This is a genomic window from Vibrio chagasii (assembly GCA_041879415.1).
GTDB lineage: Bacteria > Pseudomonadota > Gammaproteobacteria > Enterobacterales > Vibrionaceae > Vibrio.
In genome coordinates this window covers 1441789-1557131 of the sequence record CP090852.1, presented here as the reverse complement: position 1 = coordinate 1557131, position 115343 = coordinate 1441789, and the positions used below count along the sequence as shown (strand labels likewise).

Sequence of the window (115343 nt, the reverse complement as noted above, 5' to 3'; positions counted from 1 at the left end):
ATTGGTACTTCAAAAACCACTCCGTCACAGCTTTCAGCTTGATGGCTTTCTGATTGTAATAGCCACTAGAGCGAATCTTTTGAGCAAGCTCGTCGAGATCCATGCTAGCAATTGAAATTGGGTTGCACTGCTCACCTAAATTGGCGAGTGCTTTCTCTGCGTTCTTCCAATTCGTGTTCTGCACCAAAATAGCACCTAAGACTATCTCGTATGGATCGTCTCTCCGCCACCAATCAAAATAGCCATAGTGCTGCTCAAGTGTGTTGAAAACACTGCAAATCAGCTCACCGTCATTATTCAAATTCTGGCGACGTGAAGTCATAAACTAATCTAATTGCTCAGAAAGGAAATCCACCAGCAGGCGAACCTTAGAAGACAAGTTACGGTTTTGAGGATATAGCGCCCAGATCCCTTCTTTATCGTCTCGATAATCAGAAAGCACTTCGACCAATTCACCCGTATCAAGGTCTTCACTCACGTAATATTCAGGCAGTTGTACCAAGCCAATACTCTGCTTCGCTGCATCTAATAAAGCCAAGCCACTATTACACTTAATACGCCCATTGACGCGAACTGAACGAGGACGACCATTTTCCTTAAAACGCCAGTGCTCAAAGCCACCAACTAAACACTGATGGTTACTCAACTCAGAGAGAGTATGTGGTTCACCGTAACGTTCGATATAGTCTGGGCTTGCACATACATAGAGTTGTCGTTGAGAAAGCTTCTTTGCCACCAGGCTAGAATCTTCTAATCGACCAAGACGGATCGCGACATCGACACCTGAGTCGATTAAGTCGAGCTTTTGGTTGGTCAGCATTAACTCTAATTCTACTTGCGGGTGGAGCTTTAAAAATTGGTGAAGTATTGGTGCTAGTTGACGCTCACCATAAGTGACAGGAGCCGTCACTTTTAGCAATCCTTTCGGTGTCGATTGCATTTGTGTTACCGCCAATTCCGCTATTTCTAAGCCCTCGACCAACAACTTACACTGCTGATAATAGAGCTGTCCTGCTTCTGTTAGCGAAACCTTTCGAGTCGTTCGATTGAGCAGTTTCACCGCGAGACGTTCCTCGAGGTTTGCTACTCTGCGACTGATTTGAGCAACCGATGTAGCAAGCTTCTGCGCAGCACCTGTAAAACTCTCACGCTCTGCGACTGCAACAAACTCACTTACCCCTTCCCAATTGGCCATGCCTTTACCTTGTGATGAACTGTGGATACCCATGCAGTGTATTGAAGTTACCGATTTCTGTCACCTTGCTTGATATGCTTTGTGCATAAATCACTGCTACCTACAATCGGTCAAAATCATTCCAACCAACGGCTGACATTTCTCCATATTCCTTACCCAATACTAACAAAGTCGGTTTTTTCTCTGACACTCCTCTTACCACTTCATTGGTATGTTGGTTGTGTACCGGAACACAGGTACATCAACAAAGTAAGGTACTCCTATGAAAAAATTAATCATACTTGCATCAACTCTTGTACTCAGCACCACAGCGTTCGCAGCAACTAAAACGACGATCCAAGAAACAACGCTAAAGTCTGATACCTTTGTTACTGAAGCGGAAGCATACGATGCAGGCACGAGCCTTATGGATGAGCTAAGCACAAAGACACCGTTTGAACTTTCAAGAGAGCTGCCACAGTTCCAACAAACAACAAAATACGATTCGTTCAAAATTGATGACGCGAATATGGAAGTGAAGAAAATCACCAATATGAACGGCGATGTTCACTACCAAGCAAACGTAAAAGTTGACTACCGTTACAAATACCAAGACGGTCGTAGCAGCTAATCACGAAGAGCTCACGCTCAACAACGAATCATGTACCTAAAAAGAAAGCCCGTACTCATTGAGTACGGGCTTTTCGCTGTTTCTTTGCGGCTAACAAGAACAAATCACGTTCATCTCAGCTCTAAGTGTTAAACCTCAAACTGAGAAACGAGGCTATCAAGTGCCTCACATTGCTCGGCCAAAGCCATACACGCATTTTCAGCGCTACTCGCCATCTCAACCATTTGCATCGTACTTTCTGCGATACGTTGAACATTTTTGTTCACTTCTTCAGACACTTGAGACTGCTGAGAAGCTGCCGTCGCAATCTGCGTGTTCATGTCATTCATCTTACCGATTGAATTACGAATCTCACTCAAAGAAGACGCTGCAGTTCCGGCTTGAATAATGGTTTTCTCGCCGCTGATTTTGCTCTCGCTCATCACGCCAACTGCATGTTTCGCACCGACCTCTAAACGCTCAATCATAGCTTCGATTTCACCAGTGCTGTCTTGAGTCTTACTTGCCAATGCACGCACTTCGTCCGCGACTACAGCAAAACCACGACCTTGTTCACCGGCACGCGCCGCTTCGATCGCTGCATTCAAGGCCAACAAATTAGTTTGTTCAGCAATACCTTTGATCACGCCAAGAATAGAGGCGATGTTTTTCACATCAGTATCCAGCTCCTGAACCACACCACCCGCGTTCTCGATATCTTGGGCTAGACGTTCAATTGATGTCACGGTTAGACCAAGCGTAGTGTCTGCCGACTCCACTTCGTGATTAGCAACGTTACTTGCGGTAGCCGCATCTAGAGCATTGCCACTCACGACTTCGCTAGTCGCCTGCATTTCATGAACAGCAGCCGCAACAACTTCACTCTCTCGCTGTTGGTTTGAAGAGAATTCAGCAACGCTTTGAGTAAGTGACTTAATATTTTCCATCTCAGCTCGAACAGCGTTTGACGTGAAAATTACTTGCTCAACCGTAACGTGGATCTTGCCAACAAACTTATTGAAAGCCGAGCTTAAGCGAGCAATCTCGTCGCTTCCTTCCACCTTCATGCGCTGAGATAAGTCACCATCACCTGATGCGATCTCATTCATCGCTTTCTCAACGTTCTGGATTGGTTGAACGATGAAACGGTTCGATAGCCACATAGCAAAAAGCGCAGCAAAAACAGCGACTGCCATACCCACTTCAATGATCAACTTGCTTGATTCAATTGAGTCGTCTGCTTGCTGACGCAGCTCTTTCTGTTTTAACTCAATCAGAGTGCGGATATCTCGCAGTTGCTTGCGGATAATCGCAAATTCAGCGTCTAGCGCTGGCGAGTAATCGATGTTGTATTGATGTGCATTCGCAGGATCAGCAAACATAGGTTCGTGTAACGAGACCCACTTACTCATCGCATTAACCAGTTTAGAAAGTTCACCACGCGAAGAAGGATCTAATACACCCGCTCGATACAAAGTCTCAACACTTTCAAAGCGTGGAACCGCTTTATAAGCGTTGTCTTTGAATTCGAACTTTTGATAGTCAATCGCCGCCTGATCTTTCGCAAGTAACAAGCCTTGCGCTGAAGCGATGATCTGGTAGATATCGCGGTAGCCATCTTCTAGGTTATCTAGAACAGGCTGAACGACATTGTTGAGCTCGTTATTAATCGCAGCTTGAGCATTTGATCTGATAACGTTGAGCACGGTAACGGTAGAAAAAACAATCACAATCACCAACAGCGGGATCGCGATTTTACTCTTAATCGAAAGATTATTGATATTCATTGGGATTAATAACCACACTTAAAATAGGGATGCGCACGCAATATACAGCACACATATGAAATCACGCTAAGCTTTTGTGACCCTCATCTCATAGCAAACGATATCGCTCATCCACATGGTTATAAATCAGCCAAAGGTTAACGTTTCGCCGCTAAGATATTCTCTAATTCAGACTTATTTACGACGGATACACGCAAAGACTGGAGAAGTAGCAGAAATAACACCATAATATAGGGCTCTAAAATAAGTAGGTAAGAACATGAAAATTTGTGGTGTTGAAATCAAAGGTAACGATGCAGTCATCTGTCTTCTTTCTCTGTCAGATGGTGTATTTAACATCCCTGATTGCCGAGTTTCTAAGGTTTCTATCAGCGACGCTAACGACACACAGAATATGAAAGACTTTCAATTCTCTTTTGCAAAGTTAATGGAAGATTACCAAGTAGAAAAAGTAGTTATTCGCCAACGCCAAACTAAAGGTAAATTTGCTGGCGGTGGTTTCGGCTTCAAGCTAGAAGCAGCGATCCAACTGATCGACGGCCTAAACGTTGAGGTTGTTTCTCCGGCTGACATCAAAGAGAGCCTAAAGCGCAACCCTCTAATGATGAAGTTCAAAGAGACGGGTCTTAAGCAATATCAAGAAGCACCGTTTACAACGGCTTACGCTTGCTTGATGAAGCGCTAATTAATAGCTGCTAGAAAGCTATTGATAGAGAAAGAGCCTGAATATTCAGGCTCTTTTTGTTTGAAAGCACTAACATTACACAATAATAATTGTAGCTAATGTTCCTAAAGCGGCTAGACTGAACGAAATCAGCGCTACCCCACCGCCGATAACGCCGCCAATGACAGGGATTACACTCGCTAATACTGCAATAGGACGTAAAAGAAGAAAAAAACCAGCCCACATAAAAGCGAACCCACCGAAACGACCAGCCCAAGTTGCAAACGTGTTTTCGCTATGAGCTTTTTCAAACATCTCATCCTTAGTTTTGACACCATATTGCAGCAAACTTAAGGGACCATTTTTAGTGTTCCAAGGGCGAAAACCATTCTCAATCTGCTGAGCCACTATAGAGACAACAGCAGGCTCAACAATATGAAAGGTAATCTTCATATCACCAATATTTGGCGTTTCTGGATCATTGCCAATGTAATATCCAGTTTGATCTTTCGATACGTGCCCGTATACCTGCTCACCCAACAAAAGTTCTGAATCAGCCTCAATGTCCACGTATCGACTCATCATACGAGAAAGGTCATATGGAAATTCGAAACCACCCAAACTCATACTCTTGGCATTGTAAATGATGCTTTGAAAAGCTACTGATTTAGGGTTGCGATACTGCTTTTGCTTAAAAAACGTCGAATCGTTCAAACCTTCTGACCAAACTTTGCGATATGTGTAAGTTGTTACTTCTTTCTCAGTACCATCAGACAGTTTTTGAACGTGAGTTCTACGTGACTCTTTCCATTGATACACCTGCACTCTTCGTTTTAAGTGAATACCGACAGCCTTGATACCGAATTCTGGGTCAACCAAAATATCCTCAGTAGTTGCTAAGCCAGAAGTGTGCACCAATTTCCGGTTGTTGTTCCAGTCACGCAGATCAGATGTAATAGAAATGGCCGCTTTCTCTCCCTGTTTGAGCACTTTTTCACGATGATCAGAGCGAGATTCATTGGCATACAACAAAAATAGAGCAAGGGAAATCAGAAATATCCCAAACCCTAAATCACTGATCGAAGACTTTAGTCTCTGGCCCCAGGTTCGTTCTTTGACTATCGAATACTCTTGCCCTTCACCATCATAGTACTGCGACTCAGAATACGTATTCTCATCGGTTTCAAAACTCGGCTCTACGCTATTGGAGGTATCATGGTCGGTCATTGGTTCCCCTAGTCATTAATGCAAAAAATTATTGAGTACTCGTACTCAATAATTGTAAAAAAATACCCATATCAACATACTAGATATGGGCACCCATTCGCATTATAGACATTTAACACATAAGAACAAGGCTAAATAACCAACGACACATTTCTACAGGTTATTATTCATATACAAAGTAAGACTACGACCTAAAGCAAGATCAACAGTGTCTTTCGCTTCCTCTTCACCAATACTATTCGCAAGTTCATCGGTCAAACGAGCCACCGCTTTTGTAGTCGCTGCGGCAGAAACAGGCGCTAGCGCATTCGTCATAATGATATGTAGACATTCACGGAAAATCTGATTCTCACCCAGAGACTTTTGCCATGAATCAAGAAAAGAAACCTTGTCAGTAAAGACCAATAATTCAGTAGCCTGCTGGAATACTTGTCCCTCTAAAGCATAAGCAAATTGCATCTTATTTGAGTAATAACGTTGCAGAGATGACTTCGTTATACCCATCTCTTTAGCAATACGGTCATAGGTCACCGCATCCCAACCTTCTGTCAAAAATAGATTGAGAATGCATTTATCGTACATTTTTCTCTTACGTTCTATCTCTTCAGCGCTAACCCGTGCCATATATCCTTCTTAGTCTCAACGAACACACTGCGCTACTTTACATCGAATGTCCCCTATCTTAATAGAGTTACTAGCTTCTTTAACGGTTTAAGGCCGCTTGTCTTCGGAATTTAATCAATTCAGGCTTCTTCACTACCAGATAAACCGCAGTAGCTGATAACGCAAAGCCCATTGCACCATAGACATCAAATGACTCACCGAAAATCAACCAAGCTTGAATTGCAGTAGTCGGCGGAACGAGATAAAAGACAGATGCCACACTTGAAGACGCACCGTGCTCAACCATGTACAACAGCAATAAAATAGCAACACAAGACAAAACAACCACCAACCAAACCAGCGTTAACGTAAATTCTAGCGTCCAGTTCACCTGCATCGTCTCGTAACGCATGGCAAACGGTAGAAACAACGCTGCCGAGGCCAAGTATTGCACCATTGCACCGCCTACCATGTCTGTCCCCTTACAGAAACGCTTTTGATAAAGGGTACCAAAGGTAATACCGACTAACGCCACTAAACAAAGTAATGTCGCCATCCCTTTTTGGTCATCTGATTGCCACTCAATATTTCCCATCAACACTAAGCTGATACCGGCAAAGCCAAGCCCCAAACCTAGCCATTGAGCAAAGTTGAAACGCTGTGAAGTACAACTGACCATTATCAATGCGGTAAGAATCGGTTGCAGCCCCACCAATAGAGAGCTCAACCCAGCAGGCATGCCCCAATCTATCGCTAGATAAGTGCCCCCAAGGTAAAAGCCGTGAATCAAAATACCGACCACACAAGCATGAAAAAATGCTCGACCACGAGGAATACGACGCTTAAGAATGGCAATCAAAACCAAGAACAGCGCTACGTTAGCTACCATCCTAAGTGACAATAACGTTGCGGGCTCAGCGTATTCCACACCAAGACGTGCACCCACAAAACCTGACGACCACAATATTACAAACACGAACGGAATCATTTTAATCAGCATTACAAACCTCTGGTCAACTCTTCATCAATGCTGTTACCTTAGTTGGGTACAGATAACTAATAAAGATACAGATATAACACTTTAAATGGTTACAGACTGGCAATTATGAAACGGGAGAACAGCGTGGAAACAGAAGTCAGCGGCAATAAATACCTCGCCACCGAGCAACACATTAAGACTCAGATAGATAAAGGACTTTTTCACCCTGACGACCGTCTTCCCTCTATCCGCCAGCTAAGTGAACAATTGGGTGTGAGCAAAAACACTGTGATTCGAGCCTACCAAGAACTCGAAGCAACAGGTTGGGTATACTCCGTTCCCAAGTCGGGTTATCGCGTCAAAGTACCGAATACAACAAGTTGGGATGCACCAAGTCAGCCGCAAAAAGTTGACCTCTTATCTGTCACTAAATCTGTGCTCTCCCGCCCAAGCGAACGTTTGAAGTTACAATCTGGCTCTGCTCACCCCAACATTAACAACCCCGCCATTCGTAGCCTGTACGCTGAAATTGGTCGTCACAGCCGCTTGCAAACTCAACTTCCCGGCTATTACCAACTGCCCCCTGGCGACGAGCAATTAGTAAAACAATTGTTAAAGATCACCCATGATCTTGGTGTGCCTGCGGGATCGAAAGAGATTGCGATTACTCACGGCGCACAGCAAGCGATAAGTTTAGCGCTGCGTGCTTTAACCAAACCTGGCGATATCGTGGTGGTTGAATCTCCCTGTTATTTTGGCAACTTGTTATTGCTGGAATCATTAGGCTTACAAGCGCTTGAAATCCCAAGCAGTGTGAGCCACGGAATCGATATTCAAGCACTACAAAATGCCTTAGATAAATGGGAAGTAAAAACACTGCTGCTGACACCAAATTTTACTAATCCAACAGGGTCGAGAATGCCTCTGGCGAATCGAAAAGCACTATTGGAGATCACTGGCTCTTTACCAATTATTGAAGATGATGTATTCGGAAGCTTGGCTTTTGATGCTCCGATTGCGAGCTTGAAAGAACTGGATGACAAAGACCGAGTGATCTACGTGAACTCTCTTTCTAAGACTCTAGACTCTCGCCTTCGTGTTGGCTGGCTACTTTCTGGTCGTTACCAACCTTTAATCGAAAAGTACCTACTGTGTGACAACATGGGCAGCTCTAACCTGATGCAGTCAGCCGTCGGTCAGTTTCTCACTACAGGAAAGTATCGCAGTCATTTATCTAAGATGAAGCGGCTCTATCAAACTAACCAAAAGCAATTTCAAAGTCTTTTGATTCAAGCATTAGATAGCTACCCACATCTTGTTGGCCGCTACCATCTTTCCAAACCTGAGGGGGCATTTATAAACTGGATAACGCTACCCGAATCACTCGACAGTTATGCCGTCTACCAAGAATGCTTGAAACACAAAATCGGTATCTTACCGGGCACTATTTTTGGTACCCACGATCAATACAAGCATTGCCTGCGCTTCACAGTCGCCAACATTGAAGAGAACAAGGATTGGAAAAAGGGAGTCGCAACTCTGGCGAAAATTATCGCTAAGCACGTAGGTTAGACGCCCCGAGTATTCAAAAATATTCTTTACTCAGCTTTAACAAGCTTTGACCTTAATAACATATTAAACATTAGAGATTCGCTACACTCGCAGCCTTTGTAGTCTTGGTGTAATTCAACGTGGCAACGATAAAAGATGTAGCAGCACTTGCAGGGGTTTCAACAGCAACGGTCTCTCGCGTAATAAACCGTACCTGCTATGTTGAGCCCATAACCATTGAACGCGTAGAGCGTGCAGTAAAAGAGCTCAATTACCATAAAGACGCCCGCGCAACGGCCTTAGCAAGCAAAAGTAGTAATACCCTAGGTTTACTGACCGGAAACCTGGCCGATCCCTTCTTTGCGTTGGTAGCAAAGAGCGTTGAAGAAGTCGCTCGCACGAACGGGTATCAATTAGTTGTAGTAAGTGGTGGTCACAACGCGCAACGAGAAAAAGAAGGCCTCGACTTCTTAGTAAGCCAAGGCTGCGAAGCAATGGTTGTCCATTCAAAAATGCTTGATGACGCGACACTATTGCGTTACTCCGCCCAATTGCCTGCAATGGTTTTACTGAACCGCACTATCGCTCAAATCTCAAATCGCTCGGTGTGGGTTGATAACAAACTTGGCTCTCAGGTTTCCGTTCAGCACCTAATCGAGCTCGGGCATCGACAGATCGCCTATGTATCGAGTGACCTACCTATTCAGGACAGAACTGATCGCTTAGAAGGTTATAGGAGTGCCATGAACGCTGCGAACATCGAGATACAACCGAATTGGATCATCAACCAAAACTTCAGTGAATCAGGTGGTGAGGCTGCTGGCGACATATTAATAAACCAGTGTCCCGAGGTTACAGCTGCTGTCACATTTAATGATGTAATGGCCGCGGGTTTAATGTCTAGCTTACAAGACCAAGGTGTATCTGTTCCCAATGACATTTCAGTGATCGGCTTTGATGATGTTTTGTTGGCACGCTACCTTTACCCTCGTTTAACTACAATGCACAACCCCATCGACGACATGTCGACTTATGCAGCAAAACTTGCCATTAAGCTAAAAAATGCGGGATACGCGCCTCCACAACTACACAAATTTGAAGCGACATTAGTTGAACGACAAACAGTGAAGCCGTTCAAGCCCTAAAATGAGACAAAATGTGACCAAAATCTCATGTATACACCTCATGTAACCGCTTACATGAAAACAGTGTTGAAGTCGCACTTTCGATCTCAGAGCACGCTTATTATCCATTCCGAACAAACCCTACACTCACCTGAGGATAACAAATATGAATAACTCAAAGCCTCTACCATCGTTCGGATTAGCACTAGCGCCCATCGCCGTTATGTTTGCGCTACTTGCTATTGGATACGGTGTTTTAGGACTTCGCATTGAAGTCCTACTACTCATTTCTGCAACTTTCACTGCATGTATAGCTTGGAAGATGGGCTACAACTGGGATGACATCATCAACGCGATTGTTGAGAAACTCGCAAAAGCGATGCCTGTTATTTTGATTTTAGTTTCAGTCGGCGGTCTTATCGCAAGCTGGATGATTAGTGGAACAATCCCTTACATGGTTTACTGGGGGCTTAAAGTCATCAGTGCTGAGTACATACTTATTGCAGCCTTTTTCGTTACCTCTGTCGTCTCTGTATGTACGGGCACCTCTTGGGGATCCGCAGGTACAGTCGGCGTGGCACTCATGGGTGTAGCGGCTGGCTTAGATGTATCATTAGCAGCTGCTGCCGGAGCTGTTGTTTCTGGTGCATACTTTGGCGACAAGATATCTCCTCTTTCAGACTCAACCAACTTTGCTCCTGTCGTTTCTGGCACGACCTTGTATGAGCACATTCAACACATGCTTTACACAACGCTACCTGGCTTTGTTATTGCTTCTGTTGTTTTCTTCTTCGCTGGACAAAGTGCAGACATCGCATCGGTAAGCGAACCAGAAAAAGTAACGCAAATCCTTGCAGGATTAGATAGCCTTTATAACTTCAACATACTCTTGATTATTCCACCGGTAATGATCCTTTGGGGAGCACTAACCAAAAAACCAGTTTTACCACTGATGCTCGGTGCATCAGCCCTTGCCATCGTACTAGGCATGGCTTTGCAAGGTTTCTCACTACAACAAGGCTTCCAAGCATATGTAGACGGTTTCAACGTGGCTCTATTTGAAGCAAAAGGTACTGCGATTGATGGACTAATTCCGGACGTATCTAAGCTTCTGAACCGAGGCGGCTTGTTCTCAATGATGAGCACGATTCTACTGGTTTTCTGTGCATTTTCTTTTGCAGGGATTCTCAGCTTAACAGGCGCGCTAAACGGGGTACTAGGCCGCTTCTTGCACCTTATTCACTCAACAGGTCAGCTTATCGCTTCAACAGTAATAGCAACTATCACCGTTGTATTCACAACATCTGATGGGAAACTAGCACTGCTTATCCCTGGCGAGCTGTTCCAGAACGCTTACCGTAAAATGGGACTAGATACTAAAAACCTATCAAGAACAATCGAGGACGCAGGAACAATTATTGAGCCACTAGTACCGTGGACAGCAGCAGGTATTTACATGGCAAGCACATTAGGTGTCGCTACTCTGGACTATCTGCCTTGGGCTATCCAATGTTACACAGGTGTCATCTTCGCTCTAATTTATGGCTTCACTGGTTTTGGCATTGCACGTACAAAGCCTGAACAGTTAGAAGACTCTGTTGATACTCATCTAGCTCACAACACTAAGTAAGGCTTACATCCTATGAACGCTTTCGATAATAAGATTAACCGCCGTGACACAGGCTCGGTTAAATGGGACTTTATGGAGCAAAAGCTTGGCTTAGAGGGTACAGATTTACTGCCAATGTGGGTGTCTGACTATGACTTCCAAGCACCACAACAAGTGCTCAATCGTCTAACTCAAGATATCTCTCATGGTGTTTTTGGTTACTCAGAACGTCAGGAAGACTATTACCAAGCGGCTATTAATTGGTTCAAGACACAGCATAATACCGTGATTAAAAAAGAGTGGATAACATCAATACATGGTGTCTTACCGGGTATTGCAATGGCACTGCAAATGCTCACAAAGGTGAATGATCAAGTTGTTATCCAAAGCCCCGGTTACGGCTCATTTCGTAAGATCATTGAGCTGAATGATCGTCGAGTTTTAAATAATCCACTGATTGAATCGGGTGGTCACTACCGTCTTGATTTAGCTCACCTGGAAGATTGTTTCGCAAGTGGCGCAAAAGCACTTATTTTCTGTAATCCACATAACCCGACAGGCAGAGCGTGGACAGAACAAGAGATCACACAAGTTGCCGAACTTTGTCAAAAATACAGAGTTTGGCTAATCAGTGATGAGATTTGGAGCGATCTAGTACTTGCTCCGAATGCATTCTACTCATCCTTAAGATTACCGAAAGCTTTAACCGATAGGCTCATCGTCGCTACAGCAGCGAGCAAAACGTTCGGCTTGTCTTCACTGAGAATCTCAAATTTCATCATTCCAAATGAAGAATTGAAAACACAGTTTGTTAGACGGTTAGATGCTCACGGGATGGATTGCTTTAACAATTTATCGATGTCGGCCGCAACTACAGCTTATCAAGAATGCGAAGCTTGGTTAGCCGACCTAAAGCAGTATTTACAGAGTAACATCGAGACACTGAGTAAGTTCTTGAAGGCAGAGCTTCCTCATATCCGATTCACTAAACCTGAAGCAACTTACCTCGCATGGCTAGATTGTCGAGCTATGCAGCTCAGCGATACGGAGCTCGAGCAGAAACTGATTTCAGCAGGTATTGTACCCAGCATGGGTTGTGGCTTTGGTGAAGAAGGCTCAGGGTTTATTCGTCTAAACCTAGGATGCCCTGCTGAAGTGTTAGAAGGTGCTTTGCTAAGACTTAAAGCAGCACTAAACAACTCGAAGTAAATGGCAAGCTAACGCTATTCAGCCAATACAACAAAGCCCTGCAACTGCGCAGGGCTTTTCATTTTTGGCAGCAAACCAAATAAATAGCTAGATTAACCTTGCCATGCAAACTGTTCGAACACCTTATCTACCGGCGTTTCGGCAACGTGGTTTACATAGTTACTGATCACTTTCTGAGACAGGCCAAGAATCACTTCTAGCACTTGTTGTTGGCCATAACCTGCAGCGAAGAATGCTTCCATTTCATCTGCAGGCACATTGCCACGGTTACGAACCATACTTAGCGTGAAGTCGTGCAGAGCTTGCAGCTTTTCTGTTGGAAGTGCCGTGCGATTACGCAGTGCTTCAGTAATTGCCGGGTCAACCTTCATTGAGTGTGCAATACCAGTATGAGCTGGGACGCAGTAGTGACATTCGTGTTCAACGTTAATAGTTTGCCAAACCACTGTCAGCTCTTCTGGATCGAAACATGAATCACTAAACGCTTGATGAAGTTGAGTATAAGCCTTGAGTGTATTCGGTGATTCCGCTAACACACCAAACAAACCTGGAACTCGCCCCATCTGCTTTTTCGCACCTTCAAGAATAGGTTGGCTTTGTTCTGGTGCTGATTCTACTGAGTGAATTTTGAATTTGCTCATCGTTCTATTCCTATCAAATCTGATTCTAAGTGTATTCCTTCACGAAGTAATGTGTGGCTATTCTCCGCTGACGTGAAAACAATATAAACCAAAATAGAACGATCGCTCAAGTTCTTATTTGAACACACGTTCAAAGTAGTAAGACGTGAGAAATTCTAAAGGAGAACAGGTGACTTAAATTTGAACAATTTTGAGCTTATCTGATTGATTAAAAGTAAAAAGCCCATCAAGTAAAACCTGATGGGCTTTTATTTCATTTAAGATACTATTTTGCGCGATTACCAGTATTGAGCGTGAGCCAAAGCTTCAACACAACTCGACTGTTCACTCGCCACTTTAATCTCACCGCCGATCAGCGATTGAGCTATCCAACCGTGAGGGTAACTCAAATTGAATGGTGCCGGGATTTGTTCAACAGTGATTTGCTCAAAGCCCACTCTTGAATAGTAACTAGGATCACCGTATGTCACAGCAAGCTCAACCCCCTGTTCTTTTAGAGTCTGTAAGCCGAAGTTAATCAGCTGTTGGCCGATCCCACGCTTTTGAACCTGTGTGCTCACCGCTACTGGAGAGAGCAAATAAGCCTTAGTTTCGTCATCAAAGGTGAGTGGCGTAAAGATAATCGCACCCACAACCTTACTTTCAGATTCAATAGAATCATCTTCAGCAACAAAGCAAAGTAGTTCTGTTGGATCTGTAGCCGTCAAAAGGTCATTGGCAAGCTTACCCACTGTTTTACCTTCATTTTCACCTTCTGAATCAGTAAAGGTTTGAGTAAAAAGCTGAGTGATCGTTTCGATCTCGCTTGAATCGTATTGTCTAAATTTCATAGTGTTCTTCACTTACTGTACTTTCTTCAACACAAAAAAGTGATAATCAAAATCACGCTTCGCTGAGCCTTGAGAGCCATCCACTAGTTTGCTGTTATTGAAGAATTGTTTGATTTCATTGTCGCAATCTACGAGCGCTTTTGAGTTCGGCATCGTCGCTTTCAGCGCTTCAACTTGCTTTTGTAAGGGCTGATAGTAGGCCAGCCAACCGGCATCACTCATCGCAAAGTCATTCAAGACTAGATAGCCCGCTGCTTTTGCCTGTTTCATGCGCTCGGAAACCGTCGTCATATCTGGGTATTCTTTCTGCCAGAACACTTCTGCTGATTCGCTAGGATTCTCGGTGTTCCAGACCAAATCATTCACGACCAATATGCCATCATCGGCAAGTAACTTTCGCCACTGCTTAAGTGCTTTCTGGACACCCATGATGTAAGCACTACCCTCTGACCAGATTAAGTCGAATGACTTCGCTTCAAACGGTAAATCCATCATGCTTGCACATACCGTTTTGATGTTGCTTTCCAGACCAAGTTCTAGTGCTTGCTGGTTTAGAATATCCAAACACGGTTGATCATTATCTACCGCAGTGACCTGCACTTCAGCCTGATGTTTTTTCATCGCCTTCGTTAATACGGAGGTTGCGATACCTTTACCACAACCAATTTCAAGGACGCGCTTCGGTGCTTCCGGAACGCGGGAGAGCGCAGTAAGCGTGTCCTCCTTTGTTCCGGGGCCTAAACGTTCTAATCCTTCAAAGATGGCGCCGAAATCCGCCATATATTGTTCATGTTCATTCATGTCTTTCGATAACCACTTCAATCGCAGAGCCTGTTTCTCATCAAAGCCCTGCTTAATTAACCAATCGAGGTGTGCATCTGGCGCAAGTTTATCCATCGACTCATGCCACTCTTCTAATCCGCTTTCGCCTAGCATTGCTGCTAATAGATCTCGTGAACGCTGTTTTTGCAGTAGCTCTTCATCCAACTGCTTGAGTCTATTTTCCAGCAAGCTGCGTTCGATTTTTGCATCTAAACAGGCTTGGCACTCTTTAAGCGTCAACCCACCCGCCTGTAATTGCTGTAACAAACGAACACGTTGCAAGTCCTTTTCAGAATAAAGACGATAGCCATTGCTCTGACGTTGAGCTTCAATCAAACCTAGTTTGCCGTAGTACAACAATGTAGAACGACTCAGCCCAACTAATTCGGCCAGTTCAGAGATACGATACATGCACTTCCCCTCTCATTTCGGTAGCAAAGATAAACTATGAAGCTGTAGTCAGGTCAACAGAATTTTAGACACTTTTCTCGACTTTTACCTGTTTACCTTCGAACTGGTAAAGCGATCTGAGTGTGTCTTTTAGCCATAAAACGAGCGGATTGTAGGCATTGCGTTTATGCCAAATCATAGTGAAAGGAATTAGCAATTTATTGGCATGTTCTTCGTCTAAAGGAATAGGCAAGCACGTAAGGTTGGGGTGAAGTTGCTCCGCATAGCGTCGGCAGTAGTTGGGCGCAACCGTCGTCATAGTGTGGTTGGATTGAGCCGCCATAAACAGAGACTGCTCGAAACCTGCAAGCGTAAGGGCAATGTTTCGGTCTAGTTGCAGATCGGTAAGCACTTCATCCAGTGCCCAGGTTTCACTTTTTTCCCACACAATATTGATATGCGGATATTTAAGGAAAGCCTCCAGGTTCCATTCTTCCTGTAAAGCTGGGTGATCTTTTCTTAGATACACGACTGGCATATCGTGGAACAGGACCTCGAAATCGATAAAGTAAGGCAGCGCGTCTAGAGACTCTTTCGAGCGCGGATGGCTTTCTCGCCCTGAAAAGCCAATATCAGACTCACCACGCACGATGGAGTCTATTGAATCGTAATCCCAGTTGCGCATTTTTATCTTCGCGTTTGGATAGCGTTGATACACGCTTTGCGTCAGCTCGTTAAGCATGATTAGTGACAGCGGTGATTCCGCCTCTAAATTCAATCGCACATCTTTGGGCGCATCATCACCACGAGTCGTAAGAATTTGACTGCCAATCTGCAGCCAGTCTTGGAGATCTTTAACCATGCTTAACGCGAGTGGTGTCGGCGTTAAACCTCTTGGCGTTTTTACAAACAGAGGATCATCAAACCAATCTCGAAGCTTAGTCAGTGATTTGCTCACCGTTGAAGGCGTAACGTTAAGCTTTTTGGCAGCTTTTGAAACACTCTGCTCTTGCAGCAGCAATTGCAGAGTGAACAACAGGTTGAGATCAAGACGGGCTAGTGGCTTCTTCATAATCACTTTTCACTTGGGAAGGACCTACCCATAGTATTAGAGCAATACTGATAACTCCACCAGCAGCCAGTATAAATACCAACATATTCAATGCACTTAGCCCGATAACGCCCATCAACCAGATAAACAATGCCGACGTGCACACCTGAGAAACGCCCAATATCGAACTCGCCACGCCCGCTCGTTGTGAATAGCCACTCAATGCTTGGCTCATTGCGACGCCAAAACCGAGCGAGAAGCCACCGCACACGAAGGCAAAACCAGCAAGCGTCACGTAATGCCCTAGCGCACCATCAATCGAGGCGAGCAGCAAGACAGCGGCAATCACAAAGCATATTTGAGATGCCAGCATCAGGCTTTTCTGCCTAAATAAATTCAGTGCAAATGGCGCAGAGAACGACACCAACATACTGACAAGTGCAGTAAGAGCCATGGTATACGAGTATTCACCACGGTCGAAGCCAAGCTCGGTCATGATCAACATTGGAGACACATTCACGTAAGTCAGAATCGCCGTCACGCCCAAACTGGTCATAATCACTCGGCTGATAAACAAGGGTTCTTTGAAGGTTTCGGCCGAAGTTGATTGAGACACAGAAGCTTTTGTTACTTCCGAGTCTTTTCTATTTGGCTTAGTTTCTCTTAGCACTAACACCGACAACAAACATACCACTACGCCCATACTTGCCATAGTCGTGAACAAACTCGGCCAAGGGTATACCGTCATGATTAAGTGACCAATAACAGGTGCAAGCACTGGCACGATGCAGGTAATGCCATTCATCATCGATAGTACCTTGGCGCGCTTCTGGTCATCTAGTACATCTCGTAAAATGGCAAATGCCACCACATAACATGAACCCGCACCAACGCCTTGGAAAAAGCGCACCGCTAGAAACGGCTCTGCGCTGGTTACCATTCCACCTAGCATTGAAGAAGTAGCAAACACAATCGCACCGAAAATCGCGACAGGCCTTCTTCCTACCTTGTCGGCAAATTTACCGGCGAACAACATGGTGGTTGCCATTCCAGCCAAGTAGATAGAAAACGCAATATGGAGCTGCGCCTCTGAGGCATTTAGGTCAGCAGCGATTTGAGGCAAGCCAACCAAATACAAATCAATCGCCGTTGGATACAAAAGAACAAGCGCGAAGCTACAAAACAGAAAACGATACATAACACCCCCACATAATTGGTGTGAGGATAATAAGAGCGAAACGCCCAACTACCGAATGGCTTCTGCGACAACGGATCTTTCCATTTACGACAAACCATCAAGATATGAACAAAGTGACGGTAATGGAATACTAAAAAAGCAAGTATCTGAATCGATTTTAGGGAAATAACAATTCGACCTAACTTGCCAAAGCTAGACAATTATTAAGTGGTGATAAATTTGCAAAAGTTATAAAAACGATAAAAACAATCACCAGACAGATAAATAAAGGTAACATTCATATACACAACAAATTCCGGCTTAATTATTTTAGAAAAATTCAAAAATAATTAGAAAATAAGCCCTAACTTTACTGAGTAATTTGTTAGGCTTGGCAACAAATATTTACAATCCAACTAAAAATTAATTGGATACTTAGAGGTTGCTTTTTTGAATATGAAATTATTCGGCAGTTCTTTGATTCTTTCAGGAACTGCATTAGGGGCTGGCATGCTTGCTATTCCCATGGTGTTGGCTCAATTTGGCTTCATGATCAGCTCAGTGCTGATGCTACTCATCTTTATCGGCACCACATACTCAGCTCTCCTATTGGCAGAAGCGTGTACCAAAACCAAAGATAACAGTGGCATGAGCAGTGTTGCTTACCTCACTCTAGGCAGCAAAGGAAAACACTTTATCAATGCACTCTTTTACTTGCTGCTGGTATGCATGCTGATCGCCTATATCCTGGGTGTCGGTGACATCATCCATAAGCTTTTACTCGATGTTGGTGTAGATGTGTCTACCTCTGCAGCTTACACAGCTTTTAGCCTATTAACGGGTGTGATTGTTGTGGCGGGCAAGTCTTACATCGACAAACTGAATCGTGGCTTATTCATCTTGATGGTGGTGATGCTGTTTATTGTTATTGCCTCTCTGTTTAGCAATATTCGCCTTGATTACCTGACTCAAACTAGCCAATACACAGCGAATGACGTGGTGCAATACAGCGCGGTTATCTTTACCAGCTTTGCCTCTATGGTGGTGATCCCGTCACTGGTTATCTACAACCGTGAAGCGACTCAAAAGCAGATCCGCAATATGATTCTGCTAGGCTCAGTTATTCCTCTGGTCTGCTACCTCACTTGGCTGTTCGCGATTATCGGAAACCTAGGTACAGACGCGATCAGTCAGTTCCACAACATTTCAGAGCTCATCTCTGCGTTTAGTGGTCAATCATCTTGGCTAAAAGTCGTAATTGCACTGTTTTCTGCGCTTGCATTGGTGACCTCGTTCCTTGGTGTATCCATGGCGCTATACGACCAAAACAAAGACGCAGTGACTAATAACAAGTTCATGGCTTACGCTTTGACCTTTGTGCTGCCGTTGGTATTAGCTGAGCTGTTCGCTAGCCAATTCGTCAGCATGTTGGACTATGCTGGCATGGTGTTGGTGTTCCTCGCGATTTGGGGCCCTCTCGCTATGGTGGTTAAAGTTCGTAGACCCGACTTCCCTCACTTACAAACCGAGGGCAGCTACACCGCAGCAGGCGGCGACACAGCACTTGTTGCTACCTTTGGCTTTGGTGCGTTAATTTTCGTGTCTTGGTTTATGGGCTAGCCCAAAAGTCTTTAATAAAAAAGCCCGTGAATCCTAAGATTCACGGGCTTTTTAGTTTTATTTAATCAGCTTCGTTTAAGCGTTTTCGAACTAGCTCTTAAACGTACTCGCAATCTCTTTCAATGAAGCCGCAAGTTCAGCTTGCTCTTTCGCTGTAGCTGCAATTTGCGTTGCGCCTGTGGTCGACTCTGTCGACTTCTGCTCTACCGCCATCACGTTTTGTGCGATGTCTTGAGTTACGACCGCTTGCTCTTCCGTTGCCGTTGCAATCTGCTCAGTCATACTAAAGATTTCACTAACAGCGTTGGAAATACCTTGAAGAGTCTGTTCCACTTCTCTGGAATCTTCTACCGCTTTTGATGACATCTTCTGGCTGTTATCAATAACATTGAACGCCGTCTGCACATCAGACTGTAGCGAGCTGATAAAGCCTTCAATTTCCGCTGTCGATTGCTGAGTACGTTGCGCCAGTGTACGAACTTCATCGGCAACCACCGCAAACCCACGACCTTGCTCACCCGCTCGGGCTGCTTCAATTGCCGCGTTCAATGCCAGTAGATTAGTTTGCTCTGCTACCGACTTAATCACATCAATCACGCTGTTAATGTTATTGCTGCTCTCGTGTAGATGCGTGATCTTTTCCGCTAGGTCATTAATTTCAGATGCCAGCTTTTCGATAGAGTGATAAGAGTTTTGAACCGTACTCAAACCTTCTTGAGACTGCTCATCGACCAGTTTAGCGGAGCTTGCTGTCTGCTGAGTTTTAGCCGCCACCTCATTTACCGTTGCTGATAACTCTTCTGTCGCCGTCGCAACTAAGCCAATTTGGTCTTGTTGTTGAACCAGCGTATTCGAGTTGTAATGACAAGTTTGCGAGGTTTCTTCAGCAGCTGAAGCTAAGGTCAGGCTCGATTGAGACAGATTGTCGATAACGTTCGAAAACTTTTCTAACGTTTCGTTCAATGCCGAAGATATTTGTCCAAGCTCGCTGTTACCAACGTACTTAGCACGAACCGTTAGATCATTGTCATTACGAACTTTAGACAACATCACCGTCAGGTCTTTTACTCTCATCGTTAGATCGCTGATCGCCTTAACGCTCACGAAGCTCGCAAACAAGGTGACCAAAGCAAACAGACCGATACTCATCATCATCGCAGACTGCGCTTCTGACATCTTTTTCTCAGTCAACGCAATCAATGAGTCTGCTAGCTGATTCTCGGTTTTCTTCAACTGAACAATACGACCCGTCGCTTGAGCGAACCAATACACAGGGTCGACATCAAAACCACCCATCTTAGATTCAGCCAAACTACGAAGCTTCTCTACTTCTGCCACAGAGCGGTCATTCAATTGCTGCTCAAAGAAGCGGACATTATCTGGGTTACTCAACACCTCAAAGTTTGAGAAGTAGGTATTTTGCTCTGTCACCAAAGAGATGAATTTCACCAGCATACCTGGGCCAAACTCGTTTTTGGAGAAGGTGTTGTTCAGCACTGCACGCTCAATACCCGCACGCTCTTTACCTTGCAAAAAGTTGTAATAAGCGATGGTTTCCGTGGTGATGGTGGCATCAGAGCTTAGCTCTGCGATTAACGCCGAGACACTCAATAATTTTGCGTTTAGTTTTGTGTAATAGCCCAAAGCTTCAGAAAGTGGTATCGACTGAGAATCAACTCGGTTACGAATAGAAGTAATTTGGTTAAGACTTTGGCTAATTTCATTATTCAGGCGAGTAATCTGCGGTAAATCAATCGCTGCAGACTGCCAATATTCGTTTCTCTGAGCACGTCTATTATCCGCACTGGTTCTTTGGGATTGAAGTTCACTAACAAACTTAGTGCCCTTCGACCCGATAAAACCTGCCGTCATACCGCGTTCTTTTTGTAGCTCATGCACAAGTTCGCTGTATACAACCGACAAACGAGTCAGTTGGTTTAATGACGACATTTCGCTGGTCGTTTCTACGCTTTTAGAAATCGTAGAAGCACTCAGCCATAGAAACCCTAAGATCGGTAAAATAAGCAAAGCGATGATTTTTTGCTTAAAAGACATATCGGTTAATTTCATTGTTATTTCCTAGCAGCTAACGAATCTTTATCTGTAATGTAATTAGACACACTTCTAAAACGGTGTACTTTTACTAAGATCATATAATCTTTAGTTTTATCAATTACCGTGCCATGTTATCGGCAATCGATAACGCTAGCATTTAACCTTACAAAATTCATTGGTTTATTTATAAATCTGTTAGCTATGCAACCTTACCGAACACAAAAAACGTGTAACAACATATTCCCGACGCAAGTGACTGAAAAATGACGCTTTTTGTTAATACTAAAGGGGTAGGCAAACACTAAGGTTCACCTGAATACTCACTACATATTGAGCAGCAACTATGTATAATGCCGCCCCGAAAAGTTAACAATTCAATCAACTAAAAAGCATAACCTGAGGTATTTATGGACTGTCCAGCTTGCGAAGAACACATTGGATGGGAATGGGTAGAAGAGGAAGCCATCGAGCCGAATGAAGAGTTCGACTGCCCTGAATGTGAAGCAACTCTGATGTACACCATCGATGAAGGCACCTATTACGGTGCGCAACATAAAACCGTCGAAGTCGTCGACGAATAGCCTTAATTAGACTCTTTATTAAGCTCGGAAAAGTAGTCACTTAAATGATGTTTTCCCACGCATGGCGCAATGGCATCACCCTCCATTGCGCTCAAGAAAAACTCCGCAGGTCCAACCCGACTTTCCGGTAGCCGCCTTATCACGCGCAAAGCCAGTTTCCTCACCCAGTCGGGAACATAAGTAATTTGCGCTGTTTTACCCAGAGACTGAAATGCAAGCTCTGCTATTTGTGTTGCACTGAGGATATCTGGACCACCCACATCCAATTCTTTTTCGTCATTAGGTAACGAAGCCAAGATAAATTCGGCTAAATCTACGCCATGAATTGCATTCAAACGAACATCCCCTGAACCAAAAAGGTGCACCCTTCCCGACTTAGCCATGTTGTAGAACTCTTCGATGTCGGCAAAAAAACCATTCGGACGAATCACACAAGGTGCTAATTGTACTGATGCCAATAATCGCTGCGCAAAGCGCTCTTTTGCTTCAAGTAACCGAACGTTTTTAATCACGTTCGCCCTAAATGCCGATACATAAACAAACTTCTTAACACCTGCTCGCTCCGCTTCTTCCAACAGATTTAGGTTGGCTTGATAGTCGACATCCATGTAACTCAGCCCATCTTTCTGACGTGTGATACCAACACAAGAGATGACGACATCAATCTCATCACAGCACCCTTTTAGACTCTCGGCATCGGTCACTTGTGTGATCTGAATTTGAGAGTCGTTCAAGCCGAAAGCCTTCAATTTATTCGCACTGCGGGCCTGCGCTTTGAAATCAGCATCGCGCGCTTGGAGCGCTTCGATAAGATGACGACCTAAGTACCCTGTCGCCCCAGCCACTAGAATTCGGCTTTTAGGTTCATTCGTTACGTTCATTGGTAGATAACCTCATTTATTAGAAAGCCTCATTGATTAGACAGCTTCGTTTTCCGGACGGTAAGGCTCTTCACGTAGAATGTGGCTGATTAATAACTTCAAATAGAACACAGGTAAAAACCACTCTAAGCCGACCGGTGATTCCACGACATAAAGCGATAAAATTAAGCTCAGTGTGTATAGGATCAAAGCAACCGGACGTTGTAGATAGAGTGCAGTTTTCAATACCAAGGCACACGCCAACATCATATAACCACCGGTCACTGCTACCCACATCAGATTCAAATCCAAGAACAGCCAACTGAATACTGTTAGTTGAATGAAGTGAATAGCGATAAAGGTCATGTGTTGTTTAAAGCCTTCCCCTTCTCTGTGGAACCAGCGCTTGGCACTTGATGTCGCGTTGGTGATCACGCCACCCAGCATGTCGATGGTTAACAGAACTGCCGCTACGTATTGCCCCCAAGACCAACCCAACTCTGCATGGTTCGCATACGCGGCAATAAGTACACCCGCTATGAACGGAATGTACAGTTGCAGGTTCTTCTCTGCTGATGTCGCACCCGGACCAATAAATTTATCTAGTCCGCCCAAGAAGCCCGCTCTGAATGGGGGTAGGTTCCAATCAATTCTCATAGTTACCTCGAATAATCGTCGTTTATTTTTTATTTAGAACACTTGGTCTTTTTAAATTAGATCGAAGTTTGACCACTGTAAAGAATTATTTTGACCACTTGGACTAATTTAAACTAAGATGGCACTTATCAGATGTATTAAGCTGTTGCTTCAGTTGCCTAAATCAACTGAACATTCAAATATTTAATTCCGAGGAAGGCTCATGCCAAAGATCGTCGATCATGACAAAAGACGCGAAGAGATCGCACTTAAAGCCGCAGGTGTGTTTTTAGAGTTTGGTTATAAAGAACTGGGAATGAGACAACTGTGCTCACACCTCAACATGAGTAAAAGCGCGGTTTATCACTACTACAAAAGTAAGGACGAACTTTTTAGGGCTGCGACCGAAGCCATTGTTCGACACGATGGAGGTAACCTCGCCGACTTGCCTCTAGCTGTGGATGCTACAACCGAGCAAAAGGTTGAAAACTTCGTCCATATCTTTCAAGCGATAGAGTCACGCTACTTCCAAGAGATGAAGTTGGTCTTTGATTACATTGATGTAATTGGTCAAGAAGCCGTAGCTGAAGATGCCAGCATCGAGATCGCCAACAATAAGTATCAACAGCTGCTCGCCCAATACATCGATGCCGAGAATGCGGTCGAGCTGTATAGCATCCTCATCGGCCTACTGACCCACCAAACCCTATGTGGTGGAAAGCTTGAACCTGAATATGTGCGTTCCGTGGCAAGCAAATACTTAACCTAACCGGTCTCTCAACAGATAAGAACATAGCCAAACAGTATCAAAGGCTTAGTTGATTTAAGAGGCTCAAGTAAGGTCGATTGGAATCAAGCTAAGTCAAACACACCTTTACTGGAACGAACGTTCAGCATAAAATATTGTACATATGTTCAGATTGATGAAGTAGATGTTATGGCCAAGACTGCGAAGTTCGATAGACAAGATGTTGTAGATAAAGCAACGAACCTGTATTGGGAAAAGGGCTTTCACGCGACTTCCATGCGTAACCTGCAAGATGTGATTGATATGCGTCCGGGTAGCATCTACGCGACCTTTGGCAGCAAAGAGGGTCTGTTTAAAGAGACGCTTGCTCGCTATACCGAACTTGGCATTCTCAACCTAAACCGCTTTAGAAGCGAAACAGACTCACCAATCAAAGCGCTTGAAAGCTTCGTAAAACGTGCAGTTGTTGAATCTAAACAAAGTGCGCCAAACGGCATGTGTATGTTGGCTAAGACGGTCGCTGAACTGACTGAAGAGCACGCAGAGTTATTAGAAGAGGCGAAGAGATCTCTGAAGATCATGGAAGGCGAATTCGCCAAGCTAATTGCAGAAGCACAAGAGCTTGGTGAAATAAGCAAAGAGCGTGAACCAGTTCAGCTTGCTCGACACGTTCAGGTTCAAATCGCAGGCCTGCGTACCTACGCGAAAACCTGTGACGACATCGATTTACTTAACTCCATGGTTGAAGACGTATTTAAGTATCATCCTTTTTAAATGCTGAGCTCAGACATCTCAACAAAAAGACTCCACTGTTAGCTAAGGGCTAGAGCGGAGTCTTTTTAGTTTTGATCTCATTAACTCTGTAGACGATTAACTCTATAGCTTAAGGGTTATACCTTTCTCATGATCAGCGCCTGCGCATTAAGCATCGCTTCTTTGGTGCTGACATCTAAGATCTTCACATTCGCAAAGCGCTCAACTTCTTTAATCGCCACATCATGAGCGAAGATCACCAACCTCGCCCTTTCAATGTCTTTCTGTGTAATGCGATTACCTATTCCGTTAGCACCCTGGGTCTCAACCTTTATCCGAACTCCAAGATGATGGGCCGCTTTTTCTAAAGACTTAGCCGCCAAGAAAGTATGAGCAACACCTGAAGGACATGAAGTAATTGCCAACACATCCGCTTGTCCTTCTTCTGTTACCGAACCACCTGCAGATTGATAAGAAAGTTCGTCGCCTTCTACCACATTCTTTTTGAGCAGTATCACGATGAATGCTGTAGTTAACGCGCCCGCAAGAGTACCAATGATGTAGCCAATTTTGCCATCAACTACAGGCAGAACAATCCATCCGCCCCATGGTGCATGGTTTACCACATGGAACATAAAGCCAACCACGTTACCGACAATACCACCAGCAACCACAGCAGGTAGCACTCGCGCAGGGTCAGCAGCGGCAAAAGGAATTGCCCCTTCACTAATACCAATCATCCCCATGATGCCTGCGGCTTTACCTGCTTCGCGTTCGTCTCGCTTGAACTTCTTAGGTGACAGGAAAGTCGCCAAAGCCATGCCAAGTGGCGGCGTACAGATCGCAATGCCGACACCTCCCATCAACCAAGGTTGGGTATTAACCTGAGTCTGAGCAAACAGCGTAGCGACCTTGTTGATCGGGCCGCCCATATCAAAGGCTGTCATTGCACCAAGAATACTACCGAGCACCATTTTTCCTGAGCCTGCCATCCCCGTGAGCATTTGGTTCATCTCTAACATCACTTGAGCTATCGGGGAACCAATCACCCACATCACTGCACCACAGGTTACAAAGGTACCGACTAACGGGTAGATGAAAATAGAGCTCAGCGAGATCATACTGTCTGGGAGTTTGATCTTCTTAAGCAGGTTCACCACAAAGCCAGCGAAGAAACCGACCACGATCGCCCCAAGGAAGCCCGTGTTGTATTGATCTACCGCGACCCAAGAACCAATCATGCCCGGTGCTAAACCCGGTTTATCAGCCATTGAATACGCGATGTAGCCGCCTAGAACAGCAGTAAACAGAGTTAAGCCTGCGATACCCATCTGTGCGATGTCTGCCAGCACGCCACTTTCAGGCACAGCACCATGGCCGGAAATCATCACCGATAAAGACAACAACACCCCACCCACGACCACGAACGGGATCATGTGCGAAGTGCCATACAGCAAATGCTCTTTCATGCGATTAAGCGACTGCGCCCAAGGGCTGAGCGGCTCAACGTACACTTCATGATGGCTAGAGGCATAGCTATCGAAAGAGTCGGAATTGGCTTCGAGAAACAGCTCTTGAGCCTCTTCGACCGACTCGACCGCCTTTAATTTTGTAACAAAGTCATCTTCAATCAGTTTGGTCGAAATCTGTGCCAGCACCTCAATATGATGGTCGTCGTTGTTGTCTGGCGAAGCGAGCATAAAGAACACATCCGACAGTTCACCGCCATCGGCACCATAATCAATCCCCGTTCGGCTGATACCTACAGCAACGGCAGGTTTAGCAACGGCAGTGCTTTTAGCATGTGGAATCGCAATACCATCATCAAACCCCGTATTACCAATAGCCTCACGCTTCCAGATATCATCAAGGAATTCACTTTTATTCGAGAGCTTACCAGCGCGATCGAGTAACTCGACCAGCTCTTCAAATACTGCCTGTTTTGAGTCTGCTTGCAAATCTAAGCAGATAATCTCGGGCTCGATAATGTTAGTGATATCCATGGTTTACTCTGCCTCGCCTGATTTCAGACTGAAGTAATTAGGTTCTTCTGACCTAAATTAAAATTCGATGTTAATAGGATGAAAAGATTAGCGGTGTGCCGGCGATCATCATATAGGACGAAAGGTGCATTAACTGGATTATTGTAACCAAGAACGCAGAGTGTGACGTCCACCTTAGAATAAAAAACGGCAATCCATAAAATCCACAGACCCCATAAACGTATCGCCCCTACGGTATGCTCCCAGTCTTTACTGGGTTTTCCCATACCAGAGAGTAAAGTGGCGAGATTAAGCCGAGAATAATAATGAGAATTGTAGCGGTAACTGCGTGCCCTACAGGCATTGCGCACACCTATATGGCAGCTGATGCATTAAATAAAACAGCCCCTAAATTCAACGTTTCAATCAAGGTTGAAACACAAGGCGCTATGGGTATTGAAAACTTATTGTCTGCACAGGACATTACTCTCGCAGACAAAGTGTTGATCGTCTCTGATATCGACATCGAACAACCAAGCCGATTCGACCCAGTTAAAACCGTATTCATTCCTATGGAAGAAGTGTTGTTGAGTGTCGATAAGGTTTTCATCAAGCATTGTCGGGCTTGAGCCTTTGATGAACGAATATCAGATCACCTTCTTTGTTGACGACCCAACGGCGAACTCACATGTCGCGCAGCCGCTTGCTCGCTTAGCGAAAAAGTTCAAAAGTACCATCCGCATTATCAACATCACTCAAAATCGAACCGCCGATCTCTCCAAATCTGTCGCGATGTTACAGGTGGGTTTACTCCGAGGGGATTTATGCCAGATTACCGCGGTAGGTATTGATGCCGAGCTGGCCTGTTTTGTCATAAAAGACGTGATTGCCGAACACTACACCATGGTTGGCTCACAAGTGAATCATGAGTTCTCTAACGACCTTATCCAACGCATGCCTCAGATATGCCCACCTTGCGACATCAAGTGGCACCATGCTAAAGCACAAACTCAACTGACCAAGTTTGAGTGCCTAAAAGGGCTCGCTCAATTAGTGCATCCAGCAGATCCGGATGAGCTGATTCTTGCCTTCATTAAACGAGAAGAACGCTCGTCTACGTGTGTGTCACCAGGTATCGCCTTGCCCCATGTGATGTTTGAGTCGACCCAAGACCTCTCTATCGCCGTTATCGTCAGTGATGACCCTATCGATTGGGCCTCTCCAATTGGCCAAGTCCACGTGGCTATCGCTTTGGTATTGCCAACTAAACCACAGCGAGAACACATTATTGCAGCCACCAATCTGACGCGAAATCTGCTACACGAGCAGGTCAATGAACGTTTGCAAAAGACCCGAAGCAGCGTCGACCTACAAGCCCTGTTGATGTACATCTCTTCACGTCTGATTTAATAACCATAACGTTAGATCTAGATTGATCCTCGATATTCTGTTGGCGTTCGTCCTGTGCGGTTTTTAAAAACTCGGCAGAAATAGTTCACATCTTTAAAACCACAACGTACCGACACTTCATTGAGCTTGAAATTGTACTTCTTGAGCATGAACTTAGCTCGGTCGACTCGGACACGAGTGATGTACTCGGCCAGCGTCATATGGCCTTGTTGGCGGAACATTCGAGACAAATGGTTGGATGAAATACTAAAGCGCGAGGCGATGCTGTCACGGGTGATCTGACGATGGAAGTTCTCTTGAATGTAAATACAAATGCCCTGATACACATCCTGTACTCGGCTATGCGACTTCTCGACGGGCGCATCTAACATCGTCTTGCTGTATTGCAGCAGGGCTTGCAGCAACAACTCATCCATTGGTTGCTTGTTACTCTCGCGTGCTAATGAACTGAGTGCCTCAAGAATATTGTCAATGGCAAAGCCAGAGCGAGTCTGAATACTGTGCTTTTGAATATCGTAGAAACTCTCTTCGCCTTTGCGCTTACTCACCAAGCTTAAACCAAGTTGGCGACGACCAAACAACATACTCAGCACTGAGCAATCCGTATCCCAGTTCGGCTTGTTCCAACAGTTAGGCGGGATAAAAATCGCATCTCCCGCTTTCGCAACGACGTTGGTGATCTTACGATCATGACTCTCCATTTCATTAATATACTCACCGTCGAGCACCAGCTCTAAGCGCGGAAAGTTCACCTGATAACTGAATGCTGAAGGCGTGTGGAAATCTCCCGCAAACCAGATGTTATGAAATGGTTCTCGCTCATTCAATACCGACGAGATTAGGTCATGAAATATCATTTATTCGAACTCTTAAAAGCAGCAATAACGCTACGGGAATAGATATACTCCTTAGTGAAACATAGCGCTATTGAGAAAAATCACAATTTGAGATCTAGGTTACAAAAATCCAGTAGTGGAAATAAATATCCAGTCTAAGACCAGATTTAGAACACCTTTATCATGATAAGAAAATCAACCTAAACCCTTATCAATAAAAGCCTTAAAAGCTCATAAAAGCTGTCAACACCCCCCCAAATCGGCACTCCTAAACGATCAAAGTCACACTCCATTTAGAAGGCAACAATCATCCAGTAAATGCGTTTTTTCTTCACTACAGAAGGCAAGTAATCAATTTCAGAATATCCCTAACAAAATAAAAACAGAGTAGGGGTTCATTATGATCACAACACTGATCAATCAAGATTTGATTAAGCTTTCGCTTAGCGCCAATTCCAAAGAAGACGTATTTAAAGAGCTGATAGACGTGCTGTACGCACAAGGTCGAATTTCAGACAAAGATCAGTTTCTTGCCGACATTAAAGCGCGAGAAGAACAAGGTAATACTGGCTTTGAAGAGGGCATCGCCCTACCACACGCGAAAAGCAGCGCGGTAATCAAGCCTGCGGTTGTTATCGGCGTACACAAACAAGGCATCGACTACGGCGCCGATGACGGTCAACCTTCAAAGCTATTCTTTATGATTGCCTCTCCCGATGGTGGCGACAATCACCACATTGAAGTACTGGCAGAGCTTTCTTCAAAATTGATTGAAGAAGGTTTCATTGAGAACTTTATGAATGCCGACTCCGAGCAAACGGCATTGGAACTACTTCTGACGAAACCAGAGCCAGTTCAAACCGAAGACACGACAGAAACCCAAGGCTTCATCATTGGTGTGACAGGTTGCCCGGCTGGCGTGGCACACACTTATTTAGCAGCAGAGGCGTTAGAGAAAGGCGCAGCAGCACTTGGCTACGATGTTAAGGTTGAAACCAACGGCTCTATCGGCGTTAAGAACAGCCCAACTCAAGAAGAAATTAAACGTGCAGACGCGATTGTCGTAGCTTGTGATAAGCAGGTCGACATGGCTCGCTTTGCTGGCAAGCGTGTTATCTGCACCAACGTAAAAGCACCAATCAAAGACGCGCAAGGTTTGATTAGGCAAGCACTCAATGCGCCAAGCTACCGAGCAGAACAAGCGCCAACCAACCAATCCGTTGCCGAAAAAGCATCACAAGCGCGCTCAGACCTTTACCGTTACTTGATGAATGGCGTATCACACATGATCCCATTCGTAGTGACGGGCGGCCTTTTGATTGCCCTAGCCTTAGCGATTGGTGGCGAGCCAAGCGAATCTGGTATGGCGATTCCTGCTGGCAGCATGTGGAACCAAATCTTAGAAGTCGGTGTGGTTGCCTTCACATTGATGATCCCAATCTTGGCTGGCTACATTGCTTACGCGATTGCTGACCGCCCTGCTCTAACCCCTGGTTTGATTGGTGGCTGGATTGCCAACAACGGTTCTTTCTATGGCGCTGACGCAGGCACAGGCTTCATTGGCGCAATCATCGCAGGCCTATTAGTCGGTTACTTCGTTAAATGGATTACCTCGTTTAACTACCACAAATTCGTTCAACCACTCGTGCCTATCATGATCGCTCCGATCACTGGCTCTCTATTCATCGCAGGTCTGTTCATCTTCGTAATCGGTGTTCCAATTGCTGGATTGATGGATGCGCTTACTGCACTGCTAACCAGCATGAGCACAGGTAACGTGGTGCTACTTGGCATCGTACTGGGTGGCATGGCTGGCTTTGATATGGGTGGCCCATTCAACAAGGTGGCGTTCCTATTCTCGGTTGGCATGATTGCCAGCGGTCAAACTCAATTCATGGGTGCAATGGCATGTGCAATTCCTGTGGCTCCACTTGGTATGGCTATCGCAACCAGAATCGGCCGTAAGTTTGACCTGTTCGAATCCTCTGAAATTGAAGCAGGCAAAGCTGCAGGCGCGATGGGCTTAGTGGGTATCTCTGAAGGTGCGATTCCTTTCGCCGCTCAAGACCCAATGTCAGTTATCCCTGCCAACGTACTTGGCTCAATGACAGCTGCGGTTATGGCGTTCTCATTCGGCATCACCAACAGCGTTGCTCACGGTGGTCCAGTGGTCGCTCTACTTGGGGCAATGAACTACCCACTGCTAGCACTGGTGTGCATGGCGTCTGGTGCGGGCGTAACTGCGGTTACTTGTATCGCGCTTAAAAATCTACGCAAAGCCAAGCTAACAACAGCAGCGGCTTAAGCCATTTCAACTCCAATGGCTTGAGCCCACTCTACTCTCACATTTCATTAGGCCGAGTAGAGCTCAAGCCATGTTTCCTTTCATGGTGATTTCGATGTCTGATTTTTCTTTAGCGAACGATTCGTTCGTACAACGCTTTTTCTACCCTATGACCAACGTGATTCAGAACTACGCATGGGGTAGCCCTTCTTCGTTCAACCAACTGTTTGGCATTGATAACCAGTCTGGTGAGCCACAAGCAGAGATCTGGATGGGCGCTCATCCAAATGGTTGTTCAATGGTGAACGACAACGGGCAGCAGACCACATTATCGAGCTTGATCTCTAAGAACCTAAACCTGTTTTTAAGCGAGAAAGTAGCGAGTCGATTTGGTGAACTCCCATATCTTTTCAAGGTGTTAGCAGCCGAGAAAGCACTCTCTGTTCAAGTTCACCCAAACAAGCAACAAGCGGAATCTGGCTATGCACTAGAAGAGCAACAAGGCATTCCGATGACAGCGGGCAACCGTAATTACAAAGATCCCAACCATAAGCCAGAATTGGTGTATGCCCTAACCGACTACACAGCGATGAATGGCTTTAGGTCGATTAACGAGATCCTTGAGCATTTTCATTACCTCGATATTCCAGAGTTGCATTCTATGGTCAACGACCTCACGGGCGATCAAACACCCAATGGATTAGCCTGTTTCTTTGCAAGCTTGTTGTCTCTGGAAGGTGAGCAAAAAGGTATGGCGTTAACCATGCTGCTGATGAAGGCCAAGCTTTCTGATAAACGTGTATTCCAATTGATTTCAGAGCTTGAAGCTCAATACCCAGGTGATGTCGGCTTGTTCGCTCCACTGCTATTGAATGTGATAACCCTAAAGCCAGGGCAAGCCATGTATCTGGATGCCGAAACGCCTCACGCTTACATCAAAGGCACAGGCTTAGAAATCATGGCGAACTCAGACAATGTGTTGCGTGCAGGGCTGACGCCTAAATACATGGACGTAAATGAACTGGTTTCTTGTACTCGATTTAATGAAAAGCCCGCGGATAGATTACTGCTGAGCCCGATTGAACAAGGTGATGTGATGGAATACCAAATTCCAGTCGAGGATTTTAAGTTCTCTATCGTGCAGAATTCTCATCAGAGAAAAATCACCACCGAAGGTGCCGAGATCCTACTACCACTCGATGAACCCATGGTGCTAACCCATCAATGTGGTGAAACCTGCGTAATAGAGAAAGGCCAATCGGTGTTCATTCCAGCTTACGCAGAGACCTACAAACTGGATTGCGTTGGACGCGTAGCGCGCGCTTACAGCTAGATCTCTAACAACTCAGAACACACTCTTCATGCCCTGCTTTTACGGGGCATTTTTGTTTCTACTGTTTTTTGCTCCTAGAGCTTTTTTGTCCCTACAGCTCTTTTATTCCTACAGAAAGTTATTTCAGCACCGAAATACGCCATCAAATATGACCCACTTCACACTGGATGAATGATGCAAATCACACTTAATTTTGCTTGGTACAAATGTACAGTGAAGGGCTTTTATTTGCTATTTCGCGAATCGGGTTAATCCATTAATTTTAATTCAAGAACTTCAATAGTGAATGAGTTAATAAATGATCACACAGCTAACTAACGTCAACTTAATTAATAACAACCTTCAAGCGAATAATAAAAAAGAACTGTTTGAAGAATTGGCAGGCATGTTATTTGAGAATAACCGAATCAGCGGTAAAGAAGCCTTCTTGGCAGATATTGAAATTCGTGAATCTCAAAGCATCACCTCAATGGACGGCATCGCTTACCCACACTCGAAAAGCAAGGCAGTAACAGAGCCTGCAATTGCGGTCGGTGTTAAGCGCGAAGGCATTGAGTATGGCGATGAAGACGGCATTAATCCAACCGTGTTTTTTATGATTGCTTCACCAGACAACGGTGCTGACCATCATATTTATGTACTACAAGAACTATTTGGAAAATTCAGTGATGAATTTATCCAAAATATCCATAACGCAAAAGATGAACATCAAATCCTTAATATTTTAATTAATTCATAAGGCGTAGACAATTATGAGTACCCTAGCAAATCAAGCTACGAATACCAGTAGCAATTCTAATAACAGAAATAGCAGTAGCGACTATAAAAAGATCCTTAGCACTATGAAAGGCCACCTGCTTTTTGGTACATCACACATGCTACCTTTCATTGTTGCCGGTGGTGTTCTGTTGGCTCTAGCAGTCATGGCATCGGGTAAAGGTGCTGTTCCAGCAGACGGCTTACTGGCAGACATCTCCAACATCGGTATCAAGGGCCTTGTTCTTTTCCCAATCATTCTTGGCGGCTTCATTGGTTACTCAATTGCTGACAAACCAGCACTAGCACCAGCAATGATCTCTTCTGGCATCATGGCAGACATGGGCGGCGGCTTCCTTGGCTGTATAGTTGCTGGCTTCATCGCAGGTGGCGTGGTACTTCAACTTAAGAAGATCCCACTTTCTACCAACATGACAGCACTAGGTGCTTACTTCATCTACCCGCTTGTTGGTACGCTAATCTCTGCAGGTATCGTATTGTGGGGCATCGGTGAACCAATCAAACTGTTCATGGCTTCAATGAACGAGTTCCTAGCGTCAATGGCGGGTGCATCTAAGATGGTTCTGGGCACAATCCTTGGTGGTATGACAGCGTTCGATATGGGCGGTCCAATCAACAAAGTGGCAACCCTATTCGCTCAAACTCAAGTAGACACACAACCATGGTTGATGGGCGGCGTAGGCATCGCGATTTGTACACCGCCACTAGGTATGGCACTGGCGACGTTCCTATTCAAAAATAAGTTCTCTAAACAAGAACAAGAAGCAGGTAAAGCGGCGGCAATCATGGGCTCTATCGGTATCTCTGAAGGTGCTATCCCATTCGCAGCGAACGACCCAATGCGCGTTCTGCCTTCAATCATTGCCGGTGGTATCGTTGGCTGTGTGTTTGGCTTCATGACAGACATCCTACTTCACGCACCATGGGGCGGTCTAATCACAGCGCCGGTATCAAGCAACATCCCTATGTACGTGGTCGGTATCGCACTAGGCTCTCTAACCACAGCGGTTATCGTTGGCTTCTGGAAACCAGTAGTCGTTGAAACAGAAGAAGACACAGTTGAAGCTGCGCCAGTTCAAGCTCAAACAGCACCTGTGGCAGGTGAAGGCGAATACGACATTGTAGCAGTAACATGTTGCCCTTCTGGTGTTGCACACACCTTCATGGCAGCCAAAGCACTAGAGAAAGCAGGTGCGGCAGCAGGCCTTAAGATTAAGGTAGAAACACAAGGTCAAAATGGCATTCAAAACCGCATTACCGACCTAGATGTCGCAAACGCGAAACTGGTTATCTTAGCTCATGATATTCAAGTGAAAGACGCTCACCGCTTTGCCAATGCGAACGTGATTGAGTGTTCAACCAAAGAAGCGATGAAGAAAGCCGCAACACTGGTCGTCGCATAACCCAACGTCAAGTTAGCTCCTAACTCTAGAGCCCTACCCCCTAAGGGCTCTATTTTTCTCTTATCTATGAGCTCGTTACATGCTCTTCAGTCCCCACTTCTCAGCGGTTTGCTTGAAGAAACCTTGCGTTTTTTTCAATTCAACCCAGTGGTTAATGTAGTTAATCCAAACCTGATCATCTTGTGGTAGTAGCATCGCAATTGGAGTTGGTTTCCGTGGCTCTTTCACCGGAACTATCGCGAGTTGTTTAAACTTCTCTACCAAGGTTGCAGCCTCTACGTTTGAAGTCACAGAGACATCAGCCCGGCGAGCCAAAAGCTCTTGGAAATCCCGTGCCGGCGCTTCAATCACGATGTGTTGTGCCGACGGGAAGAAGTCCTTCACCATTTTTTCTTGTACTGTGCCGAGCGTGGCAGCAACTTTGATTTCTGCTTTGTCAAAGTCACTCCAGTCGGAGAACTTCTCTATGTCTTTCTTTTGCACAACAGGGACGAAAGCCAGATAGAAATAGGGTTGGCTGTACCCAGCGACTTTTGCTCGAGACATGTTGAGCGATGCGCTGCCAGTCACGTCGTATTTGTTGGCTGTGATGCCATTCACCAAGGTTTTCCAGTCTGTTGCGACGTATTCCACTTTAACGCCTAGGTCCTTAGCCAACTCAGTCGTGACATCGATATCAAAGCCGCGGTAGCTATTGGTTGCTGGATCCTTCATTGTCATTGGGTTCCAATCCCCAGTTGTACCAACGCGAAGAACTCCGGCATCGAGTATCTCCTGCAAACGACTTTGTGCATGTGCAATTTGTGTAAAAGCAAGTAAGCACATTCCTAATGCAATTAAGCTTTTCTTCATTTTTTATTCCTTCAAAGAATGCTGATTTCTAAGTGATGAATGTAGATATTCTTCTTAATTATTAACCATTAAACAGATTTGGTTGTTAACATAGCAATAACAAATGGAGTTTTTGGGAGTAAATGTGAACTATCGTCACTTATCGCTAGTTTCTCTGCTGTTTCTGACAGGATGTTCAGACTACCAATGGGGATGGTATGTACTCGACCCGTCGACGGAGCAGGGGCGAACTAACATTCAGTTTTTGATGGCTGGTTTTAGCGAGACTATTCAGGTTTCGTTGCTAAGCATGTTTTTTGCTATGGCTCTGGGTCTATTGGTCGCCTTTCCAGCGCTTTCTAGTTCTCCAATACTCAGGGGGATTAATCGACTTTACGTAGAGGTGATGCGTTCTATCCCTGTATTGGTATTGCTATTGTGGGTGTATTACGGAATGCCGACATTACTCGATGTCTCTTTGAACCACTTCTGGGCAGGGGTAATCGCATTAACCATTGCAGAGAGCGCTTTTATGGCAGAAGTGTTCCGTGGGGGGATTCAAGCGATTAATCGTGGCCAACATGAAGCGGCCGAATCCTTGGGATTGACCTATTGGCAAAAAATGCGATTGGTTATCCTACCGCAGGCATTCCGTCAGATACTGCCGCCCTTGGGTAATCAGTTTGTTTATATCCTCAAGATGAGTTCGCTAGTGAGTGTGATTGGTTTGAGTGATTTAACAAGACGAGCAAATGAGCTGGTGGTGAACGAATATTTACCTTTAGAGATCTATACGTTTCTGGTTTTGGAGTACCTTGTTCTTATTTTGGTTGTATCGCAAGCGGTTCGTTGGCTAGAAAAAAGGATTGCGATTCCGAGCCATTAAATGGTTCTAACCCTCAAGAACATTTAGCTATCTCCAACAAAAAAGCCTCGAGTACAGGCCCGAGATCCTGTAGATACTCCCCCTAAGAAAAATCCCCACTCATCTGAGCGGGGATTTCTTTATTTAGACTATTCGACACATCGACTTATTCAGTTAGAACTTCTTCTGTCTCTAGGTCAAACAAATGACATTGTGAGGTATTGAAATGAAGCATTGTCTCTTGCCCACTTTCCGCCATTCGGTCAGCATCGAAAGGCACGCGAGCCACCAGCTTATCTGCACCCAATTTGAAGTAGAGATACAGCTCGTTCCCCATAGATTCGACCACATCCAGTCTATGTGTTTGGGTATTAACCTCAGACAACGGTGCGTCGTGATTAGCCAACTGAATGTGCTCAGGACGAACACCAAACCACACCCACTCTCCCGATTTTTCACGAGCAATAACCTGCTTGTCTTGTGGAAGTGTCCAACGAGTACCACTTTCAGAAACCACGTTCATCACACCGTCAATCTCATCCAATCTTACCTTGAGAAGATTCATCGCTGGCGAACCAATAAAGCCTGCGACAAACTTGTTTGCTGGGTATTGATAAAGATTCATTGGCGTATCGACCTGCATGATCTCACCTTGATTCAGCACACAGATGCGATCACCAAGGGTCATGGCTTCCACCTGATCGTGTGTCACGTAGATCATGGTGGCGTTCTGCCCTTCTTGCTTCAGGTTGTTGTGCAGCTGTGCAATACTGACTCGCGTTGAAACTCGCAGTTTTGCATCCAAGTTAGACAGAGGCTCATCAAACAAGAACACATCTGGTTTACGAACCATCGCACGACCAAGCGCGACACGCTGCCTTTGACCACCTGACATTTCACCCGGCTTGTTATCTAACAAATGCTCAATGTCTAATGTCTTGGCAGCTTCTTCGATACGTTCAGTGATTTCACGCTTTGGCAGCTTCTGTTGTTTGAGGCCAAAGGCCATGTTGTCGTATACCGACATGTGTGGGTAAAGCGCGTAGTTTTGGAACACCATTGAGATACCACGATCTTTCGGAGGCAGATCATTAACGCGCTTATCCCCGATGTAAACATCACCCTCTGAGATATCTTCCAGCCCAGCGATCATGCGCAGTGTGGTGGACTTGGCACAGCCAGACGGCCCAACAAACACCATAAACTCGCCTTCTTGAATATTGAGGTCGACACCATGTACCGCTTTAAAGCCGTTTGGATAGGTCTTCTCAACGCCTCTCAAGGTTACTTCAGCCATAACCAGTCCTTAAATCAATTCGTTAAATTCTTGAGGATCGAAGTTGGCAACCGAATGAATCACCAAGTCAGCCATTGGCTCTAGTTCGGCGTGATTTGCCGTACCAGTGAGTACACCCACGTTCTTAGCACCAGCATTGCGACCAAATTCCATGTCCGATACCGTGTCACCAAACATGATCACTTCATGTGGCTCGATACCACATTGCTCGCAGAACGCATTCAACAATGCGGGCGCTGGCTTAGGCTCAATATCACCATCAGAATAGCCAACGTAATCAAACAGTTCGCTCAGGCCAGATTGCTCTAACGTATAAACAGTCGAGTCTTTGGTATCAGCCGTTGCTACACCCAAATACATGCCTTGTTGTTTAAGCGAGGTCAGCTTTTCCGTTACACCCGGCAGTGCTTCAACCCACTCTGGATTCTCTTCCACTTGGTTATTGAAAGCCGCCTTGGTGACTTGAGTAAACTCAGCCAGAGATACCGAAGGCTCTAGCATTTTGAACCATGCAGTCGCAGTATCTTCGACTGGGTTAGAAGCCAATAGTCCATAGTTATCAACCACATCACCTTCAACACCGATGGCCAAGAGTAACTCATCAGGTGTGACAGTTTGATTACCCTGATGCTGGTCACTGTAAGATTTCACACGCTCACAAGCACCACGAGAAACGTTGAGCCACATCTTGTGAAACTCTAACAATGTGCCGTCTTTATCAAATAACATCGCCTTAAACTTCATCACGGCTCATTCGCTCCATTAGTTCTCCCCAAGTACGCACTAGGGGTTGGTTAAATTCTGGTTGTTTACCGTCGAATACGGCGTTGATGCAGCCTTCAAACTCACGTTTATCAGATGCAGGTTGAGTACTGTTGATTGATGCTGAAGAAAGCTCTCCGCGACGAATATCGACTCGGCACCAACGGTAGCCTTCATCAATATGGATACTTTGCAGCTCATCATTCAAAGCGATTCGATCGACAATCTCGCCATCCACCACGCACTCCGCGTAGTAAGGGTTTTCTGAGTCAGAGACAGCAATTCGGTATGTAAGCGCTTGCCCTTGAGAATCGTTGCCCGGTAACAAGTCCCCTAAGTTGATATCAAACTTCAAGCCGCAACGGCGCTCTAGGTAAACTTGCCCATTACGCAGACCAGACAAGATACCTTCGCCACTCAAACCATGGCTGTAAACGAAGGTGGATGGGTCGCCATAGATGGAAGGCTCATCCGATTTAGGATTGCGCTCATGCGGCTCAAGGTGTGAATCACTGCCGCCAATCGCGGTAATGCGCTGGCCACAATTCCACATTTCATTGAGAACCAATAACGCCTCTTCGGTCGCTTTTGGTGAGGTCGACCAAGTTGGGTCACAGCAAACTTCAAACGTGGACACTTGGCTGAGATCGACTTGATCGTAATGCCAATGCCACGGCTTCATCATTGGGTGATTAATGCCAAGGGAACTGTGTCCACTTTTCGCTAAACTCAATCCCGCTTCCATGGTCGCTTGGCTGCTGTGTTCAACGTCTCTAAGGTCCAAAGACTTAACTGGGCCATGCACATTGAAGTGCCCGAGATCGGTCGTAACTTCTAACGCAGGCAAGAACAAACACTGCTTTGATACTGGCAGTTTAGGTTGGCAGATGTTGTGCTCTGTGAAGAAAAAGAAATCGAGCCCTTGTGATTCCACAATGTCTTTAGCCGCAGCCAAGGTATTGTGACCATCAGAAAGCTGAGTGTGAGCGTGTAAATCGCCACGATACCAACGAGAATCAGAACTCAGCATGTGACTGTAATCAAACTCGATATCGTGATCACTTGTCACCGTTGGGGTCAGTTCTAACTCAGCATCGCTATTAACTAACTCTTCAGAGCAAAGTACATCGACTTGATACTGCATCGCACGCTCGGTACGAAACTCACCCTCAAGGTTATAAAGTTCTAAGAACCACTGGCCCGATGGAATCGCACCATCAATCGCGCCTAGGCCTGAGTTTTCCGGTTGGATAATGAGTGACTTGTGCGCCTTTTCAAATAGCACTTTGCCACGAAATGCTTGGTTGGCATCATACGCCGCTGCGTACAAGAATCCTTTTGTCACCGTTGTGCCGGTAATCGTTACGCTGTGAGAACCTGCTGGCACATCAAAGGGGATACGTACTCTGCCAAACGGCAGCTCACCTTGAAATTGGGTCATTGTCTTCACCAAATTCGTCCTACTTGAAGGACTGGGTCAAAAAGAGGCCCACCCGAATAGATGGGCCTTGATGCATGCAAAGATAGTTTTGTTATCTTTACGGATTAAGAACGATTCGCTCGGTCTAGTGCACGTTGCGCTTTCTTAGCCGCTTGTTTTAGCGCTTTGTCAGCAGGCACGTTTTGGATTTGAATCTGGTCCGCAGCTACCTTCAGCGCATCCATGATCTTACCGTTGGTAGGGTCTAGGAAGTCTTTGGTCGCCGTGTTCGCTTGCTTCAATGGAATCAGAGCTTGTGGGTTGTCTTTGGTGAACGCTTGGTATTCTGGAACTTCAGAAACACTGTTGCGCACTGGGATGTAACCTGTGAACATTGACCAAGCTGCGGTGTTTTTCGCGTTGGTGTAGAACTCAACAAACTCAAATGCACCTTTCGCCGCTGCGTCATCTGTGCCTTTTGGCATTACGTAAACCAGCGCACCCGCTTGTGGTGCAGAAGGGTTTGAGCCCCAACCTGGTTGCGTGGTTGCTGAAAGCTTAGTGAAGTCCAAGTCACCTTGGTCACCCGATGAACCGGTGTAGCCTAGTGCGTTGTCTTTCATCACATCATCAATGGTTTTGTACCAGTATTCCCAACCTTGACCTCCATAGTGAATACGCATGATTTGATCATCGTGGATCCACTTACGGAAGCTGTCCCACACCTCAACCCACTCAGGAGAGTCAATCAGTACTTTCTTACCGTCATCACTGATGATCTTAGCGCCGTTAGAAAATGCTGCGTCAATCATGTTGTCTTGACCCCACATCGGCTCCCAACCGTAGAAGGTCACATTACCTTTCTCATCACGTTGTGTGACTTTCTCAGCGACCTTAGCCACGCCTTGCCATGTCTTTAGATCTTGCTCAGTAAAGCCGTTATCTGCCAACACCTGCTTGTTGTAGTAGAACACTTGAGTGGTACCGTAAGCAGGTAGACCTATGATGGTGCCGTCGTCTGCCGTCACTTGATCTTTGAACGCGCCAATGAAATCAGAGAAGTTAAACTCTTCATCCATGAACGGCGTTAGGTCACGGCTCAGACCACGCCCGTGCATCGCTTCCGCACGACCTGAATCTAACAGCACAAGTTCAGGTGCGGTTTTAGACGCTAAACCGGCTTGCAGCTTCTGGTAGGTTTCCGTGTAGTTACCTTGCAATGCAGGCTTCACTACATACTCATCTTGACTCGCGTTGAACTCTTCGATGAGCTTAGTCATCATTTGCTGTGGCTTAGTACCACCGGAATACCAAAAGTTAACTTCGGTTGCCGCAAGAACACTGCTAGAAAACATAGACGCGCTTACTGCGCCAGCACACACTAGTGCGAGAGTTTTTAGTTTCATTTCCGTTTACTCTTTTACGCCGTTATCGGCGATACCTGAAAGAATCGTCTTTTGACAAATGACGAATAGAATTAACAAAGGCAATACTGCAATGGTGCTCGCCGCCATAATTTGCGACCAGTTCAACCCATAGTTACCTTCGGCAATAAAATAGTGACGAATACCAGTAGCGATCAGATTTAAATCCTGAGTCGTAATCACCAGACTTGGCCACATGTAGCTGTTGTAATTGGTAATAAAAGTGATGAGGAACAGTGTTGCGACTGCTGCTCGGCATTGCGGTAAGATGATTGCCCATAAAATCTTGAGCTCACCTGCACCATCAATTCGTGCCGCTTCAATCAGCGACGGATGCACCTTGATAAACACTTGGCGTAGATAGAACACACCGAACACCGACGCCGCGTTCGACGCCACCAAGCCCATGTGTGAATCCAACAAACCCAGTTTTGCCAAGGTGATGTAAGACGGAATGTAAGTCACTGCGCCCGGCAACATGTAACAGCCCATCACGACGAAATAGAGCACTGTCTTCGAGCGAAACTTCAACTGAGTCAGCGCGTATGCAAACATCGCGGAATTCACAATCACCAACAAGGTAGTGAACAAAGCCACACTAAAGCTGTTGAAGATGTACAAGCCAAACGGCGCGCTGTGAAAGGTTTCCACAAACGTTTCCCAGCGAAACTGCTCTGGAATCAAGTCCAGCGGGTTAGCAAAGATCTCATCGTTGCTTTTCAGCGAACCAGACAGCATCCATAAGAACGGAAACACCATAATGGTTCCACAGGTTGCCAAGAACAGGTGCTTCGCCAGTGTGAGGAACGAACGGCGATCCGCTGAGGCTTTCTTTGACGCAACTTCTGACTTCGTCGCTTTGACTTGAGCTCTAACTTTGGTTTTCGCTGCGCTCTGACTTAATACTTGATTGGCATCCAATACTTGCGTGGTCATAATTCTGTCCTTTCAAAAATTGACTAGTAGTACACCCAGCGCTTGCCGATGTAGGTATTAATAAGTGCCAGCAATCCAGTAATCAGGAATATCACTAACGATGTCGCGGCCGCAGGTCCCATTTCGTAACGCTCAAACGCTTGTTGGTAGAACAAGTACAGCAAGGTGCGTGTTTCACCACCCGGTCCGCCCTGCGTTAAGATCTGGAACTGATCGAACGCCTGCATTGCCGTGATAATGTTGACCACTACCAAGAAGAATGTGGTTGGTGAAATCAGTGGCAGCGTTATCTTCAAAAAGCGCGTTAAGCTGCTGCAACCATCAATCAAAGACGCCTCATACAGCGACTCTGGAATCTTGTTAAGCGCACTGATGTAAAACAGCATCGTCCAACCAATCGCCTGCCAAACTGTCACGATAATCACCGCAACCAAGGCTGTGTTTCCGTTCTCTAACCATGGAATCGCACTAAACCCTGCTGACTCCAATAAGTGGTTTGCCAAGCCTGATTTGGTCTCGAACACCCAAGACCACACAATCGATACCGCGACTGTGGGTGTAATCCAAGGGGAGAAGATCACCGCACGATAAAACTGGCTACCCTTGAAGTTTTTGTGCAGCAGCATGGCAAACACTAGACCAAGAAGGATAGTGGGAATCACTACACCCACAGAGAACCAAAACGTGTTGAGCATCGCTTGGATGAACTCATAGTCCTCGACCATGTACTCGTAATTTTCTAAACCGATGAACGAATAATCTGGCGAGATGTAATCCCAATCGGTGAAGCTGATGTAAATCGAATAACCAAATGGTACGAGCCAAAAAGTAAACAGTGGCACCAACAACGGTGCAGTAAATAGCAGTACCTTTAAGCGGTTTTTCATTGGTTCTGAGAAAGCACTCATGGTGACCTCGTCCTTATTTGTATGCGGTTAAATTAAGGGGTTTGTGTGACAGGTTAGTAAGAGCGCCCTTCATTTTTTTTATGGCTACCCATTAGAAAATCTTTCTTCCAGCTCACCGTCTTCCATCTGGTGATAAAGCCAATCACAAAAGAAATTCACCTTGGCACTGCGTCGGTGTTTGGTAATCAAATAGTGGGCTGATTCGGCAGGCATTGAGGACTCTGTCGCCAAAACAAGTTCGTTTTTCTCTAACAACTCAGACACCGCAAGCGAACGCACTAACAACACGCCAATACCATGTTTGACCGCCTCTAAAGCGTGCAGAGAGTTACTCACTTCAAGTAGCACCTTAGGTAAAGTCATCTCGAATTGGTTGTGACTCAGCCATTGCAGCCAGTTCTCTCGGTAGCCTTTTACTTGCACGGTCGGCAGAGCAGAAAAATCATGCTCAACCAACGAATCTTGATGTTGTTTTTTAAATTCTGGGCTGCACACTAACTGCCAATGCTCTTGAAACAGTCGCTCGCAATGGGTGTCTTCGCTTTCGACCTTACCGTTGGTCAGTTCAATATCGACATTCTGACAAGGGTTGGTAGATGGCCAGTCCACCAGCTGAATATCGAGCCTGATAAAAGGGTATTTTTGATAAAAAGATGGCAGGCGAGGTAGCAGCCAGTTATGACAAAAGGTGTGATTAACGCGCAGGCTCAAGACATCGGTTTCTTTTTCTCCGAACAAGATTTGAGTCTGTAGTTTCAGATGGGCCAATGAGCCCGCAACAATCGGTTGATAATGTTGGGCAGCCGATGTCAGCTGTACGCCTTTGGAGCTGCGTTCAAACAGTGTGGTATCGAGAAAGGTTTCTAAACTTTTAAGCTGCTGGCTCACCGCTGCTTGGGTAACACAAAGCTCTCGCGCAGCAGCGCCAATAGAACCGAGGCGGGCAACAGCTTCAAACGCAACGAGGGCACGTAGAGGGGGTAACATGGCTTCACCTGATTGAAATAAAAGTGAAAAATACTTCAGGCAGGTTTCAGTTTTTTGCGCTTACGGTTACAGATTAATGACGAAGGGACGTTGATCAGAGATTTATGATCAACGTCCCTTTTCTCTATTTCAGACTTTTAATGATGTGCCAGAAGCTCAATTACTCTGTGATGTAGAGATCCTTAGAGTAGATACGCCCTTCTACATTGTTCTTCGCAAAACCACCGACACTTGGTCGCACTAGACGGGCCTGCATGTAGTAGTAGATTGGTGCGATCGGCATGTCTTCTGTCAGTAACTGCTCCGCTTGGTCATAGAAACCTTGGCGATCTTGTTCGCTGGTTGCGGCTAGTGCGCTGTCCATTGCTGCGTCGTACTTGTCATTACTGTAGCGAGCAAAGTTACCCGAAGAACCTGAACGCAATAGGCTCAAGAAGGTTGATGCTTCATTGTAGTCACCACACCAAGAGGCGCGCATTACATCGAAATCACCTTGACGACGTGACACCAAGTAAGACTTCCACTCTTGGTTTTCCAGTTCAACTTGTGCGCCTAGGTTACCTTTCAGCATTGACGCAATCGCCACTGCAATCGACTTGTTCGATTCACTGGTGTTGTAAAGCAGTTTGAAATCCAACGGGTTAGACGCATCGTAGCCCGCTTCTTTCAATAGCTCTTTTGCTTTTTGATCACGTTCTTTCTGAGTCCACGTGCTGTATTCAGGTTGTGTCGCATCAAAGCCAGCCGTGTACTCATGTGCAAAGGTATAAGCAGGTAAGTTGCCCACCTGAGTCACGCCATTGGTGATAACGTCACGCATCATAGAATAAGAGACAGCTTTACGTACTCGCGCATCATCAAAAGGTGGTCGCGTAGTATTGAATGCATAGTAGTAAGTACACAGAAGAGGCACTGTGGTAAACGCATCTTGGTATTTGCTTTTAAGCTGCTGCGCCATGTGTGTAGGTACGTCCGAAGTAATATCGACCTCACCCACTGCATAACGGTTAATAGAGGCATTCTGATTCTCAAACGGAATATAAGTCACTTCGGTTAAGTGAGTATCTGAACTGTCCCAATATTTCGGGTTCTTCTTCAGTTCAATGCGCTCGTTCACCACCCACTCGTCTAGTACGAATGCGCCATTACCGACAAATTGCTTAGGATCACTCCACGGCTTGTCGCTACTTTCTAGGGCTGCTTTATGCACTGGCATCATGGATGTGTGGCCCGTCATTGCCACAAAGTATGGCACTTGGCTGTCGAGTTCAAAACGGACGGTGTGTTTATCGACTGCCGACACGCCTAGTTCCTCAATCGGTTTCTTACCTTCTGCCACATCAGCAATATTGTTGATTTTGGTGAGCTTCAGATACCACACATTTGGCGATGCCGTTTTTGGGTCTACCGCGCGTCTTATCGCATACACGAAATCATCGGCCGTCACCGGATCGCCATTCGACCATTTCGCGTCTTTACGCAGGTGGAATACAAACGTTTTGTTGTCTTCGGTTTCCCAAGATTCCGCCACACCTGGAGTAATGTTGCCATCGCGATCTTGAATCACTAAGCCTTCGAACAGGTCACGTAGAATGTGCATTTCAGGAAGGCCTTCAGCCTTTGCCGGGTCTAGTGTCGCCGCTTCCGCATCATTCGCGCGCACTAAGTGTTGTTGCTTTGCCAGAGTGGTTCCCGCTGGCAACGTGTCAGCAACGGCAGTCACTGAGATAAAAGGGGGCAATAGAGATGAAATGAGTAACGCCGTTGAATGTTTCTTAAAATCCATATGTTTTTGCTCTCCTAGCCTATCTTTGAAGCAAGTAATAAAATTAACAATGAGACTGTTGACGAGTTTTAATGCTTTCGTTTATCTAAGTAGTTTTTGTAATCGTTAATACTTGATAGTACTTGATCAATCAGGAGATAAAGGTGAGTTTAATTCCAAGAACGGAAAGAGCTGCATTTTCAATAAAGCCGCTACCATATGGAAAGTCGGTATTGGGCGCACCCTTGCTCTATTTCCCCGCGCAAGTAGAAAGCGAATCTCGAGGCCTAATCATAGCAGGCACACACGGTGATGAAACCGCGTCTATCGCGGGTTTGTCTTGTGCGCTAAGAAGCTTGCCAACCACCAATTTACGACACGATGTGATTCTGTCGATGAACCCAGATGGTAATCAGTTAGGTACCCGTGCCAACGCCAACCAAGTCGATTTGAACCGCGCATTCCCGACGCAAAACTGGACAGAAGACGGCACCGTTTATCGCTGGAGTTCTCACACACCAGTCAGAGATGTAAAAGTAAAAACTGGGCAAGCCGATCAGCTTGAACCTGAAGTGCAATCAATCATCAAGCTCATTGAGCAGCGTAAGCCCAAATTCGTCATCTCTTTCCACGAACCACTCGCCATGGTCGATGACCCAACCCAATCGGAACTCGCATCGTGGCTAGGCAAACAGTTCAACCTACCGCTCGCTGAAGACGTAGATTACGAAACCCCAGGTTCATTCGGCACCTGGTGCCAAGAAAGAAATCTACCGTGTATTACCGTAGAGCTACCACCCGTTTCTGCGGATTTGACGATAGAGCAGTATTTGGATGCGTTGGTGGCTGTGTTGGGGTGTGAGAAGGTTGGTTAGACAAACTCGTTTTTGGACAGAAACCGTTTAGTTGCTTTGCCCTAAACGGTTTCAATCAGATTAGAAAAATTATCTTGAAACCTTAAACGCTTTGTTAACTGTTTTATTCAACTGTTCTTGTATTTTCATCAAAATGAGGATATGCCGAATAATCAAAATCATCTGGAAGAAATTTGTTAAAACTCTCCCTGACTTTCTTATGATCTAAACCTGCTCTGTTTCTCCGATACAGTTGATTATTGCCTTCTATCTTCTGTAGCAAATACTCGGCAGCCTCTTGATTGAAATATCGTAGGTTTGGAAGTAGACAGTTAGTGAACCTTGAATCCGCCGTATCAAAACCTCCACTACGGCAATAATATGAAGAAATCAGTTTTGCATATTGCGTTTCCCATTCTTCACTGTCTGATAGTTCGAGAAGGTATTTCCATTGTGATTCAGAAAAATCAGGATATGCTTCACCTTCTATCCAAGTAATCAGGTAATCAAAATGGTTAGATAAATCACCTCTGGTGAACCAACCACATGTCCGCCCTACATCTGTAATTTCTGATGCATGTTGAATTTTTAGTTTTGCATCATCTGTTAATAGCCCATAGAAAGACTCATTCATTGACAAGTAATGAACTATGTAATCTAAAGGAAAACCATTTGAGGCGATGTTGCTGTAGTAATCTTGATCAGCACTAATAAGCTCAGCTAGCTTATTTTTGTGACGGTTTGTTATTACTCTAATAACGTTTAGGTTTAGTAACCTATTTTCGTTACATTTATCGTCGGCAACTTTGAAGGTCAATTTCCAAAGAGTTCTGTAAAGCGAAAACTCAACCTCATCTGTCATTCTATTCAGGTATCGGCTTTCTATATACTTTTTAACTTTATCCCTTGTATTCAAAGCTTCTTTGGATTCATCAAGATCTTCAAGAATTTCAGATATAACTTTCTGTGTATAAAATGGTGGTTTTATAAGTAAACCTTCTAATGTATTCCGAATCAAAGATCGGACTGTTTCTTTGTTAGGCTTATGAAGCTCTAGATTACCTCTAAGTACTGGGTGGGCACACAAATGTCGCTGCTTTTGAAGGTATCGAATATTTTCGTATTCTGCGCTATCTATAAGGTTGGTTTTATTGAAGACTTTATCAACAACCCCTAACTCCCAACTAGAAGATCTAGCGTCTTCATTTTGGATAGCTCTAACTTCATCTAAAATTTCCTTAGCCGCCGCATCAGAATACAAGTCAACTAGATACTGTAGTTTGTAAACAATATCCGAAATTGCAACCGCCCATAACATCACTACAGATGACCTATATGATCCAACTTGATAAGACGTCAATACTTCTTCGAAGTAATCCTTGGTCTTACCAAAATGAATCTGATCTTTCATTGATTCAATTTCAAAATTTTTCATTCATAGTTCTCTATTTTGACTAGGCAGTTAACGCTTTATAGACGGACTTTTACCGTCTTTGCATTCCGTCTATGTTGCTGCCATTTATTATGAAACTCAACCAGTATCAACCTGTTATGTGAATCGACATATAGTTACGGGGGCGAGTTGAGGAAAAATTCCGGATAATATATCTAAGTACGGATTAGATTAACTTGGTCTGTAGGTGTACTGGTCCGGTGTTCCGTTTGCAGTTTCTAAGAAGGTTTGGGGCAAAAACAATCTAGCCCCTAATGACTCACCGAACTCGAAAACAGATTAATAATCACTACGCCAGCCAGAATCAAAGTGATACCGATGATTGCGTAGATGTCGAGCTTTTGCCCGTAGACCAGCCAAGACAGTGCTGCGACTAGCACTATCCCTGCCCCACACCAAATCGCATACGCCACACCCAAAGACATGGTTTGCACTGTGAGAGACAATAGATAGAAAGCACAGCCGTAGCCAGCCAATACTGCGGCAGTCGCGGGCAAAGAAGTAAACTGCTGCGTTTTAGGTAATAAAGAAGTGGCAACAACTTCAAGCACGATGGCGAGTGATAGCATTACAGGAGGTGGGAGAGAGAAAAGCATGTTCAAACCTACAACTAGAAAATAGGCGGCAAGCTTATGCTCTATTTATTTCCAATAAATGTCCCTTCTACTTAGTTACTATTTAGAGTCTCGATAGATTCTCTTAGCAACACCTTTCCTTTCACTCCCCTTCAAATCCCATTAATTATTACAAATACGTAATAATCATTTTCTATTTAGTGGGATTATCAAAACCTGCAACCACACATATACTAGCTCCAACAAAACGAGAGAGCGGAAACAATTAAGCTCGACTACGCTTAACGAGTTGAACTTAATTGCAAAGTTATCCGCTGTACTGACATATAAAGGAAGCATCCAATGACTATCGAAATCAAACCTGGTCAAACTCATATCCAATCTAAAGCAATGGTCGCTTGGAAAGCAGGTGAGCCGCTAAAGCGTGAAACGGTTGACGTTGAACTGCCAAAGGCTGGCGAAGTACTTGTTCGTATCGTTGCTACTGGTGTTTGTCACACTGACGCATTCACTCTTTCAGGTGACGATCCAGAAGGTATCTTCCCTTCTATTCTTGGTCACGAAGGTGGCGGTATCGTTGAAATGGTTGGCGAAGGCGTAACAAGCGTAGAAGTTGGCGACCACGTTATCCCACTTTACACAGCTGAGTGTGGCGAATGTAAATTCTGTAAGTCTGGCAAAACTAACCTTTGCCAAGCAGTTCGCGAAACTCAAGGTAAAGGCCTAATGCCAGATGGCACAAGCCGTTTCTCTATCAACGGTGAGCCAATCTTCCACTACATGGGTTGTTCTACTTTCTCTGAGTACACTGTACTTCCAGAAATCTCACTAGCGAAAGTAGCTAAAGAAGCACCTCTTGAGGAAGTTTGTCTTCTAGGCTGTGGCGTAACCACTGGTATGGGTGCGGTACTGAACACAGCTAAAGTTGAAAAAGGCGACACAGTTGCTGTATTCGGCCTAGGCGGTATCGGTCTTTCTGCAATCATCGGTGCTCGTATGGCTGGTGCAAGCAAAATCATCGGTGTTGATATCAATGAGAGCAAATTCGAGCTAGCAAAACAACTTGGCGCGACTGACTGCATCAACCCAATGAAATTCGACAAGCCAATCCAAGACGTTATCGTTGAGATGACAGACGGCGGTGTTGATTACTCGTTCGAGTGTATCGGTAACGTAAACGTGATGCGTCAAGCTCTTGAATGTTGTCACAAAGGTTGGGGCGAATCTGTAATCATCGGTGTTGCAGGCGCAGGTCAAGAGATCTCGACTCGTCCATTCCAACTAGTAACAGGTCGTGTATGGCGTGGTTCTGCTTTCGGTGGTGTTAAAGGCCGCTCTGAGCTTCCAGAAATCGTAAACCGTTACATGGCGGGTGAGTTTGGTCTTCAAGAGTTCATTACTCACACAATGAGCCTTGACGAAGTAAACGACGCATTCGACCTAATGCACAAAGGTGAATCTATCCGTACTGTTTTACACATGGACAGATAATTCTCCTTGGTCTCGGCACTTAGGTGTCGAGACCACAGTTCTGACTTAAAAATCAGAGCGAAACTGTCTTCACCACCTCCTGCCCGGTGGGTGGTGAACCCTCTAGCTTAAGCTTTAGAAAATCAAATACATTAATTCCGAAACCATCAACCTAACGGAGCACAATAAATGACAATCGAAAACATTAGCCAAGCAAAGGTTGCTGGTGGTTGGCACAAACAATACACCCACTTTTCTGCAACGCTTGACTGCGATATGCGTTTCGCGATTTTCTTGCCACCAAATGCAAGCAAAGAAAACCCAGTTCCTGTTTTATATTGGTTATCAGGCCTAACCTGTACCGATGAAAACTTTATGCAAAAAGCCGGCGCATTTAAAGCTGCAGCTGAGCAAGGCATCGCTATTGTTGCACCAGATACAAGCCCACGTGGTGAGAACGTTGCTGACAATGAAAGCTACGACTTAGGCCAAGGTGCAGGCTTCTACGTGAACGCTACTCAAGCACCGTGGGACAGCCATTACCACATGTACGATTACGTGGTAACAGAGCTTCCAGCACTGATTGAGTCTTTCTTCCCTGTGACATCAGTGAAATCAATTTCTGGTCATAGCATGGGTGGACACGGTGCCCTTACGATTGGCATCAAGAACGAAGATAGCTACCGTTCTATCTCGGCATTCAGCCCGATCAGTAACCCAATGCAATGTCCTTGGGGCCAAAAAGCATTTAACCAATATCTAGGCTTAGATATTGAAGAGTGGAAACAGTACGACGCCTCTGAGCTTCTAAAAACGAAAGGCACTAAGCTGCCAATGTTGGTTGACCAAGGCGAAGCAGACAATTTCCTAATTGAACAACTGAAACCTGAACAGTTAGTTGAAGCCGCGAAAGTAAACAATGCCGATTTAGAGCTACGTATGCAGCCTGGTTACGACCACAGCTACTACTTCATCTCTAGCTTTATTGATGAGCACATTGAGTTCCACGCTGCTTACCTAAACAAGTAGTCACACCTATTTAGCCCGCACCTTGCAAAAGCGTGAGGTGCGGGCTTTTTTGTGCCTGCAATACGAGCTAATCCGCGATTAGCACCAATGACCACTTTCAAACACTCTTGCTATACCAACACAAACAATACAAAGATAAAGGTACGAATATGAGCTGGTTTTTCTTGATGATGGGCGTAATGGCTGAAGCACTTTCTCACGTTGCACTTAAAGCCACCGATGGATTTAGTTTGTCTAAACCAGTCCCAGCTTTACTGGTTATCTCAGGGCACTTGGCGGCATTTTTATTCTTAAGCCAAGCTATGAAAGAGATGCCGGTTGGTGTGGTGCACTCTTTATGGGCTGGATTAGCAATTTTAACGGTGAGCTTAATCTCGAGCTTCGTATACAGCCAACACCTAGACACAAAAGTTTGGATTGGCATGGGGCTTGTTGCCGCAGGCGTCATGTTGATCAACCTATCACAAGGCCACGCGCACTAATTTGCCCAGACGCTTTTAGATAGAAAGCATCTGAAACCTAAGTTATGAACAGTGCGTCAATTTGTTCAAATTTCCTAACAGAGTGGTGTCGCCTTCACTTATTCATACTCTTACAATCAACAAATCAAACCTGTTACCATAGCACCTTCAACATTACCTATTTTGAAGGTTGCTATGAAAGCAATTAAGACTCTTTTCTTCCTGATGGTTTTGGCTTGCGGCCTATTTACGGCTTGGTTATTTATTCCAATCCCTGCGACCATAGACAAGCAAACGCTCGATGTCCCACTGACGGAACCGTTCAAGCTTGTGGCGTACCGCAGTAACCCAAATGATGCGAGCAAGCCATTTACTTACCACTACTATGTGATTTCAGATGTAGTTGGCGTTGACGACATGGACCCGTTCCTAGTTACAACCGATCAGTTTGTGAAGCTTGGCGACTTTGATGAGAACACATTCAAGTTAACGGTCAACGGCAAGATAGAGAGCTACACCAACGATTTGTGGATTGAAAAATCTGACGGTAAGTTTCAACACTGGTATGTCAGCGTTGATGCGAACTACGTTCGTTAGATACGAACTCAAATAACTCCAACTTTAAAACTGCGCTCTGGTTTCCAAGCGCAGTTTTTGTTTCTTACCTACCGCTTTCCCAAGCAATCTCCGAGTCACCGGCTTTTCAGGTGTCATAACCTCTACATCTGTTATAAGCTCCCTCTATAAAAGGCTCTCAATAAATCAAAACAACAAAGGACCAACCGTGGAATTTACGCTCGACAAATTTAACGGCATCATCATCGACCCGCTGACTGCACCTAACGATACCGACTCATTCCACGCTGAGCTCAGCGAAATCACCGAGTTCTCAAAGCAAAATAACAAAGGCATTATCTGGATCAGTTTACCTATTTCACTGTCGCATCTTATCCCAGTAGCGACTGAACTCGGTTTTGTGTTCCATAACTGTCTAGAAGACGAGATTACGCTGATCCACAAATCCGAAATCGTCGAGTTTGTACCTTTCATCCCAACCCATACTTTGGGTGCTGGTGCGTTGATCACCAATGAGCATAACCAAGTGCTGATGATCAAAGAGCACGGTATGAAGGGCTACAAACTACCAGGTGGCCACATTGAACTTGGCGAAGGTATTGAAGAGTCTGTGGTTAGAGAAACCTTGGAAGAGACTGGCATAGAAGCCACCTTCGTTTCAGTGGTTGGCATGGCCACGCGCCATCCATATCAATTTGGCAAATCAAACCTCTACTTTGTTTGCCACCTTATCGCTCAAACTCAAGAGATTGCGATTCAAGACACGGATGAAATTGCAGAAGCCAAATGGGTGGATGTGGAAGAGTTCATCAACAACACTGAGAACTACCCGTTCAACCGTCAGATGGTCGCTTCTTTGGTCGGCAAACAAGGTTTGCAGCTGACTCAACTCGAAGGCAATTCAGGTCCAACTCATAAGCCAGAAATTTTCTTTTCGAAGCACTAACGCACAGTCGCCCAATGATTGAAAACAAAAAAGCCAAATGATTTGAAACTCACTTGGCTTTTATTTCGATTAAAGCTTCATCATTACTGGTTTGGTAGATTGTTTAGAAAATCTTGAAAGCCTGCCTCGCGGACACGCCCCAGCACTTTTCGCAATTCACCAATTAAGCACCCATCAGCCCAATCAACACGAATATCAATCGGCGCTTTAGTCAGGCTTTCTACTCGGAGTGATGCAGAAAAGGTTCCTCGCCTGTCTCCACCCGCTTGCAATGCGGCTTCCAATGCTGTTATCAATATTTCTGGTAGCTCTGCTTCATAGTTATCTCTATAAACAGGCGCACCATCTTCTAAGATTGAGCTTGGATTCTGCGTCGTTTGAGCGATAAAGCTGTCTGAAAAGGCATGTAAAACCTTGTCACTCTCTAGCATATTGCCAGCAACGGCAATCGTAGGATAAGCAATCGAGCCAACATAAGGGATGTTGTCATCACCATGAATGAAAGCGCTGTCGCCATTTTTATCCATCACCATACACTGGCGTTTTGAATATTCGGCATCGCCTGCTTTTAAAGACTCGACAACCTGATCAGCCGTCTTACCAAGAATAAATAACTCACGCGCTTTGTCTGCATACCAAGGGTTAGTAAATAACCCTTGAGTTGCACACGCCCCAACACCTCGCCAGCTATGGTTTACATAGCCTCCAACTGACACACCTCCTGTCGCAGAGATAGAAGCCGACAAACCGGTATTTGGGTTAACGTGAATAAGTGAAATTGTCATAGATGTTCAACACCAAAAAAACTAGTAACCAATCATTTGTCCAATGAACAGCGCCACCCAACATAGGGCATAAACCACCAACATAAATGGCACAATCGCCTTCAACCACTGCTCGTAAGAGACTCGACCCAGCGCAAGCATCGCTAGCGTGCCGCCTGAGGTTGGTACAATAAGGTTTGTAAGGCCATCACCTACTTGGAATGCAGTAACCATCAGCTGGCGACTCATACCTGCTAAGTCAGCAACTGGGATCATGATCGGCATGGTCACCATCGCCTGACCAGAACCACCAGGAATGAATAAATTGATGATGCCTTGAACCACACTCGCCACAATGGCCGCCAACGCGATTGGCATATCTTGAATCAACGAACTCAGTGCATTAACGATGGTATCGATAATTGACGCTTGGTTAAGGATCACTTGAATAGAGGCAGCAACACCGATCACCAAGGCACCAGAGGTAACACCCGACGCACCTTCCATCATCTGCTTCACAATAGCGTTTGCACCCAAGCCGTTCACGATACCAATGGCAATCGCCATCAATAAGAAAAGACCCGCGATCTCGTTGATGTACCAACCGTTAGCGAACACTCCATAAAGCATGATACCTAAGCCAATAAGAAAAACGCCCAAGGTCATTTTGTCTTTCTTATTGAGTTGGTATTCAGAGATGTCTTTACTTAGACCACCAGCTGTTTCAGGCTCTTTGAACTCCATTTTAGTAACACGAGAACAAATGTAGTAAGACAGTAATGCCAAAGAAGAAAGCACCATAACAGTACGTAACCAAGCACCAGAGAAGATTGGAAGCTCTGCGATACCTTGTGCAACACCAACCGTGTACGGGTTAATCGGTGACAGAGCAAAGCCCACGCCGATACCACCTACTGCCATCACAGTACCCACTAAGCTCGAGTATCCAACCGCTGCAGAAATCAGGACCGCAACTGGCACTAAAGCGATGTTGTTTTCAAAGCCAACCGCTACACCAAAGAAACCATAGATGAACGTGCCTATCGTAATGATTAGGTTACGATTTTTAATTCCAGCTTTGTTTACAGCCACACCAATGGCATTTTCTAATGCGCCTGTGCGTTGCAAAATATGGAATAGACCGCCTGCGATAAACACAATGAACAAGTAAGGTGCTGCGCTAATCAACCCTTTAGGAATAGAGACGAAGATATCGAAGAAATGTACCGATGGAACACCTTCAATATATGTGAATGAATCAGCAACAACCGTTGTTCTACCATCAACGACAACGCGCTCAAACTCACCAGCCGGCACGATAAAAGTAAGAAGGTAAGTGGCTACCAGTATAAAAAAGATAAGAACCATCGGGTCTGGTACGTTTTTATACCACGCCCTCTTCTCTGCTGTTTCCATTTTCTCTGTCATATCCATAACCAAATCTCTCCTTAGTATAGGGAGCGCCTGAGAGCTGCGCTCTGTAGTATTTGTAGCAGGCGATAACCCGAACTTTGTTCAGATACCGTTAAAGACTGCTACCAAAATCTCGAATCGTTTATTTTTGCTCTGCTTTCATCAATAGACAGAAGTGGTTTAACACTTCGACTGCAGCAACCAAATCTTGTTGAAGAATGGCTTCGTCTGGGTGGTGGCTAATGCCATCAGTACAACGCATAAACAGCATCGCAATATCGGTAAGCTTACTCACAGCCAAGCCGTCATGACCTGCACCGCTGTATAGGTGTTTCGGTGTAATACCCGACAAACTTACCGCGTTACTTAAAACTGACGATAAAGAATCAGCACAAGTCACGGCTGATTGCTCATAAGTTTGTTCATGACGGTAAGCCAAGTTGTATTGATTCATTAGGCTATCGATATCTGCCAACATCTCCTCTCGCGCTTTAACACGAGAAGCGTCATTGGGTGAACGAAGCTCAATGGTAATGTCTGTTTGTTGAGGGATAACGTTGACGCCATTCGGATAGTTAGCAATTTTGCCTACAACACCGACTAGGTCTTCTTCTCGCTTACAAAGCTGATCAAACATGTGAATCACTTGAGCTGCACCTACCAACGCATCTTGGCGTAGGTTCATCGGTACTGTGCCCGCATGGCTCGCTTTGCCAATGATCGACAAGGTATGGCGCTCAATCCCAGTCATTGCCGTCACTACCCCTACAGGCAGGTTGGCTTGCTCTAACTGCGGACCTTGCTCAATGTGCAGTTCAACAAAGCCAAGCACATTGTCTTTCTCATAAGCGTCTTCACTAATGAGGTCTGGGTTACAACCAAAAGACACCAAAGCATCTCGCATGCTTACGCCGTTTGCGTCTTCAGCTGTCAACATCGCAGGGTCGAAGATGCCTGAAATCGCTTTTGAGCCTAATAATGTCGATTGAAAGCGCGTGCCCTCTTCGTCACTAAAAGCAATCACATCAATATGAAACGGGAACTCTAACTGGTTGTTGTGAAAGTAATTAACCAGTGCGATTGGCAGTATTACGCCAAGGATCCCATCATATTTACCCCCATTAGGCACCGTATCTTGGTGTGAGCCAAAGATCAGTGTCTTAGCATCTGGGTTAGTACTTGGGTAACGACCAATTAAGTTCGCCGCGTTGTCCATTCGAACTTCCATACCAGACATTGTCATCCAGTCATGCAGCTTTCGGTTTGCCTCTTCATGCTCTTTAGACGCACATAAACGCGTAACCCCTTCTTTATCGGGATCGGATGTTTGGCTGCATTGAGCAATAGACTCTAGCCATTCCCACGTTAAGCTGGCGGTTTCTTCGAATTTACCCATCTAAAATCATTCCATTCTGATCATGTACACCCAGGCAATTTATCATGATAAATATCAAATAAAAGCTATTTATCATGATAAATAGATATTTTGTGACTAAGATTCGATCAATAATCGGAGTGTTTCATAACTCAACACTCCGATTTTTCCGGGGTTTTTAGGGCAAGAAAACAGGTGACATTCAGAGGAATTCCGTCAGAATTCAATAGGTACGGATAACACCCCAGCGAGGATAATGTGGCAAAAAGCGCGAAGAGACGTAGAACACAAGAATTAGCAGAATCGATCAAGAACTGGATCGTCGAGCAAGCACTTCAGCCTGGGGATCGTTTACCTAACGAGCTTGAGGTTATGGAGAAGTTTGACGCTTCAAAAGGAACGGTTCGTGAAAGTATGCGAATCTTGGAAGCGCAAGGTATTTTGTCGACCAAAACCGGCCCGAATGGCGGTGTGTTCGTGAGTGAGATGAGCGAAAACAAAGCGCAGTCACTCTTAAGTAACTACCTGTTTTTTAAGAACACTTCGATATCAGATTTATACCAAATGCGTTTGTCGCTTGAGCCGGAGATTGCGGCTTCCCTCGCAGGGAGACTAAATGAGTCGCAATTGCAGGCACTGAGCGACCAAATCGACAAGTATCAAACGCCGCCTGAAGATATTTATCAAGAACGCGAACACCACATCGCATCGCTAGAGTTCCACAGCTTACTGGCGAGCTATTCAGATAATGAGCTATTAAAGTTTGTGGTACGTTTTACCGCGCAAATACTCACTGAGCTGACGATTTATCACAAGCTTTACGAACCAGGAAACCACAAACTGTGGCGTACTGGCGTGCAAAGCCAACGCGACCTTGTGCAAGCGCTGAGCAAAAGTGATGCAGTAAAAGCGAAACAAATCATGCAGCAACATATGCTGACAGCGCACCAACTTATGATTAAGCAAGAAGCACAAATCGCTAACAGCTTTATCGCCGAAGAATAAGTCCGAGCACGTTCAACCTAGCTAGCACATCTCGCACACACTAAAAACGCCAAGCTCATAAGAACATGGCGTTTTGCCAATGCTCGAGCACCATCTTGTGGCTCTCACACTCAATGCCTGACTTCTTGTAACCAGCAAACGCGTATTAGCTTCGTCCAGCCATCGCTAATAAACTGCCTGTACCAATAAATACACTGCCGAAAATACGGTTTTGCACAATCATATGACGGCGATTCTTAACCAATCCGCTCAACCGACTAGCTAATAATGCATAAGCACACATCACAAGCATATCGACGGTAAGTAAAGTACTGCCTAGCACTAGTATCTGCTCTACATGGGGACTGCTTGACACAATAAACTGGGGCAAAAGAGCAACAAGGAAAACAATACTTTTAGGATTGGTAACGTTGACAATCACTGACTGACAAAACATTTTCAAGCCACTTACTTTCTGCTGGTGTCCTTTGTAGTCTGTATTATCCACCGTCTCGGTAAACTTCTTGATACCTAAATAAATTAAGTAGAATGCCCCGACCCACTTTATAGCAATAAACGCAACCTCTGATTGGGCAAGAACAGCACCAAGTCCAACACCAACTATCGCAATATTGAACATATTCCCAACTTGTAACCCAATGTTTGAAATCAAGCTTCGACGAAAGCCGTATTTCATTGTTATTGACATCATATTCACGGCCCCTGCACCAGGAGAAACAGCTAAAACAATGCACGCCATCAAAAACGCAAACCACAAATCAAAATTCATTTAAGATCCCTTTTAAAGTTACATCGACTCTAGACTTAAGTCGTCGTTGTAGCTAGTTTACTCACCACATAAAAATAGAAAAACTAAGTTTTTATATATTCATTCGTAAGGAAACCTATGGACACTCGATTTCTTGAAAGCCTTGTCGCAGTCGTAGAGGAAGGGTCAATAGCCGCTGCAGCCCGTGCCCAAGGCATAACACCGGCAGCCATCAGTCAAAGGATTCAAGCATTAGAGGGCGAGTTTAATTGTAAGCTGTTTAGACGAGCTGGAAGCACTGTTCAGGCCACATATGCCTGTTTGGCGGTTGTCCCCAAAGCAAAATCGATTATCAGGGAGACTCGTGATCTTATTGAAGTTGCACAAGGGTCGGGATTAGATGGCACGTTAAGAGTAGGGGCTAACTCAACGTCATTAACCGCGTTTATCCCATCGACTCTCAAGTCCATTCGGGAAGTTGCGCCACAGGCAAAATTTCATATCATTCCTGGGAATTCTATCGATTTAAATCGGAGCCTTATCAATGGCGACCTTGATGCAGCGATTATCGTTGCCCCTCCCTCTGTCATTCCAAAAACATTGCAATGTAGAGAACTGAGAAATGAGCCTCTTGCGTTAATTCATAACAAAACGATTCAAGGCTCTATTGCAAGTATACTCGATAACAACGCTTATATTAGATATGACCCTACCTGTTGGGGCGGGCAGATGTCGGAACGATTCATGAACGACACGGGGATGACTAAAAATACCATTTTTGACCTGGATTCCCTTGAGGCGATTGCTCAACTGGTGGTGGAAGAGGTTGGAGTATCAATTGTTCCAGTCTGGCCTGGCTTGGAACTCTTTGATGAACACATCACCATCACACCAATAACCAACAAGAAATACAACCGGAAGATGGTACTACTGAGTGCATACCACCCTAGACAGCCCAAACTGCTCGAATTGTTTGTAAAACATTTAGGTGAACTCGACTCGATTACACTGCAAAAAAGTGAGTCAGAGCATTAAGGAACGGGGTAATAAAATGGAAAAAAGCGCCGTTGATACGGCGCTTTGTATTGAGTCCAAATAGTCCCCTGAGTACATTTTTGCTTAATCAGAAAAAGCCAAGCGAATTAATATCGTAGCTGATCAGCAGGTTCTTAGTGTTTTGGTAGTGATCGAGCATCATCTTATGTGTCTCACGGCCAATCCCTGATTTCTTGTAACCACCAAACGCAGCGTGTGCTGGGTAAGCGTGGTAGCAGTTCACCCAAATACGGCCCGCTTCAATGTTTCGACCCATGCGGTAAGCAAGGTTTGCATCACGCGTCCATACACCTGCACCCAAACCATATTCGGTATCGTTGGCAATCTCTAGCGCTTCAGCTTCATCTTTAAAGGTAGTGACCGCGATAACTGGGCCAAAGATCTCTTCTTGGAAGACACGCATCTTGTTGTTGCCTTCCAGCATGGTCGGTTGAATGTAATAGCCGCTACCAAGATCGTCTGGCTGCTGCGCGATTTCGCCACCAGTCAGGACTTTCGCACCCTCTTGGCGACCAATCTCTAAATAGCTAAGAATCTTATCGAACTGCTCTTGAGAGGCTTGTGCGCCAACCTGGGTATCGGTATCTAGTGGGTTACCTTGTTTGATGGTTTGAGCACGCTCGACCACTTTCGCAATGAACTTGTCGTAGACCGATTCATGAATCAACACACGAGAAGGACAAGTACACACCTCACCTTGGTTAAAGAACGCCAGCAGCATACCTTCAACACACTTATCTAGGTACTCGTCTTCATGATCAAAAATATCCGGGAAGTAGATGTTTGGAGACTTACCACCCAACTCTACCGTTGATGGAATCAAGCTTTCAGCCGCACATTTTAGAATATGGTGACCGACCTCAGTTGAGCCTGTAAATGCTAACTTAGCAATACGGTCACTTGTCGCTAGGGCTTGCCCCGCTTCACTACCGAAACCATTAACGATGTTGACTACACCAGCCGGCAGAAGGTCGGCGATCTTCTCCATCATAACCAAAATAGACGTTGGTGTTTGCTCGGCAGGCTTCATCACCACACAACAACCAGCCGCCAGTGCAGGTGCCAGTTTCCAAGCTGCCATTAGAATCGGGAAGTTCCAAGGAATGATCTGACCGACAACGCCAATTGGTTCTGGGAAATGGTAGCTTGCAGTGTTTGAATCGAGCTCGGCTGCACTGCCCTCTTGCGCTCGAATACAACCCGCAAAGTAACGGAAGTGATCGACAACTAACGGGATATCTGCTGCCAGAGTTTCACGAACTGGTTTGCCATTTTCCCATGTCTCAGCAACGGCGATCTCTTCTAGATTTGCTTCAATTCGGTCGGCAATTTTAAGTAGGATGTTAGAACGTTCAGCAACACTGGTCGCCGCCCAACTTGCACGAGCTGCATGTGCCGCATCGAGCGCCAAGCTAATGTCTGCTTCAGTTGAGCGCGCCACTTGGCAATACACCTGACCATTCACTGGGGAAGTGTTATCAAAATACTCGCCGCTGACAGGCTTCACCCACTCACCCCCGATAAAGTTATCGTATTGAGCTTTAAAGTTCACCACTGCGTTGTCACTACCCGGCTGTGCGTAAATCATAGTTCGATCCTTCTTAGATTTGTTGTTCGTTATTAAGTGAGAGCTGTCTTATTTTTTGGCGACTCATCCTGAGAAAAGAACTCATAACAAGACTGCCATGTTTATGCTTTCTGTTTAAAACACTGATACTTCATGCTTTCTTCACAACAAGAACAACGCAAATCACACGCCACAACCTCAAAACTTGTTGTTAATAAATTGTAAAACTATGATTACCAAACATTTACAACCCAAAGTGAGTTGGCATTGAGCAGCCGTATGGAAACCAATCCAATGTTCAACTGTTCCAATTTGGTACACTCTCACTGTTACGACATGGAACAGTCATGCACCTTCCACAAGCAAACACCTCAGATTGGCTTTCATCTTCTTGGCACCGCAGCACAGAAGCGGGGCTAAAACAGAGACGTCTTCCCGAAGATATTCGCCTACCACAGTCGATTCTTAAGCAAAGGCGTCATCAGTCATCGAGCTTGATTCAAATCGTCGAGCGCAATGCACTGCCTCTGTTCAACCAGATGTTTGCACGTACCGACAGTCGTTTGATCTTGACCGACATTGAAGGGGTGATTCTGGCTAGTTGGGGACAAGAGCGGTTTAAGGAAAAACTGACTTCGATTGCACTCAGCTCTGGTGCGTGTTGGCAGGAACAACTCAAAGGGACCAACGCCATTGGAACGGCGATTGTGGAAGCCAAACCCGTGACCATCATTGGTGAGCAACACTTCATCCACCAGCATCGGTTTATCAGCTGTTCAGCGAGCCCAGTATTTGATCACCAAGGAAACATGGTTGGCGTATTGGACATTACCAGTGAGCAGCAACAACACGACAGTTCGGTACAGCTACTTGTTCAAAATATGGTTCAGCTTATTGAGAACCAGCTATTGAGCCATATCCCACAAGGCACGACTCGTATTGATCTCGCGTGCGATAAATCGCTACTGCACAGCGGTTGGCAAGGGATTGTAATAGCCAACGAAGCTGGAGAGGTGGTCGCGCACAATCAGGTAGCCTCTCAACTGTTGGATCAAACCTCGATCGTCGGTGAGCGTATCGATACCCTCTTCAACCGAACTTCAATAGATGCACCCTTTGTGTTTGAAAAACAGCATCTAAAGCGCCCAACAGCCAAGCGCACACGCTCTATTTCCGCATCGTGTGATTTACACCATGGTGAACAACAGATAGAACACGCTTGGCAGCAGGCCAATAAGGTTATCGACAAAGGCATTAGCCTATTAATTCTTGGTGAAACAGGTGTCGGCAAGGGTGAGTTTGTTAAGGCGTTACACAAGCAAAGCCAGCGTAAATCATCGCCCCTAGTAGCGGTAAATTGTGGTGCGCTGCCTAAAGATCTTATCGAATCTGAACTGTTTGGTTACGCGCCGGGGGCTTTTACTGGCGCAAACAAACAAGGTTTTCAAGGGAAGATCCGTCAAGCAGACAAAGGGATCTTATTCTTGGATGAAATAGCTGATATGCCGTTAGAGGCTCAGTGCCGACTACTGCATGTTCTGCAAGACAAATCCGTGGTGCCAGTTGGTTCCAATCAAAGCTATCAAGTCGATTGCCAGATCATCGCTGCAACTCACAAAAACCTCGAGCAGTTAGTCGCAACCGGTGAGTTTAGGCAAGACCTGTATTACAGACTCAATGGCTTGGCCTTTACCTTGCCAAGCTTGCAGCAGCGACAAGATAAGCATGCTTTAATCGAGCATATTCATCGTAAATACGCCGAAGCTGAGCAGTCTATTTGCCCGCACCTAATGAGTTTATTGTGCGCCTATTCTTGGCCAGGCAACATCCGTGAATTAGACAACTTACTCAAAGTCGCCACTTTACTGGCAAGTGACGAACCACAACTAGCTCTCGAACATGTACCTGGCCATCTTGCTCAACACCTTACCTCTTTAGCTCAAGATAGCCATCATCAGGTTACTGCTTCTCGTATCATCGAAGATAAGCCAAATGCTGATTTAAGAAGCACCGTTGAAGAAACCTTGTTGCAAACCTATCAAGCCAACCAAGGGAACATCAGTAAGACATCGCGGATCCTTGGGATCAGTCGTAATACCATTTATCGAAAACTAAAAAACTTAGGCATTCTCTGATAATGAACACAGGCGCTCATAGCTTGACCTTTCATTATCGAAAATAAAATTCACTTCCAGTGAGACATTTTGCCCTCTGACTCGTAATGCTCCAAAACGAAAGAGGGCTCAGATGCAAACAATTAACGTAGTGTGGCTAAAGCGCGATTTAAGACTCACCGACCACGCACCTTTACAACACGCTTTATCAGATCAACACCCCACGATATTGATCTACATTTTCGAACCCATGCTGCTAAACAACGCCCACTATTCTGAGCGACATTGGCGGTTTGTTTGGCAGTCGCTGCAATGTATGAACCAGTCACTGAAAGCGTATGGACATCAGGTCTCAATACTTCATGGCTGTGCGGTGGACTGCTTCGAAGCGATTCAATCTCGTTACCGAATCAACAACGTCTTCTCTCATCAAGAAATAGGATTAAATTGCACTTTTGAGCGTGACAGAGAACTCTCTGCTTGGTTTACAGAGCACAACATTCCATGGCAAGAGTTCGCACAAGGCGCTGTCGTGAGAGGATCGAAAGACAGAATCGGTTGGGACAAGCACTGGAACAGTGTAATGCGCGCTCCCATCGAAGAAAGTCTTTTCACTGCAGAATCACTGCATACCCTTGATGCTGAAGAGCTTGAACTCGCTATGGAACCGCCACAAACATGGTTAACCAAAGTTAACGGTATACAAACGGGCGGAAGTGCACTGGCATGGGCAACATTAAACGACTTCTTTGATCGCCGTGGTCGGGATTACTACCGCAGCATCTCAAGCCCAGAAGCCTCGCGATATGCCTGTACGCGTCTATCTCCATACTTAGCTTGGGGCAACATATCGCTGCGTGAAGTTTATCAACACCTATTGGGGCACTGGCAAGTCGCAGGGTTTCGTCGCAGCTTGATTGCGCTCTCTTCAAGGCTTCACTGGCACTGTCATTTCATGCAAAAGTTTGAATCGGAATGCGCGATGGAATATCGCTGTATCAATCACGCCTACGAAGCACTCTTACAAAAGGAAACGGTAAAAGATCCAACACATCTTCAGGCATGGAAGATGGGGATGACAGGCGTGCCATTGGTCGATGCCTGTATGCGCTGCCTGCATCATACGGGGTACATTAATTTCCGCATGCGCTCAATGCTGGTGAGCTTTCTCACTCACCATATGAACATGGACTGGCGTGATGGTGTCACTCACTTGGCGCAACTGTTCCTCGATTTTGAACCCGGCATTCATTACCCACAGTTTCAAATGCAAGCCGGGGTAACAGGCATCAACACCATCCGAATTTACAACCCAACAAAACAAGCCCAAGAGCACGACTCTGATGGACATTTCATCCGAAAATGGGTTCCAGAGCTCTCGGATATACCCACTCCACTTCTGTTTGAACCTTGGAAGATGACGCCTATGGAAGTCATGATGCACGAGCTTGAACCAGATTCCCCTTACCTTAATCCAATCGTCGATCTCGAAGTTAGCGCCAAAGAAGCGAGAGTGCGTTTATGGTCATGGAGAAAGCTGACGGAAGTAAAACAAGAACGAAGTCGTATTTTGTCACGCCACGTTAGGCCACCGAAGAAACAAAGCAAAACAACACGGGCAAGCTAATACAACGCATTCCCTCTTCAAATTACTTATAAAAAGAGTGGTAATTCATTGGCTTAAATAAAATTAATTGTGACCGCCGTCATATAATGAGTAATAGACTCGCGGTCACAAACTAGATGGGAAAAATAGCGGTCTTCCTAAAACACCAAACTCTCCTAACTATCATTAAAACTAATAAATACAGAAAGTTAGCGATCGCTAAATGATGATTTTCATCTTCCTCTAAGCGTTGCGATCAAAGCCAAAACTGCACACTATGCAATCTTGTTTATATTTTTGATCTCCCTATTCTTTTTGTGTTCATTTTTTTGCATTTTCCGTTCACTTATCTTGTTTAAAATCTCTGCAAACTACCACTATTTAGCTAGAGAGATCATATGTTTAACAGTATACGAACGCGAATTGCGGTGAGTGCGGGTGGGGCGATGGCTTTCACCCTGTTGATCGCAATGGGCATGACCACTAGCGCTTTTACTGATGTGAACAAACAAGTCACAGAGAAAGTAAAACTACAGTTAACCGATGCTACGACAACCGATTTACAAAATACGGCACTTCAACAAGGGTTGAACATTTCCAACCAACTTAACCCGGTGCTAGCCAACTTAAAGCAAGCACGTTCAATCATTGAGTTGAGTTCAGAAACGGACGCTAGCGCAGACCTTATCGTTAAACAGTTTACTGCCGCGCTAGAAGCACAAAACAAAGCCGTATTTGCCGGCTACATGGTCTGGGAAAACAAGACTTGGCCACAACAAACCGATCTCAATGGCGAGATCAGCTTGGACAGCGAATTAGGTTTCAACAGTCAGGGCTACCTTGCCCCTTTCTTCTCTCCCAATGACCAAAACAGCTTTGATGCAGTCGCAATGGAGAGCTTCAGCAATACTGAACTGAACAGCAATGGCGAACGCAAAGACGACTGGCACTTAATGCCTTACCAAACCGGTAAAACGTTCGTAATGGAACCTTACTTCTATCCGGTTCGTGGTAAGCAAGAACTCATTACAACCATCAGCCAGCCGATCAAACAGAACGGTAAGATCATCGGCTCACTTGGCTTCGATTTGTCACTTCATGAACTGCAAAGCCAGAGTGAAGGTCTTGCTCGTCACCTATTCGACGGACAAGGTAGAATCCTCATCACTTCGTGGAAAGGCATTACCCTAGCCAACAGCAGTGCTGGAAACATGGTTGGCAAGAAAGTCTCACCAGAGCTAGAAAAAGAGTGGTCGCGCGTTCAGTCTATCGCGAAACAGTCTGGAGCTGGGCTGGTGACGTTTGGCGGAGATGAGTACGCCATAACGGCTATCGAGACTAGCGACGCACCGTGGGTAGTCATGGTGTCGGTTCCCAGTAGTCACCTTGCAAAAAGTGTCGACGAATACACCCAGTGGAGTGATGAACAGAATTCGAAAGCGCTTGAAAAAGGTGTGTGGGCGGGGATCGTCGCCGTTCTTCTAGGCATCATATCGATGGCATTGATCGCCAACTCACTGGGCAAAGTTCTCAATAACTTGGTCGAGCGATTCAAAGATGCCGCACAAGGCGAAGGCGATTTAACCTACCGCATCGAAGTAAAAGGGAAAGATGAGACTGCGCAACTGGCTCACTGGTTCAATACCTTCCTATCTCGCATACAAGAGATGCTGCTTACTGTAATGGCGACAGCAGACCAAGTCGATAAAAACGCGACTGAAGGTCAAGCGCGTGCAGAGGTATCACGTGACCAGTTGAACGCTCAAGTAAACGAAGTGAACTCACTCGCCACTGCAATCAATGAGATGAGTGCAACTGCGCAAGAAGTGGCGAACTCAGCCGTGCAAGCCGCTGCCGCAGCGAGCCAAGTACAAAGTAATAGCCTTAACGGCATGACACGCATGGACAATGCTGCAAGCGCGGTTGATAGCTTAGCGGTTCAGGTGAATGATGCGCAGCAACAAACGCAAAACTTGGTCGATTCGAGCACTGCTATTCAAGGCATTTTAAGCGAGATTGGCGGTATTGCAGAACAAACTAACTTGCTTGCTCTGAATGCTGCTATTGAAGCTGCCCGCGCAGGCGAAGCGGGACGAGGCTTTGCCGTGGTGGCTGATGAAGTACGTAACCTAGCAAATCGTACTCAAGGTTCGACCGAAGAGATCCGCTCAATGCTAACGCGCCTAGAGCAAGAGACCCAATCTATCGTGGTCTTGATGGAGCAAAGCCAAAAGCAAGCGAACGATACCAAAGGCGAAACTCAAGCCGCCCATTTAGCGCTGTCTGAGATTAACCAAGCCATTGAAGTCATCAACGACATGAACAATCAAATCGCTTCTGCAGCTGAAGAGCAAAGTTCAGTATCTGAAGAGATTAACCGTAATGTCGTCATCATTAACGACACCGCCGTGGAAGTGATGGACACCATGACATCGTCGGTAGAAATCAGTAATGAGCTGACAGTAAAAGCCGGACATTTACACGGAGAGTTGAGTAAATTTAAGCTCTCTTAATTCGCCCTCTCTTCCATAAAAACAAGGCCGAGAAACGCAATGTTCTCGGCCTTTCTATTTTTTCAGCACTCTCAGCAATGTCTATCATCGAACAACAAATCTAATTGGCATTCAATTCAATCAACTGATTGAGCACCTCTTTGTCCAACACCGGGTGATGCTTACTCGCGAGCAACAGTGCGATGTCTACCGCAGGTAACGGTGGCATGTCGTCAAGAATCTTCAAATCAGGTGTGACACTGAGCTTGCCCAACGCACCAATTGCCAACCCAGCTTTGACGATTGCACGCTGCGCTGAAGCCGTATTACTACATGCCAAAAGCTGATATGGCGTGTCTTGTTTGGTTAAACCATTCACTGCCGCAGCATGGTATTTACAATCCGTCTGGAACAATGCGAGTGGGACAGGTTTAGAATCATCAAACACAAAATCAGGACTGCTTATCCAAACGCCCACATCATTGGTTAACCAATATCCCTCTTCGCTATCGGGAGCACGAGTGACAATCGCAGCATCAAGCCTACCATCATCAAGCCACTCTCTAAGCGTAATACTCGGCAAGCTAAATACTTGAATGGAACATGTAGGTTCTGCGTTTTGCAACAGCTTAATCACTTTCGGCAAGATGCTGTCGTTATAGTCTTCAGGGCACCCTAATCGCAGAGGCTGTTTGTCTTCATAACGTTTTACTTGTTTCAATGCCGTATTGTGGAGTGCGACAAGCTGCTCCGCATGAGAACGCAATGCCAAACCCGCCTCAGTCAAAACTAGGTTACGTCCTTCCTTTTGAAACAGGGTAACGTTCAGTTCTTCCTCTAACTTGCGCATCTGAGCACTAAAGGCCGATTGGGTGCGATTAATCTGCTTCGCAGCACGTGTAAAACTGCTGGTCTCCACAAACGCGAGAAAGCCTCGCAACGCATCAATATCCATATTGAAATCACCACCCATCGTTTTTATTAATGTATTGCATCAAAATTATCCGTTAGTGCGCCGTAATACAATCCCTTAAGCTCAAATGCATTCCCACTAAACGCAAGGAAGCATTTATGCAGCTTTATATCGCTAATCAGAACTACTCCACTTGGTCACTGCGCGCATGGCTAATATTCGATCACTACAACCTCAATGCAGACGTCATCAAACTTAAACTGTTCACCCCAGATTTTTATGACACGTTAGCGAAAGTTACACCCACCGCAAAAGTGCCGACTCTGGTTGATGGTGACGTTGCAGTGTGGGATTCACTCGCCATTCTCGAATACGTTAATGATGCCTACCTAAACGGCGCAGCCTGGCCAACATCCGTTGCAGAGCGCGCCCTCGCCCGAGCTATCTCGGCAGAAATGCATTCTGGTTTTTTCAACATCAGAAACGAATTACCAATGAATTGCCGAGCCAAGAGAAAGCTGGTTTTGAGTGAGGGTGCCCAGAAAGATATCGCCCGCATCGATGCGATTTGGTCAGAGCAAATGGAGCGATACCCAGAAGGCTGGTTATTTGGAGAATGGTCGATTGCCGATGCGATGTTTGCACCTGTAGCACTGCGAGTCGAAACTTACGGCATCAAGCTTTCGGATAAAGCCCAACAGTATCAACAACGTGTGTTGAATAGTCCGTCGATAAAGAAATGGTTGGCGGAGGCGAGTTTAGAAAAAGATATCGTTGAAGAAGACGAGGCTGGAGAGCCTGTTTAACGTGGAGCGAATGAGTCTCGAATAATTTCGAGACTCATTGTTTTCATAAGGGAAGACGATTTACGAACTCGCTATTCAGCAGTTGCGCTCTCTTCATGAATGTTCGCTTCAAATTCCAATATATCACCCGGTTGGCAGTCTAACACTTCACACAACTTGTCTAGTGTCGATAGCCTTACCGCTTTGGCCTTGCCATTCTTTAACACCGACAAGTTGGCTTCAGTAATCCCAACCTCTTGTGCCAATGTCTTTAATCGCATTTTTCGCTTGGCCATCATAATGTCTAAATTAATGCGGATAGTCATGACAAGTCCTTTAAATCGTTTGGCTGTGCTCATCAGCCAGAATATAACCTTCTTTCATCACCCATGAGATGATCAAAATAATTATACCTAATATAAGTGTCAAAAAGTCCATCCCCACAAAACTAATCGCAAAGATACGCTCACCTGGTGGATTATTGAACGACAAAATCACTGACATCAATGAACCATAGATAACCGAGCCGAATACCCAATAGAACAAGCTATACCCGAGCTTCTGGTAAGACATTGCATTTTCTAGTGAGAAGATCTCGCCTCGCTCATAGTTGCGGAATAAACGTATCAGAACGACTAGTGCGTATATCAGAATGCTAGACATCGCTAAGCTTGTGAACGCCGCAACTATTCTTGTTGTCATAGTAAGCGGCAACATCGTGTAACTCCCGATGTCATAAGTGAGGTAAAAAATACCAGTCGAACTTATAAAGTCATAAGGAGTCTCAACGGTTAACCAGAAGTAGCACACCATGATAGGAGTAAGTACAAGAAAGGACTGCAATAGCATGCGGACACGTCGGCTTTGTTTTTGGATGTTAGACATAGTTAATGTTCCTGTTAAGTTGACAGGAGGATACTAAGATCAAAGCAAATGATGATCAACAATAAATTATCGATTTTCGATAATTTATTACCTCTTAACACTATCACCAGCAAATGAAATAATGTTAGATTTATCATTTAATGATGAAGTCTTTAGCTCGCTCTCGACCCGATTCACTTAACCTCCAATCACCTGAACCTTTACCCATATCGCAATAGTTTGGTCGATTGTGATCGCCGAATCACAATGTGCAGACCTGATTGTTTATATTCAAACAAAATCAAATTATTAAGATAAACATCATGTTACGAGCCTCTATCGCATTACTCAGTATCACGAGCTTAGCTGTATCTGCCAATGTCGCCCTTCCCTCTGGACAAGACTGGATCAATCATGCTTCTGAAGGGCTTGCGCCTTATTGGATGATGCCGAGCGCTCAGGGAGAACCGATAGGCAACTTCCCGACTTTTCGTTGTGATGATGGAACATTGCTTGATGTGACTAATGTTTGTCCTGAATTGAACAGAGGCTGGATCACACCTCACTTTGGCAAAGAGTTCACTCGGATGAAGTCACGCCAAACCTATGCATATGGCGTGCTCTACCACCTAACCGGAAACAAACAAGCATTAGCGCTCGCTAAGCAAGGGGCTTACTACCTCATTGAACATTTAGAAGATCAGCAAAATGGTGGTTTCATCAGCTTCACCAAAGACGGGAAAGCAGGGCTTGAGTGGCAACAACGAACGGCTCAAGATCAAGCGTATGCACTGGTTGGATTAGCAATGTACTACTACCTAACCCAAGACAAACAGGTAGAGGAAGCGCTCATTGCCCAACAAGCTTTTATCTTTGATAAATATCGACTTAACGACAACAGCGGCCTAGCGTGGGTACTTGCCGACGGCGAAGATGGCAAAGCCACTCAGCGGGAATTGGTTGCACAGCTTGACCAGATTAACGGTTACATGCTGTTAGTTGCTCCCCTGCTGAAAGAGCCTACCAAGACAAAATGGCTTGATGACCTGAATTGGCTGACACAAACCATGATCGAGCACTACCACTCGGAAGATGAACAGCGCTTCTACGGTGCGATTCATAGCAAAGCAGCCATGATGCCGAACGCCAATCACAATGATTTTGGGCATACCATAAAAGCGTATTGGATGACTTACCTGACTGGACAAACTCTGGATAACTCGGAATGGAAAGAATTCGGTATGCAAGGGATGAAGCACACTTTAGCCCAAGCGCAATACCAGAAAGACTTCACCGATGTATCCCAATACTTTGACGGCAAGCTTCAGAAGGCATGGCAAGGACGAGAGATTACTGGCTGGCAAAGCAGGCCAAACACAAATTGGGCTTCCTCATGGGAATGGGCTGAGCTCGACCAAGCGGCAATGACGGTATCGCTTGTCGATGGTTCGATGAAAGAAACCCTACAATACACGTTGCCGACTTTTCATGATGTGTGGGTCGACCATAAATACGGTGGCGTTGGGCTAGAACCTAAGCGTACTAAGGCATTTCACTGGGGCAACGGCTACCATCAGTTTGAGCACGCTTTGATTGGCTACTTATACGCGCGACAAGTGGGAGGCAAACCAGCAGAACTTCACTATGCAAGGCCAACCGACAGCGAGATGCCAATGGAGCCGTATTACTATCAAGGAGATATGGTTAAGCTGGAGGAGCTTGAGGGTGGAATGCAGAAGGTCAGCTTTAACAACATTCAACCTTAGCGGGTTGTCTAAAACACAATGAAAATGAGCCCGTTCAGAGGGCTCATTTTTCTATCTTTTTTGTTTTACTATCTTCTTTTGTTCTGCTCTACCAGCTTCTCATTCCATGCTGTATTACCATCACGCTTAGAGACTTCATACTCTGCACAGAACTGGGATATGGTCATGTTGTTGTCGCCAGTGGCAAGCTTGAGAGCCAACTGAACTTGTTGCAGCTTGCTTTGCAGTCGCAAGATTTGACCAGCATTTGGGCTTTTCTCTTTGGCGTATTTTAAAGCCGCATGCTTACGTTCCGCCGCGCCAGCCCTACGATCTGCCTCTGATAACAGATACTTTAACTGCGCAACACTCTTGCCCTTCTTGAAAGCAGGATCAAGCAGCTCAACGCACTCATCAAACGATGGATTGATAACGTATGGGTCTACTTTATGTGCTTGTTGGCGCATCCACTCTAGTGCGAGTTTTTCATCTGACATAATCAAATCTTTTCCAAAGAAATAGCCCTATATGGTATCGCTCAATAGTGAACAGCTGCAACAGCAAATTTAATGAGTGCACCTTTTTAGTTGGCTGAAAACGCGAAGCCATATAGAACCTCCTCTCTGGTCATGATTAATTAACAGGGCCAATAGGGAGCAAGCGACTGTTAACGCATCACAAACAACTCTTCGTGATAGTGTTTTTCGATATCAAATTGATAAGCGTCTAACTCTTTCTTCAATGCTGTTGAGAATAGCTCAGGCCCGCAGAAATAGAGCTCATATTCATTCAGATCACCACATTGATTTGCGATGAGTCCGGCGTTTAACCTTGGAGAATGCAAAGTATCAATGACGTTCAGCTTTACTCCCACCTCATGAGCTAAGCCTAGTAGCTCCTCAACCAAATGCTCGTCGATACCACGAGAACAGTAAAACAACTCGATTCGAGGGTGATCTTGTTGACTCTTGAGTGCTTCAAGCGTGGCAAAGAACGAAGCAATCCCGACACCACCAGCAACCCAGATTTGTGGCTTGCTCAAATCAAACTCAAGACGACCATAAGGTCCTTCGACTCTTACGCTATCACCCGCTTTCACTCGCTCATAAAGGCCATTTGTAAAGTCACCCAACTCTTTGATCAAGAAACGTAGCTCTGAATCTTCACTGCCCGACACAATGGTAAACGGGTGCGGATCTTCATTACCGAAACGTAAATACGCAAACTGCCCTGCTTTGTGCCCCTGCCAAGATGCATCAGGTTTTAACACCAATTCCATGACTTGAGCCTGAGGAAAATAGCGAGTCGAAGCGATAGTCGCTGAGTGGCGATTACGACGCCCGACCAAACCCAACAAGCTGTATATCGCTGCGATAGATCCTACCAAAGCAAATGCCACCGTTAAGTAATAAATCGGCGCTCCCCAATAAGCGCGTTTAAGCAATATCACGGAGTGAAAAGCGATAAACAGATACGCGACTGACATCAAACGGTGAGACAGTTTAAATGGTTTGTATTTGACTGCCGCCCAAAGCGAAGCCACAAGTAGTACTAGCAACAAGTAGAAGCCCCACTCGCCAATACCCTGAGCAACTCCACGCAGTTCGTTGACCCACAGCTCCCAACCAGTCAACACCACTTGTGGCCCTGAACCATCATGTCGAACAGGCTTATCTAGCACACCAGACATCACTAACGACTTAGGTATTTGGTACCACAGCCAGTGTGTCACACCCAAGGCTACACCACCGATTCCTAGCCATTTATGTACTCGATACGCCTTGTCCATACCCTTGAGCCAATTCTCAACCATGGGTAAACGCATCGCCAAAATCATGGTGATGGACATTAACATCAGAGACAAAATACCTGAGTACTGAATCATGGCTGAGCGCCATTCAAAGACATCGCTTGAAGCGAATAATTGCGGTTCCATCGCAAACCAAAAGGCTGACATTGTGGCAATCATTGCCCAAATGATATTGCGGACTGTTTTCATTTCTTAACACTTTTAAATTCAACAGCATTACTTTAGCTTGCGTGATGTAAAACGACGTCAACATGCGTAAATCTATGCAAAGACGAGTAACTGGCATGTGCTAGCAGATTCACAGGTCCCGATGCCACTGAACCAAGCAACCGATCGCACCAAGTGGACTCTCTGGGTTCGTGATTTCTTTGATCGATAAAAAGCCCATGTTCGTACATATAGGCTCATAAAAATGCAGGTTCATTTAATCAAGTAGGAAGAGAAAGGTATGAAGGACATCACCCTGTCTAAGAACGATCTTCAAGCCATGGAGCAGCGAGAGCGCACTCGACTAGTCAATTCATTGTCAGGTTTCAAAAGTGCTAATTTGATTGGTAGCTGTGACAGCCAAGGGGTTGCAAACTTGGCAGTGATAAGCTCGGTGGTACATTTAGGATCGCACCCCCCGCTATTCGGGTTTATTGTTCGTCCGTGTAAAAGACGCCGCCACACCTTGGACAACATTCTCGAAACCAAGCAGTTCACGATCAACAGCATTAGCGCTGACTTTTTCAAGAAAGCTCACCAAACCTCGGCGCGATATCCTAAAGAAGTATCCGAGTTCGAGTCGGTCGGCCTGACACCTTATTATGACGATGACTTCTCAGCACCGTTTGTATTAGAAAGTGCTTTGAAAATTGGGTTGGAGCTGAAAGAACATATTCAGATAGAGAGCAATCACACCCAAATGTTGATTGGCGAAGTCGTCACTCTTCACGCCCCCAAAAATGCCTTTATGCCTGATGGATACTTGGATTTGGAGGCTTTAGACACAGTCACCATATCAGGGCTAGACAGCTATCACGTCACCCAGAGGCTACGCCGACTAAGTTACGCCAAACCCGATGAACCATTGTTTCCGCTCACACGCGAAGGCGATCCCAGCTCATGGTAGGCCCTTCAACCTAACCAAAGTCATTTTGTTCAGAAATTGGCTCCGAAAAGTGGTAACTTCCTCGGCTTAGGTTTGTAAGGCACTAAGCCGTACCTGATAGCATTTACGTTATACACTCATTTCTAAGGACTCCTTTGAAGTTAACCCACTTTAAGTACAAAACCCGCAAAGGCCCAGACTACCGACACGGCGATCAGGTGTCTTTCATGGACATTAAACAGACCTTCGGTATGGGCAGCATTCGTGTGGGCGCTTGGGTAACCAAAGAAGAGAAGGACTTAGCTGCGAACTTGATATTCGATTCATTCGCAGACCTGGCTTATATTTTGGCTCTGCCACCTGAAGCGATAGGCTTGCGTGGCACACTTGGGCTGGCATTTGGCAGTGGCGGAAGAAAAGGCGTGCAAGCACATTACGCGCCCAACCAGCGTGAATTAGCTCTAGCTAAAAACGCAGGTGCAGGTGCGCTCGCTCACGAGTTTTGGCATGCATTTGATCACTACATCGCTGAAAAGGCATTTGAGATTGGCGATACTTCAGGGCCTCGTAAACACATCTTGTTTGCTAGCGATTGTTGGTTACACGATAGAAAGGTGCGACCTCATCCATTAAACGAGAGTCTGATGTCGCTGTTCGATGCCACGCTACTCAGCGAAAATAACCTGGATAAACACGATTACGTTGCCCGAAGTGTCATAGCCGACAAAGCGACGTCTGCCCGTTACTTCTCGTTACCAACAGAGATGATGGCGCGTGCTTTCGAGTCCGCCATTGAATCCTGCTCAGATATCGAAAACTCGTACCTAGTCGATGGCACAACAAAGCCTGATATGTTCCCTCTCTATCCAGACCTTGCGCATAGAAAGGAAATCTACAACGCGATACAAGGCTATTTTGCACCGCTAGGCCGCTCTTTGAGCAAGTAGCTCTTTAAGTAAGTAACGTTTTGGGCAGCTAGAGCAATAGATGATCCAAGGCTCAAAACTGTTTATAGTCGATAAACTTCAACATATATGATTCAGAGGCTGTAATGATCCGTTGGCCATCTTTAGTAAAACTCGACGGCGATGATGAACTGATTTACGTCGCATCCGAGAGTGACTTTCAGACAGAATGCTCAGACATGATCTTGGGCGAAGATGATTACCTCATTGATTCTGAAGGTAACAGCTATTCACTTCAATCCAGCTCAAATGAACTATCTCTCACCAAACGACCTGAGCAATATTCGGTTGAAAGCGTGACCAAACTGATTCGCAATCATGAGTTCCAGAAAGCCGAAGTGTGCCTAATGAAAATTCACTTCCCAACCATTGAAGAAGCGATTCAATCTTTGGCTTTTGAAGCTCGTTAATATCAACTCAGAAAGTCAGTGCTTCAAATCTTCCAAACAAAAACAGCGCCAATTCAGGCGCTGTTTTTCGTTTCTTACTTAGCTAATTACATTAAGCGATAAAAATCTGTGCTAGTGCGTAGCCTAGACAACATGCGCCGACCACGCCGATTAAACCCACCGACATGAATGAGTGGTTGAAGTACCACTTACCAATCTTGGTAGTGCCAGAGACATCGAAGTTCACTGTTGCGATATCTGATGGGTAGTTCGGGATGAAGAAGTAGCCGTAAACCGCTGGCATCAAGCCGATAAGCAGCGCTGGGTCTAACCCTAGACCAAGACCAACAGGCAACATCATACGTGCCGTTGCCGCTTGCGAGTTCACAACAACCGATACGATGAATAGTGCTAGTGCGAACGTCCAAGGGTAATTCGTTACCATTTCAACGATGCCAGATTTGAACTGAGGCATTGCGTATTGGAAATAAGTATCTGACATCCAAGCGATACCGAAGATAGCAATGGCCGCCACCATACCCGACTTAAATACCACACCATTTGGCACATCACGTGGGTCAGTTTTGGTCGCCAGTAAAATGATACCGCCGAAGCAGAGCATCATCATTTGGATGATGACCGACATCTTGATTGGCTTGTCTCCGTCCACAATGGTTCTGATTTCTGGCACCATCGCCACAATGACGATCACGACAATAGAAAGTAGGAAAATTAATACTGCGTTACGAGCCGAACTAGGTAGCACTTCATCTAAAGATGTTGCTGTCGTGCTCTCAATGCGTTTTTTCCACTCAGGATCTTTCAAACGCTCTTGGTACTCAGGGTCGTCATTCAATTCTTTACCGCGTTTTAGGCTGTACAGAGAAAGTAGAAAAGTACCGAATAGCGTTGCAGGCACCGTCACCAATAGAATCGAAAGCAGAGTGATAGAGTGTTGAATATCCGATAGCTGCGCTAAGTAATAAACCACGGCTGCCGAGATCGGCGATGCTGTGATCGCAAGTTGAGATGCAACAGAAGCTGCTGCCATCGGGCGCTCAGGACGAATCCCGTTCTTCAATGCCACATCACCAATGATAGGCATGATTGAATAAACCGCGTGGCCAGTACCCAACAGGAACGTCATCGAATAGGTAACGAATGGAGCTATCATGGTGACGCGTTTCGGGTTCTTTCTCAGTACCCTTTCCGCTACTTGTAACATGTACTTCAGGCCACCAGCCGCTTCGAGGATCGACGCACAAGTCACGACCGCGAGAATAATCAGCATTACAGTGACCGGTGGCGACGTTGGTGGCATCTTGAAGATGAAGACCTCAATCACCAAACCAATGCCCGAAACAACCCCTAAACCAATACCGCCATAACGAGAACCGATATAGAGGACAATAAGCAAAAATAGAAACTCAAAATACAACATAAGCAACCCTGCTAAAAATGTGGACTAGGGTTATTTTGTCTTTATGTTCAATGCGTTACTTATTGGTAGATCACACAATCATTGAGCGTTTTAATGGATTGTTTTTTATAAGATTATGGTCACGATAACAGGCCAATAAGTATCAAGAATGTAATTTTTCATTCGAGCACAGCCGTCGATTGTTATGCATTCTGATGTTCATTGTTTCTGTTAGAACATCGAAATCTATAAAATTAGCCTATAAGATCTTTTGGCTATTAAAACAACAAGATGCATATCACCTTCATCGCGTAAATACCAAATGCTGAGTACTGTTTGCAGTAAACCTTCTCGTTTTTTCACAAAGCTTTGACTCGCCTATACCTAGTGGCTATGTCAAAATACTCGCCCTCACGACCACAACACATAAAGAACCACGGATATGAAATTCCAAGCAGCTATTTTTGATATGGATGGCCTACTCCTTGATACTGAGCGCCTGTGTATGCAGATTTTTGAAGAAGCATGTCACGCGCAAGGTGTCCCATTTTTAAAGGACGTTTACTTAGGCATCATCGGCTGTAACGCAAAAACTATCGAACAGATCTTTAGAAATGGTTATGGCGAAGATCTTGATTATCCGGCTCTAAATAATGAATGGCGCACTCGCTATAGCGCGATTGTTAAGAACCAAGCGATTCCGGTTAAAGATGGCGTGATTGAGCTGCTTGAATGGCTAAAGTCGAATGACATTCCAATCGCAGTGGCAACCTCAACACAGCTTGATATCGCGAAGAAAAAGCTGGAACTTGCTGGCTTAGATTCTTATTTCACCTCATTAAGCACAGGCTGCGAAGTCACTAATGGTAAGCCTCACCCAGAGATCTACTTACTGGCCGCTGAGCGCTTAGGCGTTGCACCTGAAACTTGCTTGGCGTTTGAAGATTCAAACAACGGTATTCGCGCATCAATGGCTGCCAACATGATCAGCTTCCAAATCCCTGATTTAGTCGAACCATGTGATGAAGTAAAGGCGCTTGGGCACACTATAAGCCCTTCTCTACATCATGTATTAGCACAGCTTCAACAAGCTGCAGCTTAAGCTCTTACTACCGTTGATAATGCTTTTATCAACGTAGACAAGCCTCTCTATCAAGCCGACTCACAGAGTCGGTTTTTTGTTGGTATAGTTTTTATAAAAGATAAAAACGCGCGCTTGAAACTGTTAAAGTCGATTTGAAATGAATGTTAGGTATTAAGCAACATAAGTAACGGAGACAGAGACGCGTGAAGGAAAAGTTTGAAGAGCAACTGCTTGATTTTGCACAGCAAGAAATGACACAAGATGCAGCACATGACATCAGCCACATTAAACGTGTCGTCAAAACTGCTAAGGCTTTGTGCGTTCAAGAACAAGCAAAGCTTGAAGTCGTTTTACCAGCGGCTTATCTTCATGATTGTTTCACCTTTCCTAAGAACCACCCAGACAGAGCCCAAAGCTCGAAAATGGCAGCAGACAAGGCGATCGCTTTCCTTAAGTCTATCGACTACCCCGCATCCTATCTTGATGAGATCCATCATGCCATTGTCACGCACAGCTATAGCGCCAACATCACACCGGAGACCTTAGAAGCGCAAATCGTCCAAGATGCGGATCGCCTTGATTCTCTCGGTGCAATTGGTATTGCTCGCTGCCTGTACGTAGGTCAAAGCTTTAACGCTGAACTTTACAACCACAAAGACCCGTTCGCGAATCAACGTGACTTAGATGACAAGCATTACAGCGTCGATCACTTCTACGTGAAGTTGTTTAAACTCGCTGAAACCATGAATACCGAATCCGCCAAGTTAGAAGCTAACAAGCGCACTGCCTACATGCGCGGCTTTCTTGAACAGTTGGGCGCAGAAGTTTAATGGCTGAGAAAAAGAGGCACACGACAAGGAGAGAAGGATATGGAAATAAACCGCTTTAAGGCATCCGACGCCGACGAGATCGTCACTTGGTTCACATCGCTCGAAGACTACGTACTTTGGGGAGGGCGAACCTTTGGTTGGCCGTTAGAAGCAGAATCGATTATCAAACGCTCTCAAGAGCCTCAAGTTGAGCTTTATACCTTCTCTGAGTCTCGTGCTCTCACTGAACCAAGTTCGAACGGCAATCACACTGGACTGATCGGATTTATGGAATTCCAACGTATGTCAGACAGTGAACTTCGCTTCTGCCGAGTCGCCATTCATCCACATCAGCGTGGTAAAGGATTTGGACAGTCCATGATAGAAAGTGCATTGAAAGCCGCAAAGCAAATCCCTGATATCACCACCATTAGCTTAGCGGTCTTTCAGCAAAATATCGGAGCAAAACGTTGCTACGACAAAGCGGGCTTTCAAGTGGTCGACAAAGAACCAAAATGCAAAGAATTCAATGGAAACACCTGGCCTCTGTACCAAATGGAATTAAAGCTCAGCTAGCGTGTTTTAATCGGCTTGTCCGCTTTAATTAACAGACTTACTTTAGTTAACAGAATCGTTTTAATTGCCAGATTCGACCCCATATCATAGAAAATCGCATTAATTTGGAACCTTCAATGACCCAAGAAAAATTCGACACCATTTATCAACGTGCGGCCCATCGTAAAGGTGGAGCAGCCGAACTCGAAAAGATTGTTCGAGCACCTCTATCACAAGCCCAGCTATCACAAATCACCGACGACCGCTGGCTAGCAGCTTTTACTGAAAAGGTGTTCCAGTGTGGTATTTCTTGGAATGTGGTGAGAAAGAAATGGCCACAATTTGAAGAAGTGTTCTTTGGATTCGACATCGAAAAAATGCTGATGCTGCCAAATGAAATGTGGGAACAGAAAGCGCAAGACCCGCGTATTATTCGTCACCTCACTAAAGTCATGACGATCCCTGCTAATGCCATGATGATCCGCAATGCCAAGCGTGAAGCGGATTCATTCTCACAAATGGTTGCCGACTGGCCTTCAGAACGAATTACAGAATTGTGGGATTACCTGAAAAAACATGGCAAGAGATTGGGCGGAAATACAGGCGCCTACACCCTGCGCCAAATGGGTAAAGACACTTTCATTCTGTCTTCTGACGTTGAAGCGCACCTGCGAAGTACGGATGTGATCGACAGCGGACGTAACACCAAACGAGCCCAAGTTGCGGCAAGTAAAGCTTTTAACGAGTGGCAGCAGCAATCAGGTCGTAGCCTGAGCGAAATCAGCCAGATCGTTGCTTACAGCTGTGGTGATAACCGCGTTTAACAATCGAGAGAGTGGCTTAAAACGGAATATTTGGCACAGTTCCCTGCAAACTAAATGTTATAAGTCATTAACAAATAAGCGTACCTCGCACTTTCATCCGGTGGCATTGTATGGATAAATGTATACAATATAGATTAATACTCATGAATTATTCTCGACCAACTCGACTCGACTAAACAAGGGCCCTTATCTCTATGACAGCTCTCAAAAACTCTGTCTCCAAAGGTGTAAAAACAAAAGTAACAGGCCAGACTCAAGACGATGTTGTTTACTGCCATATCTTCGACGCAATATTAGAACAAAGGCTGCCGCCAGCCACAAAATTAAGCGAAGAAGCACTAGCAGAAATCTTCGGAGTTAGCCGCACAATCATTCGCCGTGCCTTGCTGCGTCTCTCTTTGGAGCAAGTTGTGGTTATCCGTCCTAACCGAGGTGCCATGATTGCTGCGCCAACGGTAGATGAAGCCAAGCAAATCTTCAAAGCACGTGAAGTGATGGAAATTGCTATCACAGAGCTTGCCGTTAAAAATGCAACTAAAGCGCAAATTGAAGAGTGCAGAAAGCTGGTCGCAAAAGAGAACTGCGCCTTTGAACAAGGTGACTACGGCTCTGGTTTACGACTGTCTGGTGAGTTCCATATCAAACTGGCTGAAATGGCAGAAAATGCTCCCCTGCTCGCGTTCCAACGCAGCTTAGTGTCACAAACCTCTCTGCTTATCGCTCAATACGAAACAGGTAATCACTCGAACTGTTCTTTAGATGAACACGAAGGGTTACTTGATGCGATTGAGTCTGGTGATGAAGAACAAGCCGTTGAACTCATGCAAGAGCACCTTAATCACATTCGCTCTAAGCTCAATCTAGACAGCAGCACAGCGTCTAGCGATCTACATGTTGTGTTCTCTGACCTACTTAAAAGCAAATCGTAACAAACAATTTCTAGCGAGCCGCTAGCAATTGTTTGTTACCAACCTTCTTTTAGCAGCTTTTTGTTAACAACTTTTTATTAACAAGACGGGAGAGAAGTAAGCCTCTGTGTTTACTTCTCTTTTTTGTGCCCTCTCCAAAATACTAAACACAAAGATCGGTTCATTTTCACCTCTAACTCCCCCCCCATTCAGACCTAAACGACAAATTTTCTCTCGTTTACATAATTCCACAAACGCCAAAAACCTTGTCTTTATTTTGTATACATAGCCAACAATTCATTCACAGCATAAAACTGAACACCTCTAGCAAAACTCCATATAAAACATAGCTCTAAAAATAAAACTAGATTGTATACAATCTAAATACACGCCTCATTGTTGCATTTTTGTAAATAAATAGTTGACCATAGGGTCAGGATGGATAATTATTGACCTAGAAGTCAAAAAGAATACACATGGAACAATGTCGATTTACAAGGAGGTCTCTTGATTACTTTTTTGCTCAATCAGGAAATAAGACGTGAAGACAATCTGTCGCCGAATATGACAGTGCTCAATTACCTTCGTACCAAGATAAATAAAACAGGTACCAAAGAAGGTTGTGGGTCAGGTGACTGTGGCGCATGTACCGTCGTTCTCGGTGAAGTAGTTGATGGACAACTGCAATACCGTTCGGTGAACTCTTGCCTTACATTTGTGTCAGCGTTACACGGTAAGCAGCTGATCACAGTAGAAGATCTGCAAAACCGAGATAAGTCATTACACCCAGTACAGAAAGCGGTTGTCGATTTTCACGGCTCCCAATGTGGTTACTGCACACCGGGCTTCATCATGTCGATGTTTGCGCTTGGTAAAAACAAACCAGATGCAAGCAAAGAAGACGTCATGGAATCATTGGCTGGTAACCTATGTCGTTGTACTGGCTACCGCCCTATTGTTGATGCCGCAATGTCACTTTCAACAGACCAACCTTTGATTGATCAATTTGCTGAACTCGAGCGCAAAACCATCGAGAAACTAGAAAGCATTCAAGACACCGAAGCCAACTTACGTCTTGGCCACCTCACTGCTTTTTCCCCGAGAAGTACTGATGAGTTGGCCAAGCTTTTTCAAGCCCACCCGAACGCTAAGCTGGTTGCTGGCGGTACGGATTTAGCACTGGAAGTCACGCAATTCCATCGTGAGATTGAAACACTGATCAGCGTAAACCTTGTTGAAGACATGAAGGTATGTGAAGAGACAGACACCGATTTAATCATTGGTGCCAACCTTCCAATCAGCGACTCTTACTCACTTCTGAAAAAACACTACCCAGATTTTGGTGAGCTGTTACACCGCTTTGCTTCGCTGCAAGTACGCAACCAAGGCACCATCGGCGGTAATGTTGCCAATGCTTCTCCTATCGGTGATACGCCTCCCCTGCTGATTGCGCTTAATGCGAAAATCAAACTGCGCTGTGGTGATGAGTCTCGCATCATGCCGATCGAAGATTACTTCATCAGCTACAAGGTGACAGCTCAAAAAGAGAGTGAGTTCATTGAGCAAATCATCATCCCTAAACCAGCCAATGACAGTTTCCGAGCTTACAAGCTATCTAAACGTTTAGACGATGACATCTCTGCAGTATGTGGTGCGTTTGATATTCAAGTCGAAGAAGGCAAGGTAACACACGCTCGTATCGCCTTTGGTGGTATGGCTGCAACGCCTAAGCGCGCAACTCGTTGTGAAAATACGTTATTAGGCAAACCATGGACAGACGCTAATATTAAGTTAGCGATGCAAGAACTGTATAACGACTTTGAGCCGCTATCAGATTTCCGTGCAAGCCAAGAATACCGTTCATTGTCGGCGGCTAACATGCTGCGTCGCTACTTCATTGAACAACAGAACAAAAACAACCGAATCGAAACAAGGGTAACGTCTTATGTCTAATTCAAACAAGCATGCGATGACCCACGAAGAGATGGTTGCCATTGCAAAACAAGACCTAAAAACTGGCGTGGGTAAAAGCGTTAAACACGACAGTGCTGCCAAACAAGTAACGGGCGAAGCGGTATACATTGATGACCGCCTAGAGTTCCCAAATCAACTGCACGTGTACGCACGCCTGAGCACTCAAGCACACGCGAAGATCACTAAAATCGACGTATCACCGTGTTACGACTTTGAAGGTGTAGCCATTGCTATCCAAGCCAAAGACGTACCGGGTGAGCTGGATATCGGTGCAATCCTACCGGGTGACCCACTGCTTGCTGACGGCAAAGTAGAATATTACGGTCAACCCGTGATTGCCGTAGCAGCAAACGATCTAGAAACAGCACGTAAAGCGGCACATGCAGCCATTATTGAATACGAAGAGCTACCTGCCATCCTTGATGTTAAAGAAGCGCTAGCAAAAGAGCACTTCGTGACAGAGAGCCACACTCAACAGCGTGGTGACTCAAAAGCAGCATTGGCAAAAGCGAAACACGTGATCTCTGGTGACTTAGAGATCGGTGGCCAAGAGCACTTCTACCTAGAAACTCAAATCAGTAGCGTGATGCCAACCGAAGATGGCGGCATGATCGTCTCCACCTCAACACAGAACCCGACCGAAGTTCAAAAACTGGTTGCGGAAGTGATTGGCGTACCGATGCACAAAGTCGTGATTGATATGCGTCGTATGGGTGGTGGTTTCGGTGGTAAAGAGACTCAAGCAGCCTCTCCTGCGTGTATGGCAGCGGTGATTGCCCACCTGACAGGCCGACCGACCAAAATGCGCCTACTTCGTAACGAAGACATGCAACAAACCGGTAAACGACACCCGTTTTACAACCAATACACCGTCGGCTTCGACGACAATGGGGTGATTCAAGGTGCTGACATTACCGTTGCAGGTAACTGTGGTTACTCGCCAGACTTATCAAGCTCTATCGTCGACCGTGCAATGTTCCACTCAGACAACGCTTACTACCTAGGCGATGCAACTGTGGTTGGTCATCGATGCAAAACCAACACAGCGTCGAACACTGCGTATCGTGGCTTTGGTGGCCCGCAAGGTATGATGACTATCGAACACATCATGGATGAGATTGCGCGTTACCTGAAAAAAGATCCTTTGGAAGTACGTAAGGCGAACTACTACGGCGAAGAAGGCCGTAACGTAACCCATTACTACCAAACCGTTGAAGACAACTTTTTACCTGAGATAACCGAACAACTTGAGCGCAGCAGTGACTATCACGCACGTCGTAAAGAAATCGCTGAGTTCAACAAGCAAAGCCCTATCTTGAAGAAAGGTCTTGCTATCACACCTGTGAAATTCGGCATCTCGTTTACTGCGACTTTCTTGAACCAAGCAGGTGCGCTTATCCATATCTATACCGATGGCAGTATTCATTTGAATCACGGTGGTACGGAAATGGGGCAAGGCTTGAACATCAAAGTGGCACAAATCGTTGCACAGGAGTTCCAAGTCGATGTCGAACGTATACAGATCACCGCTACAAACACAGACAAAGTTCCGAACACATCACCAACCGCAGCCTCATCGGGCGCCGACCTCAACGGTAAAGCCGCGCAAAACGCAGCAATAACCATTAAGCAGCGCCTGATCGACTTCGCTTCTGCACACTTCAAAGTGTCTCCAGAAGAGGTAGTGTTCAAGAACGGCATGGTGCAGATCCGCGATGAGATCATGACCTTCAACTCATTTGTTGAACTGGCTTGGTTTAACCAAATCTCGCTATCGAGCACTGGCTTCTACCGCACTCCAAAGATCTATTACGATCACGAGAAGGCGCGCGGTCGCCCGTTCTACTACTACGCCTATGGTGCTTCATGTTCAGAGGTCATCATCGATACTCTCACTGGCGAGAACAAGATTCTACGTGTTGATATTTTGCATGACGTAGGCGCTTCACTGAACCCTGCAATTGACATCGGCCAAGTCGAAGGCGGCTTTGTGCAAGGTGTCGGATGGTTGACGACAGAAGAGTTGGTATGGAACCAACAAGGTCGCTTGATGACCAATGGCCCAGCAAGCTACAAAATCCCTGCGATTGCTGATATGCCAATTGATTTCAGAACGCACCTTTTGGAAAACCGCAGCAACCCAGAAGACACAGTATTCAACTCGAAAGCCGTGGGTGAACCACCTTTCATGTTGGGTATGTCGGTATGGAGTGCATTGAAAGATGCGATTAGCTATGTAGCTGTTGATGGTGCGATTCCTAAGCTCAACACACCAGCAACGCCAGAGCGTATTTTGATGGCGATTCAGGAAGTCTCTGAAACAGCCCCGACTTCGGCCGATGCTCAATCAGAAACGGCTTAGAGCTGACAGATATGGCTTAGGGCGTAATAAACAGCTAAGGAAGCACAGAAGGGATTTAGGAGGACATATGTTTAAGGATAATTGGATTCACGAACTGGCAAAACTGGAAGAGAACTACGAACCATGTGTCATGGTGACAGTGCTTGAAGACAGGGGCTCAGTGCCACGTGATGCAGGTACCAAGATGCTTGTCACTCGTGACCGAATCATCGCTACGATTGGTGGTGGTCACCTTGAACATGTGGCCACTAAAATGGCGCGTGAAATGCTGATTGCCAGTGAAAAATCGCTCAAAGTGGAACGCTTTAACCTAGGGGCTCGTTTAGGCCAATGTTGTGGTGGAATGGCAACATTAAGCTTTGAACCGATTGGCACTCAACAGAACCACCTCGTGCTGTTTGGCGCTGGCCATGTGGCAAAAGCGCTGCTGCACATTGTCGCGACCCTACCCTTCCGTGTGACCTGGATTGATGAACGTGAAGAAGTGTTCCCTGACACGCTTCCTCACGGTGTCAAAAAGCTAGTCACCGACGATCCGGTTGGCGAAGTTAAACACATGCCACCGAATAGCTACTACCTAGTAATGACCCACAACCACCAGCTTGATTTCGATTTAACGAAAGCCATTATCGACCGTGAAGACAGCCGTTACTTCGGCATGATCGGCTCGCTGACTAAGCGTAAGAAGTTTGACTTCCGCTTAGAGCAACGTGGTTACAGCCAAGAACAAATTGAAACTATGATTTGTCCGATTGGCATTAGCGCTGTGAATGGCAAACATCCCGCTGAAATCGCGGTATCGGTTGCGGGTGAACTGATCGCACACTATCAGGGCCAAGCGCTTGAACAAAAGCGCCCAACCAAACAATATCAAAATCAGGATTTGACCGATCAACACAGTCAATCAAGCGATGTAGGTGAACCTCCTTTGGAAGAGAAGATCGCCTAATACAAGTCGCAAAGCTTCGGTAGCCATAACGTTACTGAAGTCATTAAAAGGAAGTAAACATGACAACGCAACGCAAAGCTTATCGCGCCAGTATTTTACACAGCGTAGCCGACCCAAAAGACGTCGGTATCGATGAGTCTTACGAATATTTTGAAGACGGTGTTTTAGTGGTTGAGAATGGCCACATCGTCGATTTAGGCCATGCCGATGACGTATTGGCACGTCAGCCTAAAACACTCGAAGTAAAAGAATACAAAGACAAACTGATCACCTCTGGTTTTATTGATACGCACATCCACTACCCTCAAACGGGGATGATCGCGTCTTACGGTGAGCAGCTACTTGATTGGTTAGAGAACTACACCTTCCCAGAAGAGAAACGTTTCAAAAACCCAGTCTACGCACACAAAGTGGCAAAGCTATTTCTAGACGAACTGGCGAGCAACGGCACCACGACAGCACTAGTGTTTGGCACCGTGCACAAAGAGTCAGTGAACGTGTTCTTTGAAGAAGCTGAGAAACGTAACCTACGTATGATCGCAGGTAAGGTTTTAATGGATCGCAATGCGCCCGATTACCTCACCGACACTCCTGAATCTGGCTATGAAGACTCAAAAGAACTCATCGAGAAATGGCATAACCGAGGTCGCTTACACTACGCAGTAACGCCACGTTTTGCACCAACCAGTACGCCAGAACAGTTGGCGACGGTTGGGAAATTACTCGAAGAGTACCCAGACGTTTACATGCACACTCACCTTTCTGAAAACAAAAAAGAGATCGATTGGGTTCTAGAATTGTTCCCAGAACGCGACAGCTATTTAGATGTGTATGACCACTATGGCTTGCTGCATAAGCGTTCAGTATTTGCACACGGTATTCACCTATCAGACTGCGAATGCAAACGCCTAGCGGATACCGATTCTGCAATCGCCTTCTGCCCTACTTCAAACCTGTTTTTAGGCTCTGGCTTATTCAAGCTACCAAAAATGGAAGAGCACGGTATTCGTGTTGGAATGGGGACAGACGTTGGCGCTGGTACCAGCTTCTCGATTCTGCAAACCATGAGCGAAGCGTACAAAATCATGCAGCTTCAACAAGAGAAACTTCACCCTGCTAAATCGCTGTTTTTGGCAACTTTAGGTGGCGCACGTTCTCTGCATTTAGAAGATAAAATCGGTAACTTAGAAGTAGGCAAAGAAGCCGATTTCGTCGTGTTAGATCTGCACGCGACACAACTGATGCGCTTCAGAATGGAACAAGCGACCAAGCTTGAAGAAAAACTATTTGTACTGATGAGCTTGGGTGACGACAGAACCGTCAGCGAGACTTACATCTACGGTGAGAAAGCCTACGACGTCAATTTCAAAGATTACAAAAAGCTTGTGAGTTAGCGAATAACTCACTGTTGTTAGGTAACCTTTGTTGTTAAAGAACCCGTCCAGATTCGCCTAGCCTTAAAAGACCAGTTGCTAACGCCACTGGTCTTTTTTGTGCTTCATTCAAAGAAATACAAATTATTGCCAGTGGTGTGCTCAACACCCATGACGCAGCCAAGTTATGTTGGTACGTTAGACGGTGGTAGACCAAATATTGTCCGTTTAAAACTATTGTCCGCTTAAAACAACACACGCTTAGAAAGGAATTCTATGTTCGAACAGGTCGTTAGCATTCTGTTTCCCGTTTTTGCACTCGCCAGTGCTGGCTTTGCAGTCGGTCGTTGGCTTAAGCCCGATTTCAAGCCAATCAATCGCATCAACATGGATGTTTGTATCCCTGCTTTGGTGTTTGCATCGCTGACCACCATGCCACTCGACACCGAACAACTGCCGCTGATTTCTGCCTCTTTGGTTGCGGTGTTAGTGCCCGCACTGCTGATGATTCCAATCTGTAAGATCTTTAAGCTCAACTTCAAAGCTTGGGCACCGCCACACATGTTTCGTAATAGCGGCAACCTTGCGATTCCCCTGTTCACTTATACTTTTGGCGAGAGTGCATTAGCCCCAGCGGTACTGCTATTTGTGGTATCGGCGTGTGTTCATATCAGTGTAGGCTTAGCGTTATTAAGCGAAGGTAACCCGATCAAACAGATCTTCAAGATGCCAATATTCTTGGCTGCTTTATTAGCAATGACACTAAATTTATCCGGCATTGCAGTGTGGAATCCTATCTACGAAGCCACATCGCTACTTGGGCAAGCTGCTGTTCCTATCATGCTGTTGTCACTGGGCTCACAAATGGTCAACTTAAGACTGAGCGGTCTGAAAGTCGGCTTGTTATGTACAGCGCAATCTCTGTTCACTGGAGCGATCGCTTTTACGATCATCTACTTCTTCATTCCTCTACCCACTCTACACTTGCAGATGATGGTACTGTTCACCATGCTGCCACCTGCTGTGATGAATTACCTGTTTGCAGAAAGATTCAACGTAGAGCCACCTAAAGTTGCCTCAATGGTTTTATTTGGCAACTTCTTAAGTGTGGTAACGCTGCCGATACTGCTGTCTTTTGCCTTGTCGATGTCCTAAAAATTACTGCGAGACCGCTGTACGACAGGCACAAAAAATGGGCAGATAGACTGCCCATTTTTTTCATCAGGATGGAGGTAAGAGGCTTACTTCCAGAACTGAATGCTATTGAAGTTGCTGTATTTCTTCACTGCACCGTCGTACTTCGCTTTCATTGCAGCGAAGTCGCTATCCGTTAAATCAGATGCTGTTGAAGACTCTAGATCCACAGCTTTAAGCGTCTCAAGTGCACTTGCATTTAGGCTAGTTGCTGAGATTTTCTTACTACCATCATTAGTAAGCGTTGCAGACGTCACTTTCTCGCGTCCCGCAAGGTCGGCTGCAGTTGCAGTACAATTCTCGTCTCGGTTGAAACCTTTGTACCAAGTCAGCGTTTTCTCGCCATCAGCGATTTGTTTGATCGTACAAGCATCAGGGCTTAGGCCAACCAGTTTATTCGCATTATTAAAGTTATAAGCAATCAAGTCTGACGGAGACTGTTTTGAATACTTATCTTTTTGCGTGATCTTGTTGTCTGTTGAGCGAGCCATACGACTAACCGTCGAAGCAAAATAGAAATCAGAGTTACCTTTAGAAGGAGATACTGTATCTTTTATCGCCCAGAAGTACGGTGTCTTAGTGTTTTCTAAACTAACGTTAGAACCGTATAGGTACGCAAAAGAATTTACGATAGCATCTTGGCCATCAGCAAAGTTGTCAGCCCACTGGTACGCTCGGTAACCAATTTTCTGGCCATCTTCCGAGCCGTAATCCATGTAATGCTCGATGGTGAACTCACCGGAAGGCGCTTTCTTCACTTTGGCAAGATCACCTACCAACTTACCTTTGAATTTAAATAAGAAGGTGTTTGATATTTCTTGCCCATTCAGGCTGATTTTATCGATAGAGTATTGGGTCTCGTCAGCAGATCCATAGCGAGTAAAGAAAACAAGACCACTTGTCGTCTTTGCCATTGCTTTGTCTACTTTATTCACGTCAAAAGCACAATTCGCTGCGCCGTCTTCAACTTCAAAAGCAATCGTAGCGCCATCTTTAGTGATCACACAAACTTGGTTATTTAAGTTGAACTCTTTTGACTTTGCTAAAAAGATATCACTGTGTGCTGATTTAGAATTAGCAATATCATCAATTGAGCTTAGAGTTTGAGGAGAAGAATTAGCAGTAAGAGAAGAAATTGCTTCATCTAGATTCATGAATTCAACTTTATTTTGTTGAATTTTATCTACAGCGAATTTAATTGCAGCTTTAGATTTATAGTATCCCTGCAGGTTATTATCTTCGTTAGCGTAGGCCGATGTTGTTATTGATGAAACCCCAATAACTAGAGGTAATAGTATCTTTGACATAACTTAATATTCCTTCTAGCTTTTAATTGGAGTTGCTTGGTGCTTCAAAGCCAGTAATGCTTCCAGACGAAAACTCTACAGTGCTCAGTTTCTTTAACTGACTGGCACTCAGCTTAAGGGCTGAACGCTCTGAAGACGTTTTAGAAGCCGCGCTGTTGTTGTTCGAAGTATTACCTCCGCCACCACCACCGCCGCCACATGCAGTAAGTGAAGCCAGTAATATTAAGCCAATGATTTTCTTCATGCATTTATTCCTAACATTAAACGTAGACTTAATGTCCACTTCCGAATAGACACACAAGATAAAAACATAAAGTTCCCACCCTAAGAATAAATATCATTGTTGATTTTTACGTTAATGTTTAATAAAAGCCCAAAATAGAAATTCAATATAAAATAAGGTTTATATCATTCTTTCTCTCACCGCATCTCCTGAACAAAAGTGCAAAAATGAACAACAAAATATTTTATTTATTTTGACTTTATTCTCCTCGAACTTCATCTTCCTCAACTTACTTAATTAATAAAATACCATCCGATTTTCGCCCCGCTGGCATTACCTTTATAAGTCATATGAAAATTAAAAATTTAATACCTCTACTGCTATGTACCTTCTCTCACCAAGCATTGTCTGCTGCAAATTTCACTACAGATTTTGTAGAGCTTGGGATTCAAACAAAGCCAAATGGTATTAGTTTGGAAGGGGGACGAGATATCAATGACAGCCTTGCGCTTCTGGGTGGGGTAAGCTCAAATGCCGATCTCGATGAAGACAACTATGACGTCTATATCGGGCCTCAAGTTTACGGGCCTATCAACCAAGCCATCGATCTCAATACTCAATTATTAATTCATTACAACAAAGGATCTTACGCTCCGGGGAAAAGCAAAACCTTTATTGAATTCAACGCAGGGCTTCGTGCCTGGATTACTCAACGAGTAGAGGCAAATGTCATGGTGGGGGCAAATGGAGAGCATTCGATCTTTACGTTTGGCGCGAGATTCCATGCAACGGATAAAGCCGCGTTCTCGATATCTTCTAAGAATAACGGGATTTATGGGCCTCAACTACAACTTGGTGTGAGATACAACTTTAATTAAGTGACAGTAAGTAAGGGTTCTTAAAAGCAAAGTAGCCATTTGGTGACACATCTCGTAATCAACATATTTATCACAGCAAAACCCCAATACTCATCCTATATTTAACAATGGCTTAACTTCAATAAGTTCAGTTCTACGTTAATTATAAGGATATAAAAAATGAAGAAGACTTTGCTTGCCTCTTCACTCGCATTGGTAGCGTCGTTTGCCTATGCCGAACAAGAGGCTCAACTACCACAGACGTTATTTCAAAATGTCGATATCTTCAACGGCACTGAAAACAAGTTGTACGAAGACCACTTTGTATTGGTCGAAGGCAACATCATTACCTCCATTTCAGCAAAAACAATTGATGTTCGCGACGATGCCGTAGTGATAGACGGTACAGGCAAAACCTTAACTCCAGGCTTTATCGAAAACCATGCGCACTTGATGCTAATGGGCCCAAGCTTGCCAACGATGGAATCGAACACCACATGGGAAGATTTCGCAATACACGGAACGCGTATGGCAGAGATGTACCTGATGCAAGGTTTCACCACAGTTCGTGATGCAGGCGGAGCCAACGGTGGCCTAAGACGAGCCATCGATGCAGGGCAAATTATTGGGCCTCGTTATTACCCATCCGGTGCATTTTTGAGTACTCGTGGCGGACACGCCGACTTTGCTAACTACACCGCCCCTGTCGGTGAAGAAACCAACTTTAGCCGTTTGAATATGGCACAAGAAGTCGATAGCGTTGCCGAAGTCAAGAAGTACGCTCGTAACAACTTCCGCATGGGTGCAACTCAGTTGAAATACATGCAATCCGGTGGTGTGGTATCCGCCTTTGACCCATGGCAATTATTGGCAGGCTCACCAGAAGAGGTCGGTGCAGCAGTTGAAGTAGCCGATACTTACGGCAGCTACGTAATGGCGCACTCCTATCGTAAAGAGGCGATCATTGGCGCACTAAACGCAGGCGTTAAATCGATCGAGCACGGCTTTATGTTTGACTGTGAGATTTCAGAACTCATGGAAGAAAAAGGAGCGTACATCACCACTAACCTTACCGCGTTCGACCCTAACCTTCTTGAGATCCCTGCAGTTAAGAACGTTGCATCAAGTTTAGCTAAAGCAAAATCGGCTTCTGCCGCGTTTAAAGACTACATCCCGAATATGAAGAAGTGTCCAGCTCCTCGTGGCTTCCAGACTGACTGTGTAGGCTCTGTTGATGCTTGTAACATTCAAATCGCTTACGAGAAAAAGCTAAACAATGACTTCTTTGGTCCTTACGAATCATTGAAAACTCTTACGTCTGTCGGTGGTGAAATTGCCACACTATCAGGTGACTTCATGAACCCATATCCAGATGCGAAACTGGGTGTGATTGAGAAAGGCGCATACGCAGATATCCTGCTACTTGATGGTAACCCATTCGAAGACTTTTCTGTGGTAGGTACCGGTGACCAATGGTTTGGTGCCGATAAGCGACCAGACTCACCAGAAAGCATTAAGCTCATTATGAAAGATGGTGTTATCTACAAAAACACACTTTAGACATCAAGTTTCAAAGTCATAGCTCATAGATAAAGCTTGGTTCATCGGCTGTTACAAGCCGATGAACCACTTGAAACGACCTAACACCAACCAATAGCGAGCCAAACATTGATTAGATTTATCGCGCTGTTTGTATCCATAGTTTCGTTTGGTAGCCTAGCTAGTGAACCAACAGAACTCGATTGGAAAGACCTGAGACCGGTACATGCACAGAACCAAATCGTATTGCCTGAGATCAGCTATCAACAAAAACTGACTCTTCAAAAAATATTCACCTTAAGCCAGTATGACGACCCAAAGAGTAATGATGAGTTAGCCAGCCTCAAAGAAACATTGAAATCGGAAGGGCTAGACGCCGATGAATTACTGAAGTTGCGTTCAGAGTACATCGCGAATCAACAGCGAGCATCAGAAACAGTCACTCACGACTTTGACGGTAAGAAGGTACGTATACCTGGGTTCCTGGTTCCAATTGCTTTCTCAGCTCCACTCGTCGCTACCGAATTCTTGTTAGTTCCTACTGCTGGAGCTTGTATACACATGCCACCACCACCCGCGAACCAAATTGTGAGAGTCTCTTACCCTGAGGGTTACAAAGTAGAAACCGTTCAGTATCCAGTGTGGGTAGAAGGCGTGATTTCATCAAAACTGACCACCGATAATGTCTATCTTGTCGATGGCGATACCGATGTCACCATGGGGTACGATATGAATGCTTCGTTGGTAGTAAATTACCACTAATCTCCTAACCGTTAACAGCTAGGCAGGTTCAAACATGAAATGTCACTGAACTTACCTTCGATGTAAATCAAAAGAGCCTACACCCTAGGCTCTTTTTTCATCTCACCAGTAAGTCGTCACTTACTGTGCGCACTTATCTAACTTAAGCTCTGCTGTCACCTTAGTTAGGCGCAGAGCAATCGCGAAGCACACTAAGTAAGGACTCACATACCAGAAGAGGCTCTCTAATGGCTGCTTTACCTGTGCCTCTCTGGTTTTTATGTATTGATTTTTCTGTTTTTCATACTGGCTCAGCATCCCACTCACCCAAACTGCATCGCTTTCCACTAACGGTACGCTAGGTGCAGGAACCGTAAAATCAGCCGCATTTGGCAACAGAGTGAAATCCACATCTTTAAACGTCATCGCAGTGTTCAAATACCACAAACACGCTTCATGGTGCTGCCCATGATTGTCTAGTGATGGTTGTCCATTGCACACATCACTTCTTAACTTATCCAAAGAAAACTGCTGTACAGATTCTAAAATTGCCACAGCTCTGGTTTGCTCGGTCTCGACCCAGTCACCTGCGACTTTGGCACGAATTTCAGACACAGCACCGAGCATCCCAATACCCGCCAGTAACGGCCACAAATAGTCCATCAGTTTCCATTTTCGTCGGCTCAAATTAAACCCACACCAAATAGGAAGGTGTAAAAGGAGCGTCAGCCCCAGTGATAGAAAAACGAAATTCAAAGAGCTAGAGAGCATGAGTTCGCTATCGAAGAAGTTCTTCATAATGAGTTACTTGCTGTTAAACAAGGAGTGGTTTGATACTAAGAGCGATATGAGAAAAGAGTGTAAGGGGAAAGTAAAAACAGCACCAAGAATTGGAGCTAGTGCTGTTTATTTGAGCATGTAATTATCGAGACAAACCTTACTTTGGAATTATTCGATAGTACTGAAATCTAGATTTCTGGGCACCGCCACACTAACCACCTGAGTGCCTGCGATTAAATCATGCAAGCAGCGTCTATTTTTTCGGAAAACAAACAGGTAATTAAGAATCGATATAAACTGACCAATAACAGGAATATAAACAAAGATGCTTATAGGTAAAATTCGTTTGATCACTATGTTGAACAGTCCTATTTGCCTACCGTCCATATCAACAATCGCAATTTCCATTACATTTTTTCCAATCGTTTGTCCCTTCTTCTGCAGTAAGTAGCCATGACACAATAGGAACACCACCCAACCATATATAAACATCATTATTTGTTCGTGTAATTCAACGGCCCCATTAGAAAGGGCTCGATCGAACAAATTGGTATATAAAGCAACTGGAATCATAGCAGTCGCATAAATGAGGCCATCGATAACAAACGCCCAAAAGCGAGACCATCGAGATGCGAGCACAGTTTCGGGTGTATTTTCTACTACTTCAGACATGTCCTTTCCTAAAGTGATATTGATTATGAACGTCGAGAAATCGATTTTTGATAGCGTTAGGTTGATGTACTGATAGACAAATCTTGAAATTAATTCGAAAGAAAACACTTTGCTTTCAATAGATAAGACACGCTTTATAAAATCGAGAAAAACATAACACAAACAAATACCAAAACTAATACACCATGCAATATATGTGAGCTTAGTTGCTTAAATTTCGACTATGAAACGCAATAAGATAGGTTGAAGGGAATTTAAGAAAGTAAATTTCCAGAGGTGTTGATTTTTGACCTAACAGTTTGTATTAATAGGATTTTTGTCAATTGGACAATTAGAGGTGAAGCGTACTGGTGCTATTTCAAAGCCAACACATGCTCGATAAAAGTCGCTTTCTTTTCACGGTACTCTTCTTGCGGCCAACCTTCACAAGACATTTTGAGAGCGTTGTATTGCTTAACTAAGGCAGGAGCTGCACGTAGCTTGTCACGAAACGTTAGAAAGCATCCAAACTCAGAACCATTGGCGACCACTTGCAATGCCACATCTTCAGAGGATATGGATTCCAACATGCACAATTCGGGCGTTCTTAGCGTATCGAGTTTCTCTTTAAAGCCGAGTGTTGTAAGTCGTTCTACAGCATCCTCAAGCTCGTTGGACTCAACGCCAACGAAGATATCTAAATCGCCCTTAGATACGGCCAACGGAATGGACGATGCGCCGACGTGCTCAACTCTCGCGTTAAGGAGTAGCTTCTTGATATCACGTTCGTATCGTTCAAACATCTCATGGCAAGCAGCTTGATATTGTTCTGCTGGGTAAAATTGCATGCGTCCTCACTATTCAAATTAGCACTAGTGCACTAAAGGCTATTAAATACGCCTATTGCTAAAAGAAACAGAACGATACTAATAATCCCAATATTAGATACTCGCTCCCGCTCTTTTTCGTCAGGCGTAAACGAAGGAAAACGCCCTAAAGTGAACACCTTAGATACAACCCACCCCACGCTAAAGCAAATGATATCCATAATGAAGAACTGGAAAAGCATTCGAAAAAACGCACCAACGAACCTAAAGAGTGTGAGTACTATGTCTTCCATTTTCTTCCCTATTTAAAGTCAACTTGGGACAGAAAGTGCCATGGGTAGAGATTCATATCAAGTCGCTTGTGTGGGATAACTCGTTAAATCAGTTATTTAGTTATTGGTTGAGCGAAAATCGATAAAACTGTAGTTAAACGTTCAGTTGGAAGTTCGGGGGATTTTACTAACACACGGAGAATTTCAATTTGTCTAAATAATAAATTATCTACGACCAAAGTTTACTTTTAAGACATTGTGGTGCTCGGTCTGTTCAACCAAATTTTGACGTTTCCAAACTGGGTTTTGCTTCCAATGCAACCCTGTGTTTTGAATCAATATCCCGCCACCGCAGTGTGAAGATAAGCTCCCTGTCATTTTGATATCACCGATCTTCGAGCTATCAGGAGTAAGTTCAATTCTTGTTCCCGCGATCGTTATATTTACTTCTACAGCAGTTAGTGGAAAGCTCAAATCATCGAACACATCGTAACCATATTTCTTAATTGCTTGATCTTTACTTTTTAGCTCTATAAAACGCAAATATAGATAGTCTCCATTGGGATAACTTAATTCCAACTCTTTCCCTTGTGGAGGGCTTCTTAAATCAGTTGGTGAGCCAATGTTCTCCCAAGAATTATCTTCAATTATGATTCGCTCTTCTGATTCTAAACTCAGCATATTAACATTCAGTCGCAAATAGCCATCTTCGTCTCTTATTAATGAAACCAGATCTACATTATCGATAGTGATTATCTTTGGCGTTTCATAATAAAAGTTCCCGCCAACAACGGCGAGCAAGTCCTTACGTAGCCAGTCCAAACTCCCCTTAACCAAACCTGCATTTACTTTATCCCTTTTCAAAGCATGAAGTTGATCCACCGTATAAGCCCCGCCATCTGCTTTCTTATGATGTTGTGCACACAAAGCGATCATACCTTCGGGTTCATTGTGAGCTCTCACGCTTACTGGAGGATCAAAATGATGGTATTCAAGATAAGGGTTTCCACACCCTTTGACTGGACAGCCAAAACCAACTTCAGTGCGAAGCACCTTTTTTACTGCCTTGGGGATAGGCTTTCGTCCCGACATATATCGTAACTCCAACATTGAATAGTATTTAAGGTCAGCAGAACATGTAGTTTTAAACGCATTCAAGCGAATATTACCAATAGCATTTCATTCCAAACACTTTAATCTACATATGCACATAGAGTCACCAAATGAATGATATTTCAGCTTTTCCTTTGTCCAAAAACAAAAAGCCCCGGTTATAGGAACCGGGGAAACAGGGTGGGATGAGTTTGGCGCGTGCCCGTAAGACCAAACTCTCCCCAAGCCTCACCTAAGACTCATGCTCTTAGGTAAAGGATGCTGAGTACTGTTATTAAAAAGTACGGTTATTGAATCGTAGCGCCTTGTTCTACCCAAGTGCCGATGAGTGCTCGCTCTTCGTCGGTCATTTGAGTCATGTTACCAAGAGGCATCACCTGAGTTGTTACGGTTTGAGCAACAATCCTAGGTACATTAGCTTTGATCTCTTCTGGCGTATCAAGCATTACACCCGCTGGCGCAGCAGCAAAAGCGGCGTGGCTAGGCGTTGCAGAGTGACACACTGAACAGCGCTCTTGAATGACCTTGTTAATGGTTTCAAAGCTGACACCTGCACTCGCCGTTGGCTTGGCATGGTCGGCAGGCACTGCTTGAGAGTCAGCCGCCGTTGAAGCCGTGTTGCTCGAAGCGATCTCTTCAGTCGCCGATTCCGTCGTGCTCACAGGAGCTTCTTGTACCACTGGTGCTTGCACTACCGGAGTCATCTGTTTTTTCGCGTAAGGTGAGGTAACAAACGCGAGAGTAATCATACCCAGTGCCGCTACTGGCACTGTCCATGCGAACTTCTGACTGCCATGACGTGTATTGAAATAGTGACGAACCAAGATACTGAAGATTGCTAGGCCAGCAAGGATCAACCAGTTGTATTCCGAACCATAAGTGCTTGGGAAGTGGTTACTGATCATGATGAACAGCACTGGCAGTGTCATGTAGTTATTGTGACGAGAGCGTAGTAGACCTTTCGCAGGCAGAGCTGGATCCGGTTCGCGTTTCTCTTCAATCGCTTTCACCAAATTGCGCTGCGCAGGCATGATGACGCGGAATACGTTACCCACCATGATGGTACCGATAATGGCACCCACATGGATGTAAGCACCACGACCACTGAACACTTGCGTAAGACCGTAAGTTGCACCAACTAGACCAACAAAAAGTACTAGGCCAAGTAGAACCGGCGTTTTGCCTAGCGGCGAATCACATAGTAGGTCATAGATAAACCAACCTGCGATAAGAGAGCCAATACCAATTGCGATTGCCGTTGTTGAATCAAGGCCAGAGCCTGGTGCAATGAGGTAGATTTCTGCGTTGAGGTAGTAAACCACCCCCAGTAGACACACACCTGTGATCCATGTGAAGTAAGCTTCCCACTTGAACCAGTGTAGGTGCTCTGGCATTTCTGGTGGCGCGAGTTTGTACTTCTCTAGGTGATAAATACCACCACCGTGAATCGCCCATAAGTCGCCTGAAAGGCCCGTTTTAGGGTTAACTCGGTTAAGGTTGTTCTCTAACCAAACAAAGTAAAATGATGCGCCTATCCACGCAACACCAACAATCATGTGAATCCAGCGAATTGCTAAATTCAACCACTCTGTAATATGCGGATCCATAATAAACTCCTGTATCACAACGCTTTAGCTAAGCGTTGCTCTTCCTTGTTGTCTTCCGTTGGCATATCTTCCAAATGCAATGCCACTAGGTCGTTCTCAAAATAAACTTCATCACAGTTATGTCCTTCTCCGCCTCTATCGACGATCAAGAACTGGTCTTGATCCGTAAGTGCAAGAACCGGGTGATGCCACACCCCTTTGTGATAGTTCACTCCTTGACGGCCGTTGCTTAAGAAAGCTCGGCAATTGGCTAACGATGGGTTACCGCCTTTTGGGGCAACAACAATTAAATAGGGTTGACCAAGTAATGGAATGAATGCCTGAGAGCCAAGTGGATGACGCTCTAGCATTTTGATGGTCAGTGGGTAGCTCAACGGCGTAGCTTGGAAGATGCTGATGATCGCTTCTCCGCCTTGGTCTTGCACATCCGTTGTCGCTAGCTTGTGGTAGCGACGTGTTGATCCACTGTTGATCATGAAGAAATCACTATTATCAGATTCGATAACATCACCAAACTCAGCAAACGCTTGCTTAGTTAACGGTTCGATAGTTAAACGACGTATTCCATTACTCATACTGATTTCCTTACCTATTTCGCTTTCGTACCAAATAGACGCAAACGGCTAATACCACCATCTGGGAATATATTTGCACGTACGTGGGTAATCGCACCAAGGTCGTTTACCTCAGAAATGAATTCGTGAATCTCGTGCGCTTGCAGCTTTTGAGCAGGCAGTAGTTCACGCCAGAATAGGCTTTGTGTTTCCACTTGATCATCGGTACCACCTTTCACGTAAGCCGCTTGAATTGAGCAGCTGTCTGGGTAGTTACCTTTAAAGTGCGCCGTATCAACGATGATACGTTCGATATTACCTGGGTGGCCTAATGCTACGATAACCCAGTCATTACCCGGCGTACGACGACGTGCTGTTTCCCAGCCATCACCCATGTTTTCACCGCGACCTGGGCCTAAAATATTGGCTTTGTTACCGTAATGTTCATCACTACATGCCAGTGCTCGACCACCATGCTCAACGGCTGCTAGATCCACCTGTTGATGTGAGTCTATTGCGTCCCAATCAACACTTGGTCGGCCGTAAACACGTAGGCGTGCAACACCACCGTCTGGATAGATGTTCAGACGCAGGTGCGTAAATACTTGATCACTTTCAATGTCTTCAAAATGGTGGTGGTCACCTTGTAGTGCCATTGAAGGCAGAATTTCTTGCCACTCTGTTGAATCGGTTGGCTCACCCTGTGGTGAATAACATGCGTCGATTGATGCCGAAGGTGGGAAGTTACCTGTGAAGAATGAGGTATCAATATCAACGCCAGCGATAGTGCCAGCTAAGCCAAGGCGTACCACACAGTAGTCGTAACCTTCGCCACGCTTACGTCGGCTTTCCCAGCCGTCCATCCACTTGCCGTTATCGTCGTATAAGTCGTCTTTCCACTCTGGTGCTGCATGGCTGAGTAGACGGCTTTTATCTGCAAAAAAATCGTCTGTTGCAAAGATAGCTTCTGCGCCGAGTTTTTCGTCTGCAAGGTTGATGTACTGTTCAAATTTATGGGTCATTTCCGTGTAATCCTATGAAATTAATCAAGTAATAATAAAATGAGAACTTAGTGGCTTATTCGCTTATAAAGCTGGCTCTTAGCGCACTAAGACTGGGCTGAGATAGCTGTTAACTCCGTTAACTTACATATCCCAGAGACGAAACATCGCGATCTTGTTGATCTCTTGAATCGCCGTAGCAAACTCAGTTTCACTATCATTTCCTAATCGCATCTCGAACGACTCAAGAATTTGGTAACGATTGGCTCCCTTCACCGCCATGATAAAAGGGAAATTGAAGCGACTTTTGTAGCTGTTGTTATAAGAAGTGAATTTTTCAAATTCTTCGGCGCTGCATTGGTCAATGCCCGCCCCCGCTTGTTCTTTTGTCGACGACTCAGTAAGTTCGCCGTTTACTGCTGCTCTGCCTGCTAAATCCGGGTGAGCGTTGATCAAAGCCAACTGTTTGCCTTGGTCGGCATTCAACAAGGTGGACGCCATTTTTAGATGAAGATTCTCAATGTGGTCGTCTTCGGCATTCAAACCTTGGTCATACACCGCCTCAGCAACCCATGGGCTGTGCTCGTAAACATCAGCAAAGTGCGCGACAAAAGTGTCACGGTCCATGGTTGTTGGTTGGCAAGATCGAAATTCAGTCACGTTAAGCCTCCTTGCTGTTCGTTCTAATTTTGTTGTCCGTTATATGGGTGATGTTTGTGCCAGTGGTTGGCAATATCGATTCGACGACATAGCCACACGCTGTCATGTTGTTTTACGTAATCTAAGAAGCGTCTCAATGCAGCAATACGACCGGGACGACCAATAAGACGACAATGCAGTCCTACCGACATCATTTTTGGTGCGGTTTCGCCTTCCATATAAAGGGTGTCAAAAGTGTCTTTTAAATACTGGAAGAACTGCTCACCAGAGTTGAAGCCTTGCGCCGTTGAAAAGCGCATATCGTTGACATCAAGTGTGTAAGGGATCACTAGCTGTGGATGACCGGTTTCGGTGTGCCAATAAGGCAGGTCATCGTCATAGGCATCTGAGTCGTAAAGGAAACCACCTTCTTCTGCGACTAAACGACGAGTATTCGGCCCTGTACGACCGGTATACCAACCTTGCGGGCGTTGACCCGTTACCTGTTGGATAATCTCAATCGCTTTGGTCATATGGTCACGCTCTTCTGACTCATCAATGTGTTGATAGTCTATCCAGCGATAACCGTGGCTACAGATTTCGTGACCTGCTTCTACCATGGCTTCAGCTACGTCTGGGTGACGCTCAATGGCCATAGCGACTGCAAATACAGTCAGTGGAATTTCATATTCATCGAACAAGCGAAGAACACGCCACACACCCGCTCGGCTACCATATTCATAGATGGATTCCATGCTGATGTGACGCTCGCCTTTGATCGGCTGTGCTGACGGGATCTCTGAGAGAAAGGCTTCAGACTCGTCGTCTCCATGTAACAAACAACGCTCACCGCCCTCTTCATAATTCAATACAAAAGAAACCGCGACGCGCGCATTACCTGGCCATTGAGGGTTAGGAGGATTAGCTCCGTAACCGATCAAATTTCTTGAATAATCCTTATTCATCCAAGTACTCCTAACATAAGTGGTTGGCTTAGCCGCTCTTCAGCTGTCCCATCGAAATGATTCAGCTAGTGATTTATCCAAAACCGAGCAACCTCACCCCTGTACATTTATTGTATACAATTATTTATCTTAATGTAAAGATTTTGTTGCTTAAGTTAAAAAACCAAACCGAATACAAATAAAAACAACTACTTAACAAAACGAAAAACTACTAATAATGAATATTCAACATCTATAAATTCAGATAAAAAGACACATTAGTTAACATTTTTCCAACAATTTGCTTTACTAATTGTGTACAGTTCGTACATAGTTAGTGCTAACAAAGTGACCAATTGCTCTCTTTTGCAAGGTCGAAATGGATACATAAACCACGGAACAGAGGAGCGCCAAAAGCGCTATTAAAGGACTATGGGAAGATTAACAACACACGTTTTAGACACCACTCACGGCTTGCCTGGTGCAGAGATCAAGGTAGAGCTTTATAAGGTCAACGAAGACTCCACTGAAAAGCTGGCGACCGTGCTTACTAACTCAGATGGTCGTACCGATGCACCAATTCTGGCCGGGAATGAATTTCGACCGGGGAAATACCAATTGGTGTTCTACGTAGCTGATTACTATAAAAGCAAAGGTGTGGAACTCGATGGTGTGCCTTTCTTAGACGACGTAGTGATTCGCTTCGGCTTAGATGATCCTGATGCGCACTACCACGTTCCGCTTTTAGTCTCACCATACAGTTTCTCTACTTATCGGGGCAGTTAATCCCGATACCTAGATTATCGATCTAGGCTCAATCACCAAACAACGAACAGATTCATGCGTGCATCTGAAAAGATGCGCGTTCATTAAGCACGCTCATATAAAAATACTAACAACGTTAACAGTTAGAAAATGAGTCGCGAGAAACTCGTTAATAGAGACTTAGCGCTAGGACAAACCTTAAAACTTCATATTGAAATTTCGCTGTATTCAATAAATGGATCACAACATAAAAGGACTTGCAGACATGAGTGAGAGTAAAACAGAAATACTCAACCAAGATGCGAATAACGGAATTTTAGAGAAATTCTTTAAAATTAAGGCCCACGGAAGCAGTGTGAAAAATGAGTTAGTCGGCGGTGTCACTACCTTCGCGACGATGGCTTACATTATCTTCGTTAACCCCCAAATCATGGCCGCTTCAGGTATGGATGCTGGCGCAGTATTCGTTGCAACCTGTATCGGTGCCGCTATCGGTTGTTTATTAATGGGCTTATTTGCGAACTGGCCTGTTGGCTTAGCACCGGGCATGGGTCTGAATGCGTTCTTCTCCTTTACGGTTGTGAGTGAGATGGGCTATAGCTGGGAAGTCGCACTGGGTGCGGTGTTTATCTCTGGTATCTTGTTTGTCGGGATGAGTTTCTACAAGGTCCGTCAATGGATCATCGAGAGTATTCCTGAAAGTTTACGCTACTCGATGACTGCCGGTGTGGGTCTTTTCTTAGGTCTAATTGGTTTGAAAACAGCGGGCATCGTCGTCGAAAACCCTGCAACTTTGGTTTCACTGGGTGATTTCACCAAGCCAGAAGCCCTACTTGCAGCTATCGCATTCTTGATTATTGCGGTTCTGAGTGAGCGTAAAGTATTTGGTGCGGTACTTATCGGTATTTTAAGCGTCACGCTTATCGGTATGGGGCTAGGCCTAGTACAATACAATGGCTTCTTCGCTGCACCGCCGAGCTTAGCACCTACCTTTATGGCAATGGACATTGCAGGCGCTCTGAACGTATCCATGATCAGCGTTATCTTGGCATTCCTTTTTGTAAACATGTTCGATACTGCCGGTACGCTTATGGGCGTGGCTGAGCGTGCAAACCTCACTAACCCAGAAACCGGCAAGATTGAAGGCCTGAGCAAAGCACTCAAAGCCGATAGTATCTCGAGCGTTGCAGGTGCGTGTGTGGGTTGTCCGCCAGTAACCAGTTACGTAGAAAGTGCTGCTGGTGTTGCTGCAGGTGCTCGTACAGGTCTTTCAGCAATCGTGGTTGGCGCTTTGTTCTTAGCGGCGATTTTCCTATCACCGCTTGCAGGCATGATCCCCGCTTACGCAACGTCTGGCGCTCTGATCTACGTAGCATTCGTAATGATGAGCAGCATGCAACACGTCGATTGGAAAGACTTTACCAACGGTGCTCCAGCTGCGATTACCGCACTGATGATGCCACTAACCTTTTCTATCGCTAATGGTATCGCACTGGGTTTCATCACCTACACCGTACTTAAGCTTGCGACAGGTAAGACGAAAGATGTCTCTATCTCGATGTACTTCCTAGCGGCTATCTTCATCGCCAAGCTAGTGTTCATCGGTTAATCCTATCTCTCCTGAATAGTTCGGCATTGAACGTTCAGAAACGTTGCTTGGCTCGTTCGCTAGCCAAGCAACGACAACATTTTTAAGAAAGCTAATTGCATTGATGACTCGAGAGCAGAGCTCCCAATGAGTCGGTGCACCTTTTTTATGACCCTACGCAGTTTGTAGAAGTCATTATTTGACCGCCAACCGCCTGTAAACGGAAACGCAGGCAGAGGAATATCAAATGAAACTTCTGTACACCCTTAATGAAAGACCGCCCCATGGGCTAACCCTCCTACTTGCTCTACAACACATGCTCGCCTCGATTGGTGGCATTGTTGCTGTCCCCCTTATTGTCGGCGCCTCCATCGGCCTACCCAACACCGAGATCGTCTCACTGATCAATGCTGCGCTCTTGGCGTCAGGTATTGTGACCGTCGCGCAGTGTCTTGGTTTTGGTCCAGTGGGTATTCGACTGCCCGTGGTAATGGGCTCAAGCTTTGCCTTTTTAGGTGTGGCCATTTCCATAGGTAACGAAGGTGGCGTCGCTGCAATTATGGGCTCAGCGCTTATTGGCTCGTTCGTAGTGATTGGTGCCAGCTTTTATATGGACAAGGTCCGTAAACTGTTCCCAACCGTGGTAAGTGGTGTAGTGGTTACGCTCATTGGCTTAACCATTTTACCGGTTGCCATGAACTGGGTCGGAGACTCTCCCGCCAACAGCGAACAATTCGCTACGCTACCTAAACTGTTTCTAGCTCTGGTCTCTTTGGGGATCGTGGTTGGCGTGTCGGTTTACTGTAAAGGTGCGGTTGCGGCTTCCGCTATCGTGATCGGTTTAGCCGGTGGTTACATTGTGGCTTTATCACTCGGTATGGTCGACCTTGAGCAAATCGGCTCTGCGGCTTGGATTGGTGGTCCTGAACCTTTTAAATATGGCTTTACCTTTTCAATCAGTGCCATCATCAGTATGAGTTTGGTGTACATCGTGGTTATCGCTGAAGCAACAGGTGACTTCATGGCGCTTGGCAACAACTGTCAAACACAAGTCAGCGGTAAAGACCTAAAACGTGGGCTACTGGGTGATGGTATCGGCAGTACCTTATCGTCGATTCTCACTGCAATGCCACTCGCTTCATTCAGCCAAAACGTTGGTATTGTTGGTATCACAGGGGTAGCAAGTCGCTACGTAGTTGCCGCAACGGGTGGCTTATTGATTTTAGGCGGCCTGTTCCCGAAATTAGCTGCAATAGCCGTTACGATTCCTAAGCCTGTATTAGGCGGTGTGGGTTTTGTAATGTTCGGAATGATTGCCTACGCCGGTATCCGCATGTTGATCAAAGCCGCAGACACCAAACGAAATGCCTTGGTAATCTGTGTAGGTTTGGCATCTGGTTTGGCTGTGACCTTCGAGCCAAGATTACTTCAACATTTACCACACGATTTGGCGAACTTCCTTCACTCTGGCATTACGACTGGCACCATCATGACGGTTGTTTTAAATCTTGTGCTACCGAAATCTTCACGTGCAGAAGAGCAAGAAGCGTTAGCAGAAAGCCAAGCGCAAGTTGAGCTAGAAATGAAAGAGGCTGCCGAAGAAGCACTACAATCAGAGGAACAACTAGAGCTTCAACAAGCAACAACAGCTACTGAGATTCAAGCAGCATCAGAAAACCCAGAGCCAAAAACGAACTAGATGAATCACTAACGAACGTAAAAGCGATTTCCGTAGAATCACGGGCGCAGCATAAACACTGAATGTTTCATCGCCCTTGATTCAAATTTATCTTTCAACAACAAATACCAAATAAAGACCCTCTTCCCTGAAAAGGCTGAGATGGCTAAGGACTACTATGAATGGAAACCATCTGGATTAAGAATCCTCTCGCAATCTACACTGGCTCACACGCCGATGCAGAAGGCGGTATCGTCATTAAAGGTAATACAGTCATTGAGCTGGTTGGCAAACACAAAGAGCCAACTTTACCCGTAGATTACAGCGTCGACGCTTCTCGTCATGTTGTGACTCCTGGGCTTATCAATGCACACCACCACTTCTATCAAACTCTAACGCGTGCTTACCCCGGCGCACTGAATAAAGAGCTTTTCCATTGGCTGCAAAGCCTTTACCCGGTTTGGGCAAATCTCGATTCTGAAATGATGAGCCTCGCAACCGAGCTCGCTCTGGTTGAGCTGATGATGTCAGGCTGTACCACGGCATCCGATCACCACTACTTGTTGCCGAACGGACTTGAGCACGCTATTGATTTACAAGTTGAAGCAGCTCAAAAGCTTGGCGTTAGAGCCATATTCACTCGTGGCTCCATGAGCCTAGGGGAAGATGAGGGTGGATTACCACCAAGACACACCATTCAAACCGAACAAGCCATCATCGATGACAGCCAACGTTTGATTCGCGACTACCACCAGCGTGATGAAGGGGCGATGATTCAAATCGCACTCGCGCCTTGCTCGCCATTCTCGGTCACTACCGACCTGATGAGGGAAACCGCCAAGATCAGTGAACGTGAAAACGTCATGATGCACACCCATCTGTGTGAAACCTTAGACGAAGAAGACTTCTGTATAGAGAAGTTTGGTCTACGCCCTGTCGATTACCTAGAAGATGTCGGTTGGCTCAACGACCGTACTTGGCTTGCTCATGGTATTCACTTCAATCCAGAAGAGATCAAGCGCTTGGGTAAAGCAGGCATTGGTATCAGCCATTGTCCAACTTCCAACATGATGTTGGCTTCCGGTATTTGTAAGAACAACGACCTTGAGGCGGCTGGCGTAAAAGTCGGACTGGGTGTAGATGGTTCAGCTTCAAACGACGGCTCCAATATGATTGCCGAAGTTCGCATGGCGATGTATCTACAGCGCCTACAATACGGTTCTGCTAATGTTTCACACTTTGATGCGTTGCGCTGGGCAACATCCGGCTCTGCTGCTGCAATGGGCAGAACCGACATTGGTACGCTAGAGGTCGGTAAACAAGCCGACATCGCGATGTTCAAACTTGATGATATTCGCTTCTCTGGCAGCCACGATCCACTGGCAGCACTATTGCTCTGCGGCGCTCAACAAGCAGATAAGGTGATGGTTGCAGGTAAGTGGCGAGTTAACGATGGTGCTGTGATTGGCGTAGACATGGAGCAGTTAATGCACCGTCACCACGCCGCTGCGATGAAACTCGGGAAACTGGCAATGAATAATAACTAACGCCAATGCTTGTCCATCAAGCAGTGTATATCTCACTATGATGGGCAAGCTTCCTTAATACTGCTAATACAAATTTACTTCTGACTATTAAATACGCCATCCTCTTGATTGTTCTTCCCCTAAATATCCAACCAACCTCCACCCTAAAATTAACATTGCTAATTTAATAATCACTAATTTAAATTCAGCTAATTTAATTAAAGCTAAATATTAAACCTCTTATTTATTTGGCACAGGTCAAATTTAAAACGCTCGTTCTAATTATATAAACATCAATTCAATCAACAGATTTAGTAATAATCACAACAATTATGATAATTACATTTTTATCACTTAACTCATTGGTGAATAGAATAAAAATCTCCGACGCCTTTCTAGATATAGCCTGAAGAAAGAACAGAAACTAATGATTTAAATATCACTAAATTCAATAGATCAACAATCAAACAATATGGATCCGAATATGTGATCTAAATAGAACTTTTCATTATAAATTTACTATAGATTGGCCAAATCTTATAAAAACAAAAAACACATTAATGGATGGTGTATTTAAAACCCACAACATAATTACAACAATAACAATATAAAGAATTCAATAAACCCGCATAAATATATAGAAATACCATTTTCATGGTAGGGGGATTTATTGTCTCTAAAAAAGCTAATAACAAATCTAACAGGGATAAAAAATGAAAAAAATCACGCGAACACTCGTATTATCTTCCATCTCGATTGGGCTACTTTCCTCTTTTGCTTTCACTTCTCAAGCAGCGCCAATTCAAGTTAATCAAGCGTCAGCCGAACAGAATATTCCTCAAATCACCTACGATACGATCATCGGTGAAAATGGCGTCTTTATCGATCTAGAAACCGACAATTTCATCCTCAAACAGCAAGAGTGGTACCAAATCCAAGCTTATGTAGAGGGAGCACTGGCACTGCCCGTAACAGAAACTAGCATGAAGTCGGCTTTTAGCATTCCTAACGACATTCCTTTCTCTAACTTCCAAGCCTTGGTTCAGCAATACTCAAATATCCATGACACCGCTTTCTACTGGAAAAAGGACCTGTACCCAAGCATCGTTAACCTGTCACTAAGCCTGGCTAACTACGCGCAAATCAAAGACTACATGCTTAATCCTTTGAGCGACGCCCTTAATGAGATGTTGGCAAAGGCATTCTCACCGTTACCAGAAGATATTGAAGCCGTTGAACGCAACCGCAAAATGGCGATTGCTTACCTGAAAAGCCTGCAAAACTTTTCATTGAGGTACCAGCAAGAGGTGTCCGATGTGGGTGATAATTTGTTGGACTTTTCCGCGCAGCTAGACACGCAAAAGCTACAACTTGAAGTGTTAGAAGGCACACATAACGGCTATCTAACGGATGATGGCAGTGCACTTCAACAGCAAGTAAACGACATCAATGCCCGAATCGCGCAACTCAACAAAGACTACACTCACTACGTCACGGTTGCCTCTACCGCCGTCACCTACGCATGGTTCCCTTTGGTCGCCGTGCCAATCATGGGTGTCTACGGAGATAAAGCAGAGAAAGCACGTAAGCTGCGCAATGAACTGCAAAATGAAGTTAAAGATTTAGAAGAACAATTGTCTTACACACAAAAGGTATATAACTCTTACCATCGCTCTTCAGAAAGCATTGATCTTATATCTCAGCAAATTGAAGATGCTATCCCACATATTAATAAGCTGAAGTTAAATTGGCAGAAAATGAATACCGACTTCACATCACTGCTTGCTGCATTAGATGAAGCTCAAAACAATGCCGATATCATGAAAGACGACGCAATGCTTGGTGCTATCGGCGCATTAGCCAATACATCGGTTGCAGAAATGAACTGGAATAACATCAGCGAGAAAGCCAAGGCGTTTGCAAATAATGCTTATATTCAAGAAATGGAGTAGTCCATACCCATCGATAAATAGCTCGGCAAAGCGATGACTCGCTATAAGTTAAACCAGCAAGACCAATAAAAACAAAATAACAACAGAACACCACGCCTTATGAAAAATAAGGTGTTGGTTTCTGCTACCCAAAATTTGGCTAATACTCATTTCGACAGGACATTAATATGAGAATTCTACCGATTATTATTTCTCTTTCATTATCTCCACAAGCTTTTGCTAGTGACTGGCTAGAGCTTAATAACTTGCCTAATTCCACCGAATACCCAACTTGGGCTCAATCTGCTTATTCCGATGTCGATGTTCTCTCTCGATCTACATCTGATCTTCACATCAACCTCAGTGACTGGATTGCGGAACAGAACCTCTACGTGACTAAACCCTCAAAGATCGTCGTTTTTGCCGATACCATTGAGGTTCCAGAAAACTTCAACTTGGTGGTGAATAACCAAAACATTCTCATATTTGCCCGTAAAATTGTCGGTCAAGGAGCCCCAACTTTCGTTCTCGGGCAACAATGCGCGGCGGCATCAGTGACTGTGATTGCAGGAGAGATCGAAACTCCAATTAATGTCCTTGCCTTCCAAAGCGATGGCAGCATTACACGAGATGCCCTTTCTGCAGAAGACGGTGATGGAACCTCTGTGGTACTAGCAGGAGAACACTACCGAAGAACCACCATCGACTCGAACATTACAGGGCAAATGAAACTGGCGACCACACCTTTTACCGACATTGTTAACCGCTCTTTTGATATGGCTGCCAGTTTATTCGACACGAATCCAGAGCTTAGCCTCGAACTGATTAACTGGATTGAGCAGAGTTTACGTCACGCCGGCTCTGTGGTGGAAGATGACCCTATCCTTTCAGACCTGTACCTACAAACCGTTGCCTTTAAACAGTTCATTAGTTTCAGCACTAAAGAGAGCAACTATGTGCCTTATCTCGATAAGGTGCTCTACCAAGGCAAATACGAAGCGTACCTGAATGCAATGATCGCGTATCAAGCGCAGTGGGATATCATTCAAGACAGAAATACGGTGGTCGAAGACAAGATTGAAGCTGCGAAGTTAGCACTCGCTAACGTTGAGGACGTTCTCAGAGCACAAGACTCTATCATCACTCAAACCCAATCTAACATAGACAAAATAGGCGACAGCCTGACCGAAATCGACAGCCAATACAAAGCTCAGGAGCTTGTGACACTGAGTGCAAGAACCACTTACTTGGTCGGTGTGGAAAACTGGAAAACTCAGCAAGAGCTCAATGCAGCGTTGGCTATCTTCAAAGCGATCGCAGAGATTGGCAGTGCCGTCAGCGGTGTGTTCACAGGAAATCTATCTGGTGTGAACGACCTTACCGAACAATTAGCCAAAACCCCGGAGGCGTTAGATAAAGCGAAAAACTTAGTCACCAATATCAAATCAGTCACGGGGATCATTGATAGCGTTACCAAGACCATTTCGGGAATCGCACAGCTCACCGCCGATGTGAAATCGACCATCAAGCTTCATAAGATCTCCGAAGCGATGGATGGCTTTGACTTTAATATTCCGACTTTGAATGAGAGTAATCTGGCTTGGGATCTGATGATCACCGAGATCCGCAGTAACTTAAGACTTGCTGATACCTTAGGGATTAAAGGCGCGAGACAATACCTAGTCGAACTTGAAAAACAGGTGCTATTAGGCAAAGCAATTAACACCACTCAGCTTAATTTTGCACAAGAGCAAGCCAAACTCGTCGATCTATTATTGACCAAGAACGTCACCGCTAATCAACAGCAAAGATTGAGTGACGCCATTGAGGGTTATCAGGAAGACAGCGAAAGTTTCGACTCCATCGAGCGTGAGCTTTCGCGAGTACTAATGCACTTCAAACGACCAATGTATGTGGCTTTGTCTAACTATGTTCAGGCATACGAATACTGGGCGTTGAAACCAAGTGAGATAACACCTTCGCTGAATAAAAGTTACTTGGACTACCAGTTTGACCTCGCGTCCATAGAAAGTGAGTATGTGAATGCACTCTCTTCATTCCAGCCAGCACCGCAAGACTTCACTATCGACAACTACACCATCTCTAGCCACGAGCAACTCGATAGCTTCGCAACCACTGGCGAGTTGAACTTCACTATTCCATTAGGGCAGGCACAACTATGTTCATTCGACCGAGTCAGACTCTCTACAGTACGAGTGTTCTTAGAAGGGGAAAACTTACCTTATGGCAAGCAGCTCAACCTTGGAATATCGAGTTCAGGTAACTATGCCGACCGCTATCAGGATCAAGATTACCAATTCAGTTCTAACCCGGTCTCGCGAGCGTTTTACTACCGCTTGGATGATCCAACCACCAATGACGTTAGCATCATCACCGATGGCGCAGTGGCGAATAAGTTCGAGTATGCGTACTTCCAACCAACTCCATTCTCGACATGGAATGTCACCCTCAACAACTTCGATGAGGCAGACCAAGCCAACAACCAATACCTAAAAGATGTCGAACAAATTAGGGTTGAGTTCTTAGGCAGTGGTATCCCGAATGGCAACAGTTGTTCTAACTGATGTGAGGAATAGCAAAGCTATCTCATAACCATAAAAAGGCCGACAAGATGTCGGCCTTTTTCGTTTCATTAGATTAACGACTTAGCGTTTAGAGACTAGTCCATCAAACTCTTAGACTTAATCGCCTTCTTAGACAGTTCTTTGGCAAACTCGGTAATGTCAGCTTCAAACTCATCGACGCTTTGACGAATCTCATCCAATTGAACAGTTTGCATCACGCGGTTTTCCATTACGATTTGGCCGTTCACAATCGTCGTGTCGATGTTGCTCGGGTTCGCTTGATAAACCAAGGTTGCGTATGGATCGTAGCTTGGCATCATGTTCGCTGATTGTGTTTCGACAATCACGATATCCGCTTTTTTACCGACTTCAAGAGAACCAATTTGGTCTTCCATATGTAGAGCTTTTGCGCCACCTAAGGTTGCCATTTCGATCACTTGCTCAGGAATCATGATGGTGCGATCTGAGTGCTTCAAACGTTGCATGTTCGCTGCATAGCTTAAGGTACGCATGATATCGACTTGGTTTGAGCTCATTGGGCCGTCGGTTCCCAAACCTACTCGCATGTCAGCACGGTACATATCCCATGCTGGTGCGATGCCGGTTGCGCCTTTAGCATTCGCCATAGGGTTGTATGAGATCCCTGCATCAGCATGCTTTAGAAGCTTTTGATCGTTCTCTGAAAGGTGGATACCGTGAGCAATGACTACACGCTCATCCAGTACACCAATTTCATCCATGTATTCGACTGGCGACGTTGCCTTCGTTTCATCTTTGATACGCTTCTCTTCATTCGGGAATTCAGCAACGTGAATTAACACCGGCACATCGTATTGAGCAGACAGCTTGTTGATTTCTTGAAGCTTGTCTTTGCTCACTGTGTACACCGCATGTGGTGCATAAGCAGGGGTAATCAGCTCGTCGTTTTGGTACTGCTCAATGAAGCCTTTGGCATAATCGATACCGCCATAAGGTTCTTTAGCGTCTACCACTGGGAACTTAATCACGGTCTCGCCAAGCACCGCACGCAGGCCAACTTCTTTGGTCGCCTTAGCCATTTCATCCATGTGGTAATACATGTCGGCGTAAGTCGTGACACCACTCTGTGCGAGCTCAATACTGCCCAGCTTGGTCGCGTTATAAATCAGTTCACGGCTAAGCTTTTCAGCTTCAAGCGGGAAGAAGTAAGCGAATAATCGGTTGGAAATACCCTCTTCTCCCAGACCGCGAAACGCAATCATGGGAAGGTGGTTGTGAGCATTAACCATGCCTGGTATAACAATACCATCTTGAGCATCGATCACCTTTTCAGCTCGGTATTGAGTAATCAAGTCCTCATTACCCACCGCGATGATCTGGTCGTTTTTCACGACAACAACACCATCTTCAATCACATCCATTTCAGAGTTGATCGTCAGGACTTGTCCATTAGTGATAATCAGATCGGCGTTGTATGTTTGAGTTGCCACTATCGAACCACAGCCAGCCAGTAAAACCGCGCTGATGGTGCATGCCAAGCTTTTGAGCGTCATTGCTAAACCTATATGTTGTGCGTGTAATATTGTTAGGAGCTTCACTTTGTTGTTCTTGGCTATTCGTGCTTTAGAACAACAGTGCCGCCAATTTTCGCGACACTATACCCTTATCCTTAAATAAAATGGCATACCAAATCGAGCCAAATTCGAGATAAATAAGTAATTGCACAACAGGTCACAAAACCAAGCTTCAAGAAGCGTTGATGTTGGCGTACTACGTGGTTTCTGCGTGCACATTCTCCTTAACCGGCGAAGGTGTTCCTTTTGCAAAGAATAGCGCATACATCGCAGGAATCACTAAGAGTACGACAGGCAACGAGAACAACAAACCATAGCCTAATGTGAGCGACATTGGCCCCATAAACACATCCGTTCCACCTAGCCCATAGGCGAGCGGTAGCAAACCAGCAACCGTGGTCAGAGAGGTCATCACAATTGGACGTAAACGGCTGACTGCAGCTTGCGTCACGGCGTCTATCGCGTTCAATCCTTCGACTCTTAGCTCGTTGATCCGGTTGATCAGAACCAATGAGTTATTGACCACAACTCCAGTCATTCCAAGTACGCCAATCAGTCCAAACAGAGACATCGGCTGCATGTGTACGACCAACGCCATCAGTGAAGCCATGATCGCAAACGGGATAACCGCCATAATAAGCAGTGGTTGCAGTAGTGAGTTGAACATCACCGCTAATACGAAGTAGATCGCCACCATCGCTGCAGGGAACACCACCATAAAACCGCTCATGGTTTCATTAGTGCTTTCCGCTTCGCCGCCGACGTCAATGGTCACGCTTGTCGGGTATTGACCTTCCAACTCAGCCACTAACTCATCAGCTAACGCGACAGAGCTAATACTCTCGTCAGACAACCCCGCAGAAACTGTCACCTCGCGCTCACCATTGTAGTGTTTGATAAGACGTGGGATTTCTATCTGCTCAACCGTTGCTAAGCGGCTCAGTGGCACTTGTTGTCCGTCTGCCGTGTAAATTTTGGTGGTTTTCAGTTTCTCTATATCGCGGAACTGCTCGTCCAATACCACTCGAATATCGACTTCTTGGTCACCAAGCCAGGTGGATGTCACGCTGTTACCATCAAACCCGACACGCAGCGCATTCGATAGATCAGTCACCGTTAGGTTGTATTTCGCCAACCAGTGATACTGAGGAACAATATTAAGCTGGGGATCTTTCAGAGCTTCACTGTGATTAATGCTGGTTACCCCTTGGTAGTCTTCTA

The 115343-nt window shown here is 45.2% G+C and carries 103 protein-coding genes (2 of these 103 only partly in view); 52 read left to right on the top strand and 51 right to left on the bottom strand.

All coding sequences use genetic code 11. The features are described 5' to 3' along the window. On the bottom strand, window positions 1-322 hold the start of the coding sequence (locus L0991_20805) for an endonuclease (GenBank protein ID XGB64468.1). It extends 362 nt beyond the left edge of the window; 322 of the gene's 684 nt are visible here — the first part of the coding sequence; its start codon is at window positions 320-322; the stop codon falls past the left edge of the window. A 3-nt stretch (window positions 323-325) separates the two neighbouring features. Then, on the bottom strand, window positions 326-1195 hold the full coding sequence (locus L0991_20800) for a LysR family transcriptional regulator (GenBank protein XGB64467.1): 870 nt from the start codon (window positions 1193-1195) through the stop codon (window positions 326-328). 262 nt (window positions 1196-1457) lie between these two features. On the opposite strand from L0991_20800, the gene L0991_20795 reads away from it, so the two are divergent. Further along, entirely contained in the window at window positions 1458-1805 is a 348-nt protein-coding gene (locus tag L0991_20795; GenBank protein ID XGB64466.1) for a DUF3316 domain-containing protein, read from the top strand. Window positions 1806-1933: 128 nt separating this feature from the next. Here the strand turns inward: L0991_20795 and L0991_20790 are convergent, their stop codons facing one another. Continuing rightward, complete coding sequence (locus tag L0991_20790) at window positions 1934-3571, bottom strand: methyl-accepting chemotaxis protein (protein XGB64465.1); 1638 nt, start codon at window positions 3569-3571, stop codon at window positions 1934-1936. 259 nt (window positions 3572-3830) lie between these two features. Here L0991_20790 and L0991_20785 point away from each other — a divergent pair, with 259 nt between their 5' ends. Beyond that, window positions 3831-4256: a DUF3010 family protein gene (locus tag L0991_20785; GenBank protein XGB64464.1), complete on the top strand. Its 426-nt coding sequence runs from the start codon at window positions 3831-3833 to the stop codon at window positions 4254-4256. Window positions 4257-4331: 75 nt separating this feature from the next. On the opposite strand, the gene L0991_20780 is transcribed toward L0991_20785, so the two are convergent. The 3 genes from L0991_20780 to L0991_20770 form a co-directional block, all read right to left on the bottom strand. Then, on the bottom strand, window positions 4332-5462 hold the full coding sequence (locus L0991_20780) for a TMEM43 family protein (GenBank protein ID XGB64463.1): 1131 nt from the start codon (window positions 5460-5462) through the stop codon (window positions 4332-4334). Window positions 5463-5615: 153 nt separating this feature from the next. Next, window positions 5616-6086 carry a TetR/AcrR family transcriptional regulator gene (locus tag L0991_20775; protein XGB64462.1) on the bottom strand — a complete coding sequence of 157 codons (471 nt, stop codon included), beginning with the start codon at window positions 6084-6086 and terminating at the stop codon, window positions 5616-5618. A 79-nt stretch (window positions 6087-6165) separates the two neighbouring features. Then, window positions 6166-7065, bottom strand: a complete 900-nt coding sequence (locus tag L0991_20770; protein ID XGB64461.1) for a DMT family transporter — start codon at window positions 7063-7065, stop codon at window positions 6166-6168. A 123-nt stretch (window positions 7066-7188) separates the two neighbouring features. Between L0991_20770 and L0991_20765 the strand changes: the two genes are divergently transcribed. The 4 genes from L0991_20765 to L0991_20750 all read left to right on the top strand — a co-directional run bounded on the left by L0991_20765 (window position 7189) and on the right by L0991_20750 (window position 12537). Continuing rightward, window positions 7189-8616, top strand: coding sequence for a PLP-dependent aminotransferase family protein (locus L0991_20765; protein XGB64460.1), 1428 nt, complete (start codon window positions 7189-7191; stop codon window positions 8614-8616). Between the two features lie 119 nt (window positions 8617-8735). After that, window positions 8736-9740: a LacI family DNA-binding transcriptional regulator gene (locus tag L0991_20760; GenBank protein XGB64459.1), complete on the top strand. Its 1005-nt coding sequence runs from the start codon at window positions 8736-8738 to the stop codon at window positions 9738-9740. A gap of 145 nt (window positions 9741-9885) precedes the next feature. After that, a complete protein-coding gene (gene nhaC / locus L0991_20755; GenBank protein XGB64458.1) occupies window positions 9886-11349 on the top strand; it encodes a Na+/H+ antiporter NhaC in 1464 nt (487 codons plus the stop codon). 12 nt (window positions 11350-11361) lie between these two features. After that, entirely contained in the window at window positions 11362-12537 is a 1176-nt protein-coding gene (locus tag L0991_20750) for a pyridoxal phosphate-dependent aminotransferase (protein XGB64457.1), read from the top strand. A 92-nt stretch (window positions 12538-12629) separates the two neighbouring features. On the opposite strand, the gene L0991_20745 is transcribed toward L0991_20750, so the two are convergent. The 5 genes from L0991_20745 to L0991_20725 all read right to left on the bottom strand — a co-directional run bounded on the left by L0991_20745 (window position 12630) and on the right by L0991_20725 (window position 17469). Continuing rightward, complete coding sequence (locus L0991_20745; protein ID XGB64456.1) at window positions 12630-13178, bottom strand: carboxymuconolactone decarboxylase family protein; 549 nt, start codon at window positions 13176-13178, stop codon at window positions 12630-12632. 278 nt (window positions 13179-13456) lie between these two features. Further along, window positions 13457-14020, bottom strand: a complete 564-nt coding sequence (locus L0991_20740; protein ID XGB64455.1) for an N-acetyltransferase — start codon at window positions 14018-14020, stop codon at window positions 13457-13459. Beyond that, a complete protein-coding gene (locus L0991_20735; GenBank protein XGB64454.1) occupies window positions 14021-15241 on the bottom strand; it encodes a MerR family transcriptional regulator in 1221 nt (406 codons plus the stop codon). A gap of 64 nt (window positions 15242-15305) precedes the next feature. After that, entirely contained in the window at window positions 15306-16292 is a 987-nt protein-coding gene (gene yidZ / locus L0991_20730) for an HTH-type transcriptional regulator YidZ (GenBank protein ID XGB64453.1), read from the bottom strand. Then, window positions 16267-17469 carry an MFS transporter gene (locus L0991_20725; GenBank protein ID XGB64452.1) on the bottom strand — a complete coding sequence of 401 codons (1203 nt, stop codon included), beginning with the start codon at window positions 17467-17469 and terminating at the stop codon, window positions 16267-16269. Before L0991_20725 ends, yidZ begins: the two co-directional genes overlap by 26 nt. A gap of 435 nt (window positions 17470-17904) precedes the next feature. Between L0991_20725 and L0991_20720 the strand changes: the two genes are divergently transcribed. After that, on the top strand, window positions 17905-19068 hold the full coding sequence (locus L0991_20720; protein XGB65427.1) for an amino acid permease: 1164 nt from the start codon (window positions 17905-17907) through the stop codon (window positions 19066-19068). Window positions 19069-19158: 90 nt separating this feature from the next. On the opposite strand, the gene L0991_20715 is transcribed toward L0991_20720, so the two are convergent. Continuing rightward, on the bottom strand, window positions 19159-21138 hold the full coding sequence (locus tag L0991_20715; GenBank protein ID XGB64451.1) for a methyl-accepting chemotaxis protein: 1980 nt from the start codon (window positions 21136-21138) through the stop codon (window positions 19159-19161). 392 nt (window positions 21139-21530) lie between these two features. Here L0991_20715 and L0991_20710 point away from each other — a divergent pair, with 392 nt between their 5' ends. Continuing rightward, window positions 21531-21704 (top strand): hypothetical protein, encoded by a 174-nt coding sequence (locus L0991_20710; GenBank protein XGB64450.1) that lies wholly within the window; start codon window positions 21531-21533, stop codon window positions 21702-21704. Between the two features lie 2 nt (window positions 21705-21706). On the opposite strand, the gene L0991_20705 is transcribed toward L0991_20710, so the two are convergent. Continuing rightward, on the bottom strand, window positions 21707-22585 hold the full coding sequence (locus tag L0991_20705) for an SDR family oxidoreductase (GenBank protein ID XGB64449.1): 879 nt from the start codon (window positions 22583-22585) through the stop codon (window positions 21707-21709). A gap of 36 nt (window positions 22586-22621) precedes the next feature. Further along, window positions 22622-23221, bottom strand: coding sequence for a hypothetical protein (locus L0991_20700; protein XGB64448.1), 600 nt, complete (start codon window positions 23219-23221; stop codon window positions 22622-22624). A gap of 202 nt (window positions 23222-23423) precedes the next feature. On the opposite strand from L0991_20700, the gene L0991_20695 reads away from it, so the two are divergent. Beyond that, on the top strand, window positions 23424-23969 hold the full coding sequence (locus L0991_20695) for a TetR/AcrR family transcriptional regulator (protein XGB64447.1): 546 nt from the start codon (window positions 23424-23426) through the stop codon (window positions 23967-23969). 168 nt (window positions 23970-24137) lie between these two features. Continuing rightward, window positions 24138-24722, top strand: a complete 585-nt coding sequence (locus L0991_20690; GenBank protein XGB64446.1) for a TetR/AcrR family transcriptional regulator — start codon at window positions 24138-24140, stop codon at window positions 24720-24722. A 116-nt stretch (window positions 24723-24838) separates the two neighbouring features. Here the strand turns inward: L0991_20690 and L0991_20685 are convergent, their stop codons facing one another. Beyond that, window positions 24839-26704, bottom strand: coding sequence for a fructose-specific PTS transporter subunit EIIC (locus L0991_20685; protein ID XGB64445.1), 1866 nt, complete (start codon window positions 26702-26704; stop codon window positions 24839-24841). 305 nt (window positions 26705-27009) lie between these two features. On the opposite strand from L0991_20685, the gene L0991_20680 reads away from it, so the two are divergent. Next, a complete protein-coding gene (locus tag L0991_20680; protein ID XGB64444.1) occupies window positions 27010-27312 on the top strand; it encodes a fructose PTS transporter subunit IIB in 303 nt (100 codons plus the stop codon). A 7-nt stretch (window positions 27313-27319) separates the two neighbouring features. Next, window positions 27320-28093, top strand: coding sequence for a PTS sugar transporter subunit IIA (locus L0991_20675; protein ID XGB64443.1), 774 nt, complete (start codon window positions 27320-27322; stop codon window positions 28091-28093). A 17-nt stretch (window positions 28094-28110) separates the two neighbouring features. Here L0991_20675 and L0991_20670 read toward each other — a convergent pair whose 3' ends face one another. Then, entirely contained in the window at window positions 28111-28950 is an 840-nt protein-coding gene (locus L0991_20670; protein ID XGB64442.1) for an AraC family transcriptional regulator, read from the bottom strand. A gap of 379 nt (window positions 28951-29329) precedes the next feature. Here L0991_20670 and L0991_20665 point away from each other — a divergent pair, with 379 nt between their 5' ends. The 4 genes from L0991_20665 to L0991_20650 all read left to right on the top strand — a co-directional run bounded on the left by L0991_20665 (window position 29330) and on the right by L0991_20650 (window position 34726). Continuing rightward, on the top strand, window positions 29330-31234 hold the full coding sequence (locus L0991_20665; GenBank protein ID XGB64441.1) for a fructose-specific PTS transporter subunit EIIC: 1905 nt from the start codon (window positions 29330-29332) through the stop codon (window positions 31232-31234). Between the two features lie 94 nt (window positions 31235-31328). Continuing rightward, window positions 31329-32546: a mannose-6-phosphate isomerase, class I gene (gene manA / locus L0991_20660; protein XGB64440.1), complete on the top strand. Its 1218-nt coding sequence runs from the start codon at window positions 31329-31331 to the stop codon at window positions 32544-32546. Between the two features lie 298 nt (window positions 32547-32844). After that, the gene (locus L0991_20655) at window positions 32845-33285 is read left to right on the top strand and encodes a PTS sugar transporter subunit IIA (protein XGB64439.1); all 441 of its coding nucleotides are present in this window, start codon (window positions 32845-32847) and stop codon (window positions 33283-33285) included. 13 nt (window positions 33286-33298) lie between these two features. Beyond that, the gene (locus L0991_20650) at window positions 33299-34726 is read left to right on the top strand and encodes a fructose-specific PTS transporter subunit EIIC (protein XGB64438.1); all 1428 of its coding nucleotides are present in this window, start codon (window positions 33299-33301) and stop codon (window positions 34724-34726) included. 75 nt (window positions 34727-34801) lie between these two features. Here the strand turns inward: L0991_20650 and L0991_20645 are convergent, their stop codons facing one another. After that, complete coding sequence (locus L0991_20645; GenBank protein ID XGB64437.1) at window positions 34802-35578, bottom strand: transporter substrate-binding domain-containing protein; 777 nt, start codon at window positions 35576-35578, stop codon at window positions 34802-34804. Between the two features lie 124 nt (window positions 35579-35702). On the opposite strand from L0991_20645, the gene L0991_20640 reads away from it, so the two are divergent. Next, window positions 35703-36443: an amino acid ABC transporter permease gene (locus L0991_20640; GenBank protein ID XGB64436.1), complete on the top strand. Its 741-nt coding sequence runs from the start codon at window positions 35703-35705 to the stop codon at window positions 36441-36443. Window positions 36444-36588: 145 nt separating this feature from the next. Here the strand turns inward: L0991_20640 and ugpC are convergent, their stop codons facing one another. The 8 genes from ugpC to L0991_20600 all read right to left on the bottom strand — a co-directional run bounded on the left by ugpC (window position 36589) and on the right by L0991_20600 (window position 45942). Continuing rightward, on the bottom strand, window positions 36589-37719 hold the full coding sequence (gene ugpC / locus L0991_20635) for a sn-glycerol-3-phosphate ABC transporter ATP-binding protein UgpC (protein ID XGB64435.1): 1131 nt from the start codon (window positions 37717-37719) through the stop codon (window positions 36589-36591). Between the two features lie 9 nt (window positions 37720-37728). Next, complete coding sequence (locus tag L0991_20630) at window positions 37729-38463, bottom strand: HAD family hydrolase (protein XGB65426.1); 735 nt, start codon at window positions 38461-38463, stop codon at window positions 37729-37731. Then, window positions 38453-39922 carry a CehA/McbA family metallohydrolase gene (locus tag L0991_20625; GenBank protein ID XGB64434.1) on the bottom strand — a complete coding sequence of 490 codons (1470 nt, stop codon included), beginning with the start codon at window positions 39920-39922 and terminating at the stop codon, window positions 38453-38455. The genes L0991_20630 and L0991_20625 overlap by 11 nt, the downstream gene beginning before the upstream one ends. Before the next feature lie 104 nt (window positions 39923-40026). Then, complete coding sequence (locus L0991_20620) at window positions 40027-41307, bottom strand: extracellular solute-binding protein (GenBank protein ID XGB64433.1); 1281 nt, start codon at window positions 41305-41307, stop codon at window positions 40027-40029. A gap of 6 nt (window positions 41308-41313) precedes the next feature. Then, entirely contained in the window at window positions 41314-42261 is a 948-nt protein-coding gene (locus L0991_20615; GenBank protein XGB64432.1) for a carbohydrate ABC transporter permease, read from the bottom strand. Between the two features lie 23 nt (window positions 42262-42284). Further along, window positions 42285-43169, bottom strand: coding sequence for a sugar ABC transporter permease (locus L0991_20610; GenBank protein XGB64431.1), 885 nt, complete (start codon window positions 43167-43169; stop codon window positions 42285-42287). A gap of 84 nt (window positions 43170-43253) precedes the next feature. Further along, window positions 43254-44156: a LysR substrate-binding domain-containing protein gene (locus L0991_20605; GenBank protein ID XGB64430.1), complete on the bottom strand. Its 903-nt coding sequence runs from the start codon at window positions 44154-44156 to the stop codon at window positions 43254-43256. 160 nt (window positions 44157-44316) lie between these two features. Continuing rightward, the gene (locus L0991_20600) at window positions 44317-45942 is read right to left on the bottom strand and encodes an ABC transporter substrate-binding protein (protein XGB64429.1); all 1626 of its coding nucleotides are present in this window, start codon (window positions 45940-45942) and stop codon (window positions 44317-44319) included. Between the two features lie 143 nt (window positions 45943-46085). On the opposite strand from L0991_20600, the gene mpaA reads away from it, so the two are divergent. Next, window positions 46086-46796 carry a murein tripeptide amidase MpaA gene (mpaA, locus tag L0991_20595; protein XGB64428.1) on the top strand — a complete coding sequence of 237 codons (711 nt, stop codon included), beginning with the start codon at window positions 46086-46088 and terminating at the stop codon, window positions 46794-46796. A gap of 103 nt (window positions 46797-46899) precedes the next feature. Here mpaA and L0991_20590 read toward each other — a convergent pair whose 3' ends face one another. Together L0991_20590 and L0991_20585 are read right to left on the bottom strand one after the other, a co-directional pair. Beyond that, window positions 46900-48210, bottom strand: a complete 1311-nt coding sequence (locus tag L0991_20590; GenBank protein XGB64427.1) for a hypothetical protein — start codon at window positions 48208-48210, stop codon at window positions 46900-46902. A gap of 269 nt (window positions 48211-48479) precedes the next feature. Continuing rightward, window positions 48480-48824 (bottom strand): SMR family transporter, encoded by a 345-nt coding sequence (locus L0991_20585; GenBank protein ID XGB64426.1) that lies wholly within the window; start codon window positions 48822-48824, stop codon window positions 48480-48482. A 321-nt stretch (window positions 48825-49145) separates the two neighbouring features. On the opposite strand from L0991_20585, the gene L0991_20580 reads away from it, so the two are divergent. From L0991_20580 to L0991_20560, 5 genes are all read left to right on the top strand, one after another. Further along, the gene (locus L0991_20580; GenBank protein ID XGB64425.1) at window positions 49146-50294 is read left to right on the top strand and encodes an S-(hydroxymethyl)glutathione dehydrogenase/class III alcohol dehydrogenase; all 1149 of its coding nucleotides are present in this window, start codon (window positions 49146-49148) and stop codon (window positions 50292-50294) included. Between the two features lie 168 nt (window positions 50295-50462). Beyond that, window positions 50463-51302, top strand: a complete 840-nt coding sequence (gene fghA, locus L0991_20575; protein ID XGB64424.1) for an S-formylglutathione hydrolase — start codon at window positions 50463-50465, stop codon at window positions 51300-51302. A gap of 149 nt (window positions 51303-51451) precedes the next feature. Continuing rightward, window positions 51452-51784: a multidrug efflux SMR transporter gene (locus L0991_20570; GenBank protein ID XGB64423.1), complete on the top strand. Its 333-nt coding sequence runs from the start codon at window positions 51452-51454 to the stop codon at window positions 51782-51784. 174 nt (window positions 51785-51958) lie between these two features. Continuing rightward, on the top strand, window positions 51959-52360 hold the full coding sequence (locus L0991_20565) for a hypothetical protein (GenBank protein ID XGB64422.1): 402 nt from the start codon (window positions 51959-51961) through the stop codon (window positions 52358-52360). Between the two features lie 187 nt (window positions 52361-52547). Then, window positions 52548-53285: an NUDIX domain-containing protein gene (locus L0991_20560; GenBank protein XGB64421.1), complete on the top strand. Its 738-nt coding sequence runs from the start codon at window positions 52548-52550 to the stop codon at window positions 53283-53285. Window positions 53286-53368: 83 nt separating this feature from the next. Here the strand turns inward: L0991_20560 and L0991_20555 are convergent, their stop codons facing one another. The 3 genes from L0991_20555 to L0991_20545 form a co-directional block, all read right to left on the bottom strand. Next, complete coding sequence (locus L0991_20555; GenBank protein XGB64420.1) at window positions 53369-54070, bottom strand: DUF1028 domain-containing protein; 702 nt, start codon at window positions 54068-54070, stop codon at window positions 53369-53371. Window positions 54071-54091: 21 nt separating this feature from the next. Continuing rightward, window positions 54092-55483, bottom strand: coding sequence for an AbgT family transporter (locus L0991_20550; protein ID XGB64419.1), 1392 nt, complete (start codon window positions 55481-55483; stop codon window positions 54092-54094). Window positions 55484-55604: 121 nt separating this feature from the next. Further along, window positions 55605-56858, bottom strand: coding sequence for an allantoate amidohydrolase (locus tag L0991_20545; protein ID XGB64418.1), 1254 nt, complete (start codon window positions 56856-56858; stop codon window positions 55605-55607). 237 nt (window positions 56859-57095) lie between these two features. Between L0991_20545 and L0991_20540 the strand changes: the two genes are divergently transcribed. Next, on the top strand, window positions 57096-57842 hold the full coding sequence (locus tag L0991_20540; protein ID XGB64417.1) for an FCD domain-containing protein: 747 nt from the start codon (window positions 57096-57098) through the stop codon (window positions 57840-57842). A gap of 145 nt (window positions 57843-57987) precedes the next feature. On the opposite strand, the gene rhtB is transcribed toward L0991_20540, so the two are convergent. Continuing rightward, complete coding sequence (rhtB, locus tag L0991_20535; GenBank protein ID XGB64416.1) at window positions 57988-58611, bottom strand: homoserine/homoserine lactone efflux protein; 624 nt, start codon at window positions 58609-58611, stop codon at window positions 57988-57990. A gap of 117 nt (window positions 58612-58728) precedes the next feature. Here rhtB and L0991_20530 point away from each other — a divergent pair, with 117 nt between their 5' ends. Beyond that, on the top strand, window positions 58729-59625 hold the full coding sequence (locus L0991_20530) for a LysR family transcriptional regulator (protein ID XGB64415.1): 897 nt from the start codon (window positions 58729-58731) through the stop codon (window positions 59623-59625). Between the two features lie 88 nt (window positions 59626-59713). Here L0991_20530 and L0991_20525 read toward each other — a convergent pair whose 3' ends face one another. Next, window positions 59714-61234, bottom strand: a complete 1521-nt coding sequence (locus L0991_20525; GenBank protein ID XGB64414.1) for an aldehyde dehydrogenase — start codon at window positions 61232-61234, stop codon at window positions 59714-59716. 326 nt (window positions 61235-61560) lie between these two features. On the opposite strand from L0991_20525, the gene L0991_20520 reads away from it, so the two are divergent. From L0991_20520 to L0991_20510, 3 genes are all read left to right on the top strand, one after another. After that, window positions 61561-63348 carry a sigma-54-dependent Fis family transcriptional regulator gene (locus L0991_20520; protein XGB64413.1) on the top strand — a complete coding sequence of 596 codons (1788 nt, stop codon included), beginning with the start codon at window positions 61561-61563 and terminating at the stop codon, window positions 63346-63348. 112 nt (window positions 63349-63460) lie between these two features. After that, a complete protein-coding gene (locus L0991_20515; GenBank protein XGB64412.1) occupies window positions 63461-64954 on the top strand; it encodes a DNA photolyase family protein in 1494 nt (497 codons plus the stop codon). Between the two features lie 377 nt (window positions 64955-65331). Beyond that, entirely contained in the window at window positions 65332-67446 is a 2115-nt protein-coding gene (locus L0991_20510; protein ID XGB64411.1) for a methyl-accepting chemotaxis protein, read from the top strand. 100 nt (window positions 67447-67546) lie between these two features. Here the strand turns inward: L0991_20510 and L0991_20505 are convergent, their stop codons facing one another. Next, a complete protein-coding gene (locus L0991_20505) occupies window positions 67547-68398 on the bottom strand; it encodes a LysR family transcriptional regulator (GenBank protein XGB64410.1) in 852 nt (283 codons plus the stop codon). Window positions 68399-68496: 98 nt separating this feature from the next. Between L0991_20505 and L0991_20500 the strand changes: the two genes are divergently transcribed. Further along, the gene (locus L0991_20500) at window positions 68497-69144 is read left to right on the top strand and encodes a glutathione S-transferase family protein (protein ID XGB64409.1); all 648 of its coding nucleotides are present in this window, start codon (window positions 68497-68499) and stop codon (window positions 69142-69144) included. Between the two features lie 71 nt (window positions 69145-69215). Here L0991_20500 and L0991_20495 read toward each other — a convergent pair whose 3' ends face one another. Both L0991_20495 and L0991_20490 read right to left on the bottom strand, forming a co-directional pair. Next, entirely contained in the window at window positions 69216-69449 is a 234-nt protein-coding gene (locus L0991_20495; GenBank protein ID XGB64408.1) for a helix-turn-helix transcriptional regulator, read from the bottom strand. A gap of 10 nt (window positions 69450-69459) precedes the next feature. Next, window positions 69460-70008, bottom strand: coding sequence for a DUF2975 domain-containing protein (locus L0991_20490; GenBank protein XGB64407.1), 549 nt, complete (start codon window positions 70006-70008; stop codon window positions 69460-69462). A gap of 302 nt (window positions 70009-70310) precedes the next feature. Between L0991_20490 and L0991_20485 the strand changes: the two genes are divergently transcribed. Further along, complete coding sequence (locus L0991_20485) at window positions 70311-71753, top strand: N-acylglucosamine 2-epimerase (protein XGB64406.1); 1443 nt, start codon at window positions 70311-70313, stop codon at window positions 71751-71753. A 68-nt stretch (window positions 71754-71821) separates the two neighbouring features. On the opposite strand, the gene L0991_20480 is transcribed toward L0991_20485, so the two are convergent. Both L0991_20480 and L0991_20475 read right to left on the bottom strand, forming a co-directional pair. Beyond that, window positions 71822-72229, bottom strand: a complete 408-nt coding sequence (locus L0991_20480; GenBank protein XGB64405.1) for a hypothetical protein — start codon at window positions 72227-72229, stop codon at window positions 71822-71824. A gap of 170 nt (window positions 72230-72399) precedes the next feature. After that, a complete protein-coding gene (locus tag L0991_20475) occupies window positions 72400-73731 on the bottom strand; it encodes a ferric reductase-like transmembrane domain-containing protein (protein XGB64404.1) in 1332 nt (443 codons plus the stop codon). 259 nt (window positions 73732-73990) lie between these two features. Here L0991_20475 and L0991_20470 point away from each other — a divergent pair, with 259 nt between their 5' ends. From L0991_20470 to L0991_20460, 3 genes are all read left to right on the top strand, one after another. Further along, on the top strand, window positions 73991-74656 hold the full coding sequence (locus L0991_20470) for a flavin reductase family protein (GenBank protein ID XGB64403.1): 666 nt from the start codon (window positions 73991-73993) through the stop codon (window positions 74654-74656). 134 nt (window positions 74657-74790) lie between these two features. Then, on the top strand, window positions 74791-75582 hold the full coding sequence (locus L0991_20465) for a hypothetical protein (GenBank protein XGB64402.1): 792 nt from the start codon (window positions 74791-74793) through the stop codon (window positions 75580-75582). Between the two features lie 104 nt (window positions 75583-75686). Beyond that, window positions 75687-76010 carry a DUF4144 domain-containing protein gene (locus L0991_20460; GenBank protein XGB64401.1) on the top strand — a complete coding sequence of 108 codons (324 nt, stop codon included), beginning with the start codon at window positions 75687-75689 and terminating at the stop codon, window positions 76008-76010. 91 nt (window positions 76011-76101) lie between these two features. Here L0991_20460 and L0991_20455 read toward each other — a convergent pair whose 3' ends face one another. Then, the gene (locus tag L0991_20455; GenBank protein ID XGB64400.1) at window positions 76102-77430 is read right to left on the bottom strand and encodes an anaerobic C4-dicarboxylate transporter; all 1329 of its coding nucleotides are present in this window, start codon (window positions 77428-77430) and stop codon (window positions 76102-76104) included. A 421-nt stretch (window positions 77431-77851) separates the two neighbouring features. Between L0991_20455 and L0991_20450 the strand changes: the two genes are divergently transcribed. From L0991_20450 to L0991_20405, 10 genes are all read left to right on the top strand, one after another. Continuing rightward, the gene (locus L0991_20450) at window positions 77852-78511 is read left to right on the top strand and encodes an HAD family phosphatase (protein ID XGB64399.1); all 660 of its coding nucleotides are present in this window, start codon (window positions 77852-77854) and stop codon (window positions 78509-78511) included. A gap of 185 nt (window positions 78512-78696) precedes the next feature. Then, window positions 78697-79323: an HD domain-containing protein gene (locus L0991_20445; protein ID XGB64398.1), complete on the top strand. Its 627-nt coding sequence runs from the start codon at window positions 78697-78699 to the stop codon at window positions 79321-79323. Window positions 79324-79362: 39 nt separating this feature from the next. Next, window positions 79363-79878, top strand: coding sequence for a GNAT family N-acetyltransferase (locus tag L0991_20440; protein XGB64397.1), 516 nt, complete (start codon window positions 79363-79365; stop codon window positions 79876-79878). A gap of 116 nt (window positions 79879-79994) precedes the next feature. After that, entirely contained in the window at window positions 79995-80681 is a 687-nt protein-coding gene (locus tag L0991_20435; GenBank protein ID XGB64396.1) for a DNA-3-methyladenine glycosylase I, read from the top strand. A 194-nt stretch (window positions 80682-80875) separates the two neighbouring features. Continuing rightward, window positions 80876-81610 (top strand): GntR family transcriptional regulator, encoded by a 735-nt coding sequence (locus tag L0991_20430; protein ID XGB64395.1) that lies wholly within the window; start codon window positions 80876-80878, stop codon window positions 81608-81610. A 543-nt stretch (window positions 81611-82153) separates the two neighbouring features. Next, window positions 82154-83542 (top strand): xanthine dehydrogenase small subunit, encoded by a 1389-nt coding sequence (gene xdhA, locus L0991_20425; protein XGB65425.1) that lies wholly within the window; start codon window positions 82154-82156, stop codon window positions 83540-83542. Further along, window positions 83535-85925 (top strand): xanthine dehydrogenase molybdopterin binding subunit, encoded by a 2391-nt coding sequence (xdhB, locus tag L0991_20420; protein ID XGB64394.1) that lies wholly within the window; start codon window positions 83535-83537, stop codon window positions 85923-85925. Before xdhA ends, xdhB begins: the two co-directional genes overlap by 8 nt. A gap of 67 nt (window positions 85926-85992) precedes the next feature. Continuing rightward, entirely contained in the window at window positions 85993-86874 is an 882-nt protein-coding gene (gene xdhC / locus L0991_20415) for a xanthine dehydrogenase accessory protein XdhC (GenBank protein XGB64393.1), read from the top strand. 59 nt (window positions 86875-86933) lie between these two features. Then, entirely contained in the window at window positions 86934-88268 is a 1335-nt protein-coding gene (guaD, locus tag L0991_20410; protein XGB64392.1) for a guanine deaminase, read from the top strand. A gap of 255 nt (window positions 88269-88523) precedes the next feature. Next, a complete protein-coding gene (locus L0991_20405; GenBank protein XGB64391.1) occupies window positions 88524-89402 on the top strand; it encodes an AEC family transporter in 879 nt (292 codons plus the stop codon). A gap of 86 nt (window positions 89403-89488) precedes the next feature. Here the strand turns inward: L0991_20405 and L0991_20400 are convergent, their stop codons facing one another. Together L0991_20400 and L0991_20395 are read right to left on the bottom strand one after the other, a co-directional pair. Beyond that, window positions 89489-90748, bottom strand: a complete 1260-nt coding sequence (locus tag L0991_20400) for a hypothetical protein (protein XGB64390.1) — start codon at window positions 90746-90748, stop codon at window positions 89489-89491. A gap of 22 nt (window positions 90749-90770) precedes the next feature. After that, window positions 90771-90992 (bottom strand): hypothetical protein, encoded by a 222-nt coding sequence (locus tag L0991_20395; protein XGB64389.1) that lies wholly within the window; start codon window positions 90990-90992, stop codon window positions 90771-90773. A gap of 329 nt (window positions 90993-91321) precedes the next feature. On the opposite strand from L0991_20395, the gene L0991_20390 reads away from it, so the two are divergent. From L0991_20390 to L0991_20380, 3 genes are all read left to right on the top strand, one after another. After that, window positions 91322-91849, top strand: a complete 528-nt coding sequence (locus tag L0991_20390) for a hypothetical protein (protein XGB64388.1) — start codon at window positions 91322-91324, stop codon at window positions 91847-91849. Window positions 91850-92008: 159 nt separating this feature from the next. Beyond that, complete coding sequence (locus tag L0991_20385) at window positions 92009-93388, top strand: amidohydrolase family protein (GenBank protein XGB64387.1); 1380 nt, start codon at window positions 92009-92011, stop codon at window positions 93386-93388. A gap of 108 nt (window positions 93389-93496) precedes the next feature. Next, window positions 93497-94129 (top strand): DUF3299 domain-containing protein, encoded by a 633-nt coding sequence (locus tag L0991_20380; GenBank protein ID XGB64386.1) that lies wholly within the window; start codon window positions 93497-93499, stop codon window positions 94127-94129. A gap of 120 nt (window positions 94130-94249) precedes the next feature. On the opposite strand, the gene L0991_20375 is transcribed toward L0991_20380, so the two are convergent. From L0991_20375 to puuE, 9 genes are all read right to left on the bottom strand, one after another. Next, window positions 94250-94771: a hypothetical protein gene (locus L0991_20375; protein ID XGB64385.1), complete on the bottom strand. Its 522-nt coding sequence runs from the start codon at window positions 94769-94771 to the stop codon at window positions 94250-94252. A 285-nt stretch (window positions 94772-95056) separates the two neighbouring features. Continuing rightward, window positions 95057-95560 (bottom strand): RDD family protein, encoded by a 504-nt coding sequence (locus L0991_20370; GenBank protein XGB64384.1) that lies wholly within the window; start codon window positions 95558-95560, stop codon window positions 95057-95059. A gap of 353 nt (window positions 95561-95913) precedes the next feature. Next, window positions 95914-96387 (bottom strand): GrpB family protein, encoded by a 474-nt coding sequence (locus L0991_20365; protein XGB64383.1) that lies wholly within the window; start codon window positions 96385-96387, stop codon window positions 95914-95916. Window positions 96388-96863: 476 nt separating this feature from the next. After that, window positions 96864-97730: an HNH endonuclease gene (locus L0991_20360; protein XGB64382.1), complete on the bottom strand. Its 867-nt coding sequence runs from the start codon at window positions 97728-97730 to the stop codon at window positions 96864-96866. 308 nt (window positions 97731-98038) lie between these two features. Continuing rightward, window positions 98039-99358: a urate hydroxylase PuuD gene (locus L0991_20355; protein ID XGB64381.1), complete on the bottom strand. Its 1320-nt coding sequence runs from the start codon at window positions 99356-99358 to the stop codon at window positions 98039-98041. Window positions 99359-99372: 14 nt separating this feature from the next. Then, the gene (locus L0991_20350) at window positions 99373-99933 is read right to left on the bottom strand and encodes an ureidoglycolate lyase (GenBank protein XGB64380.1); all 561 of its coding nucleotides are present in this window, start codon (window positions 99931-99933) and stop codon (window positions 99373-99375) included. A gap of 14 nt (window positions 99934-99947) precedes the next feature. Beyond that, window positions 99948-100934, bottom strand: coding sequence for an allantoicase (gene alc / locus L0991_20345; GenBank protein XGB64379.1), 987 nt, complete (start codon window positions 100932-100934; stop codon window positions 99948-99950). Between the two features lie 123 nt (window positions 100935-101057). Continuing rightward, window positions 101058-101573: a 2-oxo-4-hydroxy-4-carboxy-5-ureidoimidazoline decarboxylase gene (gene uraD / locus L0991_20340; protein ID XGB64378.1), complete on the bottom strand. Its 516-nt coding sequence runs from the start codon at window positions 101571-101573 to the stop codon at window positions 101058-101060. 23 nt (window positions 101574-101596) lie between these two features. Further along, a complete protein-coding gene (gene puuE / locus L0991_20335) occupies window positions 101597-102517 on the bottom strand; it encodes an allantoinase PuuE (GenBank protein ID XGB64377.1) in 921 nt (306 codons plus the stop codon). A gap of 411 nt (window positions 102518-102928) precedes the next feature. Here puuE and uraH point away from each other — a divergent pair, with 411 nt between their 5' ends. The 6 genes from uraH to L0991_20305 all read left to right on the top strand — a co-directional run bounded on the left by uraH (window position 102929) and on the right by L0991_20305 (window position 112569). Further along, a complete protein-coding gene (gene uraH / locus L0991_20330) occupies window positions 102929-103282 on the top strand; it encodes a hydroxyisourate hydrolase (GenBank protein XGB64376.1) in 354 nt (117 codons plus the stop codon). 244 nt (window positions 103283-103526) lie between these two features. Further along, window positions 103527-104870, top strand: coding sequence for an NCS2 family permease (locus L0991_20325; protein ID XGB64375.1), 1344 nt, complete (start codon window positions 103527-103529; stop codon window positions 104868-104870). Between the two features lie 226 nt (window positions 104871-105096). Further along, window positions 105097-106548, top strand: a complete 1452-nt coding sequence (locus L0991_20320; GenBank protein XGB64374.1) for a purine permease — start codon at window positions 105097-105099, stop codon at window positions 106546-106548. Between the two features lie 161 nt (window positions 106549-106709). Then, the gene (locus L0991_20315) at window positions 106710-108074 is read left to right on the top strand and encodes an 8-oxoguanine deaminase (GenBank protein XGB64373.1); all 1365 of its coding nucleotides are present in this window, start codon (window positions 106710-106712) and stop codon (window positions 108072-108074) included. A gap of 692 nt (window positions 108075-108766) precedes the next feature. Continuing rightward, window positions 108767-110005, top strand: coding sequence for an alpha-xenorhabdolysin family binary toxin subunit A (locus tag L0991_20310; GenBank protein XGB64372.1), 1239 nt, complete (start codon window positions 108767-108769; stop codon window positions 110003-110005). Between the two features lie 167 nt (window positions 110006-110172). Continuing rightward, window positions 110173-112569 (top strand): hypothetical protein, encoded by a 2397-nt coding sequence (locus L0991_20305; protein XGB64371.1) that lies wholly within the window; start codon window positions 110173-110175, stop codon window positions 112567-112569. A gap of 95 nt (window positions 112570-112664) precedes the next feature. Here the strand turns inward: L0991_20305 and L0991_20300 are convergent, their stop codons facing one another. Then, window positions 112665-114101: an amidohydrolase gene (locus L0991_20300; protein XGB64370.1), complete on the bottom strand. Its 1437-nt coding sequence runs from the start codon at window positions 114099-114101 to the stop codon at window positions 112665-112667. Between the two features lie 217 nt (window positions 114102-114318). After that, on the bottom strand, window positions 114319-115343 hold the final stretch of the coding sequence (locus L0991_20295; GenBank protein XGB64369.1) for an efflux RND transporter permease subunit. It continues 2020 nt past the right edge of the window; the window shows 1025 of its 3045 coding nt (coding positions 2021-3045); its start codon lies beyond the right edge, outside the window — the gene reads right to left on this strand; it ends in the stop codon at window positions 114319-114321.

Bases quoted from the DNA above. Each gene is read 5' to 3' on its own strand.
- L0991_20800 (XGB64467.1), bottom strand. From the start codon at position 1,195: ATGGCCAATTGGGAAGGGGTAAGTGAGTTTGTTGCAGTCGCAGAGCGT.
- L0991_20795 (XGB64466.1), top strand. From the start codon at position 1,458: ATGAAAAAATTAATCATACTTGCATCAACTCTTGTACTCAGCACCACA.
- L0991_20790 (XGB64465.1), bottom strand. From the start codon at position 3,571: ATGAATATCAATAATCTTTCGATTAAGAGTAAAATCGCGATCCCGCTG.
- L0991_20785 (XGB64464.1), top strand. From the start codon at position 3,831: ATGAAAATTTGTGGTGTTGAAATCAAAGGTAACGATGCAGTCATCTGT.
- L0991_20780 (XGB64463.1), bottom strand. From the start codon at position 5,462: ATGACCGACCATGATACCTCCAATAGCGTAGAGCCGAGTTTTGAAACC.
- L0991_20775 (XGB64462.1), bottom strand. From the start codon at position 6,086: ATGGCACGGGTTAGCGCTGAAGAGATAGAACGTAAGAGAAAAATGTAC.
- L0991_20770 (XGB64461.1), bottom strand. From the start codon at position 7,065: ATGCTGATTAAAATGATTCCGTTCGTGTTTGTAATATTGTGGTCGTCA.
- nhaC (XGB64458.1), top strand. From the start codon at position 9,886: ATGAATAACTCAAAGCCTCTACCATCGTTCGGATTAGCACTAGCGCCC.
- L0991_20750 (XGB64457.1), top strand. From the start codon at position 11,362: ATGAACGCTTTCGATAATAAGATTAACCGCCGTGACACAGGCTCGGTT.
- L0991_20745 (XGB64456.1), bottom strand. From the start codon at position 13,178: ATGAGCAAATTCAAAATTCACTCAGTAGAATCAGCACCAGAACAAAGC.
- L0991_20735 (XGB64454.1), bottom strand. From the start codon at position 15,241: ATGTATCGTATCTCTGAACTGGCCGAATTAGTTGGGCTGAGTCGTTCT.
- yidZ (XGB64453.1), bottom strand. From the start codon at position 16,292: ATGAAGAAGCCACTAGCCCGTCTTGATCTCAACCTGTTGTTCACTCTG.
- L0991_20725 (XGB64452.1), bottom strand. From the start codon at position 17,469: ATGTATCGTTTTCTGTTTTGTAGCTTCGCGCTTGTTCTTTTGTATCCA.
- L0991_20720 (XGB65427.1), top strand. From the start codon at position 17,905: ATGAAATTATTCGGCAGTTCTTTGATTCTTTCAGGAACTGCATTAGGG.
- L0991_20715 (XGB64451.1), bottom strand. From the start codon at position 21,138: ATGAAATTAACCGATATGTCTTTTAAGCAAAAAATCATCGCTTTGCTT.
- L0991_20710 (XGB64450.1), top strand. From the start codon at position 21,531: ATGGACTGTCCAGCTTGCGAAGAACACATTGGATGGGAATGGGTAGAA.
- L0991_20705 (XGB64449.1), bottom strand. From the start codon at position 22,585: ATGAACGTAACGAATGAACCTAAAAGCCGAATTCTAGTGGCTGGGGCG.
- L0991_20700 (XGB64448.1), bottom strand. From the start codon at position 23,221: ATGAGAATTGATTGGAACCTACCCCCATTCAGAGCGGGCTTCTTGGGC.
- L0991_20695 (XGB64447.1), top strand. From the start codon at position 23,424: ATGCCAAAGATCGTCGATCATGACAAAAGACGCGAAGAGATCGCACTT.
- L0991_20690 (XGB64446.1), top strand. From the start codon at position 24,138: ATGGCCAAGACTGCGAAGTTCGATAGACAAGATGTTGTAGATAAAGCA.
- L0991_20685 (XGB64445.1), bottom strand. From the start codon at position 26,704: ATGGATATCACTAACATTATCGAGCCCGAGATTATCTGCTTAGATTTG.
- L0991_20680 (XGB64444.1), top strand. From the start codon at position 27,010: ATGAGAATTGTAGCGGTAACTGCGTGCCCTACAGGCATTGCGCACACC.
- L0991_20675 (XGB64443.1), top strand. From the start codon at position 27,320: ATGAACGAATATCAGATCACCTTCTTTGTTGACGACCCAACGGCGAAC.
- L0991_20670 (XGB64442.1), bottom strand. From the start codon at position 28,950: ATGATATTTCATGACCTAATCTCGTCGGTATTGAATGAGCGAGAACCA.
- L0991_20665 (XGB64441.1), top strand. From the start codon at position 29,330: ATGATCACAACACTGATCAATCAAGATTTGATTAAGCTTTCGCTTAGC.
- manA (XGB64440.1), top strand. From the start codon at position 31,329: ATGTCTGATTTTTCTTTAGCGAACGATTCGTTCGTACAACGCTTTTTC.
- L0991_20655 (XGB64439.1), top strand. From the start codon at position 32,845: ATGATCACACAGCTAACTAACGTCAACTTAATTAATAACAACCTTCAA.
- L0991_20650 (XGB64438.1), top strand. From the start codon at position 33,299: ATGAGTACCCTAGCAAATCAAGCTACGAATACCAGTAGCAATTCTAAT.
- L0991_20645 (XGB64437.1), bottom strand. From the start codon at position 35,578: ATGAAGAAAAGCTTAATTGCATTAGGAATGTGCTTACTTGCTTTTACA.
- ugpC (XGB64435.1), bottom strand. From the start codon at position 37,719: ATGGCTGAAGTAACCTTGAGAGGCGTTGAGAAGACCTATCCAAACGGC.
- L0991_20630 (XGB65426.1), bottom strand. From the start codon at position 38,463: ATGAAGTTTAAGGCGATGTTATTTGATAAAGACGGCACATTGTTAGAG.
- L0991_20625 (XGB64434.1), bottom strand. From the start codon at position 39,922: ATGACCCAATTTCAAGGTGAGCTGCCGTTTGGCAGAGTACGTATCCCC.
- L0991_20620 (XGB64433.1), bottom strand. From the start codon at position 41,307: ATGAAACTAAAAACTCTCGCACTAGTGTGTGCTGGCGCAGTAAGCGCG.
- L0991_20615 (XGB64432.1), bottom strand. From the start codon at position 42,261: ATGACCACGCAAGTATTGGATGCCAATCAAGTATTAAGTCAGAGCGCA.
- L0991_20610 (XGB64431.1), bottom strand. From the start codon at position 43,169: ATGAGTGCTTTCTCAGAACCAATGAAAAACCGCTTAAAGGTACTGCTA.
- L0991_20605 (XGB64430.1), bottom strand. From the start codon at position 44,156: ATGTTACCCCCTCTACGTGCCCTCGTTGCGTTTGAAGCTGTTGCCCGC.
- L0991_20600 (XGB64429.1), bottom strand. From the start codon at position 45,942: ATGGATTTTAAGAAACATTCAACGGCGTTACTCATTTCATCTCTATTG.
- L0991_20590 (XGB64427.1), bottom strand. From the start codon at position 48,210: ATGAAAAATTTTGAAATTGAATCAATGAAAGATCAGATTCATTTTGGT.
- L0991_20585 (XGB64426.1), bottom strand. From the start codon at position 48,824: ATGCTTTTCTCTCTCCCACCTCCTGTAATGCTATCACTCGCCATCGTG.
- L0991_20580 (XGB64425.1), top strand. From the start codon at position 49,146: ATGACTATCGAAATCAAACCTGGTCAAACTCATATCCAATCTAAAGCA.
- fghA (XGB64424.1), top strand. From the start codon at position 50,463: ATGACAATCGAAAACATTAGCCAAGCAAAGGTTGCTGGTGGTTGGCAC.
- L0991_20570 (XGB64423.1), top strand. From the start codon at position 51,452: ATGAGCTGGTTTTTCTTGATGATGGGCGTAATGGCTGAAGCACTTTCT.
- L0991_20565 (XGB64422.1), top strand. From the start codon at position 51,959: ATGAAAGCAATTAAGACTCTTTTCTTCCTGATGGTTTTGGCTTGCGGC.
- L0991_20555 (XGB64420.1), bottom strand. From the start codon at position 54,070: ATGACAATTTCACTTATTCACGTTAACCCAAATACCGGTTTGTCGGCT.
- L0991_20550 (XGB64419.1), bottom strand. From the start codon at position 55,483: ATGGATATGACAGAGAAAATGGAAACAGCAGAGAAGAGGGCGTGGTAT.
- L0991_20545 (XGB64418.1), bottom strand. From the start codon at position 56,858: ATGGGTAAATTCGAAGAAACCGCCAGCTTAACGTGGGAATGGCTAGAG.
- rhtB (XGB64416.1), bottom strand. From the start codon at position 58,611: ATGAATTTTGATTTGTGGTTTGCGTTTTTGATGGCGTGCATTGTTTTA.
- L0991_20530 (XGB64415.1), top strand. From the start codon at position 58,729: ATGGACACTCGATTTCTTGAAAGCCTTGTCGCAGTCGTAGAGGAAGGG.
- L0991_20525 (XGB64414.1), bottom strand. From the start codon at position 61,234: ATGATTTACGCACAGCCGGGTAGTGACAACGCAGTGGTGAACTTTAAA.
- L0991_20520 (XGB64413.1), top strand. From the start codon at position 61,561: ATGCACCTTCCACAAGCAAACACCTCAGATTGGCTTTCATCTTCTTGG.
- L0991_20515 (XGB64412.1), top strand. From the start codon at position 63,461: ATGCAAACAATTAACGTAGTGTGGCTAAAGCGCGATTTAAGACTCACC.
- L0991_20510 (XGB64411.1), top strand. From the start codon at position 65,332: ATGTTTAACAGTATACGAACGCGAATTGCGGTGAGTGCGGGTGGGGCG.
- L0991_20505 (XGB64410.1), bottom strand. From the start codon at position 68,398: ATGGGTGGTGATTTCAATATGGATATTGATGCGTTGCGAGGCTTTCTC.
- L0991_20500 (XGB64409.1), top strand. From the start codon at position 68,497: ATGCAGCTTTATATCGCTAATCAGAACTACTCCACTTGGTCACTGCGC.
- L0991_20495 (XGB64408.1), bottom strand. From the start codon at position 69,449: ATGACTATCCGCATTAATTTAGACATTATGATGGCCAAGCGAAAAATG.
- L0991_20490 (XGB64407.1), bottom strand. From the start codon at position 70,008: ATGTCTAACATCCAAAAACAAAGCCGACGTGTCCGCATGCTATTGCAG.
- L0991_20485 (XGB64406.1), top strand. From the start codon at position 70,311: ATGTTACGAGCCTCTATCGCATTACTCAGTATCACGAGCTTAGCTGTA.
- L0991_20480 (XGB64405.1), bottom strand. From the start codon at position 72,229: ATGTCAGATGAAAAACTCGCACTAGAGTGGATGCGCCAACAAGCACAT.
- L0991_20475 (XGB64404.1), bottom strand. From the start codon at position 73,731: ATGAAAACAGTCCGCAATATCATTTGGGCAATGATTGCCACAATGTCA.
- L0991_20470 (XGB64403.1), top strand. From the start codon at position 73,991: ATGAAGGACATCACCCTGTCTAAGAACGATCTTCAAGCCATGGAGCAG.
- L0991_20460 (XGB64401.1), top strand. From the start codon at position 75,687: ATGATCCGTTGGCCATCTTTAGTAAAACTCGACGGCGATGATGAACTG.
- L0991_20455 (XGB64400.1), bottom strand. From the start codon at position 77,430: ATGTTGTATTTTGAGTTTCTATTTTTGCTTATTGTCCTCTATATCGGT.
- L0991_20450 (XGB64399.1), top strand. From the start codon at position 77,852: ATGAAATTCCAAGCAGCTATTTTTGATATGGATGGCCTACTCCTTGAT.
- L0991_20440 (XGB64397.1), top strand. From the start codon at position 79,363: ATGGAAATAAACCGCTTTAAGGCATCCGACGCCGACGAGATCGTCACT.
- L0991_20435 (XGB64396.1), top strand. From the start codon at position 79,995: ATGACCCAAGAAAAATTCGACACCATTTATCAACGTGCGGCCCATCGT.
- L0991_20430 (XGB64395.1), top strand. From the start codon at position 80,876: ATGACAGCTCTCAAAAACTCTGTCTCCAAAGGTGTAAAAACAAAAGTA.
- xdhA (XGB65425.1), top strand. From the start codon at position 82,154: ATGACAGTGCTCAATTACCTTCGTACCAAGATAAATAAAACAGGTACC.
- xdhB (XGB64394.1), top strand. From the start codon at position 83,535: ATGTCTAATTCAAACAAGCATGCGATGACCCACGAAGAGATGGTTGCC.
- xdhC (XGB64393.1), top strand. From the start codon at position 85,993: ATGTTTAAGGATAATTGGATTCACGAACTGGCAAAACTGGAAGAGAAC.
- guaD (XGB64392.1), top strand. From the start codon at position 86,934: ATGACAACGCAACGCAAAGCTTATCGCGCCAGTATTTTACACAGCGTA.
- L0991_20405 (XGB64391.1), top strand. From the start codon at position 88,524: ATGTTCGAACAGGTCGTTAGCATTCTGTTTCCCGTTTTTGCACTCGCC.
- L0991_20400 (XGB64390.1), bottom strand. From the start codon at position 90,748: ATGTCAAAGATACTATTACCTCTAGTTATTGGGGTTTCATCAATAACA.
- L0991_20395 (XGB64389.1), bottom strand. From the start codon at position 90,992: ATGAAGAAAATCATTGGCTTAATATTACTGGCTTCACTTACTGCATGT.
- L0991_20390 (XGB64388.1), top strand. From the start codon at position 91,322: ATGAAAATTAAAAATTTAATACCTCTACTGCTATGTACCTTCTCTCAC.
- L0991_20385 (XGB64387.1), top strand. From the start codon at position 92,009: ATGAAGAAGACTTTGCTTGCCTCTTCACTCGCATTGGTAGCGTCGTTT.
- L0991_20375 (XGB64385.1), bottom strand. From the start codon at position 94,771: ATGGACTATTTGTGGCCGTTACTGGCGGGTATTGGGATGCTCGGTGCT.
- L0991_20370 (XGB64384.1), bottom strand. From the start codon at position 95,560: ATGTCTGAAGTAGTAGAAAATACACCCGAAACTGTGCTCGCATCTCGA.
- L0991_20365 (XGB64383.1), bottom strand. From the start codon at position 96,387: ATGCAATTTTACCCAGCAGAACAATATCAAGCTGCTTGCCATGAGATG.
- L0991_20360 (XGB64382.1), bottom strand. From the start codon at position 97,730: ATGTCGGGACGAAAGCCTATCCCCAAGGCAGTAAAAAAGGTGCTTCGC.
- L0991_20355 (XGB64381.1), bottom strand. From the start codon at position 99,358: ATGGATCCGCATATTACAGAGTGGTTGAATTTAGCAATTCGCTGGATT.
- L0991_20350 (XGB64380.1), bottom strand. From the start codon at position 99,933: ATGAGTAATGGAATACGTCGTTTAACTATCGAACCGTTAACTAAGCAA.
- alc (XGB64379.1), bottom strand. From the start codon at position 100,934: ATGACCCATAAATTTGAACAGTACATCAACCTTGCAGACGAAAAACTC.
- puuE (XGB64377.1), bottom strand. From the start codon at position 102,517: ATGAATAAGGATTATTCAAGAAATTTGATCGGTTACGGAGCTAATCCT.
- uraH (XGB64376.1), top strand. From the start codon at position 102,929: ATGGGAAGATTAACAACACACGTTTTAGACACCACTCACGGCTTGCCT.
- L0991_20325 (XGB64375.1), top strand. From the start codon at position 103,527: ATGAGTGAGAGTAAAACAGAAATACTCAACCAAGATGCGAATAACGGA.
- L0991_20320 (XGB64374.1), top strand. From the start codon at position 105,097: ATGAAACTTCTGTACACCCTTAATGAAAGACCGCCCCATGGGCTAACC.
- L0991_20315 (XGB64373.1), top strand. From the start codon at position 106,710: ATGGAAACCATCTGGATTAAGAATCCTCTCGCAATCTACACTGGCTCA.
- L0991_20310 (XGB64372.1), top strand. From the start codon at position 108,767: ATGAAAAAAATCACGCGAACACTCGTATTATCTTCCATCTCGATTGGG.
- L0991_20305 (XGB64371.1), top strand. From the start codon at position 110,173: ATGAGAATTCTACCGATTATTATTTCTCTTTCATTATCTCCACAAGCT.
- L0991_20300 (XGB64370.1), bottom strand. From the start codon at position 114,101: ATGACGCTCAAAAGCTTGGCATGCACCATCAGCGCGGTTTTACTGGCT.